The following is a 115,343-nucleotide window of genomic DNA, read 5'->3' as shown; positions in this document are numbered from 1 at the left end:
GCGGCGCCAAGGCGCGCACCACCAAGCAGAAAGCGCGCGTCGATCGGGCGCACGCGCTGCTGGATGCCCCGCGCGAGGCCGCCGAGAAGGAATTGAAGGTCTCCGCGGCGTCCTCCCGCCTCGGAAACAAGGTGTTCGACCTCGCCGGCATCTCGAAGGCGTACGACGACCAGATCCTGATCGCCGATTTCAGCCACACTTTCGAGAAGGGCGATCGCATCGGCATTATCGGACCCAACGGGACGGGGAAAACCACGCTGCTCGACATCATCGCCGGCGCCGTCCAGCCCGATGCGGGGGTGGTGGACCGCGGGCAGACGGTCGTGCTCGGGTACTACGATCAGGAGAGCCGCGCGCTCAAGGACGATCTGAGGGCCATCGAATACATCAAGGAAGTGGCGGAGGTCGTCAAGACGGCGGATGGCGACGTGATCACGGCCGGCCAGATGATGGAGCGGTTTTTATTTCCGCCGGCGACCCAGTACGCCTACATCGCCAGCCTGTCCGGCGGCGAGCGGCGGCGGCTTTACCTGCTGCACCTGCTCATGGGCGCACCCAATGTCCTGCTGCTCGACGAGCCTACCAACGATTTCGACCTGCCGACGCTCATCGCGCTGGAGCATTACCTCGATGCATTCGACGGGTGCCTGATCGTGGTCTCCCACGACCGGTATTTCCTGGATCGGACGGTCGAGCACATCTTCAGCTTCGAGGAGGAAGGGCGGATCAAGGCGTATCCCGGCAATTACGCCGCGTATCTCGAGCAGCGTGGACGCGCGGATCGGGAGGCCGCCGCCGCCGCGAAAAAAAAGGTGGAGACGGCGACGCCTGAAAAAGAAAAGCCGCGCGACGAACCCCGGCCGCGGAAGTTGTCCTACAAGGAACGGCTGGAGTTCGAGGCGCTCGAGACCCGCATCGCGGAGGCCGAGCAGCGCAAGGCGCAACTGGCGGCCGATCTGGAAACGTACGCCACGGATTTTGCGCGGATACAGACGCTGTACGAAGAACTGGGTACCCTCGACCGCCAGCTCGAACTGGATCTGGAGCGATGGGCGGAGCTGGGTGAGTTGGCCCAATAAGAGGAGGGTCTGACAGGCGCTTTTTCTAAGGCCCCCGCCCGGGCAGGGGCGGATAGAAGACCATGCATAGCGTCCTGCCAGACCCTCTTTTCGTTGAAGGGGGTCCTTCGGAAAGTTGAAGTAGCCTAGACCTCGGCCGCAGCCAGTTCGTCCGTCTGGAGGAACTCGGGGTACGCCGTGCTGCTATGCTCGTGGAAGTCGAGGCCGCGGGATTCGAGTTCGCCGGTGACGCGCAGACCGATGGTCTTGTTCAGGATGTAGAACATGGCGTAGCTCACTCCGAACGTCCACGCGAAGGCGGATACGATGCCGATGACCTGGACGCCGACGACGCTCGGGTTGAACATGCCGGCGCTGTCGAACAGGCCGGCGGCCAGCGTGCCCCATGCGCCGCAGAAGCCGTGGACGGCTACCGCGCCTACGGGGTCGTCGACGAAGCGATCGATCATCTTCGTGGCGTAGACGACGACGATGCCGGCTACCGCCCCGGTTACGATGGCGAACGCCGGCGTGAGGTTGGCGCAGCCCGCCGTGATGCCGACCAGGCCGGCCAGCACGCCGTTCAGCGTCATGGTCGCGTCGGGCTTGGCGTTGGTGAACCAGGTGAGCAGCATCGAGGCCGTGGCGCCGGCGCCGGCGGCGAGGAAGGTGTTGAGCGCGATCAGCGCGATGTCCGTGTTGCCCGTCGTCGTGGAGCCGGCGTTGAAGCCGAACCACCCGAACCACAGGATGAACACGCCCAGCGCCGCCCAGGGAAGGCTGTGACCCGGGATGTGGCGCGGTTTCCCGTTGGCGTCGTACTTGCCGACACGGGGGCCGACCACAATGGCGCCGGCCAGCGCGGCCCAGCCACCCACCGAATGCACCACGGTGGAGCCGGCGAAGTCGATGAAGCCGAGTCCTTCGAGCCAGCCGTCGCCTTTAAACAGGCTGCCCCACGCCCACGACCCGAACACCGGGTAGATGACGGCCGTGATGATGATGGAGAAAAGCAGGTAGCCCGTGAACTTCGTCCGCTCGGCGACGGCGCCGGAGACGATCGTGGCCGCCGTCGCGGCGAATACCGCCTGGAAGAGGAAAAAGGCGTAGGTCCAGGGATCGTCTCCCAACCCGTTCAGGAAAAAGCCATCGCTCCCGATCCATCCACCGATCGAGGTGCCGAACATGAGGCCGAAGCCGATCGCGAAGAAGACCAGGCTGCCCGCAGCGCAGTCCATCACGTTTTTCATGATGATGTTGACCGCATTCTTCGATCGGGTGAAGCCCGTTTCCAGGAGCGCGAAGCCGGCCTGCATGAAGAACACGAGCACGGCGGCCAGGATGGTCCAGACAAAGTTGAGGTTGTTCTGGATCGCTTCCGTCGCGGCCAGCGCCTCCGCGGCCGTATCGCCGGCGGTCGCCGCGTCCTGCGCCAGTGCGGGTACGGCACTGATACTGAGCAGTAGAAGAACCAGAAGTAAGAACGATCGCATGGTCGATGACCTCCAGATGTGAGTTATAAAAGTAAGGCGTAACCGCTTCAATACTAATATTATGTAGTTTGAAATGCGATAGTGATAATATAAAAAATGGCAATGGAACCGCTTCTCGTTAAAAGAAAGCGCTTCCTGCAACGTAAATTCTAGATTATGGGCATAAAAAAGAGGCTCACGACGGGGTCGTGAGCCTCTGAAAAGAAGAATAATGGTTGGGTATGGCTAATTAAATGATGGTCTGTACGCTCGTGTTTGAGTCATCCGATGCGGGGTGCTAGATGCTAGATGCGGGATGCTAGATGCGGGATGTAAGATGCGGGATGTAAGATGCAGGGATGCTGCATCCTCGATCGATGGCCTGAACCGGAAAATTCCTGTATCCTGCATCTTGTATCCTGCATCCCATATCCCGCATCCCGGTCCCACCTGACGCTTACCCGGCCGGCCACCTAGATATTGATCGAGTGGCCGTACGCCGCGCGCGTGGCTTCCATCACCGCTTCCGAGAGGGTCGGGTGCGGATGGATGGCTTCCATGATCTCATGTGCCGTGGTTTCGAGCTGACGCGCGGTGACCACTTCGGCAATGAGTTCGGTGGCGCCGTACCCGATGATGTGACACCCGAGGAATTCGCCGTATTTGGCGTCGTAAACGACCTTGACGAACCCCTCGCTGTGCCCGATGGCCGACGCCTTGCCGGAGGCGGTGAACGGGAATTTGCCCACCTTCACCTCGTAGCCGGCATCCTTCGCCTGGGCTTCGGTGTACCCGACCGAGGCGATCTGGGGCTGGCAGTAGGTGCAACCGGGGATGTTCTTCTTGTCCATCGGATGCACGTTCTCGCCGGCGATCTTCTCCACGCACAGGATGCCTTCATGGCTGGCCTTGTGCGCGAGCCAGGGCGGGCCGGCGACGTCGCCGATCGCGTAGATGCCGTCCACGTTCGTGCGTCCGAACGCGTCGATGACAATCGCGCCGCGGTCGGTCTTGACCCCCGCTTGCTCCAGGCCGAGGTTCTCGATGTTGCCCACCACGCCGACGGCGGAGAGGACCTGATCGGTCTTGAGCGTCTCGACGCCCTTGGCGGTCTTGATCGTCACGGTCAATTCCTTGCCCGACGTGTCGACCGACTGCACCTGCGTCGAGGTCAACACGACGATGCCCATCTTTTTAAACGCGCGGGCCAGTTCCTTGGACACGTCTTCGTCCTCGACCGGAACGAGGCGATCCAGCACCTCGACAAGGGTGACTTCCGTGCCCATCTGCTGGTAGAAATAGGCGAACTCGACCCCGATGGCGCCGGCGCCGGCGATCAGCAGGCGATTGGGCCGGGTCGTCTGAAGCAGGGCTTCCTTCGACGAGATGATCTTCTTGCCGTCGATCGGGAGGGGCGGGATCTCGCGTGGGCGCGCGCCGGTGGCGATGATGATGTGTTTCGCCTGCACCTTCTGCGCCTCGCCGACCTTGTTGCCGTCCATGTCGGTCGACGGCTGCACGTCGATCACGCCCTTGCCGGCGAGCTTCGCCTCGCCCATGATGACGTCGATCTTGTTTTTCTTCATCAGGAAGGCGACGCCCTTGTTCATCTTGTCGGCCGCGCCGCGGCTGCGGCCGATCACCTTGGCGAAATCTGGCGTCACGTTGCCATCGAGCGTCAGGCCGTAGTCTTCGAGGTGGCGCGTATACGCCATCACTTCCGCGCTCTTGAGCAGCGCCTTCGTCGGGATGCATCCCACGTTGAGGCACACGCCGCCCAGTTTGTTCTTTTCGATGACGGCTGTTTTGAAGCCGAGCTGGGTGGCGCGGATGGCGGTTTCATATCCGCCGGGGCCTGTGCCGATGACGACGACGTCGTACGTAGGAGAAGCCATATCTGCTCTGGATTGCTGTCGGATGTTTAAACGATCGGGTGGATGTACCCACCGCGCCGGGTGAGGATCTCACACGCGGCGAAATCTTCTGTGAAGAACGAGCGGAATGTTAACGCCGGCCGGATGGGATTGCAAGACGCCGGACCGGGAACGGTTACCGCCGGCGAAGCCACGTCTGGGGATCGATCTCGGCGCCGCTCTTGAAGATGGCGAAGAAAACGGCGTTGCCTTTGGGCTCGGCGTCGGTGCCCGCGCGGCCGATCAGCTGGCCGGCCTTCACGGGGGTGCCGGCCTCGACGTAGAGCAGCGAAAGGTTGCCGTACAGCGTCGTGAACTCCCCGTGGTTGATGGTGATGACGCGCCCGAACTCGGGCATCGGGTAGATCTCGCTGACTTCCCCGTCGAACACGGCGTTGACCTGGGCCGAGGCCGTCGTCGAGATGAGGATGCCCGGGTTGCTGGTCACGGTGCCGTACAGCGGGTTCACGATCTGCCCGAAAGGCTCGGTGACGACGCCTTCGGCCGGCCAGGGGATTTTGCCCTTGTTGGCTGAAAAGAGCCCCGAAAGCTCGGCGTTGGCCGCCGCCGTCGCGGCATCGACGGGCAGCGCCGCCCGGCGGTTGCTCTCGTTGTTGATGATGTTGCGGACCAGCGACTGCAGCTCCTGCTCCTCCCGCTGTTTTTGCTCCAGCTCCTTCTGGATGCTCGTCCGCTGGGACCGCAGTTCGGATATCACCTCGTTGCGTTTGGCGCGGAGGGATTTCATGTTCTCGGCCTCGGTCCGGTACTGGGTGATGAGTTCCTGGGCCTTCGATTCGTTTTCGGCGATCTGGGCGCGGCGGGCCTCGATGGCGTCGCTGGCTTTCTGGATCTCGCTCAGCCGGCTCTTGCGGTCGTCCGCGAAACGGGAGAGGTACCGCACGCGAATCAGCATCTGGTTGATCGACCGGGCCGCGAGGATGAGGGCGACATCGTGAAGCCGGCCGTATTTGTACGCGTGCACCGCGCGCTCCTGGTAGATCTTGCGGTGGTAGCTCAGTTCCTCCTCCAGTTCGCGCATCGACGCCGCAATCGAATCGCGCGACTGCTGGATCTGGTTGAGCAGCAGTTCATTGGTGGCGATCAGTTCGGTTCGAACGGCGATCTGGCGCTCGATGTCGTTGAGCGTCTGAAGCGACGCTTTTTCGAGCTCCTCGGTTTCGGACAGCCGGATGACGTCGAGCGTCATCTGATCCTGCAGCGCGCGCAATCGTTTTTCGGTGTCCTGACGGGATTGCGCCCGGGCCCCGCCGGCCAGGAGGGCGGCGAAAAAGAGCAGGACGACAAGTGTGTGCGAAACGTTCGTGACCACGGCGTCGCGTTATTGATGCAGCGGAATGCGTCGAACCGAATCGCTTACCCTGAAATCGAACCGCAGGTCGGTCGGATTGAGCGTAAGCTTACGGTAATATAGAGAAGCGGCAGTTTCGTCACCGGGGCGCCGGAACGTCAGCCGGCGCGGCAGATAACCGTCTGTGTAGCGCTCGAACTCGGAAAATGTTCTCTCTTCGACCAATCCGCCGTCCGAATCGCGCTCCTCGTACCGCACCACATGCCAGAGCTGGGGGTCGATCGTAAACGAGCGGCGTCCGTCGGGCTGTTTGAAGATGTAGTATCCGCCGGCGTTGGACAGCACCCAGGGGATATTCGATTCCGGCATGAGCATCCCGAGCATCGCGCTGTACAGGGCGGCGGGGTCTGCCGGGAGCGGAAGAAAGCGGCCGACATCGAGGATGGAGCCGTAGCTCAGCTCCCGGTTGATCCGGTCGTGGATGAACACGCTGTCCCGCGTGATGAGCGCGCGGACCGCCACGATACCGAACCCCGGGCTTACCGAGATCAGAAGGCTGTCGTTCTGCCGGTGCTGGATGTCCGCCGAAAAGGACCCGCTCTGCACCGGTGACCGCACCGAGAGCGCAGTCTCGGCGTGGTAGGCCTTGACCGTCGTCGGCTGCGCGAGGGCGAGGGCCGACTGGATCTCGGTCATGGAGTGATGCGGGAAGTCGCCGCTCGACTCCTCGATCGTTTTGCGCGCGCCGGAACAGCCGGCGACGGTCGTCACCAGGACGATGGCGAGCAGGAGCCGGTAGCGGGTATCGAAAAGGGAAATGCGATGCATGGGAATCGGTTGGAGGCCCGTCGGTGTGCCGGAAGGGGATGGCCGGTCAGCGGCCGAGTTTGGATTCGAGCGTGGCGGTCCCCGGCGCCATCTGGAGCGCTTTTTCCCAGGCCGCCCGCGCCTCGGCCTGCCGGCCGAGCTTCATGAGGACGTCGCCCAGATGCTCGTGCACGGCGGCGCCGGCGCCACGGAGCGACAGGGCGTCTTCCAGCACGCTGAGGGCTTTCTGATAGTCGCCCGCCGCATAATGCACCCAGGCGAGGGTGTCCAGAAACGACGGATTGCCGGGGGAAGTTGCCACGGCCTGTTCGGCGTACCGCCGCGCCTTCTTGAGTTGTTCGCCGCGCGAGGCGAGGCTGAACGCGAAGTTGTTGAGGGCCAGCGCGTTGTTCGGATCGGCCTCGAGGGCGCGTTCGTAAAACGCATCCGACGCGGCGAGATCGCCCTTGCGCTCGTGCAGCAACCCCAGCGCGGCCAGGATGTCGCTGGTTTGCTCGGCGGTGCCGGCGGTGGCGGGCATCAGGGCCAGCGCCTGTTCGAGGCGGTCGATGGCCTCGTCGTTTTTGTAGAGTTCGAGCCACGCGAGGCCGGCGATGCGAAGGAGTTCGGCATCGCCGGGAAAAAGGATCAGCGCCTCATCGGCCACCCGGGCGGCCTCCTCGGGCGTCCCGCCCTGCAGATAGGCCCACGCGGCACGATTCCACTGGATGGGGGAACGCGGGTTGATCGTGAGGGCCTGGTAGATGGATGCCCCCGCCGCCTGAAACGACCCCGCGGCGATCTGCAGTTCGCCCAGCATCAGAAAGGCTTCCTCGTTCGGCGGATCCCGCTGCACGATCCGGCCGAGCAGGTCGAGCGCGGGGCCGATCAGCGAGGAGTCGCGCCGCGACTCGTTGTACAGATACCTCGCCTGGGCGAGGCGTTGTTCGGCGGAGCCGGTCTCCACGGCCAGCGACCGGTCGAGCAAGGAATCCGCGCGGGCCGTCTGGCCGGCGGCGCGGTAGGCTTCGACCAGGGCGAACACGATGGAGAAATTGGTCGGTTCGATCTTCAGGGCCTGTTCATAAACCGCACGCGCCTCTTCCGACCGCCCCTGGGCGACGTAGGTCTCGCCCAGAATACGATACATGGTCACGTCGCTCGGGTCGAGGTCGATCATCGCGCGCACGGTGCGTTCCACCGCCTCGTCGTCGCCCAGCTTCCGGTAGAGTTGAAGCTGGCGGTACTTGATGCTCATCGAGGGCCCGGTGCGCTCTTCGAGTCGGGCGTACGTGGCAAGCGCCTGCTCCGCCTCGCCGGCGGTTTGCTGGATGTACGCCAGCTCGTAGAGGGCGTCGATATTCGCGGGATCCACGTCGAGGAGCCGCCGCAGGGTTTTTTCGGCATCCTCCGGGTTGCCGGCCAGCATGAAGAGGTTGGACAGCTGGAAATAATAGGCCGACCGATCCGGGGCCAGCTGGATGGCCTGCTCGGCGTAGGTGATGGCGGAGGACAGGCGTTGCGTCGCCTCGTACGATTCGGCGAGCGCGGCGTGGATCGCCGCGTCCTGCGGCGCGAGGGGCAACGCCTGCTGGAAGAGCTGGATCGCGTTATCGTGGTCCCCCAGATAAGCCTCCGTCATGCCGCGCACGAACAACTGCTCCGCGCGGATGTGCTGCTCGCCGCCCTGCTGCGCATGGAGTGCGCCGGCAGGCGCCAGCAGGAACGCGAGGCAAAGCAGGAGCGGTCCTGCCCGTCGATCGATCGGCGCGGCGGCTTTCATGCGCGGGCTTGAGGTATGTGTGATAGCTTGGATCACGAGAGAGAAAACGAAGCGCGGAGCGGGCAAGTTTCAGGCCGCGCGTGCCGGCATGGAAATCGGCGTACGGCCCGGAGGTCAGGCGGGTTGCCAGAGGCGCAGCAGCGCCGGGACGACCTCCGTGAGATCGCGGACCTCGTGCAACTGCGCGGCGCCGGCGCCCAGCGCCGCGAACGGCACGGGATTGCGCGTGTGGCTCCGGGTGCTCAGGTCCTCCAGATTGCCGTGATCGGAGGTCAATACGAACAGCGTATCGCGCGGATCGAAGGTCTCAAGCAATGTGCCAAGAAACCGATCGAACGATGCGAGTACGCCGGCCGCCGTATCGACGTCCTGGCTGTGCCCGGCCTTGTCGGTCAGGTAGTATTCGAAGAGCGTGAAGCGGTGGCGGCGCGCCAGGCGGGCGAGCCGGTCCGCGGCCGTCTCCTCCGTGACGGGGTCGACGTCGATGCCCAGCTTGTCGCGGAGTCCGCGGTTGGTCAGGTCGGCGGCCAGCGCTTCGCCGGCGCGCAGATCGTCCATGGTGCGGATGCGCACGCCGGCCTCGCGGCAGCAGCGGGTCGTCACCGTCCAGCGGTTGCGCGTCTCTGCGTGGGTGAAAAAGGGGGGCGGATACGCATTCGCAAAGGCCTGCTCCCCGATGCCGATGCCTGTTTGTGTTGCGATCTGGCGGAATATGTTGGCCGAGGCGATCGCATCGTACGTCGCGGTCGGCGGGTAGGGACCGTAGTGCTGGCCGGCGAGGCGCGGCGCGTTCAGCCCGGTAAAGAGCGCCGCCTGCCCGGTGCCGCTCTGCGGAAGCCCCTCCACCTCGAGGGTGGCGTCGATGCCGAAGAAGGCGTGATCGGCCTCGCGGATCGGGGCGGCGCGGTCGGTGAGCGGCGCCCCGCCGGCCAGGCGTTCGAAGCCGGGCAGGCGGAGCCGGGCGAACGGGTTGGCGTCTTCCGTCGCCGGCCCGAGGCCGATGCCGTCTACAAAAACAAACAGGATATGATCGGGAGCGGGCATCGGCAGGCAGATCGGCTTATCGACGACCTTCCGTGACGGCAGTCGCCACCCACTCCTGGTCGATTTCGGTTTCCAGCAGATGGATGCGTTCCGGCAGGGGATGCGGGCCGTTTCCGACGGCGAAGACGGCCTTGTGGTTTTCGAGCATCCATTCCATGGCTTTCCACGCCGGCTCGCCGGGGTCGGGGTCGAGGAAGATGCCCGCCTGCGCGATGGCCGCCATGTGCAGCGCCTGATCGTCGTCCTGGTGCGGAAAGTGGGGCTGTTGCATGGGGAAGCTGGTGAGCAGGGCGCCGCCGGCGCGGACCGTGGCGCTGACCGTCGGACGCAGGGGCGGCGCGATGTGCGCGAGGCCGGAGGCGCACAGCATCAGAGCCGGCGTCGCGGCGTCCACGCTCAGCTTGGCCATCACCACATCGAACCCGTGCGCGGCGCCGATGACGGGATGGATGTTGCGGCCGGAGAGGAAGCGGACGAGCGTCTGCGCGTAGTCGAACGCCTCCTCGCGCAGCGCCGCTTTGCCGAACAGGGCGGCCAGCGGCTGCTCGAGGACGCGGCGATGCCCGTAGAGGTAGAGCAGGTTCGGCTGATCGCTCGCCGGGAGTCGGCTGAAGTCGGCCGGCCAGCCGGCGTCTCCGAAGGCGATCGCCTGAATCCCGGATTGCTCCAGACCGCGCAGCTCCGCTTCGGCGGCTTCGAGCACGGGCTCCATGAACTGCGGGTCGAAGAGGTGATCGACCAGCCGATTCGCGTTCGGCGCGCTTTTCAGCCGGGTGAGCACCTGCTCCCGGGGGTAGCTCGTCAGCGCATGGTAGCTTTCGAAATGCCGCACCAGGCGGCCGGCGCTGACGCGGCCGACGCCGTCGAGCCGTTCCAGCGCGTGTGCGAGCAAGGCGCGTGGGGATGCATTCATTTCGCGTAACGGATGAGCGGGTCGATCGAACGATAAAGAAACATTGAGGTTGTCGGAGCCCGATGGTTATTTTGGGCCGAAACCGCGTGTGCCGCGCCGCGTGGCCGTCCCGTAAGCCTACCAGACCGTGTGATCAAGCAGACGTACCAAAAGATCCGGGAGCTTATCATCCCGTCGCATCGCCCCAAGCGTCTCGCGCTCGTCCTGAGCGGGGGCGGCGCACGCGGTGCCTATCAGGCGGGGGTCCTAAAGTACATCGCCGAGACCTTTCCCGAAACCCGGTTCCAGATCATGACCGGCATATCGGCCGGCGCGATCAACACAGGGTACCTCGCCAATCATACCGGGAGCTTCCAGGAAGCGGCGGAGGGCCTGCTCGGCTGCTGGGTCGACCTCGCGCACGACCGGGTCATCCGGCCTGAATCCACCGTGAGTTTCATCCGGCGCATGATGAGCACCGTGGATACGGATTCCAACGGAGAGAATGCGGATTTCGACATGTCCGGCAAACGCGGCCTGCTCGACCCGTCGCCGCTGCGCGACTACCTGGCGACGAAGCTCGAAACGACAGACGGCCGCCTGACGGGGGTCCAGGAGAACATCGCCCGCGGCCGGCTCTATGCGTTCGCGGTGACCGCCACGAACTACATGACCGGGCAGACCACGACCTTTGTAAACGGAAGCTCCGTGGAACGCTGGGTGCGGCCGAACCGGATCGGCATCCACACCGAAACGACGATCGATCACATCATGGCGTCGGCGGCGCTGCCGCTCATCTTTCCGGCGGTGTATATCGGCGGCGCGTGGTACGGCGACGGGGGCGTGCGGATGACGATGCCGCTCTCGCCGGCGCTGAACATGGGCGCCGATCATGTCATGGTCATCTCCACCCGGTACGACCGCTCGCGGGTCGAGGCCGATCAGCCCTCGATCGTGGGATACCCGCCGGCGGCCCAGGTCATCGGCATCCTGATGAATGCGATCTTTCTGGATGTGCTGGACCAGGACGCCCTGATGCTGCAGCGCGTGAACGAGTTGATTGCCCATCTGCCGCCCAGACACCGGCGCGGCCTGCGTCCGATCAATCTCCTCATGCTGCGACCCTCCCTGGATATAGGGAAACTCGCCGGCGAATACCGCCCGCACTTCTCCGGCGCGTTCCGGCTGATGACGCGGGGGCTCGGGTCGGAACGGACGAAGAGCGCCGACTGGATGAGCATGGTGCTCTTCGAGCGGGGCTACATGGAGCGCCTCATCGAGATCGGGTACGCCGACGGCGGCAAACAGCGGGACGAGATCGAACGCTTCCTGGCGTCGAGCCTGGCGGCCCAGGCTGCGAATCCTTCCGCGTGAAGGGGGGGATTTTCCGTCCCGCGATGCCGGTGCGGGACGTGCTTCGACGCCGCCGGCCGGCCCGCCCGCCTGCCGGCGTCAAAATCATTTCCCGGGCGAAGCCGGCCTCCGAAAACGTCGTCCTGGCCCGCGATTCGGGCTAAATCGGTTCCTGCGCCGGCGAATGGCGGCCGGTCAACCTGCGCTCCTGGAGCGCGAATCGGACGGCCCGCGGCGGCCTCCGGGCGCGGCCATCCTTTCCTGTGGCATATTCTTTGAAATCGGCGGCATCGTCCTAATCAAACACACTTTCAGGGAAGGTCATATTCATGAGAACGGTCATGTTCCCCAGCGTCGTCGAGAGCCACAACAGCGAGTTGCGGAGCGTATCGCACGACCTCCTTCGCGGGCTCAAGATTTACGAAAATGGATCGGGGTACATCATCGGTCACCTCGCGATGACGGAAGGGGTGGCGCCTCAGCGGCTGATCAACAGCTCGCCCCTCGATCTCGACTACCGGTTGCTGCTCAAGAGCGGTCTGCTCCTCGCGGCCACGATGGGCTCCTCGCCGATCACGCTCACGCTGGGCTTCCCGCAGTCGACCTTTCATGTGAATCGCCAGCACGTGGCCGAGTTTATCGGCAACGCGCAGAAGGTCAATTACGACACCTGCACGTACGGCGGCGGCGATCGCGAAAACATGAACATTGAAATCGCCGGCGTCGATGTCGTGCCCGAAATCATCGGGCATATCATGGGCGTCCGCCTCGGCGAGATGCGCCAGCGGGGCAACTTCTTCATGATCAGCCTCGGCTACGGCACCTTCGAGGCCTGCCTGAGCAACGAGGAAGGCGTCGTCCAGCGTACGATGGTGAGCGCGCCCGGCATCCGGTATGCCGTCGAGCTGGCCATGCAGGAACTCAGCGAGGCCTATTACCTCGGCATGCGGACGGAGCATCAGTTCGACATCGCATTCCAGGACGGCACGATCACGCTGAATCGCCAGCGGGTCGATATCCGCGAAACGCGCAAGCGCGCCCTGAAACGCTACTACCAGAACGTGATTTCGCCGCTGCTCCGGAATAAATGGACCGACAACGATTTCGCGAAGACGAACAAACTGATGTTCGCCGGCGGCGGAGCGATGTATGAAGACCTCATCGATTGTTTCCGGAAAGAATTCGCCGATATCCTCGACATGCAGGTCGTCGACAATCCGGTGACGCTGGCCAGCCAGGGGTATTGCCTCCGGTCCAAACATCTCGCGAACGGCGACGGATCTACCGCCGTGGGCCTCGACATCGGCAACGCGAACACGGCGGTCTCCGTCATCGGGGCCAACCTGCTCGAAGTCGCATCCTGATCGGATACGCACCCGGCCACACTATGCTCATGCACATCACAGAAGCACACTTGAAACTCATCACATTTCGATAGGCAGTAACCATGATGTGGAAAAAGGCTACGAAAGAGCCCAATATAGAGATGGTCTCCCTGCTCGGGACGAGCGCCCGCTTCGTTGGCGGCAATCTCAAGCTTTGCCATGATGTGCGGATCGACGGCGACGTGGAATCGGATCTGGAAGTGGACGGCCGCGCCATCATCTCGAAGAGCGGCAAGGTTTGCGGCCGCATCCAGGCGACCAACCTGGTCGTCGCCGGCGAAGTGCACGGCGACATCGAGGTCCACGAAACCCTGATCCTGAAGGATAGCGCCCGGGTCTACGGGTCCATCATCGCGCGGGATCTGGTCACCGAAAAAGGGGCATCCGGTGAGATGACCATCAAGGTCGGTGGCGGCGAGCCGTCGGGCGACAGCGCGGAAGAGGAGGAGTACGAGGAAGTCGGCCTGCAGACGTTTCACCGTGAAAACAGCGCCGAAGCGGAGCTCGTCGTGATGGGCGACGTGGGCAATCCGATGGCGAAGATGAAGCCGGTCTGGAAAAGCGGCGTCCGCATCGTGGACAGCAACCCGGCCGAAAAGGTGCTGCCCGACGACAGCGACGAAGCCGCCCGCGGCCGGTTCTGGTAACGGATCTTGCACCCGCACGCGCGGCATCGAAACGGTGCGGTAGGGCGGGATTGCGTAGCCGTCGCGTCTGACAGGCGGTCCGACTGAATTTTTTGCTGACCCTGAGAGGGCGGCCGGAGCGATTCGGCCGCCCTTCTCTGTTTTCTTGGCATATGTCTTGTCCGGCTCTCCGCACACGTCGAGATCGATCCATGTTTATGATGAGCCATGTCTATGCCGTCGCGGCCCTGTGCGCGGCGGTCGCATTCGCCGCCGGCTGCACCGCGGGAAAACAGGCCGAGCCCGATGCATCGGACTCCGACCGGGCATCCTACGAATTCGCGATTACGACGCCGGATCAGCGCGTTCAACGGCTGTTCGACCGGGGGCTTGCCCATGCGTTCGCGTACGAACGCGGGACGGCGGCGCATCTTTTCGGCAAGGCGCTGCGTCTCGACTCGACCTGCGCGCTGTGTTACTGGGGCCTCGTATATGCCGCCCGTCCGAACTGGTATGCCGATGCCGGCATGGAAGCCGGCGAAGCCGCCTCCTTGCTGCTCTCCGCGCGCCGGTACGGCACGCTGGCCGGCGAACGCGAGCAGGCCTTCATCGAGGCGTTCGGCTGGACGGCGGCGGACAGCGCCGGGGCCGACGGCGATCCCTTTGCCTGGAAGGCTGTCGACATGCTGCCGCTGCTCTACCGCGCACCCGACGATCCCGACGCCGCGACGCTGTATGCCGAAGGGCTGATGCGGGATGCCGGCTGGCGGCTGTGGCGGGACGACGGCCAGCCGGCCGAAGCCACCGTGGAGGCGCTGGGCCGCCTCGAAAACGTACTAACCCGGCACCCGGAGCATCCGGGCGCGCAGTTTCTGTACCTGCTGGCGCTGGAACGCCGGCTCCCCGAACTCGCCCTCCCGGTCGCCGAACGGATGGCCGAAAACCCGCCCGAACCGCTCGGACTCCGCCGGCTGCCGGCGCATATCTTCATGCGCACGGGCCGGTATCATGACGTCACCCGGCTGCTCGACGGCGTCTGGGCCGAAGCGCACGCGGACACGGCCGCCTGTCCCTCCGAGGCCGGCTACGACACGTGGCACTATGGCGAGGTGTTATGGTCGGCACTCCTGTTCGAGGGGCGAAGCGCGGACGCGATCGCGGTAGCCCGGCACCTGGCGCATGCCGCCGGCGACTCGCTCGCCGAGCCGGGTCATGATCGGTGGCAGCATGTCCGTTCATTGCCTGTGCTCACCCTGGCGTGGTTCGGGGAGTGGGACCGGCTTTATCGCCAGCCCGCGCCGCCTGAACGCTTTCGGTACGAACGGACGATCTGGGAATTCACGCAGGGCATGGCCGCCCACCATCTGGGATTGAACGAACGCGCCGGGCAGGCCGAGGCGTGGCTGGCCGGCGCGGCGGAGGAGGGGGAGTCGGCCGGCGATGCGCCGCGCTTGTTGCATCGCCTGCTTGCGGGCGTCCGCGCGGCCGGGCGTGGGGAATACGACGTGGCGGCGGCGCTACTCGATGAAGCCGTGGCGATCCAGGAGGAGCAGGCGCCGGATTTTATCGCGCCGTTGTATCGGCCGGCGCGCCAGGTTCTGGGGGAGGTCTGGCTGGAAGCCGGCGATCCCGCACGCGCGGAACGCGTCTTCGAGGAGGATCTGGTCGTGTATCCCGAAAACGGACGGTCGCTGTGGGGATTGTACCGAAGCCTGATGGCGCAGCAACGGGACGCTCCGGCGCGCATCGCGCTGGATCGGTATAACCGGGCGTGGATCTGGGCGGATGCGGACTGAGCGGCCGGATGGGTATACGCCGATCGGAGCGGCCTGAAGCGGGAGGCGTCTATTCCGACGAGGTCCCTTCCGCCAGGAAGGGGTAGAGTTCGTAGACGTCGATGGACTGCCAGGATTGGCCGTCGACAAACACCGGCACATCGTACAGTTCAGCGCAGTAGATGATGCGGTGGCTCAGCGCCGCGAAATCCGTAAAGAGCTGGGGAATCTCGAAGGCGCAAAAATCGGGGCCGGCCATCACCAGGCCGTCACGGGTGATCTCGACGCGCTGGACCTCGGTCCAGTCCAGCGTAATCTTTTTGCGGGTGTAATCGTACGCCTCCACTTTACGATCGGATATCTTCACGCACCAGACGACGCGGCGCAGCAGACGGAGCCGCGAGGTGATCCACCAGAAGGCGACGAACCAGACGACGAGCACCGAAACAATAATGAGCGGGAAGAGCGGTTTATAGTTAAAACCGATCACGATGGTCGCACTGGTGACGACAAAGGCCGCGACAAGAATGCGAACCAGTTTGGTGGCTTGCTTACGGGTGAGCAGTTGCACCCTGTCGTTATCGAAGACCTCGTACCAGTGCGGCATGACTCTGCAGAATGGCGGTGCCGGGAAGTAATCCGTAGATGTACTAAGCAGACTATGAAGCTTTTGAAAAGTTCGGTGAAAAAAGCCGGCTGGCCGACATAAATTTTTCCACCTTCCGGTGCGACGCCGTCGCACCCCGCTCCGAAACGGGACGTCCGATGAGCTTTCGAAAATCCTGCCATATTCTCTTTTTCCTCCTCCCGGTGGCCTTATTCGGGGTGTCCCCGCGGTGTGCCCGGGGGCAGGCGCAGCAGATCGTACGCGGGGTGGTGGTCGATGCCACGACCGGGGAAACGCTGCCCGCAGCCAGCATCCAGGTAGATGGAACGCTGCGGGGAACGATCAGCAACGCGGAGGGGCAATTCGCTATCGAAGTGGACAGCCTGCCGGCGGAGCTCGTGGCGCGGTTTATCGGGTATGCGCCGGCGAAAGCGCGGGTCGAACAGACGGAAGGCATCCGCCTCGCCCTCAAGCCCATGGTCTATATGCTCGAGGAGGTCGTGGTCTCGGGAGAGGATCCGGCCGTTCGCATCATGCGGGAGGTGATCCGGCGGAAACAGACCTGGCGCGCCGCGCTCGACACCTATCAGGCGGATGCCTATAACCGCTTCACGATGCAAAACGATACGGGCATCGTCTCGATCATGGAATCGGCGACCCGGGCGTTCTGGAGCCGGGAGCAGGGGATGCGGGAGGTGGTGCTCGCGAACCGGCGTACCAACAACCTGGATGTCGATCAGTACCTGCCGGCGGCCCGGTTCATGGCCAATTTTTACGATGACAACATCGACATCGCCGGCTACAATTTTGTCGGCGTCACCCATCCGGACGCGCTCAAGCACTACGACTTCACGCTCACCGGCACCTGGCGGCAGGGCGAAGATACGGTGTTCGATATCAAGGTCGAACCGAAGAACCGGTTCAAGACGGCATTCGTCGGCCGCCTCTCGGTGCTCGACGGCGCCTTCGCCATGCTCGACGTCGCTCTCGTGCCCAATGAGTCCTTTCTGTTTCCGCCGCCCATCCAGGAGTTCCGGATCGCCTACGAGCAGCAGTTTGCGGATTTCGATGGGGCCTTCTGGCTGCCGGTGGACTTGCGCGCGCGGATGTCGATTGAGATATCCCTCATGCGGTTGCTCTCGTTCCCGGCCATCGAGATCAACCAGGTGACGCGGCTGACCAACTACGCCACCAATGTGCCGCTGCCCGATTCGCTGTACGAGAAGAAGGATGAGATGGTGGTCGATTCGGCGTCCGTCCAGTCCGCCAACCTCGTCGACCTCGGCGTCGTGAAGGTGACGGCCGACACGGGCGGTTCGGACAACGTCCCCGCAGACACCACCGCGCTCGACACCTGGATCGTCCCCCTGACGCGCGCCGAAGCCGCCGCCTACGAATCGATCGACAGCACGATGACCATGGAAAAGGCGTTCAAGCCTACGGGCGCCATGGCGCGGTTTGTCGATATGGACGACGACGAGGACGAAGGGAAGGACGCCGGCACCGGACGAAAGGGTCTCGGGATCGCGTTCACGCCGGCCCTGCACTACAACCGCGTCGAGGAGCTCTACGGCGGCCTGAAGGCCTCGCGCACCTGGGGCAGTGTGTTCACGCTGCGAGGCGGCGCGGGCTACGCGACCGGGCCGGACAAGGGACTGCTGAGCTATAACGCCGGCATCGGCCTGGCCAAGGGGCGCGCCGGCATCGATGTCGACGTTGCGAAGGGCGTCGCCTCCGTCCAGGGCGGGGCGCCCCTGGCGCTGACGGCGAACGGGCTGATCATGCTGATGGGGGGCTACGATTATTACGACTACTATTTGAGCGAGGGGATCGACATCGCAGCCCACGTGCGGCCTACGCGCCGGCGGCTCCTGCTGACGGCCGGGCTTACTTCCAAAGCGATCGAAAGCCTGCCGACGGTGACCGACTACAACCTCTTCGGCAACGATCGCATACAGCCCCCCAATCCCGGCGTCGTCGCTGTGGATGACGACCCCGCCGGCCGGCGGACCGGAGGCAACCGGTCTTCGCTCTGGGCATCGGTGAAATACGGCGATACCGATCAGACCTTCGGCGTCACCGGCCGGCGATTCGTCGAACTCGGCGCCGAATGGAGCCAGGAGGGCTTCCTGGATAGCGGTATCGGTTTCACGCGGTACTGGCTCGATGCCGAATGGCAGATTCCGACACTCTTCCAGCGGCGCATCCTCTCGAATCAGCTCCACCTGCGGACCGTCGCCTTCGCCACCGCCGGCGATGCGCCGCTCTGGTCTTTCGGTTCGCTCGACTCGCGCATGGGCGTCGTCTCGCCCTACGGGCGGTTCAAGACCTTGCCGGGCCGGCCCTACACCGCGCAGGCCGGCCTTGCGCTATTATGGGAGCATAACTTCCGGACGTTCTTCTTCGAGATGCTGGGCTGGCACCGCGTCGCGCAGAAGGGCTACGGCGTCATCGTCTTCGGAGGCCATGGAAAAACATGGGATCCGGACGGACGTGCCGCGCAGGCCTACGGCCCGATGTATGGGGCCAACCAGATTCACGAAGTAGGCGTCTCCCTCAGCGGTCTTTTTTCACTCTTCAGGCTCGACGCCGCGTTCCGGATCGACAAGCCGGGCTTCACCGTCGGTCTCGGCGCCGCGAGGTTGTTTTGAATAAATATGATTGTCATCCCGACCAAGCCCGCGCGTCAGCAGCGGGCGCGCGGAGGGACCTCCCACCGAATGGCGCCAGATTGATCGACGTGGCCCGCGCGTCAGCAGCGGGCGCGCGGAGGGACCTCCCACCGAATGGCGCCAGGTTGATCGACGTGGCCCGCGCGTCAGCGATGCGAAGCGCTCGGCGCCGGCTCCTGGCTCTGTGCATCCTGCTTCTGTGCGTCTCGCCTGCGCAAGCGCAGCGCCTGGTAACGGGCACGGTGCGCGACGCCTCGAACGGGGAGCCGCTGCCGTCAGCGACCCTCTTCCTGCAGGCCGGCGGCCTCGGCACGATCGCCAATGCCGTTGGTTACTTCGAGATCCAGGTCCCCGTCATGCCGGCTGTCCTCGAGGTCCGGCATATCGGTTACGAGACGCGCCGCATCCCGATCGACGCCGCGACGCCGGCGGCGCTGGAGATCGATCTCGAGCCTGTCGCCTACCTGCTCGGCGAACTGGCCGTGACGGATGAGGACCCGGCCTACAACATCATGCGCAAGGTCATCGCGCGAAAGGCCGAGCAGCGGGCCCGGATGAATAGCTACAGCGCCGAGGCCTACACCCGGTTCATGCTCTACAGCGAGAACCGGCTCGTGCAGATGGAGGAACAGATCGCCAGCCATTTCTGGCGGAGGGGGGATGTCCGTCAACTGGTGCTCGCCCGGCGCAGTAAGCCGGCGGCCAGCTCCACGTTCCGCTTCGCCTCGGTCCAGTACGTCCCGAATTTTTACGACGATACGATCGAGATCGCCGGCTTCCGCCTCGTGGGCCCGACGCATCCCGACGCGCTGGAGGTCTACACCTTCACCCTGGGCGGCTACCGGATGCAGGATGGGAAAACGGTGTACGACATCTACATGGCCCCGAAGAATCGCCTGCAGACCGCCTTCGTGGGCTATGTCGCGGTACTCGATGAGGACTACGCCATCCTCGAGGCGGTCCTCCGGCCCGACCCCGAACTGGTGCTGCCGGAGCCGATCAAGACCTGGGATGCGCTCTACGAACAGCATTTTGCGCCGTTCATGGATTCGGTCTGGCTGCCGCTCGATTTTCAGGCGAGAGGCCGCGTAACCTTCGGCCGCGCCGGCGTCCAGTACCCGGCGGCGAGCTTCACGCAGGTGAGCCGGCTGTCGTTTCACGCCGTCAACGCACCCGTTCCGGATTCCCTCTTCGCCCGTTCGGAACGCCTCGCCGTCCTTCCCTACGCCGATCGGCAGGATCACCTGTTTCGCTGGAATCCCGGCCTCGTGCCCATGACGCCGAAGGAGCTGGAAGAGGTCGTCGCCCTGGATCCCCGCATGACGCTGGGGCGCGCGTTCCGGCCGATGGGCCTGCTCGCTCAGTATGCGGCCCTGCCCGTCGTCGAAGAGCCGCCGGCCGCGGAGCAGGAAGACGAAACCCTCGGCTCGATGCTTCTTGGGCGTTTTTATGAGGGCGTGGAGCTGGGGTACAACCGGGTCGACGGGTTCTTTCTGGGGCTCAAACGGGAGGTGCGTCTGGCGCCCCGGCTCCGGCTGGCTGCGGACGCCGGCTATGCATTGACGCTGAAAGAGCCGGCCTATGGCGCGGCGCTCACCTACCGCGTCGGGAGCACGCGCAAGACGATCCTGCCCGGGGCCGGCTACCTCAAGGCCGGCTTCGACCGCCGCCGCGCCCCGGCTGTCGCCAGCCAGGCCTACCCGTCCTTCTTCAACGCGTTGACGACCTATGTCGGATGGGAGGACTATGCCGATTACTACGACCGGCGCGCCTACTTCGGCGAAGGGGGCGTGACATCGCATGCGTTGCGGACGACGCTCTACGGCCGGATCAGTCGGGAAGACCATGCTTCGGTCGAACGGACCCGCGACAACAAGGGCTGGTTCTTCGGCGATGTCCAGCGCGACAACCCGGCCATTGTGGAGGGCGCGTTTACCATGGGCACCCTCGGACTCCTCGTCGGCGCGCCGGCGAAGCCTTCGCTGGTGCCGTCGGCGACCGGCGTTCGGGTCGAGATCGCCCATCCGCTGGAGGCGCCGGCCGAGGTGGATTTCACGCGCTACAGCCTGACGGCCAATCTGGCCATCAAAACCCTGTATCCGCGCCGCCGCTGGCCGAATACGCTCCACGTTCGGATGCTCGCGCAGACCATACGGGGCGATGCGCTGTCCCAGTTCGCCGGGATGCTCGAAACGGCGCAGCGGCCGTTTGCCGGCTTCGGTGCCTTCAAGACCCTCGACGGCCTGCCAGTCTCGGCGCGCAGCGTGGCCGGCGTCTACTGGGAGCACGATTTTTCTACCGCCGTCTTCGAGTGGCTCGGGGCATGGGGACTGGTGCGGCTCGGGATCGGCTTGAGCGTACATGGGGCGTACGGAAAGCTCTGGGGGGATCGCTTCGGGGCCGAACCGTACCGGCTCGCCGATCCCGGCTATCTGGCCGGCGTGCAGCGCGAAGCGGGCGTCTCGCTCACGCATCTGTTCAACTATCCTATCCGGATCGACCTCACGCGCAGCGGGACCACGGGGCGGTTTGCGTTCGGCGTCGGCTTTGTCAAACGCTATTGAGCCCCGATTGCGCTTCGAGCGCCGCATGCGTTTCTTGAGAGGTCCCGTCCTATCCGGACCGAGCCGCCTGGCTCGCCGCGCCGCCTCAGCCCGATGACCTGCTTATGAACGCGATACCGGTATCGACGCCACGCCCGTTCGCCCTCGCCCTCTGTTGCGCGCTGCTCGCCGGCTGCGCCAGCGCCCCTGAAATCGGGCCCGGCTCCTGGGAGCCGCTGCTGGACGACGATTTGACGCAGTGGGAGATGTATCTCGGCTACAAACTGCCGGCCGGCTACGACGGCGCCGTGCCGACCGGCCCCGACGGCGAGGCGCTCGCCCCCGTCGGCTACAACAACAATGTCAATCAGGTCTACTCCGTCTCGATGGCCACCGGCGACCCGGTGCTCCGGATCAGCGGCGAATACTACGGGACGCTGTTTACGAAACGTTCGTACGAAAATTACCACCTGACGCTGGAAGTCCGATGGGGGGAGCTCACATGGGATCCCCGCAAGGCGTTGTTGCGGGATACCGGCATCCTGTACCATTCGATCGGTGAAAACGGGATCGACTATTTCCGGGCCTGGAAGCGATCGCAGGAGTTCCAGATCATGGAGGGGCATATGGGTGACTACTGGAGCATCGCTGGCACCGCCGCCGACGTACGGGCCTACCTGCCGGAGCGATCGATGAATGCCGTGGCCAGCACGCGCCGGCCCTTCATCCCGATTGCCGAGGATTCCCCGGCGGGCGGTTTTTGCATGCGCAGCGCCGATTTCGAGAGCGACTACGGCGAGTGGACCCGGCTCGACCTGATTGCGTTCGGCGACAAGAGTCTGCATCTGGTCAACGGGGAGGTGGTGATGGTGCTCCGAAACTCCCGGTATACAGAGCAGGGCGAGACCCATCCCCTGATCGGGGGCCAGATCCAGCTGCAGAGCGAAGCCGCCGAGGTGTTCTACAGGGATATCCGGATTCGATCTCTCGACGCCCTGCCCGAAGCCTACGCGCCCTGGTTCGAGTGACGGCTGCGTGTGTAGGATCGCCTCTTGCGAAGCTCGGGGGAACCCCCTATGTTGTCGGAAGCGGTTTTTCGGTCATTCCTACCCCGGCCGGCCGCTCTTTGCGAAACGAGGTTCACCCATGCGCACGCCTTCCGGGTACTTGTATTCCGTTATTGTATTGATCGTGTTCTGTTCGATGGCCTCGCCGGCCGTGGGGCAGGAAAAACGTGTACTCGCGATCCTGGGCGACGCCTGGCATCGCGTGGCGCCGCTCGATCGGGTCCTGATTGAGCCGTTGCGCAAGGAGGGCTGGAAGGCCGTCGTCATCATGGACTACCAGGTGCCCTGGGATGACTTCGACCAGTACGATCTGATCGTCATGAGCCGTGAGGGGCGGGAGTATGTCCAGTACTACCGCGATCGGGACACCAGGCCACGGGCCGGCGAGCGCGCGTACTGGCTCACGCCCGAGCAGGAGCTCAAATTTGTCGATTACGTGGAACAGGGCGGCCGGCTGTTTCTCTACCACGATGGCTTCGGGAATTACGAATGCGGCCGCGGCGTTTCACGCGTGGCCCGCTCGTGTTTCATCAGTCATCCGGCCATCATCGAAAACACCGTGTCGCCCACTGGCATCATGCCCGAGTTGGCCGAAGGCATAACACCGTTTGTCGTCGCCGACGAAGAGTATCTGGTCAACATGGACGAAAGCCAGACCCACGTTTTCCTGGAAAGTCATTCGGAGCAAAACGGACGGTCTCCGCAGGCCTGGGCACATACCTTCGGCGAAGGGAGGGTGGGCGTGCTCATCCCCGGGCACAATATCGAAACGCAGAATCACCCCATGATTACCCGTGCCATCCAGAACATCACGGAATGGCTGCTCGAATAGGGCCGACGGGCCGACTCGTTCCAACAACCCCAACCATCAGGATCAAGAGGAAGTTCATGAAAACGCTCAACCGCAGACAATTTCTCGGCACGGGCGCGGCGGGCGTGATCGCCGCCGGCGCCGCCGTTACGTCAGCCCCGGCCCGCGTTGCCGAGGCCGCCAAACCGACTCCGCCGTTTAACCGCCCCATCTGCTTCCAGTCGTACGGCATGCGCCGCGAGATCGAAGCCGATTTCCAGGGCACGCTGCGCAGCGTCAAGGCGCTGGGATACGACGGCGTCGAGATGTGCTCGCCGCTGAGCTACGACAAGGCCGGCTTCGGTAAGCTGACGCCGCTCAAACCCGAAGAGATCAAACGCCAGATCGAAGATACCGGGCTGTTTTGCAAGTCCGCCCACTTTCAGTGGCGGGAAGTGCTGGAGAAAGACCCCGCTGAGACGGCGGATTATGCCGCGCGGATGGGGTTGCAGGACATCGTCATGTCAGGGTCGGGCATCAGCGATCCCGGGACGGAAGATGAGTTCAAACGCTGGGGCGAGAAGTGCAACAAGGCCGGCGCCATCATCAAGAAAGCCGGCCTGCGGCTGGGCTACCACAACCACCAGGTAGGCCCCATGATCGGCCGCACGCCGCAATTCGAAATCATCATGGATGCGCTGGACCCCGACATGGTGGTCATGCAGTTCCAGCTGGCGTCCATCACCGGCGGATTCGACGTGGTGTATTACATGGAGAAATACGCCGGCCGGTACTTCGCCATGCACATGCACGATTACGATCCGAAGATGCGCACAAACCGTCCGGGCCGTATCGGCAGCATCGTCCCGCTCGGCGACGGCATGATCGAGTGGCCCGAGCTGTTGCGTGCGGCCATGAAGAGCCCCATGGCGGATCACGGCTATATCGTTGAACTCGAGACCGAGGAACCACTCGAGGGGCTGCGCCGGAGCATCAAATTCCTCAAACAGGTCGAAGTCTGATCGCCGAATAGCCCCGGGCGCCATCGAGGCGCAGGATACCGCAGCGGGATGCGTGGTGCCACGAAATTGGCCACCGCGCATCCCGCCTGGTTTTTCAGGTCGGTCTAAAAAGTCGTTCAGGCTGGACCGTTGCCTGCTAGATTCAGGATTCAGAGCTTGCTTGATTCAGGATACAGCTATTTCTGAAGCCTTTTCAGACAGCGCATGGTATCCTGCATCCAGCATCCCGAATCCCCGCATCGCTTCCATCACGCGCAGCACGTGACTTAGTCGGTCACGGGCTCGAGCCGGACGATGGCCGTCGGAGCGCCCCCGCGGTCTTCGATCGCGAGATAGATGAGGCCGTCCGGACCTTGCCGCACATCCCGGATGCGTCCGCGTCCGAAATGCAGCGTTTCTTCCGTCTGGATGTCATTGCCATCCACCGTGAGCCGCGCCAGCTGTTCGCCCGACAGGCCGCCGGCGAAGAGGTTGCCGCGCCAGTCCGGGAAGCGATCGCCGGTATAGACCGCCAGCCCGGAAGCGCCGATCGAGGGCACCCACACGTGCGCGGGCTGCTCCATGCCTTCGCGGTGGGTACCGCTGTGGATGGCGGCGCCCGTCCGGTAATTGACCCCGAAGCCGACCACGGGCCAGCCGTAGTTCTTGCCGGCCTGGATGAGGTTCACTTCATCGCCGCCCTGCGGGCCGTGCTCCGTCAGCCACAGCGTTCCGGTATCGGCCTGAAGGGCCAGCCCCTGGGGATTGCGATGCCCGTAGCTCCAGATCTCGGGCCGGGCGCCGGGCTGGTTCACGAACGGATTGTCCGCCGGCACGCGGCCGTCGTCATGAAGGCGAATGACGGTGCCGTGCAGATTGGAAAGGTCCTGGGCGGGATGTGCCTCCAGATCGCCGGAAGGCGGGACCTGCCGGTCGCCCAGGGTCGCGAAGAGATAGCCGTTTCCGTCGAAAACGATGCGCGAGCCGTAATGGCCGTTGCCGCGGGTGTCCGCAACGAGGAGGTCTTCTACGTCGACCAGCCGGTCGTTTTCGAGCCGGCCGCGCGCGATGGCGGTCGTTGCGCCCGGCTCACCCGTCAGGGGTTTGGAATAGGAGAGATAAATCAGGCGGTTGCTGGCGAACTGCGGATGGGGAACGACATCGAGCAGGCCGCCCTGGCCCTCGGCCAGGACTTCGGGCACGCCCGATACCGGCTCCGAGAGCAGGTTGCCGTCGCGCACGATGCGCAGCCGGCCGGGGCGCTCCGTCACGAGCATGTCGCCGCCGGGGAGGAAGGCGATGGACCAGGGGGTGATCAGGCCGTCGGCCACCGTGACGACCCGGTAATCGTGATACGCGGAACGGAGGACCGGCGCCTGGCCGGCCGCTGGCAGCGTCGCGCTCGCGAGGAATCCGAACACGAAGAGGGCAAGGGAGAATCGTCTCATGGTAGACTGTTTTTTCTGGATGGATGGGATCGATGAAGCATCTGGATAGACTACACGCCACGCCCAAATATATAAACAGCCGGCCGCGTACACCGCGGCCGGCTGTTTTTGGCCTTGCGTAGATCCCGGCTCGTTACTTGAGCAAGGTAACGATGCGAGACGATTCGAAGCGTTCGCCCACCGCGCGGATGAGGTACTTGCCGCTGGCCCAGTCGCCGCCGTCCATCTGGAACTGGTAGGGCTGTTCGGCCTCCAGGTTGCCGCTGTGGAGCAGGGAGACCATGCGGCCCTGCATGTCATAGACGGCGACCGTGACGTTCTGCGTCTGGGCGACGGTCAGGGTGAAGGTCGCCTGCGGGTTGAACGGGTTCGGGAATACGTCGCCCATGTGGAACGAGCCGCTGATCGCGACGCTTACTTCGCGCGTGGTGCTGAAGCTGAACGCGCCGTCGAAGTCGACCTGGCGCAGGCGGAACGCCTGGCGGCCGGGAACGGCGCGGCTCGTCGTGAAGGAGTAGGAGCGGGCCTCCGTGCTCGTGCCGGCGCCGTCGACCCAGCCGACCACCTCGAAGCGGCGGCCGACGCGCTGCTGGATTTCAAAGCCGGCGTTGTTCGTTTCGCTGGCCGTCGTCCAGGTAAGCGTCACTTCGTTGCCGTTGGAGACGGCGCTGAAGCTGGTCAGTTCGACCGGCAGGGGATCGGCGTTTTCGTAGTAGTAGTAGTCGCCCATCGTGTTGCCGCTGGCCATGTCAACGCCCGTCGCGTTGTCGAGGTCGGCAAAGGCCGGCGCGCTCTTGTCGCCGGCGTCGAAGCCGTCGAACGGATTGCCGGCGCCAACGACGGCCGAGAAGCTCGGCGTGTTGGCGTCGCCCGTGTTCTCGAAGTAGAAGAAGCCGCCCAGATCCTCGCCCACGACGAGGTCGAGGTCGTTGTCGTTGTCGATGTCGACCAACGCCGGTTTGGAGTGGTCGCCCACGTCGATCCCGTCAAACGGGTTGGCGGCGAGGGTCAGTTCGACGAACACCGGAGCGCCGGCCGTGCCCTGATTTTCGTAGTAGACGATCGTGCCGTCGATGTCGCCGCTGGCGAGGTCGTAGTCGCCGTCGCCGTCGAGGTCGCCCAGCGTCGGCGTGCTGCGGCTGCCGTTGTCTTCCCCGTTGAGCGGGTTCGAGCCGGCGATGGCCCAGGTCGGCGTGTTGGCGTCGCCGCTGTTTTCGATCAGCGCGAAGGTGCCGTCTTCCTGGCCCACGATGATATCGAGGTCGCCGTCATTGTCGATGTCGACGAGCGCCGGCGCGTTCTTCGTGCCGAAGGTGACGCCGTTGAGCGGGCTGGCCACGCCGGAGAGCTGGGTGAAGCTCGGGTTTGCGTTGTCGCCCGTGTTTTCGAGCACGACGAATCCACCGAATTCCTCGCCGCTGACCACGTCAAAGTCGCCATCGCCGTCGATATCGCCGAAGCTCGGGGTGCTGAACGTTTCCGTCAGACCGCTGGGCAGCGGGTTGGCGCCGTCGCCGGCCGCGATTTCCGTGTAGGCCGGGGCCGAGAAGAGCAGCGTAGCGCTCGTCGGTACCGTTTTGTGGAGCCGACCGTACCGGGTGAGGTCGATCGGGCCGTCGCCAGGCCCCGCAACGGCGGTGGCGGCAACGAAAAAGCCCAGCGCGAGCAGCGAAACGAACGCGTTCAGGCTGCGGCGAAGGGCCGAAAATGATTGTGGTAGACGATTGGTCATCATTAGTGTCCTGGAGAGGTTACAGGTTTTTTGCTTTTTTGGCTAACTGGCGAATCTGGAGGCGTGAAACGAGAAGCGCTTCTCCACATTCACTATCGAGATCTGCGTCAGGCTGCTAGTTACAAATAGAAAAAACTGTGCCACGGTAGCTTTGGCGAATTAAGCATGCGCTTACTCGCCATGTGGGCCCATGGAAAACCCGTACAACCTTCTTGTGATCTCGCGTACAGGTCTCGAAGTTAAACACACAGTGAAACACAGCAGCGGGGCGGAAGGAAAATCTGGCGTCGCCGGCGGAAAAATGTGCCGCGCGGTGCGTCGTTGAGGAGCGCGCCTGATCGCCCTGGGGGCCGCGAGGCCGGCGGCCCTTCCTGGCGCTTCCCGCGCGGGGCGGCAGCGGGCGTCGGCCGCAAAACATACACCAGCATGAAAAACACGCACAACGCGCGACGGTGAAGCTGCCGGTTTCGTATTTTGCCTCCCGCCGCGATCCCGGTCTCACCCGCCGGGTTCACCGCGTGGCGCAAGCGATGTGCCGGCACCTATTGCGTACCCCGACCCTGGCCTATGGCATCCTCTACGTCGAAAAAATCTTCCGCCGAAGGGACAATGACGCCGCTCATGCGGCAGTACTACAAGATCAAGGAGCGGCATGCGGATGCCATCCTGCTGTTCCGCATGGGCGACTTCTACGAGACGTTCGAATCGGATGCCGAGACCGTCAGTCAGGTGCTGGGCATCACGCTCACCAAGCGGTCCAATGGAAAGGCGAGCGAGGTGCCGCTGGCCGGTTTTCCGCATCATGCGCTGGATAATTACCTCCCCAAGCTCGTCCAGGCCGGCTACCGGGTCGCCGTGTGCGAGCAGCTCGAAGATCCCAAGTTCGCCCGCAAGATCGTCAAGCGCGACGTCGTCGAGGTCGTCACGCCCGGGGTATCCTTCCACGAGCAACTGCTCCACCCCAAACAGGCCAACTACCTCGCCGCTGTGCACTGGGGCACGCGGCGCGTCAAGGACGACACGGCCGGTGTGGCCTATCTCGATGCCACAACCGGCGAGTTTGCGCTGACCGAGGTGCCGGCATCCGGCCTGCTCGAGTACCTCCACATGATTTCGCCCGCCGAGGTGCTCATCGACAAGCGCCGCCAGGACGACATCCGCTGGCTTCGGGCGCGCGACTATCTCGTCACCCCGCAGGAAGACTGGTGCTTCGGGTACGACTTCGGGCTCGAGACGCTGCTTCGCCACTTCAAGACCCATTCGCTGAAGGGCTTCGGCGTCGAGTCGTTCGAGCTGGGCATCGTGGCGGCCGGCGCGGCGCTCTACTACCTGAACGAGACGCAGAAGGGCCGGCTTCCGCACATATCGCGGCTGATCCATCATGCCAGCGACGCCTACATGGCGCTCGACGTACAGACGAAGCGCAACCTGGAGCTGGTCTCTTCGATGCAGCATGGCCGGCAGGAGGGCAGCCTGGTTCAGATCCTCGACCAGACCGTCACGCCGATCGGGGCCCGCCGGCTTCGCCGCTGGCTGCTCCAGCCGCTGCGGAAGGTGGAGGCGATTCAACACCGCCTGCATGCGGTACGCACCCTCGTGGAGGCGTCGCGCCTCCGGGAGCAGCTGCGCGCCGGGCTGCGGCCAATCGGGGATCTGGAACGCCTCGGCGCCCGCCTTGCCACCGGCAGGGCCACGCCGCGCGACATGGTGGCCGTGCGCGCCGCGCTGGAGATCGTGCCGGTCCTGCAGCAGCTGCTGGCCGGCGAAACCGATCCCGGCATCGCCGAGCTGGCCGGAAAACTCGATCCCTGCCCCGAGGTGGCCACGCTCATCCGGGAAGCCATCGTGGATGAACCGCCGGCGACGCTGGCCGACGGTGGCGTGTTCCGGCCTGGCTACAACGCGGAGCTGGACGAACTGCGCGCCCTGACGCGCTCCGGGAAGGACTGGGTGGCCCGGATGCAGAAAGAGGAGTCCGTACGCACCGGGATCCCGTCGCTCAAGGTCGGCTTCAACAAGGTGTTCGGGTACTATATCGAAATCACCCACGCGCACCGGGACAAGGTGCCCGACGACTACATCCGGAAGCAGACCCTCGTGAATGCCGAGCGGTATATCACGCCGGCGCTCAAGGAATACGAAGAGAAGATCCTGACGTCGGAAGAACGGATGCTTTCGATCGAATCCAGTCTGTACCACGACCTGCGCCAGCGCGTCGCGGAGTTCGTGCCGGTCTTCCAGCGCAACGCCGATAGCCTGTCGCAGCTGGATTGTCTGGCATCGTTTGCGGAAACGGCGGTGAAGAACCGCTACGTCATGCCCGAGATCGATGCGTCTCGCCGGCTCGACATCGAGGAGGGGCGGCACCCGGTGGTCGAACGCCTGCTGCCGGCGGGGCAGCCCTTCATCGCCAACAGCGTGGCGCTCGATCCGGAAACGCATCAGATCCTGATCATTACCGGACCGAACATGGCGGGCAAAAGCGTCATCCTCCGGCAGGTCGGGCTCATCGTCCTCCTGGCCCAGGTGGGATGCTTCGTGCCGGCCCGGCGTGCCCGCATCGGCGTCGTCGACCGCATCTTCACGCGGGTAGGGGCTTCGGACAACCTCGCCTCGGGGGAGAGCACGTTCCTCGTCGAAATGAACGAGGCGGCGAATATCCTCAACAATGCGTCGCCGGCATCGCTGATTCTGCTGGACGAGCTGGGGCGGGGGACCAGCACCTTCGACGGCCTTTCCATCGCCTGGTCGCTGGTCGAATTCCTCCATCAAAACGACGCCGTCGCCGCGCGAACGTTATTCGCCACCCACTACCACGAACTCAACGAACTGGCGGGGCGGTACGACCGCATCGTGAACATGCGCGTGCAGGTCAAGGAGCATGACGGTAAGGTCATCTTCCTCCACAAGCTGATTCCGGGCGGGGCGGACCATTCCTACGGGATCGAGGTGGCGCGGATGGCCGGCCTGCCGGACGCCGTCATCCGGAGGGCGCAGGAGATCCTTCAGCAGCTGGAAAGCCAGCGGTTGGAAGTGGGGGCGGGAGATGGGAGCGTCGCCGGCCCGCCGGCCATCAAGGCAATCGCCCCGCAGGCCGACGATCGGCTTCAGCTCTCGCTGTTCGAGATGCAGGATCCGCAGGCGCAGCGCGTCGCGGATGCCGTTCGCCGGATGGATCCCGACCGGCTCACGCCCGTCGAAGCGCTGCTCAAGCTGGTCGAACTGAAGCAGCTGCTGTCCTGAGCGCGTGGGCTCTGGCCTCAGGGTTTGTCGAACACGACCCGTTCGAAGTCCTGCCAGGAGAGGCGCACTTCGTCGCCGGCGTCGTCGATGATGAAGATGCCGTCGTTGTCGCTGTCCACGTCGTTCGAGCCGCGCAGTTCGAACCGCCGGCCGTCGAGCAGCGTCACTTCGGCTTCCCGCGAGGAGAGCCGCTCGATCGAGCGGATTTTTCCGAACTCGATGTCGAACTGCATGTCGCTCAACTCGCCGTCGAGGAATTCCCATGTGGCCGACTCGTCGTCGTCCCACCGCAGACGGCCCTCGAACCGGTCGCCATCGCGTGTAAACACCGTGCCGGACAGGGGGGCGATGCGCGCGAACGACGCATAGTCGGGCGCCGCGTCCGGCGTAGTGAAGATGACTTCCTCGAATTCGTCCCAGTCGAGCTCGACCTGGCCGAGTTCAGGATCCAGCACGAGAATGCCGCTGTTGCTGCTGTTGACATCGTTCGTGCCGCGCAGGACGAACTCGTCGCCGTTGTTCAGGCGGACCAGCGCGCTGCTCGAGCTGTTGCGGCGGATGCGTTCGATGTTGCCGAAGGGGATCTTGCGCCGCCGGCCGTCCTCGTCGTTGCCGTCGAGGATATCCTCGGTGAGGACCTCGTCGACATCCCAGCAGACGAAGCCGGTGAATTCGAGGCCGTCGCGCGAAACGACGGTCCCGAAGAGCCGCTCGCCCAGCGAGGAGGTGACGCCGGCGGGCGCCTCAAAAAGCTCCACCAGCTCGAGGTCCCGCCACTTGAGTTCGATCTGCCCCGCCTCGGCGTCCTCGATGATGATTTCACGGACGTCGTTTCCGATATCGGTGGACCCGTTGATCAGCTCCACTTCCTCGCCGGTTTGCAGGATAAGGCGCGCCCGGTCGCTGCCGATCCGCTCGAGCGAACGGATGTTGCCGAACCGGATGCCCGAGGTGCGCGAGTAGGTGCGATCGCCGTCCTCTTCGTAGACGGTAAAGCCGAAGATCTCGATCCGCCGGCCCCGTTCACGCTCGCGGTCCGTGCGATGGATGACCTTGGAGCCGTTCAGGACATCGACCCAGCTCGCCTCGTTGCGGTCCCAGCGGATCAATCCCTCGTACACATCGCCGTCGGTCGTGGTGATTCGGCCGTAAATGCGGCCGGTGGCGTCGTCGGCGGACGCCGTGGTCGCGAGGCCGGCGCATCCGAGGGCACAGAGAAGGACGGTGAGGTATCGCATGGAAAAAGTCGGTATGTGCTGTTATGAGTGCCGCATCCGGGCTGAAGCAAGATGCTCTACGCGTAACCTGTAGTCCAGGTTACATGCCGACCTTGCGCGCGGGCATCGCCGGCCTGTGAAAATCCGCGTGGCAGATACGGGATGCTCGGTACGCAAAAAACACGTAATATCGGGCATCTCGTTTCCGCCATGCAAGGCAACGCCATCTCATGCTACATCCGTTCCGGGGCATCGTCCCCACCGTACCCGCTTCCGCGTATCTCGCCCCCTCCGCCGATGTGATCGGAGACGTCGTGCTGGGGCCGTTTTGCAGCGTGTGGTTCAATGCCACCATTCGCGGGGACGTCAACACGATCCGCATCGGCGCGGAAACCAACATCCAGGACAACGCGGTCGTGCATGTCACGGGCAAAACGGGTCCGACGTACATCGGCAACCGGGTTACCGTGGGCCACAGCGCCATCGTGCATGGCTGCACCGTCGAGGATCGGGTGCTGATCGGGATGGGCGCCATTATCCTCGACCAGGCGGTCATCGGCGCCGGCAGCATCGTGGGGGCCGGCGCACTCGTCACGGGCCGCACCCTCGTGCCTCCGGGCTCCCTCGTCTATGGCAATCCTGCCCGCGTGATCCGGTCGCTCACCGAAGAGGAAATCGCCTCGATCGACGTCTATGCCGATAAATACCTGGCGAACATCAAGGCGTATACCGGGCGCGAATAGGCAAGGCGAAGCGTCTACGCTCTCCCGATTTGCGATCCTCCCTACATCCCGTAGGAGGTCACGAAGGCTTCGGAGACGTAGAATTCGGGCAGCCCGAGGCGGTTCAGGGCTTCGGCCGTGGCTCGGTTGCGGTCTCGGGCGCGTTCCCAGAACTCGCGCGTGTCGTAAGCCCCCGGAAACATCGCGCGGTCTTTCTGGCTCTCGTGTTTGAAAACCGCCTCGATCTTGCGGTCGAGGTCGGCTTTGGACATCGGAATGAACACATCCACCCGATGGATTTCCCACTCCTGCCAGGCGCCCCGGTAGAGCCAGACGAGCGGGCACTGGTCCTCGGAGGGTGCGTGCTGGATGGCCTCCGTGGTCGCTTCGAGCTCGTCGGGGTCGAGGATGCCGCGGGCCTTGCGGTAGCGGAGGAGCGCCTCGCGGATGGCGACATAACACATGCGATGGGTGCCGTGGGGATCGGACAGGTCGCCGGCGACAAAAATATGGTGTGGCTTCACCTCGTTGAGCAGGTTGAGCACCACCTGTACGTCGGCCTCGCCGACCGGGGCCTTGCGCACGGTGCCGGTTTTGTAGAACGGCATATCCAGGAAGCGCGCGTGCGAGGCGTTGAGGCCGAGCACCTCGATGCCGGCGATGGCTTCGGCGTAGCGGATGTACGCCTTGATGCGCTGCACCTCCTCGAGATCGATTTCGCCCGACTCCTTGCGTTCGAGAAATTCGAGAATGCGCTTCGTCTGCTGGTCGAACGCGCTCCGCGTCTTCGCATCGAACTCGAACACGGCGAGGCTCATCTCCAGGAAACGGAGGTAGCGGCGGACGTCGGCATCGAATACGGCCACGGACCCGTTGGTCATGTAGGCGACCGTCACGTCGTTGTCGTTCGCAACCACCTTGTCGAGCATGCCGCCCATCGAGATCACGTCGTCGTCGGGGTGGGGGCTGAAGCAGATGACGCGCTTGTTGCGGAAGAGGTAGTCCTGGTACACGATGCGCCGGCGCAGATCCTCGAACACGCTCCGGCAGAGGGTGTCGACATTCTTGTGCGCATAAACGAGGCTGTGCAGGTTGTTCTTGAAGAAGTCCGCCGATTCGAGCCGGAGAATGGCTTTCCCGACGCGCTCCGACAGCCAGATCACCGCCCGCTTCGTGAGCAGCGGCGTCCATTCGACCTCACGGACCAGCCAGGGGGTCTTGATGCGCGTCAGTTCGCTCGCCGCGGGCTCGTCCAGATAAATCGAGACGTGATCGTGCTCCTGCAGGTACGACGCGGTGATGTTCGAGTTGGGGACCTCCTCGACGGCCTTGCGGATGATGCCGGCTTTGTGCTCGCCGGTCGCCAGCAGGATGATCTCGCGTGCGGACAGGATGGTGCCCACGCCCATCGTAAGCGCTTCGCGGGGCACAAATTCGTCGCCGAAAAAGTCGCTGGCCGCGTCCTTCTTGGTGATCTCGTCGAGCGTGATGAGGCGCGTCCGGGTCTTGATGCCCGAACCCGGTTCGTTGAACCCGATGTGCCCGCTGCGGCCGATGCCCAGCAGCAGCAGGTCAATGCCGCCGGCCTTCTCGATCGCCTGCTCGTAGCCGTAGCAATAGGCTTCGATCTCCGACCGGGCGATATCGCCCTTGGGGATGTGGATCTGGTCTGCCGGGATGTTGATGTGGTTGAAGAAGTTCTCCTTCATGAACCGGTGGTAGCTCTGCAGCTGATCCGGCGCCATGGGGTAATATTCGTCCAGGTTGAACGTCACGACCTGGCTGAAGTCGAGCCCGTCGTGCCGGTGGGCGCGGATGAGCGCCTGGTAGACGCCGATCGGGGTCGAGCCGGTAGGCAGGCCGAGCACGAGTTTTTCGCCGGCGGCCTGGCGGGCGCGGATGAGCTGCGCGATATACCGGGCGACTTCCTCGGCCAGTTCGTCGGGCCCCTCGAAGATCCGGACGGGTACCCGTTCGAGTTGCGTGCCGGCCTCACGGGTGGCCGGCAAATGGACGTGTCTGGCAGAGCCCGGGGCTGACCCTGCGCGAGTGGACGTAGACATGATGCAGCGGCAAGAGCGTTACGAAAACAGCGGCTATTCCGGCATGCGAAGCCGGTAGATAGACCCATCGAAAGCGCAAAGATACAGGTTTTGTGCCCTGTCGACACCAAAGGCGGCGATGTTCAAATTAGAATTCAGCAATTCTACCCGTTCGGTGGCGCGAGCCCCGTCCAGCGTGAGCGCCCAGATGCGGCCGGAGCTGAAATCGGCGAAGATGTATTTGCCGAAGAGGTCGGGCAGCTCGGCGCCGCGGTACACATAGCCTCCGGTGATTGATCCGCCATCGCCCCGGCCGTACTCCCATACCGGCGGGGTGAGGCCCTCGGTGTCGCACCCGCTCTCCGGCCTGAAGCAGTGCGTGGCCTCCATCACATTCCAGCCGTAATTGCCCCCTTTGACGATGACGTCCACTTCCTCGTAGCGGTTCTGGCCCACATCGCCGGCCCAGAGCAGACCGGTTTCGCTATCGAAGCTGAACCGCCAGGGGTTGCGCAGCCCGTACGCATAAATTTCCTCGTCGAAACCCTGGTCGTTGCCCGCGTACGGATTATCCGCCGGAATGCCGTAGGCCCGGCCGGCCGAGGGCGCATCCACATCGATACGGAGGATCGAGCCGAGCAGCGACGCGCGGTTCTGGCCGTTGCCCATCGGGTCGTTCGCCGACCCGCCGTCGCCGAGCCCGATGTAGAGGTAGCCGTCGGGACCGAACACGATCTGCCCGCCATTGTGGTTGCCGAAGGGCTGGTTCACCGTCATCACGATGGATTCGCTGTCAACCAGCGCCTGGTTCGGGTCGGCGGGGTCGACCCGGTAACGCGCGATCACCGAGCGGCGCGGGTTGTCGGCCGAGTAATAGACGTAAAACCACCCGTTTTCGGCGTAATCGGGGTGAAAGGCCAGTCCGAGCAGGCCTTCCTCGTTGCCGCGGTCGTTCACGCGGTCCTCGATGTCGAGAAATACGGTGGACGCGGACACGCCCCGGTCGTTCGCAAACACCCGGATGACACCGGGCTGTTCGACGACGAAAAGGCGATCCGTGGCGTCCGGAGGCGCCTGGAGGTCGACCGGCCGGCGGAACGAGAGGTTGGGGAACGCCGGCTCCAGCATCTCCTGGGCGGAAACGCACTTGAAGGAGGTGAGGAGGAGCAGGAGCAGGAGCGGAAGCCGAATCAGGATCATACACATACGGAAAACTGAACGAGCGAAGAGCGAAAGGTGTGACACGGGGGCCTGGTTCCGGTTCCGGGGGTGCCGGCTACTTGCTAACCTCGCGGGCGGGCCGTTTCTTGGGCGGGAATTTTAGCGGAGGGCCGCACTCACCAGCCAGCATGGGTATGAACGTACTATTGACCTCGCGCCTCAGCCTGATGATGTTCGCGCAGTATTTCATCTGGGGCGCGTGGGCGCCGACGCTCGGGAATTACATGGGCACGATCGGCATGGGCGAGTCGATCAACTGGGCGTATTCCCTGGGGCCGCTCTCGGCGATCATCGCGCCGTTTTTCCTCGGCATGGTGGCGGATCGGTTTTTCGATTCGGAGAAGGTGCTCGGCGTCATGTGCCTGCTCGCCGGCGTGGCCATGATGGCGATGCCGAGTTACGCCGGCACGCCGCTGTTCCTCCCGCTGCTGTTCCTCCATGCGATCTGCTACTTCCCGACGCTGGGCCTCACTGCGACGCTGGCGTTTCACCACATGACCAACCAGGAAAAGGAGTTCCCCGTCGTGCGCGTCTTCGGCACGATCGGGTGGATCGTCGCCGGCGTGGTGATCGGCAAGGTGCTGCAGGCCGACGCCACACCGCTCCCGCTCTACATCGGCGGGGCCGCGTCGATCTTTCTCGGCGTCTACAGTTTCACGCTGCCGCTGACGCCTCCGCCGTCCGCCGGCCAGAAGACGTCCTGGAAGCAGATTCTGGGGGTTGATGCCCTGCGCGCCCTCAAAACGCGCTCGTTCGTCATCTTCCTGATCGCGGCGATGCTCATCTTCATCGCCTTCGGCACCTACTTCCCCTACGCGCCGGTCTACTTCAAGGCCTTGCACGACAACCTCAACCTGACTCATTTCCAGAATCCGAGTTTCGAGATGTCGTTCGGACAGGCGTCGGAGATCGTCTTCATGCTGCTCATCCCGTTTTTCTTCGCCCGTCTCGGCGTCAAGTGGATGCTCATGCTGGGGATGCTCGCCTGGGTGGCCCGGTTTACGGTCTTCTCCGCCGCGGCGCTCAGCGGCACCTTCTGGCTCGTCATGATCGGCATCCTGATCCACGGGGTGTGCTACGACTTCTTCTTCGTCACCGGGCAGATCTACATCGACAAAAAGACGTCCCCGGAGATCCGCGGACAGGTGCAGGGGCTGCTGGTGCTGTTGACCCAGGGCGTCGGATTTTTTCTCGGCACGCAGATCTCCGGCGCGTTCGTGAACACGTACGGCGCGGGTGGGACACTGGCGCTGCCGGACTGGCGGCTGTTCTGGGGCCTCTTCGCCGGCGCGACGCTGCTTTTTTCGATCGCCTTTTTTATGCTGTTCGACGAAAAAGCCGAGCAGGCGGACGGCGAGGCCGTCCCGCAGCGCGCCTGAATCGATCCTCCTTCGATCGGCCGGCGCAGCGACCGGGCTCGCGTGTTGAATGGAAAACTCACAGGCGGGACAGGAACCTGCCGGCCGGAAATCCGATACATCGCCTTGCGAGCACCTGCCAGACCCCGGTTCGTCGCTCGGCATCTGGATGCTTGATCGGCATCCCCTGCTTTATCCATCAATCCGCCGAACTACATCATGAAGCCACTGGCGCTTGTAACCACCGCCTTCGTCGTGCTGGCCGTCTCCGCGTTCACCCTGTCCGATGGGGCATCGAACCAGACGGCCGAGCCGGCTTTTGCGACCGTCGCGCACGACGGTCAGGAGATCTATCTCACCCGCTGCACGTCCTGCCATCAGATGAGCGGGGAGGGCGTACCCGGCGTATTCCCGCCCCTGAAGGAATCCCCGTTCGTCACCGGCGACAAGGGGCGCCTCATCCGCGTGCTTCTCAACGGGCTGAGCGGTGAGGTGGAAGTCAATGGCGTCACCTATAGCGGGATGATGCCGCCCTGGGGCTCGTTCCTCGACGATCAGCAGGTGGCCGACGTCCTCACGTACATCCGTTCCAACTTCGGCAACTCCGCCGAGGCCGTCACGGCCGCCGAAGTGGCCGCCGTACGGGCGGTCGTGAAAGACCGGAAAGATACCTGGACGGTCGAGCAGCTCGAAGCGGAGGGCAACCACGGCATCCCGGGTGGCGACTGATCCATCCGCCCTCATCGAGGCCCTTTCGGCTGTAGCGGACCTGTGGCGCGATCCGGAGTATCCGGATCGCGCCGAGGCCGTTGAAAAAACGCTGGCGCTTCCGAACACCTTCACGGAAGAGGCCGTCGCCTTCGCGATCAACCAGCAGGTCGCCCTTCTCACGTCCGATGCACTGCACGCCTGGATGGCCGGCCGGCGCACGACCCATCCCCGCCCGGTCTCGGTGCTGAATGCCGGGAATATCCCGTTTGTGGAATTGCAGGACTGGCTCGCCGTGCTGCTGACGGGGCACAGCTACCGGGGCACACTGTCTTCTCGATCCCCGTATCTCCTGCCGGCGTTCGCGGCCGGCGTCGCGGCGCGCGGGGTGGAACTGCCGTCGGTATTCGGTCCGCTGGCGCGCTCCCTGACCCCAGATAGTGCCGTTATTGCAAGTGGAGGCCCGGACGCCCTCGCGGCGGTGGCGCGGATGGCAGAGGAGCGGGGGATACCCGGCGAGCGCCAGCTGTTGCGCGGCCACCGGTACAGCGTGGCCCTGCTCAGCGGCCGTGAAGGGGAGGATGAACTGGAGCGGCTCGCGGAAGATACGCTGCTGCATGAAGGCCGCGGGTGCCGCAACATCGCGATCATCTGGGCGCCGGCGGGCCAGCAGCCCGATGCGCTGCTCGAGGCTTTCGCCGCGTTTCGCGGCGTATTTCCGGCCCACCCGAAGACCCCGATGACGCTCAAAATGCGCCAGGCCATGCTCCATGCGGTGGGCGTGCCGCACGCCTACGGGGAGGACCTCTCGTTTCTGTTGAGCAAGGGAGCGCCGGAAGAGCAGGAGCCCGGCCATGTCCGCTGGGCGGAATACGAGTCGATGGAGGAGGTGACGGCGTGGCTGCAGGCGGAGGTCGATGCGATCCAGCTGGTGGCGGCTTCGCCCGGGACGCTGGGCCTGTTGCCCGAACTGCCCTGCGTGCTGAGCGATTTCGGCGAGGCGCAACGCCCCGCGCTCGACTGGCGCCCCGATCAGGTCGACACCATCGACTTTCTGGTTCGAGCCGGGCGTTGAGGCGGGATAGCCGGGGAGGCCGGCATGGAGGTGTCCCGCAGCGGCTCAGCCGCCGGCTTCCTCAAAATGGGCGGCCAGGACGCCCTCGATTCGCTCGAAGAGATCGTCCCAGTCCGCATCGGTCGTTTTCGTGACGGTCAGGAACTGCGGCATGACAAAAACATTTGCTATGCCCCCAATCGCGAAGAGCTGTTCCGCCCAGGGTGTGCCGGCGGCGTCGGCGGCCGAAGCGTAGGAGGCCATGCCGGCTGAGATAAAAACGCCGGCGTGTCGCGTGAACTTGAGGCTGTTGGGGTTTGGAGTGGGGTGGGCGTTGAATCCAGCCATGTAGGGGAATGGATGCTATTGTGATTCCAGCAATTGCTTGTAGATTATCGTGTGCGTGTTTGTACGCGAAGCGAAAATTACACGGATTAAACGCCGGCAGGTTGCCGGCGAAGGCCGTATGAACGTGACCGATAAATCAGATCGCAATGGGACCGAGCCGCGTGCCGCCGAACCGGCGGAGGCGACCGGGCTGGACGGTAAACTCACGCGTCTCACTGGACACGCCCGCGGGCTGATGGAAGAGCTGACGGTGTGGGTCGACCTGAAGATCCAGCATGCGATCACCGGCGTCCAGCAAGATCTCGAGTCGAAGGGCAAACGCGTTGCCCTGGATGTGGGGGCCGGCGTGATCGCGCTGGTCGGCGTACTCTTCGCCCTGGTGGCGCTTGCGCTGGGTATCGGCGCATGGCTTGGGCCCGCATGGGGCTTCATGATCGTGAGCGGACTCCTTTTCCTCGGCGCCTTCGTGATGTACGCTGTGAATCATCGCAAGCGTGCCGGGCGTTCCATCCCGGTCGAAGGCCGGCGTGTGCCCCCGAGCCTGAAACCCGGAACCATCCCAGAACTCGAACGGCATGAAGACTGAACAAGGCGATATCGAAGCGCAGTTGAAGGCGACGGAAGACGCCATCGCGATGCATCTCGATGCGCTCCAGGAGGAAGTCCAGCGGTCCGGCGAGGATGTGCGCAATTACCTAAAGAAAAACCCGTGGGTAGGTGTTACCGCCTGCCTCGTCGCGGGAGTCGGGCTGGGCCTGTTGCTCGGCAAGCGCCGGGGCGGTTCGGCCGGCGTCGAGCGGTATGGCAATTACCTGGATCGACTGGGGGATATTGCGCGAAATGCGGGGGCTACGGAGTCGGAAGTGGCCTCGCTCTTACGTGAAGCGGTCCAGACGTCGATACCCCCCGTGATGGTCGGCGCCTCAACTTCGAAAGGTAGCGGACTTGCGGGCAAGATATTTGGTATTGCCTCAGGACTTGTATTTGACATGGCCAAGCGGTCCATTATGAACTACCTGGATGAAAGACTTTCCGCCAAAGGCACGTCTGCGAACGACAGCACTGGGGAGGGATAGCGTTATTCGCCCGCCTCGCGGTCGCGGTTGACCCGGAAGGCGTGCGCATGAAAGACCGTCCGTCTGCATGGATGATTGACCCGCTCCATGCTTTCTTGATGAAACCTTTCAGGTGCTCCAGGAAGTAAGTGACAGTCCGCATCCTAACGGATTTTTTATAGATCATGCGCATCCTGATTTTTGGGCCTCCGGGCGCCGGCAAAGGCACACAGGCCGCCAAGCTTATCGAGCGTTTTTCGCTCAAGCATATCTCGACGGGCAACATGTTGCGCGCCGCCGTGGCGGATAAGACGGCCGTCGGGGCCGTGGCCAAGGATTATATCAACGAGGGGCGGCTCGTGCCCGGCCAGCTCATGAAAAAGATCACGGAGGAGGCCATCGCCGAGCAGGGATACGACCAGTTTATCCTGGATGGCTACCCGCGCACCGTCGAACAGGCCGAGTGGCTCTCGGAATTTTTGAATGCCCATCGCGCGCCGCTGGATGCGGTCATCTCGCTGGTCGTGCCCGACGAGGTGATCGTCGAGCGGCTCTCGGCGCGCCGCGTCAACCGGAAAACGGGCGAAAACTACCACCTCGAGTTCAAGCCGCCGCCGCCCTCGGTGGACCCCTCGCTGATCTACCAGCGGCCCGACGACCGCCCCGAAGCGATCCGGAAACGCCTCGCAATCTACCATGACGAAACAAAACCGGTAGAAAGCCATTTTTCTGGGCATCCCAAATACGCCCGGATCGACGGAACGATGCCGCAGGAAGACGTTCACGAAGCCATCGTGGATCTCATCATGGCCGACATATCGGCCGCGGAGGCAGACTGACGGCGCGGGCACTCCACCGGTTGAGCTTGTATGACCCAGGCGCCCCACGCTGTCCTCACGCCCGAACAGACCATCCAATCGCTCCGCGAGCGCATCGAAGCGGGGCTCGCCGCACTCGAATTCCCAGCGACACCCGCTTCGCTCTACGAACCCGTACGGTACGTCCTCCAGGCGCCGGGCAAACGGGTGCGTCCCGTCCTGCTCCTCCTGGCCGCTGAAGCGCTCGGTGCGGAGCGCGACCGTGCCCTGCCGGCCGCGCTGGCCGTCGAGGTGTTCCACAACTTCACCCTCGTGCACGACGACATCATGGACAACGCGCCCACCCGACGGGGCCGGCCGACCGTCCATGCGCGCTGGGACGAATCCACGGCGATCCTCTGCGGCGATTTTATGGTCGCGCTCTCCTATGACCTGCTGGCCCGCGTGCCGGGCATCGAACTCAAACCCGTTCTCGACGCCTACTTCCGGATGGTCCGCCTCCTGTGCGAAGGCCAGGCGCTGGACAAGGAGTTCGAGACGCGCCGCGATGTGACGGTGGAGGAATACTTCCACATGATCTACGGGAAGACCGGCGCCCTGATCGAGACCTCGTTCGAACTGGGCGGCTGGATCGCCGGCGCGAACGACGACGTCATGAGCACCCTGCGGAGTCTGGGACGGCACGTCGGCCGCGCCTTCCAGATCCAGGACGACCTGCTCGATCTGGTGGCGGAAGACGCGCGCTGGGGAAAAAAAGTGGGGGGGGACCTTCAGGAAGCCAAAAAAACCTATCTTCTCCTCCGCACCCTGGAGGTCGCTCGCGACGACGATCGGGCCTGGTTCTTGCGTATTCTGGATCAGCGCGGGTTGCCCGAGGCCGAAATCGACGAGGCGCGATCGCGCATGGAGCGGCTGGGCGTCCTCGACGAGGCGCGGCGGGCCGTCGTCTCGCACAGCGAGGCCGCCCTTGCGGAACTGGGCGTGTTGCCGGAAACGCCGGCGCGCGCCGCGATCCATTTCCTGATCGATCGATTGCAGCACCGCCTCCATTGAGCGCTACGGTCTGCATGTCCCCCTGAGAAGCAACGATTCGCGTGCCGATGCTTGTTCGAGAATTAACCGTTACCAACAAGGCCGGCCTGCACACGCGGCCGGCGTCGATGATCGTGCGGGCCGCCGCGCGCTTCAAGTCCGATTTCTACATCCAGAAGGACGGCTACGAGATCAACGGCAAAAGCATCATCGGCGTGATGACGCTGGCAGCGGAACAGGGGGCGATTCTGAAACTGACCTTCGACGGCGAAGACGAAGCCGCGGCGGCCGAGGAGATCTCCAGGATTTTTGCCGACGGGTTCGGCGAAGAAAAATAGGGTGCCTCGATGTCCCTCCCTCCATTGCAAACCGATATGGATGCCGGCCTTCCCCGGGTGCGGGAGTCCGCTGACCCCGCCAACGGGGAACGCGTGCTGCATGGCATGGGCGTATCCCAGGGCATCGCGATCGGCCCGGTATACCTCTACACGCGGGAGGCGCTCGACGTGCAGCGGCGGCCGCTCGAGCCCGACGAGGTGGAGCAGGAAATAGAGCGGTTCAGGGCCGCGGTGGCGAATGCCGAGCGCGAACTCGAGAAAATCGCGTCCGTCGCCCGCGAGAAACTGGGCGAAACGAGCGCCGGCATCTTCATGGCGCAGGCCCTCATGCTGCAGGATGTCGCCTTTCAGGATGAGGTGATCGGCCGTATCCGCAACGAGCACATCAACGCCGGCTATGTGGTGAAGGCCGCGATCTCGGAAAGCCGGCAGCGCATGGAGGCTAGCGAGAGCGAGTACATCCGCGAACGCGCCAACGACTTGCTCGACGTGCAGGACCGCATCGTCCGCAACCTCCGGCGCGGCAAGCTGATCTCCGCCATCGAGCCGGAGACGATCGTCATCGCCGAAAACCTCACGGCCGCGGACGTCATCCTCTTCAGCCGGCGCAACATCCGGGGCTGCGCGACCGACTTCGGCGGCCCGACCTCGCACGTATCGATCATGGCGCGCGCGCTCGGCGTGCCGGCGGTGGTCAGCATGCATCGCGTCAGCCGCGACGTCGAGCAGGGCGACATGGTCATCCTTGACGGGTTCAACGGCCGCGTGATCGTCAACCCGACGCCGAAAACACGCCAGGTCTACGAGCGCCTCCGCGAACGCTACCAGCGCCTCGTCAAGGAGCAGCGCGCCTACATCCCGCTGGCCTCCGAAACCCGGGACGGCGTCCGCATTTCGCTGCGCGCCAACCTGGAGTTCAAGGAGGAGATCGAACTGGTCGATGAGTTCGGCGCGGAGGGCATCGGCCTGTTTCGGACGGAGTTCTTGTTTCTGATGCGGGGCAAGCTGACGTGCACCGAGGACGAGCAGTACGAAACCTACCGGGATATCGTCCTTTCAAACCTGAACGGGCCGACGACGCTGCGGCTGCTCGATCTCGGGGGAGATAAGATGCTGCCGATGGCGCACCGCGAGCACAACCCATTTCTGGGATGGCGCGGGATCCGGGTGCTGCTGGACAAACAGGAAGACCTGCTCATTCCCCAACTCCGCGCCATCCTGCGGGCCAGCGCCCACGGGCCGGTGCGCATCCTGGTGCCGATGATCACGGATGTGGCGGAGGTCATCGAGGTGAAGCAGATCATGGCCGCCGTCAAGGAGGATCTGCGGCACGAGCGCGTCCCGTTCGACGAGGAGACGCCGTTCGGCATCATGGTCGAGGTGCCGGCCGTGGCGCTTACCGCCGACCATTTCGCGAGCGAGGTCGACTTCTTCTCCATCGGCACGAACGACCTCACGCAATACGTGCTGGCCGTCGATCGTGGCAACGACCTGGTGTCCGATTTGTACCAGGCGCTGCACCCTTCCGTGCTGCTGCTGATCGAGCGCATCGTCGCTGCGGCCGACAAAGAGGGCATCCCGGTCAGCGTCTGCGGCGAGCTCGCCGCGGACCCGCGGGCGATCCCGATCCTGGTTGGGCTGGGGATACGGGAGTTCAGCGCGGCGCCTATCTTTTTGCCTGAGATTAAACGCGTGATCCGATCGATGGAACGACATGAAGCTGAGCAGCTGGCCCGGGAAGTGATGCATACGTACGACCAGAAGACGCGCTCGCACATCCTGCTGAACTGGCTGAAAGCGCGTGATATCGACTATTTCCAGTTCCTGCGCGACGAGACCAACGGGGGATCCGAACCCCGCGTGTCGCCCCAGGACGCCTCTCATTCCTGAGCGCGGATTCTGAATTCCTGTCCGTCATGCCGGCACCGACTCGGCGCCAGTCCATGCTCTTCGTTTGATTCAATTGAGGAAGTATTCCATGCAAGCCAGAAATGATTTGAGCCTCTCCGATATTCGCCGGATCGACACCAGGGGCATGTTCGACCTGGTCTCCGGCTTTCCCGACCACTTCAAACAGGGACGCGCCATCGCCGAAGAGGTGTCGCTCACGCTGGATGCGACGAAGAAGAAACAACTCGTCGTGATCGGCATGGGTGGTTCGGCGATCTCGGGCGACCTGTTGCGCTGCTATGCGGTCGACCAGTCGCCGATCCCCATCCAGGTGGTGCGCCACTACGCGTTGCCGGCGTCGATCGACAGCAACACGGTCGTCGTGGCGTCCAGCTTCTCCGGCAACACGGAAGAGTCGCTCGCCGGCTTCGAGGAGGCGCTCGCCCGCAAGGCCACGATCGTGTGCATCGCCTCCGGCGGCGCCCTGCTCGACCTGGCCCGCAAGCACGGGCTGCCCTACGCCCAGATTCCCGGCGGGATGCCGCCCCGGGCCGCCCTGGGGTACTCGCTCTCCGTCCTCTTTGTCTTCGCGCGCAAGATGGGCCTGATTCAGGTGCCCGACGAGGCGTGGGGCGAGGCGGATGCCCTGCTCCGCAAGCAGACCGAGCGCTATGCCAACCTGGAAGTCTCGCATCTCGCACGCACGGTCGCGGAAGGCCTCCTCGATCGTTTTCCGGTGGTGTACAGCGCGAATGGGCTGCTAGAGGCCGTGAATTGGCGCTGGCGGGGCCAGTTCCAGGAAAACAGCAAGATGCTCGCCGCCGGCAACCTCTATCCCGAACTCAATCACAACGAGATCATGGGGTGGGAGGAGACCGGCGCACCGACGCTGCACGACCGGATGGGCGTGGTTGTCCTGCGCGACCGCGAGGACCATCCCCGCATCCAGCATCGCATGGACGTCACGCGTTCGCTGATCGCGTCGCGGGCCGGCAGCTGGACCGAGGTGTCGACGGAAGGACAGCATCGCCTCACGCGCATGACCTCGCTCATCAACCTCGGCGACTGGGTCAGTCTGTACGCCGCGTATCTCCGGAACGTCGACCCGACGCCGATCGGGCTGATCGACCAGCTCAAAGACGCCCTGGCCAGGGTCTGACCCGGCGCGTCGCAGGATACGGAACGGGGATGGGAGCCGGCCGAGGCTTCCGCCCCCGTTTCGCTCTGGCCGCCGCGGTAGGCATGCCGGCGCGCTCACGCGTATTTACCATGTGGCCGGCGGCCGGAAAGTCGGGGAACGAGATTTGCCTGTCTTTCGTAGCCAGAGAACAAGATATTATGAAGTCCGCGGCGATCCGGCAGGCCCGTCCTGTCATCGCGGCGGCGTTGGCCCATACACCCTGAGATTGACCTTGCACCATGGTGAGATTCCGGCGAGGCGTTGGCGCATTACTTATCGGGATAGTGGCCCTGCTCCAGCCGGCGCAGGCCCAGTATCACTTCGGCCGCAACAAAATTCAGTACGAGAACTTCGACTGGCAGGTCCTGAAGACCGAGCATTTCGACGTGATGTATTATCCCGAGATGCAGGAACTTGCCGAGTATGGGGCACAGTTTGCCGAAACGGTCTTCAGTGAACTGGAAAACCGGTTCAGCTTTACGCTCAACCACCGCGTGCCGCTCATTTTCTATTCGTCCAACCTCCACTTCAAGCAGACGAACACGACGCCGGGCTTCATACCGGATGGGGTCGGCGGTTTTTTTGAGTTTCTGAAAGGACGCGTGGTCATCCCCTCGAACGGCGATATTCACCGTTTCCGTCGCGTGATCCGCCACGAACTGGTGCATGTGTTCACCTTCGTCAAGGTGCTGCGGGTCATGAAGGACTACCGGATTCCGGCCAACCGACTGCCCCCGCTGTGGTTTACGGAGGGGCTGGCCGAGTACTGGTCCGGCGAGCCCGACTACCAGCACGAGATGGTGATGCGGGATGCCATCTTCTCGAATTATCTGGTGCCGCTCGAAAGCATGTACCGCATCAGCGGCTCGTACCTCATGTACAAGGAGGGGGAGGCGGTCTTTCGATTCATCTCCGAGACCTACGGCGAAGAGAAGATCCTGCGGCTGATCGAGAACTTCTGGATGGAGACGGATTTCCGGAAGGTCCTCGAAATTACGCTCCACGAGAAGTTTACCCGGATCTCGGATCGCTGGGGAGAGTGGATGAAGGCCCAGTATTATCCGGAGCTGGAGGAGGCCTCGCCGCCGTCGCTCGTGACCCAGGCGCTCTCGCGTCCCGGTTTCAGCTCGAAGCCGGCGTTCTACGAGTTCCAGGATGGCACGAGGAAGGTGTACTATATCGCCAACCGGACCGGCTACACCAACCTCTATGAGGTGGAGCTCGATTCCACGTACCGACCGGTCGGCAAGGAACGCATCCTTATCAAGGGGGAACGCGACCAGAAATTCGAGGCGTTCCATTTCTTCGAAAGCCGCACCAGCGTTTCGCGGGACGGCAAGCTGGCCTTCGTTACCAAGAGCGGGGGCAGCAACAGCCTGCACGTGTACGACCTCGAGGCGGATAAACTGCTTCATTCCTACCAGTTCGAGGACCTCATCGCGGTGTATTCGCCCACATGGGATCCGACGGGCGAGCAGCTCGCGTTCTCGTCGATCAACAAAAGCGGTTTCAACGACCTCTACCGGTTCGACACCCGGACCCGCTCGCTGGAGAAACTGACGAACGACAGCTACGACGAGCGCGACCCGTCCTGGAGCCCCGACGGCCGCTTCATCGCCTTCTCGTCCGACCGGACGTCGACGGGGGACGAAGGGGCGTACAACCTGTTTACCTACGACCTCACCGACGGCTCGATTCGGTACGTCACGTTCGGAAACCAGTCGGACTTTTCGCCGCAGTGGACGCCCGATGGCCGGCATCTGCTCTATACCAGCGCGCGTCCGGACAGCGTGGGCCGCTACGGCGCCCAGAACATCTGGGCGATCGACATGACCGCCGAGATCGGCGTTCCGCCGGCGGTGGCCTCGGCGTCCCTGACGCCCGTCGAGCCGCTGATCCCAACGCCGACCCTGACGCGGACGGCCAGCCGGCTCACCAACATCACGACCGCCGCCTACGACCCGGTATGGACGCGCGATGGCGAGATCATCTTCACCAGCTTCGAGCAGATGAGCTTCACGATCCGGTCGCTCGCCGGCGCGGATTCCCTGCTACGAGCGCCGGAGACCGAGATCGAGCATCCGGTGACGCAGTCGGGTGAGCACTGGGCGTTCGAGCGGATCGATGCCCGGAGCGAGGTGAGCACCAACCGGTACAAGCGAAAGTATTCGTTGGACGTCGCCCAGGGCGCCGTGAGCCAGAACCAGGTGCTCGGTACGTATGGCGGCGCGCTGGTGGCGGTGTCCGACCTGATGAGCGACGACCGCTGGTATCTGACGGTGTTTAATCTCGGACGGTCGAGGCAGGACTTTTTGCAGAGCATGAACGTGGCCGTCACCCGGGTCCAGACGCATCGACGGACCAACTACTCCTACGGCCTCTACCGGTACGGCGGCGAACGCTACGACATCACGGATCCGGACGCGCCGAGCGTTTTCCCGTATGTCTACGAGACGATTTATGGCGGCGTGGGCGCCGTCAGCTATCCGATCTCCATGTTCCAGCGCGTCGAATTGAGCACGTCGCTGAACTGGAATCATCGTGAGATCCCCGTCGAGCGCATCGACCGGGAGGCCGTGCTGCTTTCCAATGCCATTTCGCTGGTTCACGACAACACGCTGTATGGCATGAACGGCCCGGTCCAGGGCTGGCGCGCCAACCTGACGCTGGGCTACACGACGGACGTCCGCTATTCGAACGTCAACTATTACAGCCTGATGGCGGACATCCGGCAATACCTCCGGTTGAGCCGGCAGCTCACGTTTGCGACCCGGCTCGTCGGCCGGCTCAATCACGGCCGCGAAGCGCGCCTCTTCATCCTGGGCGGCAGCTGGGATCTGCGTGGGCAGAGCCTGTTCAGCGTGCGCGGCAAAAAAATGTGGTTCGTATCGAACGAACTGCGCTTCCCGATTTTGAACAATCCGACCATCTACATCCCGGTGCTGACGCCGTTCGGCGTGGCCAACCTCCGGGGCGCGCTGTTCTTCGACGCCGCGCACGCCTGGAATGAAGGCTACAACGACCGGCAGCTGTCGATCCGGTCCGGCGAGACCCTCGCGGCCTCGGGGCTCGGGCTTCGCATGAACCTGTTTGGCGGGCTCGTGCTCCGGTACGACATCGGGTACGCCTACCGCGACTGGCAGCGATCCGATCGGTTGTTCAAGCAGTTCTTCTTCGGCTATGACTTCTAGCACCCTGGTCCGTGTCGCGTTTGCCGCGAGTCTCTTCGCGCTGCTGATCACGGGCTGCTCCTCGTTTTCCTCCCGAACGCACACGGTGACGCCCGAAGACTGGGCGATTTCCGGGGCGGATCTGGCGCGCTCGTCCATGGCCGACCTGCGCCTCGAGCCGCCGCTCGAAAAAGTGTGGGAGCACGATCTGGGCGCCGGCGCCGGCCCCGGTTCGGCCCTGATCACCGGGAATCTGGTGCTCATCGCGAACCGGAAAGGGCAGCTGCTGGTGCTGGATGGGGAGAAGGGAAAGCGCGTCGGCCGCACGAAATTCGACGCGCCGGTCGAGGGCGGTATGGCGATCGCGGACAACATGCTGATCGTTCCCGGCGCCAAACGTAAAGCGTCGCTGTACGGGTACGATCTCGGCCGGGGCAAGGTGCGATGGAAACTCAGGAAGGCTGCCGTGCAGGCCGGCGTTCTGACGCTCGACTCGCTCGCCGTCGTCGTCGACGCCACGGCCATGCTCCGCGTGGTCGACACGGCATCGGGCAAGGAGCGGTGGACGCACGCGCTGGATTCGATGGCCTACGTCATCGGCGCACCCGTGGCGGAAGGGCCGGTCGTGTACGTGGCGAATGAAAACGGGGTGCTGTATGCGGTCGATGTGGTGCGGGAGCAGCGGCAATGGCGCCGCGATCTCGGCTCGCCCGTCTATCAGGGACTTGGCATGGCCGGCGATATCGTGCTCGTGCCGACGACGCGCGGCCGGCTTTTCGGGATCGATGCGCGCACGGGCGCCACGCGGTGGACCCTGGCGCTGCCCGATACGACCGTCCGTTTCTCGGCGACGGCCTACGACCACCGCGACGGCGTGCTCGTCGTGGGGACGACCGACGGCCGGCTACGCGCCCTCCGCGCCGACAGCGGATCGGAGCTGTGGGTGGCGGAAGTGGAATCCCCGATCACGGCGGCCCCGCTCCTGACGCGCCAGACGGTGTTCGTCGGCACGCTCGGACGCAAGCTGCTGGCGCTCGACCGCAACACGGGCGCCCGGCTATGGGAGTACGAGATGCCGGGCCGCGTCACCTCCGCATTGGCGGCGGCGGACGATCTGCTGATCGTCCTTTCCGAGCCGCAGCGGATCGTCGCCTTCAGGATGCCCCAGGAAATGCCTGTAACCGAATGAACATGCACGAACGACGTCGCTCACCGCGCAGCCTCCTGGCGGCGCTGCTTCTCCTGGGCTGGCTCGGCTCGCTGACGCCGGCGTGGGGCCAATCCTTCGCCGTCGTCCAGCTGGAAAGCAACACGCCGGAAGCCCTCTTTTACGCCGACTCGCTCTACCTGGGCAAGGCGGAAACGCATCTCTTTCTCGTGCCCCGGGCGACGAGGCAGCTTCGGCTCATCTACCCGACCGCCGACGTGTGGTCCATGACGCCCGTGCAAATGCCGGTGGACCTCCGCACGGTCGACACCCTGCAGGTCGCGCTCGACTTCATGTATCACTATTCGATCAAGACGGTGCCGTTCGATGCGAATGTCTTCCTCGAAACGCCGGACGGGCGCGCGCTGCTGGGGACGACGCCGCTGCTGTATACGGCGCCGGATCCGCTCATGGGCATGCTGCTGGTCCAGAAAGACGGCTACGAATTGAAGCGATTTACGCCCGGGGACCGCGTCTGGAATCGGCTCGACGCCGATCTGGAGCCGATCACGGCGATCGTTGCGCTGGATGCGCGACAGGAACTGGCGCGACGCACGCGTAGCAAATGGCTGAACCTGGCGCTGGGCGGTGCCGCCATCGCGTCGGGCGTCCTGGCGGTGCATTACAAGATGAAGGCCGACTCCCGGTACGACGCCTATGCGGAGGACGGCGATCCGAGGTTGCGCGCCGGCTTCGAGCGATACGACCGTCGCGCCTATGTCGCGCTGGGCGCCATGCAGGTGGGCGTCGGCGTGCTGGCGATCCGGCTGGTGCGTCAGTAGGCGCCGGAGCCCTTGAGCACGGCCGAGATGGTGCGGAAGAGGATGACGGCGTCGAGCCAGAGCGACCAGTTGCGCACGTAGTAAGGATCCCACTGCTCCATCCCTTCATTGCCGGTGTCGCTCCGGCCGGAGACCTGCCACAGCCCGGTGATCCCGGGGCGGACGCGTTCGCGCAGCTCGCGGACACGACGGGGCAGTTCGTTGCAGTGATAGGTCGGCAACGGACGCGGGCCCACGAGCGACATTTCACCCCGGAGCACGTTGAACAGCTGCGGGATCTCGTCGAGGCTGGTGCGCCGCAGCAGCCGGCCGATGCGCGTGATGCGCGGGTCCTTGCGCAGCTTGTAGAACGTCTCCCATTCCGTCCGCAGCGCTTCATCCTCTTCGAGCTTCTGACGAAGCACCGCCTCGGCATTCGGCACCATCGTGCGGAATTTGAACGTCCTGAACATATGGCCGCCGCGGCCCACGCGTTCCTGCAGGAAGAACGGGCTCTGTTTGTCCTCCATGTAGATCAGGAGCGCCAGCAGGGCGCAGACCGGAAACCAGAGCGGGCTGGTCAGCAGCACCACCGTGATGTCGAACGTCAGCTTCGCGACGCGCGAAAACGGGTTGATGAGGTTGGACGTGATCTCCAGACCGAGGAGGCCGCTCAGGTCGCGCGGCTTGACCCAGAGAGAAGGCGTCTCCAGCAGGTTCGGTACCAGGAGCACCGACCGGTAATAGGAGAGCGGGCCTTCGAGGAGTTCGGTGGCGCGGGCGCTTGTCATGCTCGGCATCGCCAGGATGGCCACGGAGGCCTCCGGCGTCACCAGGTTGGTGCCGCCTTCGATGGGGACGTTCAGCAGCGCCGTATTCCAGGAAGCCGGATCGTCGTCGAAGATGCCGATCGGTTTGTAGCCGAGCCCCTTTTCCGCCTGGAGGAAGCGCACGATACGTTCGGCGAACTCGCCGCCCCCGTAGATTACGGTCGGAAGCCCCCACAATCCCAGCTTGATGAGGAGGCGCTTCACCACCAACCGTACCAGCGGCACGGTAAACACGCTGAACATGAATGACAGCGTGAGCGTGATACGGCTGACGGATTCGGATTGCTTGCTGATGAAGAGCACCACGGCGGCGCCGGCGAAGATGACGACGAGCAGCAGGGTGGTGCGGCGAAGCTCTTCCACGGGCCCAAGACCCCAGCTCGGCAGCAGGTGCGTGGCGGCCGATCCCACCCACCAGGCAGGAATCAGGTACCAGGCCCATTCGGGGATCAGCAGGGCGCCTTGCCAGAAATAACGGATCGAGCCGGCGAGCAGGAAGCCGAGTACGATCGCGATCATGTCGCTGGCCGCGAGAACGAGGATATTCTGGAGCCGATGCCTGAGATAGGACACCAGCCATTCACCTTTACGTGGAAGCCGTTCGTAAAAGGTGCGCTCAGAAAGTACCTCTACAAGTTCCATCTACTATGACCTTAAACAAAATGAGTGACCTGGGCGCCTGTACCGCGGCAGAGTTGGAAGTGGGTACAGACTCCGGGTGCAGACCTGGGGGTGAAGTGTAATCAAAGATACTGGTTCACCCGGGCAGACCGTTCAACCTTGAGCGCAAGCGACATGCGCCAACAGGATGTTGAGGCGTATCGGAAACGATCTTTGGCGAACGGTGGCGCTTTCGATTGGACTACGTAACCCGTAGCCGATGGGCTCATCGCTTACGCCGTCTGCTACCTCGACAGTCGTGTCAGATGCGCCTCGCGCCGAAAAAGACGACGCGAAAAGACGCGAGCCCTGAGCACACGAGCCCGCCTCCCTGAACGCATCATGCCGGATGCGCGCCCCGCTGACCCGGTGGGGCGGCGAGAGCAGGCATCCGGCATGAAAATACGACGGAAGGAGCTATCAATGCTGGTGCATCGCCGCTTCTTCGTGACGGAAATAGGCCAGCGTGCGGCGCAACCCTTCGCGGCGTTCGACCTGGGGCGACCAGTTCAGGATACGCCGGGCCTTGCTGATGTCCGGCTGGCGCACCTTCGGGTCGTCGTCCGGAAGGTTTTTGAAGATGATCTCACTCTGACTACCCGTGAGCGAGATCACCTCCTGGGCAAAGTCCAGGATCGTGATTTCATCCGGGTTGCCGATGTTGACCGGCCCCGTTTCGTCGCTCATCAGCAGGCGGTAGATACCCTCGATCAGATCGTCCACATAGCAGAAGGAACGCGTCTGGCTGCCGTCGCCGTATACGGTGATGGGTTCGCCGTTGAGCGCCTGCTTCATGAACGTCGGCAGGGCGCGTCCATCGTCGAGACGCATCCGGGGGCCGTACGTGTTGAAGATGCGCACGAGCCGGGTGTCCACGCCGTGGTACCTGTGGTAGGCCATCGTCATGGCTTCAGCGAAGCGCTTGGCCTCATCGTAGACCCCGCGGAGCCCGATCGGGTTGACGTTGCCCCAGTATTCTTCCGACTGCGGGTGCACCAGCGGGTCTCCGTAGACCTCGCTCGTGGTCGCGAGGAGGAAGCGGGCGCCCTTCGCCTTGGCCAGGCCGAGCGCCTTGTGGGTCCCCAGCGCGCCGACCTTGAGCGTCTGAATCGGGTATTTCAGATAGTCCACGGGCGAAGCCGGGCTCGCGAAGTGCAGGATGTAATCCAGCGGTCCTTCGACGTAGATGTAGTTGGTTACATCCAGCTCGATAAACGTGAACTGCGGATTGCCAATCAGGTGCGCGATGTTATCGGGCCGGCCTGTTATAAAATTATCGACACAGAGAACCTCGTGACCTTCCTGGATAAAGCGGTCGCAAAGATGCGAACCCAGGAAGCCGGCCCCGCCTGTGACAAGTGTACGTTTCATATTCCGTTACTGCTACGCCAAATCAGGAATCTATCGCTGCATTTCAACGGCGTTCACGTTCGCGGGAACGTGAGGGCGTCCGATCGAAAAGTAGGTAAATCCTTTGTTAGCCATCGTTTCGGGTTTATACAGATTGCGCCCGTCGAAAATCAGCGGCTGGCGCATCATGCCACGCATCTTATCGAAGTCAGGGCGGCGAAACTCATTCCATTCCGTGCAGATCACGAGCGCATCGGCGCCGTCGAGCACGCTGTAACTGTCTTCATGATACGCGATCGTGTCGCCGAGTTCGGCGCGCGTCGTCTGGATTGCCTCGGGGTCGAAGGCGTGGATGTCCGCGCCGTGCGCCTGGAGGCCCCGGATGATGACATGCGCCGGCGCCTCACGGACATCGTCCGTGTTCGGCTTGAAGGACAGCCCCCATATGGCAATTTTCTTGCCGCGGACGTCGCCGCCGAAGTGGTTCAGCACGCGGTCGACGAGCAGGCCGCGCTGGACCTCGTTTATCTCGAGCACGGCGTTCAGCACCGCGAAGGTGTACCCGTATTCATCGGCCGTATACTTGAGCGCCTTGACGTCCTTCGGAAAACAGCTGCCCCCGAACCCGATGCCCGGATACAGGAACTGCTTCCCGATCCGGCTGTCGAGGCCGATGCCGACGCGGACCATGTCCACGTTGGCGTCCACCTTCTCGCACAGGTTCGCGATCTCATTCATGAACGTGATCTTCGTGGCGAGGAAGGAATTCGCGGCATATTTGGTCATTTCGGCGGACCGCGGGTCCATGTCCAGGATCGGGTTGCCCTGGCGGACGAACGGTTCGTAGAGCGAATGCATCAACTCGGCCGCGCGCGGGCTGGTCGACCCGATGACGACGCGTTCGGGCTTCATGAAGTCGTCTACGGCGACGCCTTCACGCAGGAATTCGGGATTGGAGACGACGTCGAAGTGTTCGCCCACTACCAGCTCGCGCGCTTCGAGTACAGCGCGAACCTTGTCGGCCGTGCCGACGGGCACGGTGCTTTTGTTGACGATCACCTTGTAGCCGAGCGCGGGATCCTTGCGCAGCAACTCGGCAATGTCGGCCGCTACGCCGAGCACGTAGGAAAGGTTTGCCGAGCCGTCGTCCGCCGAAGGCGTCGGCAGCGCGAGGAAAATGATCTCGGCGTGCTGCACGGCTTCCAGGAGCGACGTCGTGAAATGCAGCCGCTCCTCGCGGAGGTTACGATCGAAAAATACCTCGAGGCCCGGCTCGAAAATGGTCAATTTGCCCGATTTGAGACGGTCGACCTTGGATTTGTCAATATCGACGCAAACCACCTCGTTGCCCATCTCGGCGAAACACGTTCCCGATACGAGGCCTACGTACCCAGTTCCGATAATGGCGATGTTCATGAGAGCTCAGTGTTTTGAAACCTACTTATCAAAAATGAGACCGTGGGTGGCGTCGAACGAAAGATCTCCTGCGTACGTCGCACACGGCAATACGATCCATTCAGGGGAAAGAAAACGGCCGGGATCCGGCGCCTTCAGAAGTGGACGGGGGGCCTAGAGAAATGAGTCCGAAACCGCGTCAGTGGGTGATGCGCGGCGCCCTCCAGTACCCGATCCGTCGTATCGCCGGGCGCGTGTAGCGGACGCGGCCGGCGCGAAAAAAGAACGGACGGAGGAAGCAGGCTTCCTCCGTCCGTTCGGCACAGCATCGGGATCGAACGATCAGTCTTCCTTGCGGAGATAGCCCAGTTCGAAGAGCTTGCGGAGCACCTTTTCCGCGCTCTCGTCGATCGTTTCGGTCTCGGTCGAGCAGACGACATCCGCGTTTTCCGGGATTTCGTACGGATCGTCGATACCGGTGAAGCCCTTGATCAGGCCGGCGCGCGCCTTGGCGTAGAGGCCCTTCGTGTCGCGCTTTTCACACGCTTCCACGGAGGCGTCGACATACACCTCGATGTAGCCGCCGTAGGCGCTGATCGCGTCGCGGTTGGCCTGGCGGTCATCGGCGTACGGCGCGATCGGCGCGCTGAGGCAGATGCCCCGGTGCTTGGTGATCTCGCTGGCCACGTAGCCGATGCGCTGGACGTTCGTCGAGCGGTCTTCCTTCGTGAAGCCGAGGCCCTTCGTCAGGTGCGTGCGGACGACGTCGCCGTCGAGCAGCGTCACCGGCCGGCCCGAGTGCTCGAGCAGGCGCGTCATGAGCGCGTTGGCGATGGTCGACTTACCCGAGCCCGAGAGGCCGGTGAAGAAGACCGTGAAGCCCTGCTGATGCCGCGGAGGATGCGTCGTGCGCAGCTCTTCCACCACGTCCGGGTACGAGAACCAGGCGGGGATTTCGCTGCCTTCCTGGAGCCGCTTGCGCAGTTCCGTGCCGGAGATGTCGAGCGTCTTCTCGCCTTCCTTGATTTCGTCGACCGGTTTGTACATGTCCAGCTCGGGCACGTACACCATCATCTTGAAGTCGACCATCTTGATGCCGAGCTCGCCTTCGTACTTGGTGACGAGTTCCTGCGCATCGTACGGGCCGTAGAACGACTTGCCGGTGCTGTCGTTGCCCGGGCCGGCATGGTCGCGGCCGACGATCAGGTGCGTGCACCCGTAGTTCTTGCGGATGATCGCATGCCAGACGGCCTCGCGCGGACCGCCCATGCGCATCGCCAGCGGAAGCAGGCTCAGGTGAGCGCGGTGCTCGGGGTAGTGGTTGAGCAGCTTCTTGTAGCAGCGCACGCGGGTGAAGTAGTCGATATCGCCCGGTTTCGTCAGGCCGACGACCGGGTGGATCAGCAGGTGCCCGCCGACTTCGGCCGCGGCGCGGTCCGAAATCTCCTTGTGCGCGCGGTGCATCGGGTTACGCGTCTGGAACGCAACGACCTTTTCGGCATTGCGGCCTTCGAATTCGGCGCGCAGGGCCCGCGGCGTGTGGCGAAGCTCCATGAAGTCGTAATGGATCGGCAGGCGAACGCCTTCGAGCGTGCCGCCGATATAGTAGGCGCCGGCCTGGTCGAACAGGTAGGCGACCGCCGGATGCTTCTTGTCGAGCGAGCCGAAGACCTTTTCCGCCTCGCGCTCCTTGTTGGGTTTCCACACGTCGGAAACCGTGATGAGCGCGATCAGCAGGCCGGTCGGATCACGGAGCGCGATCTTGTCGCCGCCCTTGTAATCCTTCGCCGTAGCTTCGTCCACATCGAGCGTGATGGGCATCGGCCAGAGCGTTCCGTCGGCCAGACGCATCGAGTCCACGACCTGGTCGTAATCCTTCTGCGACATGAAGCCGCGCAGCGGCGAGAAGCCCCCGTTGAGGAGCAGTTCGATGTCGCACAGCTGACGCGCAGTCAGGGTGATGGAGGGGAGATTGATGGCTTCCTGAATCGCGGCATCCAAGTTCTTGTCCTTCAACAGGAGCTCGCAGAGTTCACCACCGTGAGGTTCGATCAGGGTCAAAGTACTCATCCTTTCTTTTTTTGGTTATCGTTTCTTGTTGTCGCCAGTATTGGCACGCTGTCCGAGCAACTGTCGCAGAAACAGCACGACAAAGCGAGGGTTGTGCTTCATATAGCGTTTCCAGAGCCGGCGTGGCTCCATGGCCAGGCGAAACGCCCATTCCAGACCCAGTCGCTGGAGGAAGGACGGCGCCTGACGCACGCGGCCGGTATGGAAATCGAATGCGGCCCCGACGCCTAACATGACCGCATGTAGTTTGTCTTTGTGCTCCGCCATCCATTTCTCCTGCTTCGGGCAACCGATGCCTACAAACAGGATGCGTACGCCGGATTCATTAATCTGCCGGGTATACTGGGCGTCTTCTTCCGGGGTCAAGGGACGGAACGGTGGGGCGATTTTACAACCGATCTGCGTGCCCTTGAATCGTTCGGTCAGGAACGACTCGAAAGCTTCGAGGCTTTCCGGCGTCCCGCCGTACAACCCGATCGGGATGCGTTGCCGGGCGGCCTCCTCGCACACGTGGAGCGTGAGGTCCGGACCGTAAACGCGGGTCGCTTCATCGACGCCCATCAGCCGGAGCGCCCAGACGAGGGGAACCCCGTCCGGTGTGACGAGATCGGCACTGTTCACGATCTGGCTGAACGCCGGGTCGTCGTGCGTCTCCATCACCATATGCACGTTGGCCGCGCATACGTAGCGGGCGCGGCCTTCCTGGGCCCAGCGCACTACTTTTTGCGTCGCGTCGGGATAACTCGTCACATCAACCTGCATGTTGAGGATGTTGCGACTGTCCCTGGTGGCGCTATGCATACGGATTGACGGTGAGAGAGTCGATGATACGCTGCAGTAGGATACACACCCGATTCTTCGTATCAGCCCCGGCAAAATGCTGAAAAAGACACCGCTATGGCTGATAAAGAGGTCATGAATATCCGTGAACCGATTCCTGTTCGACCTTTTTCCCCAGGATCGTCTCATATAACCGGGTAACGCGTTCGGCTTTGAGCGTCCACTCGTTCAAACGCGCGAAGTCGAGCCCTGTCTGGCTCATGCCTTCGAGCCGCTCCGGCTGCCGGTACAGGGTTTCGATGGCGGCAGCGAGGGCGGCGGCCGTCGCTTCGGGCGAGGTTACGGGGACGCGCAGGCCGGCGTTGTCGGGCACGAAATCATGCGCACCCTGGTGGTCGAGCGTTACGACAGCGAGGCCATTGCTCATGGCCTCCAATAACTGGGAGCCGAACGAATCCCGCAGGCTCGTAAAAAGAAATAATTCGTGTTCTTCGTAGGCGCGTTGCACCTCGTTCCAGGGCACGCGTCCGGGCCAGGTCACCCGGTCTGTCAGGCCCAATTCGGCGATCCATTGGTGTACGTGTACCTCCTCCGGGCCATCGCCGAGTATCGTCATCCGGAACGGAATCTTAAGTTTCGCCACGGCTTCCAGCGAGAGCCGGAGCGCTTTCCGCTCGAGGAGGCGCCCGACCCACAGGATGTGGGCGGTGTCGTCGCGGAAGCGCCGTTTCGGCTCGGCGGCATAGTAGGAGGCCGGCAATCCCGTGTCCAGAAACAGCTCGGTCCGGCGCGCGCCCATGCGCCGGGCGATGCGGAGCGTCTCGCTGTTCGTGGCCAGCAGCAGCGTCGTATTCCGGAGCATCCGCCGCGTCGCGCGCAGATGCGGGAGCCACCGCTCCGTAATGTGGGTGCGGATGGCCTCCTGGCGCCACCGCGTCGGGAAGTACCTCGAGAACGCCGCCGGCGCGACCTGGCCGCCGCCCACGGGGCCAAACACGAACGGCTTGCCGAGCCGCCAGAGCCAGGAGCCGCCGATCAGGCTGCCCCACGTCACGTGGTGCGCCAGGTCGATCGGCTGCTCCGCGACAATCTCCCGGCCCTGACGGAAGGCGGCGCGCTGCCACAGGAAGTAGTGCGCGTAGACGCCGAACAGGCCTTTGATAAACCGCTTATAGCGCGCCGGGATGTCGACGAAAACAAAATGCAGATTCGGGATGGGCGCCTCCTCCATCGCGCGCTCGATCGCTTCGCGCGCCAGGGGACGGGTCATCACCCAGACCTCATGTCCCTGCTTCGCCAGATGGGTGGCCCAGTTCCAGCCGAAGCCTTCCTCCGATCCCCGGTTCGGTTCGCAGGCATAGGCCGATAACAATACTCTCATAGTCTGTAGGATCAGCGATGGGCGCAAACCGCGGGCCGGTGCGCGCATTGACGGCTGGTGCCGATGCTCGAATGGTGCGCCTAGTATTCATTGCGCCGGCATCGACGTGGCGGAATCCCACCTCACAGCGATCGCTTACCTGAGGACTGACAGGCCGGATCGGCCGGGAAGCAGGATATATAGCCCGTGATGTATTTGAGGATCAGGGACGCGTCGAACGCCGTGACGGCGCCGTCGCCGCTGGCGTCGGCCGAAGCGCGTCCCGAGAGATCCAGCAGTCCGCTCGCATGCTGGAGCACCAGCGAAGCGTCGAGCGCGGTTATGAGCCCGTTACCGGAGGCGTCGCCGGGAACGCCGGCGTTCGTGTCGTCCGGGGCGCCGTTCGAAAACTGATCGGCGCCGGGATCCGCGCTGGTGACAGGGCGAGGGTCTCCGTCGAAGTCGGCGAGAAGCGGCGGTATATCCGAAGGCAATGCAACCGCCTTTCCAATGATTTGCGAACCGTCGGCCAGTCTCCAGCCCTTCACCATGTCGGTGGTGTCAACCACGTGCGGCTTCGAAAGGTCCGCTACCATCGAATTGTAATCGGTCTGCGCGGCGTTCTGCCAGTCTTTGAGGCTCGACGATTTCGTGACGCTCGCACCGTTCGCCGGCCTGAACTGGAACGTGTTGAATTCGTTGGTCGCGTAATTCCGATACCAGAGCACGTTCCCGTCGCCCTTGTTGGTGCGGGCGTCGTCCACGTTGGCGTGTTCCTCGAAGGAGAGCTCGCTCGACTTGTGGTCGGAGTTGAGCACGATCTTCGTGTTGGCGACGAAGAGGTTGTTGTAATACCGATTGCCGGTCGCCTTGGCGCGGTAATCCGCCCGGATGCGCATGCCCCCGCCTTCGTTGGCCATCATCGTGTTATGGATGATGACGTTGCTGTTGGCCGCATGCACGAGCAGGCCGTAGCCGTAGAAGGAAGGGCGCGCAAAACGCGCGCGCGTCATCACGTTGTTGCGGACGATGGTGTTGTTCGTCAACAGCTCGAGGAAGAGGTTGACCCCGTAGTTGTTGTCGAAGACGCTCTGCTCGATCACGTTGTTGTAATTCTCGGTGTCGAGCCAGAGGCCGGGCCCTTCGTTATCCGAGAACGTAAGGTAACGGAACGTCGAGTTGGTCGTGTACAGCCACTTTCCGCCGCCGGACTCCCAGAACGGCTTGTAGCCCTTCCAGTTGTTGTACCGGCTCTCGGCATATTCGAGCAGGCAGCGGTCGCAGTATTCGCCGCGGATGCCGCTCATGCCGTTGCTGAAGGCGTACACGCCGCGTGCCACGTGGTTATTGCCCCGCATAAAGATGCCGGCGCCGTTGTTCCATTCGGCCGTCACGTTCTCGATGAGCGATCCTTCGCTGCCGACGCAAATCGCGCCGGTAAGCCCGTCGTTCGCCGTGTGCCGGAACGTCAGGTTCACAAAATGGAAGAAGCCGCGCTCCTCGCCGACGTTGCAGTTCGATTCGCTGCCGGACGGCGTAAAGAGGTTGTTAGACCGGCTCGTCTCCATCTTCGCATTGTTGGGGTTCTTGCCGTTGGGCAGCCACGCGAAGAGGGTGTTCGGATTGTCGGGCGAGCCCTGCAGGAAGAAGGTCCCTTCCTTGACATCGGCGCGGGTATACACAGCCTTGAGCATCTGCCCGTCCGCGATGACCACGTCTCTACGGCGCGCATCGTCGTCCTGTGGCACGCCGTCGTTGACGCGGCGCACCCAGAGCGGCGGCAACGTCCAGGTCATTTTCCAGACACTGCCGCCGTCGAGCGTCCACGTCCCGGCCAGCGGGGTGGCGCCCGAGATGACGACGTCTTCGCCCGGGTAGCCGACGTACGCGATCCGTTTTCCGCTCGTGCCGCCACGCGCGGGGATGATTTCACCGTAATAGACCCCTTCCCGGATGAGGATGGCGTCCCCGGGTTGTACGCTGCTATGTTGGGCGGCGTATTTGACTGTTGCCCAGGGCGCGGTCTCGGTGCCCGGGTTGGAATTGCTGCCCTTGGCCGCGTCCACCCAGTGGATCACGCCTCCTCCCGCCGTCAATACCACACGCACAGGCTGACAGGTGCCGTTTGCACCGCACATATTGCCTGGCCCACAATCCTGCTGGAGGTAACACTGCTGAGCGGAAGCGGGGGGTACGAGAAGAGCGGTAAGGAGAAGAGCGAATAGGTACACGATTCGATTAAATCGCATAGACATTCACCGTTGTCGAGTAGAAAGGTAACGTCGGGGGGAATCGTTCTGGATCTCGGATCCCGACAAAACAGAGGATGCGTTGGACGGGAGGGGGGCTTTCCGTCGTGTTCAGTGACACCACTCTGCTAAGGCATAATTATGCCAAACTCGATCCCGGCGAAGGGGTCCCGGGAAAAAAGATGGGCCGGCTCGTCCGCTTATTTCGCCTGCGCAAGTCGAAATGGCGGCAAACGCCCGGGGAAAGCGCTTCGAGGCGCTCCGACGCCGGGTCAGGAGGCGAGGTGGCGCTCCCGAACGTTCGTTTCCGTCCCGCCGGCCGGGACGTGCATCGCGTCCTCGAGGACCGAGATCACGCCCGCCCGCACCTGCTGATTCCAGGACGATCGGTACGATTCGAGATGCAATGGCTCCGTATTGAGACTCCGGATGCCGGCGATGATGGCCTCCGGCGTGTTCTCCACCAGGGTAGCCCATTCCCCGAAGAGCGTCTCGGAGAGGGTGGAGCGGCTGGCGATCAAGGGGGTGTTGGACGAAAGGGCTTCGCAGGCGCCGGACTGCTGCGTCGCGACCATGTTCGTGAGCGCGATGGCGGCCGTGCTCGTGCACAGCATCCGATGGTAGTCCTCCGTGCTCAGGAAACCCGTCAACTGGACATTCTTGCACGCCTCGATCCGCTGCCGGATCGCCGACGGTATTTTTTTGAGATCGGCCGTGATCACAAAGGTCATGTCCGGCACGCGTTCGATCACCTCGGCGATGGTGTCGACCGGTTCATCCGGGTCGAACGAGCAGATGAACAGGATCTTGCTGTCCTCACGCACCGCGCCCTGAACCTCGATCCGCTGCAGCGGATCGGCCACGACGAAAAACGGCTTCTCCGGATAGTCGGTGTGGAACAGGTCCAGCACCTCCGGATTGTGCACCAGCACGGCCTTGGCGCGGCGCATGACGGTGTTGAATAACGGGAGTTTGTGCCAGTAGGACTGGAAGACCCCGTTGTGGGCGTCGAGGATGTACGGCAGCTTGCAAATGATCGCCGGCAGCGCCGCATAGTGCGGCGGCGCCTGGACGATCGCGTAGCTCGGGCGCGTCCGAAGGATGTGGAAAACCGTTACGATGAGCTTGTACAGATAATCGAGCGGCCGCAGGCGCTTGCTGCGGAAGAGGTGGGGGATCCACTTGATCTCGGCGTCAAAAAGCGGCGCCAGCACCTCGGCGCGTCGCTGATACCCCTTCCAGACGATAAACAGACACCGCTCCTTGCGGGATGTATTCCTTTTCATGAACCCTTAGGGTCTGTATGAATCACAATGGTCATAGGGCGAACCCGCGCGCCCTGCCGCGCCGCGTTCGGGAGAGGGGCCGGCCCTCAGGCGGTGAGCCGGAGGCGCTTCAGGAAGTGTACCGTTACACGGATCATGTCGCACGTAAAAAATGACAGGAATTGGATCGGGGAAGTGGCTGTTTTGAGCGCGAAATAAAATCTGAACTTGACCCAGAACGACGAGCGGAAGTCGAAGAAATAACGCCGGGCATCGCTCAGCCGGTAGACCTCCTTCACGTCGAACTCGTACGTCTTGTTTACATGGCTGCGCACCACGGCGCTGTAATACACCACCTGACGGTACCCGCGGCGCGCGGCGCGAACGGGGAATTCCGTATCGCCCCGGTGCTTGAAGTGCACCTCGTCGTACAGCCCGATTTCCTTGAAAACGGAGACGGGCGCCAGCATGCCGCGGCCGGTCAGCTGGGAGACCTCGACGGCGTGATCCTCGGCGAACTCGGAAAGCCGCTTGCCCACATGCAGCACCCGGTCTTTCGCCGTAAACCAGTTCGTGATCCGGCCGCCATCCCAGATGGTATCTTCCGTCTCGATATCGACGACGACCGAGCCGACGAGCGTGCGCGGGTGCTGACGAGCGTAGGCGACGAGCCGGCTGACATACGTCCGGTCAAACTCGAGATCGTCGTTGATGATCAGCACGAAGTCGTCATCGGATGCCTGTTTCAGCACGTGCCGCAAGCCGGCGTTGGTGCCGCCCGTCCACCACAGGTTGCCGTCGCCGGCGATGATGTCCACCGTCGGAAACTCGGCGCGGATCATGTCGGACGTCCCGTCGGACGAGCCGTCATCCACGATGACCGTCCGAATATCGGGGTAGTCTTGCTGCTGAAGACACGCCAGAAAATGCTGGGTGATCGCCTTGCGATTGAATACCGGTGTGACGACGTAGACCATGCGGATAGGTAGATGTCAGAATACGGTTAGCCGGACGCGCGGTCGTTCAGGCGATAGGGCGCAGGCGGCGGTGTCCCAATCGGGCGGTCAGCGCGGAGACCGTCATGCGGACATAAGGTAATGACCCGTACAGCGGCCAGAGCAGGCCGGCGTATTTTCTGGCGAAATACATCCACTCGCGAGGAGGGAGGCCTTTCGGACCGGTTACCTGGCGCCAGCGCTCCCGCAGCGTGAGGCGCGTATCGAGCCAGCTCCCGTCTACCGGATTGGTCGCGCAGGTGCCGCAATAGCCCGGAGCGATCCAGACGGACACGCCGGCCTGGACGGCGCGCAGCGAATAATCGATATCGCCGATGGCGTGCGAGAAGCCGTCGTCCAGGTTGCCGACCTTCCGGGCCACCGCATCCGGGATCAGCACGCAGTTGCCGTGCATGATCACGCAGGGAAGCGGATGGTCGACGGGTTCGACGAGCTCAAACTTCAGGGGGTGCCAGGTGCTGCTCCGCACGGACCCGCCGTACGTGAGCGATCCCGTTTCGGGATCCTGCACCGAGCCGACGAGCATGTTCTGCTCGTAGCCGGCCTTTCTGAGCTGTCCGAGCGTATCCAGAAACCCGCGGAGGGTGCCCGGATACAGCTGCGTGTCGTCGTTGAGCCACAGGTAGTAGTCGGATCCGATGGACATCGCCTCGGCGAATGCGCTGCGCATCCCGCCGTTCCAGTACAGCGAGCCATCGCCTTCCAGCAGGCGCACCCCGGGAAAGGAGGACGCGATCGCCTCGCCGGTCCCGTCGGTGCTCCCGTCATCCAGTACGACGGCCGCGAGCGTGACGTCGTCCGGCACGGTCTGTCCGAAATACATCTCCAGGCACTTCAGCGTCAGCGGCTTCCTGTTGTGGCAAGCAAGGACGGCTGTGATGCGGATGGCTTCGGACATTGAGATGGAAGGAGGCTGCGTTGCGGCTGCAAGGGGATGGGCAACGGGCATCCGCAAGGGAATGGCCCAGCGATCGGTAAACTACACGAATCCAGGATGCGGCGTCTGTACCTTTCCAATTCGTCACACGACCGTGGGTTTCGCAGAAAGCCACGGCCATGCGCCGCCGTGGAAGTATCGACCGCGCCGGCCGGCGTTTAAAGCTTCTTGTTGCCGGTCAGCTTTTTGAGGCTTCTGGCCGCGTACAGCGAGACATGCTTCATAAAGAACTCCGCCGGGTTGCGACGGGCCAGTCGGATGCGCGTCCAGTCGATCGACAACGGCTGCTCCGCCGCATGCGAGCGTTCTCCGCCCGAAATGCATCGGATTTCGTTGATGTTGCCCACGGGCAGCGGCAGATCGATATCATCCAGATCGATGATGTCGATTTCCTTGAGCGTATCCTGATTGATGACCGCCAGGTAGCCCCGCGTCTTGTCGCGCGCGCCGCGCTCGGCGTGCTCCGAGAAGCCGATCACGATCTGGTTGTCCACCACCGAGATCCCCTTCGTGTGGCCGGGATAGGAGAGACGGGTGATGACTTCCTGGGTCTCGAGGTCGGCCACGACGAACTGGCCGGTCGAAGACCCATTGTAATACAGCCGGTTCTTTTCAAGGAAAACGTTGTGGCAACCGTGGTCCCAGATGCTGATCGAGTGCCGGAACGTAAAGCCGGCGCTCGGGTCGTGGTCGAGCACCGCCAGCTCGGTCAACGTGCGGCCCTTGTTATGCAACAGCGCATAAATCTGGTTGCCGCACGGGAAGACCGAGTTGATGTGGTTGTGGTCGAAGCTCTTGCCCTCGAAATGGTACGAGTGGTACGTCGATCCATCCAGCGTCTGGTAGACGATGTTGTTGAAGTCGGTATTCGTAAAGTAGATACCGTCGTTTACACAGCTGATCTGGTGGATCGCACCCGTTTCGCCGAGGAAGGGGATGGGGTCGGCCACCTCTTCGAGCGTCTGCCGGTCGAGGACACGTACCTTGCGGTCGTCTTGCTTGACGAGCACCGCATCGTACTGATCGTTGCGCAGAAATCCGATGCCATAGTGATGGCCGGTGGCGAGGGGGCGTGCGTCGAGGATGCGCCAGTTTTCGTCGAATGTCAGGGCAAACAATTGCGAGTGGGTCGCAATTAAATACGTCATGTTTCCAGTCTATTTTGGAGCGCCTGGGCTCGGGGTATTCGTACTAAAGGTGCGGATGCACGCGTCGTAACTGGGGGAGACGTCTAAGCTTGTCCTGGAGCAAACGGAGTTCCAGAAATTGGTAGATAAGGCCGTATGACATGCGGGCGATGTCTCCGCCCGTCCGTTTCAGCGAAAAAGGGATCGTGTCAAGCTCCTGACGAAGCGCCTCGATATCGTAGCCGAGCGTGGCGAGGCGTTCAGCCCCGAGCCAGTTCAGATACCGCCGGCACCACCATTTGCGGAGGGGGTTCCTGAGCGATTGTTTCCATTTTTCCAGAGAACGGTCACTGATAGACCTGTAGGCCTTGACGCCTGTGGGGTCGCCCATTTCGCCGGCCAGCTTCACGCTCTGAAAGTCTGCGATCATGGCCGGCTCGAACGGGAGACCGAGATACGTACACAGTTCATTGCAAGATAGTTCGGGCTCGGATATTAAGTCTTCATAACGAATGCTGAAGGCCCGATTCTCATATTTCTCATGCGCGGCGAACAGGCGCTCAAACCCCTCGTACAGGTCAATTTTGAAGAAATAGAGGTACCAGTGCCCCCGATGCCACGTGTCGAGCATCGAGGAGATGACGGAGAGGGGATTGCGCCAGAGGAAGACAAACCGTGCATCCGGAAACAGCTCGAAAATCTCGTCCAGGATGAGGTGATAACGAGGCGTCTTGTCGAGGAAAAAACGTGATCCCGGCCGCGCGCGATCGGTATACAGGCGCAGGGCGAACTCCCGCATGCCCTCGAGGAAAGAGGCGCGCCCGCTGGGCATCGCGGTGTAGAAGTCCTTTACCGCCTCGACGACGGCGTTCTGGTCGTAGCTGGTATAAATGCCCTCGCTGCGCAGGGCGCTCGTGAGGGGCAGCAACACCCAGGGCTCGGCCGCGGTGTCGATGGCCGTGTGTTTGGCGAGGATACGCTGGAGGAGCGTCGAGCCGCTTCGGGGCAGCGAGAACAGGAAAATGGGCTGTACGGATTCGCTCACGACGCGGAAGGGCCTTTTTTCGGACGATACAGGGCGACGGAGACGATTTTAAGCCGGTACCAGACGACAAACGCGGCGATGGTATTCCACAGGATGATCGACAGCGCCGTGGCGTAGGCCGCGCCGATGGCGCCGTAGGCCGTGATCAGCCCTACGTTCAGCGTGACGTTGATGATCGCCGTAAACCCCATGATCTTGGCCGAGTCGCGCTGGTGGCCGGTCATGTTCAGCAGCAGCAGCGCCGGCCCGGTGAACGCGTTGACGATCTGGCCGAGAATAAGCACCTTGAGCAGCGGCGCCGCCGCCCCGAAGCCTTCGCCGAAGATGGCCTCCATGTACGCGGAGCCGAAATACAGCACGACGGCCCCCATGATGGCTACCGCAAACACGGCATTCGCGCCGATGGTAACGATCTTTTGCAGGTCGCTGAGCTTGCTGCGTGAGAAAAGATCGGCCGTGATCGGGTAGAGAATGGCGTTCGTCGCCGTCAGCGCGATGATGAGCAACTGGGCCACCTTCGAGGCGACGTTGAAGATCCCTACATCATCGGTACCTGAAATGAGACCCAGGAGGATAAGGTCCGCCTCGAAAATGACGAGGTTGAACCCGGAGGTCCACATCATGTCCCGAGACGTGGTGTACCAGTTCTTGTTGTCGTAGACGGGCGTCGCCGTCCGGGTCTCGGCCGGCAGCGTGCGGCGCACCATCAGGCCGGCGAGGATCAGGGCGAGCAGCGTGGCGGCGAGGTTGATCACCATCGAGAACTCGGCGGAGATGTACTCCGAGCCCGCACCCGAATCGATGCGCCCCATCGTCGTCCAGCTGTACACCGCCAGCGTGAACAGGGCGATAAGCCCCGGCCGGGCGATGCGAAGCGGCACCTGCGACTGCGCCACGCGCTTGAAGCCATCCAGCACGCCTTCGCTCACCTGCAGATAGGAGAGCAGCGGCAGCGAAAGCAAGGCCAGCATCATCGTCTTCAGGAAGGTATCGCCCCCGTAATAGGCGCTGATAGGATCCCAGAAGAGCCACAGGATGGATGCGCCGAGCAAGGTGGCGCCGCACGAGATCAGGTACGTGGTCCGCCGGCAGAACACCATGAACCCGCGGATGCGGGCCCAGTCCTCCTGACCCCGGTAGGCAGCGAGATAACGAATGGCGGATTTGTTGAATCCCAGACGGCCGACGGTGGCCAGGACCGTCAGCCAGGCGAGCGCATACGAGTAGTCGCCGTAGGCCGGCCCCAGATGGTTCGTGAGTACCCCGGTCGAAAGAAACGCCACGCCCGCGGAGGCAATGCGCGCAACAAAGCCTCCGCTCGACCCGCGAACGAGTTGGGCAACGAGCCCTTTGCTGCGGATTCGAGCTAGAAACTCTCCCGCGAAACCCGAACGGGCCTGGATCTGCATTCTCAAATACGGGTTGCGAAGGGTAGGGACGCGCCCGCCGTGTGGGTCCTGAGGGGCGTCGTGTACTCGCAAAATAAAGTGAATAAATAGCTTCTGGCTACCGGAATATTAAGAAGATGCCAGGGTGTCCAGTTCCTTGTAGAGGTCGACATAGCCCCATCTTTCGATGATATCCCCCACCTTCTGATCCACGGCCGACAGCAGGTCCGCCGGGATTTCTTCCTGCCAGGATGCAATCTGTCCCTTGCGAAACGTGTGCCGTCCTGGCCCGAACAGCTCGCCGACCACCTGGTCGATGGGCGGGTTGGGAATATCGAGGGCCTCGGACAGCCGGCGCAGCGTGTCCCGCTGTATCTCGTCCGAGCCGCCGCCGCGATTGCCCACGAGATCCTCGAAACGGATCTTGAGCGTGTGCTCGGACGTCAGCCAGCCTTCGAGCGCCAGGCAGCGAATCCGCAGCGGCTCAAGATACGCGTTCGCAAAGCGCCGGCCGTTGAGAACGGCCTCGAACCGGTCCTCGAGCGAGAGCTTTGAATACTCTCCGTGCAGGACGTGCTCCTTGCGCTGGGCGACGTAATGCACGAACGAGACGAGCACCGCGCGGGGATCCCGGAATACGATGATCGGCGTGATGTCGTGCGCGACGACGGCGTCGAGCAGGGCGGTCGAGTAGCCGACATGCGCGGTGAAAAACGAACGGCTCGGCGCGCTTTTCAGCATGCGATGCACGGTGCTGCGCGCGATCTCGACCGGCGTGTCGATCCCGACGAGATAGCCCTGACGCATCGGCATCATGGAGAGCCGGCGCACTTTGCTTACGAGCCCCGGATTGAGGACCTGCGCCGAACCAATGTGGTTGCGCTCGGAATACCCCATCAATTTGAGGCACTTCGCCGTCAGGTGTGTGCCGGACTTGGGAAGCGAATTTATAAATGCTTTTTTCATCGCTGATTCGTCACGAACGCTCTAGGAGCGGGTCGAAGGGGGGGTCAGATGCGATTCTGGGCGTAATAGGCACGATAATACAGACGCGCAGCCTCCTTTTCCTCGGCATGATTCTGCGCTACCGCAAGCCCCATCCCGACGAACAACCAGGTAAAGGGCTCGAAGTCGTAGGCGACATAATAGGCGGACGCGCCGATCAGCACCACAAAACTCAGCAGCGCGGTCATCTTGTAAAAGGGATCGAGCGTTTCCTTGTACGTCCTGCGCAGACGGACGAGGGTTTGCAGGGCAAACATGAGGTAGAGGATGAGCCCAATGACGCCGATCTGGTACAATAACTGGATATATTGATTGTGGAGCATCGCTGTTACTATCGATCCGGTCGGCGACCGTAACTGAAAGTAGTTGCCGAGCCCCTTGCCCTCGAGTATGTGCGCCTTGCTTTGCGCCAGGGCATCCATCCACAGGTAGTAGCGCCAGCTGGCGGTCTGGTCCTCGGAAGGCGCCGTCAACGCCGTCATGCGCTCTCCAATATACCCGAACAGGTTGAGATCATCATAGACCAGCCCCAGCGTGATCGTGCCGACGATGGCGATAAACGCCAGCTTCATCACCATCCCCATCCGAAAATAGCCCATCATGAACAGGACGAAGAGGGAGACGATCGCGGCCAGCCAGACGGAACGGTGGCTGGCGATGATCGTGAGCGCCATGGAGATGCCGATCAGGCCGGCGAGCAGGACGTTGCTGCGCCACCAGAACCCGAACTGCTTCATCAGGAAAATGGCGAGCGTCCCCCAGAGGAGCGCGAGCGAGCCGTGCTGGTAAAGCCACTTGGCGTACGCGTTGAAAGAGAAATGGTGGACATAGCCCCCGCGAAACAGGCCGATGACGATGAACGAGAGCGTCATCAGCAGCAGGATCTGGAAGACGCGCCATTGATCCTGCCGGCTCCTAGCGAAAATGACCACATACGGGACGATCAGGATCTCGCGGAAATACGTCCGAAACTCGCCGATCGGGCTGACGATGCCGAACATCATCATGGACCGGGCGAGCTCGAAGACCATCCACCCCATAAAAATAGTCCACCACACATTTTCCCGGAGCAGGACATTTTTTGCCCGATAATCCCCGCTGAAAACCTTGATGGCCATGGCCGCCAGCATGGCAAAGAGGACCGGGTCTCCGTAGAGCATGTCGACCCCGCCGCCGACGCTGATCGAGGGTTCCACGTAGTTGGAGTAGTCCCAGATCACCATCTCGACCATGAGCTGGGTGGAAAGACCCCAGAGCAGGAGCATCACCCAGTGGTATTTATAGGCGATGAGCACGAGCCCGAAGGCGAAACACAGGCCGTTCAGCATCAGAACGACCTTTTCACCGCCGAAAACGAGGAACGCAAAGAACGACAGCGCGATGAGTACGACCGCGCTGATTTCTAACGGCGAACGCCGGCTTGAGCTTTTTTCAAGCAGGCTGGACATGGTATTCGATGCGTTTGAATTTGGGTGAAGGAGGAAGGCACTCCGCGCACGTCCTCTAGGTCGTCACGGCTCGAACTGGATGCGTTATCGACGAACAAGTACAGTGCCACAGGCGCTGTTTTGTTTCGTCTAAAGCGGCAAGCTTTGGATGATTCTGGCCTCCGCATTGGATGAACTGTGGGCCGTCATGACCAGTGCGGTGTCGGGTGGGATATCGATCAGGGTGGCGCCCCGCAGCCGGCCGGCCGCATCGGAGCGGAAGGCGCGGACGGGCTCGCCGGTCAGACGGGCCAGCTGGACGTCGGCCAGGGGAAGCGTGACGAGGTCGGGCAGCCGGCTGGTGCGCGGCCGTCCCATGGCCGAGCCGGGCAGCGTGAGCGACCCTCCGCCGCGCGGCGTGTCGTCGGGCGCGTCCACCAGGTTGCGGATGGCCAGCCGGGCCACGGGGTCGGCCGGCCGCGGGTCGAAAGCCATCTCCAGGAAATTCCAGTAAAACGGGCCGCTGGCCTCGTCGAGGTCGGGCGAATGGTAGTCCTCGTGGTACAGCGCGCTGACTTCCAGCGGGCGGCCGTCGTAGTCGGTCATCTGCCGGCCGAAGTTTTCCTTCGGCGTCCGCCCCGAATTGCGCCCGATGGGTCCGAAGCAGCACTCTGCCACCCCCTGATGGGTGTTCTTCATGATGCAGCCGTTGTGGACGTCGCCGTAGACGGTGACGATGCCGTCGCGGCTGCCGAAGAGCTCGAGCACGCGATCGGAGCCGGCGGCCACCCAGCCGGCGTAATCGGCGGTGACGCGATCGTCCTGGTTGAACATCAGCCGCGTGTCGTCGTCGCGCTCCACGCCCGACCAGATGGTGTGGAGGCCGTTGATCCCGGTCACGCAAATGAGCGGCGACGCGTCGGTCCGCACGTTCTGCTGCAGCCAGGCGAACTGTTCTTCGCCGAGGAGCGTCCGCGTGGGATCGGTACGGTCGTACAGATGCGGTTTGTGCCCCCAGCCGTTGTCGTCCCAGATCCGCGTGTCCTGCGAGGTGCGCCAGAGGCGGGCGTCCATGATGTAGAGCGAAAAATCGCCGGCCGGCGAACGCCATCGGCGCCAGTTGCGCGGGTTGGCGGTCGGATCCGGGTTTTCATCGCCGCTCATCAGGTGGCGCACCATCTGGAAGTTGCGGCGCATGTAGGCGGCATCCTGCCCGAGGTCGTCTTCCTGGCGGACGAGCCGTTGCTCGGGGCCCTTCACGTCGTCCATCCCGTAGTCGTGATCGCCGGGGTTGACCACGTTCCAGTGCCGCATCATCTGCCAGCGCGTAGTCGGGCCGGCGAGGGTGGTGGTGATCACCTTGTAGGCGTCGTCGGCGCTGGGCGGCGGAAACATCAGTTCGAGGTACCACACGTCGTCTTCCCAGAGCATGATCTGGAAGTCGTAGGCTTCGAGATGCTGGTACCCCTCGGGCGTCGGCTGGTCGTGCACGTACCACGCCTGGTACTTTTCGGCGCGGGGCAGGTTGGGGCCGTTGGCGTGGATGGAGTGGCAGCTCAGTCCGCAGAGCTTGTAGGGCGCCTCCAGGCGCGGTAAGCGGCCCGTATAGAGGCCGCTGGAAGGCACGGTCCCGATAAAACCTGTGCCGGCGCCCACGCTGGCCGTCCCGATGCGCGGGTCGGCGGTGTAATCGATGCCGTTTTTCCAGACCGTGTAGTACAGGGTTCTGGAGGACGGGTCGAAGGGCAGGATGGCCTCGAGTACCGCCGTGTTGCGGCGGTAGGCGTTCGTGATCACGGGCGCCTCGGCCGCGAGCGGGATCGATTCCCAGCCGGCCGCCGGCGTCTCCGTGTCCGCGATCCGCAACTGGGCCACGCCGCCCTCGTTCCGGAAAAGCGCCATGAACGTGCAGCGCCATATACCGTCTTCCTCCCGCAGGGAATCGAGCAGGGCATAGGCCACATGGAGCTCGTTGAGCGGAGTCTCCAGCATCTCGTTGTCGCGCGGCGCCAGCATGAGCTGACTGAAGGACATGTCGAGCATGCCGCGCCCGACGACGCCGAAAAAGCCTTCCGTGTAGGCTTCGCGGTTCGCATTCGGCACGGTGACGGAATGCCACGTGTCGTCGTAGAACAACATGGCTTCGATCGAGGCGTACCGGGGATCCGTACCGTCGACGAAGAGGAGGATGGAGCCGGTGTCGCCTTCCCGGGGTGGACGCGTCCGGATTTCGGCCCGGCTGTCCACCGGCTTCAGCGTATCGGCGGTGTGCGGATACACCCCGAACCGGCCGTCGTCCGTCCAGATCGCCATCCACGCGGCGGAGTCGCCGGCGCTGCCCGGAAGCAGCCGATCGATAAACGAATCGCCTTCCTGGCTGCCGGTCCAGCTCTCGTTGAGGCACTCGGAGCCGAAGCAGAGGCCGAAGAGGGCGTAGCCGGGGCGGTCCTGCCGGTTCGGGGTGCCTTCCCGGTAGGCCGGCACGGCGTGGATCGTAAAGTCGAGCTGAATGCTGTAGTTGCCCCGCAGCCACCAGTCGCGCCGCCAGATCATGCCGTACGGCAGCGACACATCGTAGTCGATCGGCATGTGCTGATCGCCGCGATTGCGCCAGTGCCAGGGAAACGAGTCGGTTGGCCGGCGGTCGCCCATGTTTTCGAGGCGCCGGCGCATCCGCTGGTTTTCTATCCGCCAGTACCCGGGGTTGACCGATTCCCACCCGTCGCCGAGGCCGAGGGCATCCTCTCGGGCGAAATCGTCCACAACGACCGTGCGCACGCCAGCGGCCGAGATTGACGTCCCGGGAGGACGGTCACTCGCCGTGGGTGCGCACGCGGAAAGTAGAAGGCTGCTGCCGAGGCCCGTCGCTCCAAGCGTGCCTACGGCCTGGAGAAATTGCCTGCGTGAAACAGACTCAGGTGCGTCCATTCGTACGGGGATCAGGCGACGTGACGTTCACGCAAGGTGAGTTCATCACGAGCCGCTTCCAGGTCCGAGTCGACCATGTCGCGCACCATCTCGTCGAGCGTGCAGGTGGCTTCCCAGCCGAGAACGGCCCTGGCCTTGGCCGGGTCGCCGAGCAGGAGGTCGACTTCCGTCGGACGGTAATAACGCGGATCTACCTCGACCACGACTTCGCCGTTGTCGGTCCGGTAGCCTTTTTCATCCTCGTCCGAACCCTTCCAGGCGACGGTGATGCCGACGGACGCAAACGCGGCCGTGCAGAAGTCGCGGACGGTGGTGGTTTTTCCGGTGGCCAGCACGTAATCGTCCGGCTGATCCTGCTGCAGCATGCGCCACATCCCTTCGACGTAGTCGCGGGCATGGCCCCAGTCGCGCTTGGCGTCGAGGTTGCCGAGATAAAGCTGCTTCTGCAGACCCAGGTGGATACGCGCCGCCGCCCGGGTGATCTTGCGCGTGACGAAGGTCTCGCCGCGAAGCGGGCTCTCGTGGTTGAAGAGGATGCCGTTGCAGGCGAACATGTTGTACGCCTCGCGATAGTTCACCGTGATCCAGTAGGCGTACAGCTTCGCGGCGGCATACGGGCTGCGCGGATAAAACGGGGTGGTCTCGCTCTGCGGAACGGCCTGGACCTTGCCGTACAGCTCGCTCGTCGACGCCTGGTAGAACCGCGTCGTGTCCTGCAGTCCGAGGATGCGGATGGCCTCGAGGAGGCGCAGCGTCCCGACGGCGTCGACGTTGGCGGTATATTCCGGCGTCTCGAAGCTTACCTGGACGTGGCTCTGGGCGGCCAGGTTGTAAATCTCAGTGGGCTGCACCTCCTGGACGATACGGATCAGGTTCGTCGAGTCCGTCAGATCGCCGTAGTGGAGAAAAAAGCGCGCACTGTCGACGTGCGGGTCGACATAGAGGTGATCGATACGCTGGGTGTTGAAGGAACTCGCGCGGCGCTTGATGCCGTGGACTTCATAGCCTTTTTTGAGGAGCAGCTCGGCCAGATAGGCGCCATCCTGACCGGTGATGCCGGTGATCAGTGCACAGGGTTTTTTCATGAGTGCAAATCTATAGAGATTATTGGATTACTTGGATTGACTCGGGTCCGCCGGCGCGTGAGGGCGCGGCGTCATACGGCGAGATAATGATCCTGGAACCACTCGTACGAGAGGCGAATGCCCTCTTTGAGGGATGTCCTGGCCGTCCAGCCGAGGGTCGTCATGCGCGAAACGTCCATCAGTTTCCGGGGCGTTCCGTCCGGCTTCGTGGCGTCGTACTCGATCGGGCTCGCGCTGCCCACGACCTCGCGCACGAGCTCGGCCAGTTCCCGTATGGAAAGATCGTGCCCGACGCCGACATTGAGAATGCCGTCCGGCGCCACCCGGTAAATCGCTTCCGCCGGCTGTTCCATCGCGTAGACCGTCGCGTCGGCGAGATCGTCGACATACAGGAATTCCCGAAGCGGCGTTCCGGTGCCCCATAACGTGACCGGGGCGTCCGGCGTGCCGTCCGCGCCCCGCGCCTCGTGGAATTTACGGATCAGGGCGGGGAGGACGTGGCTGGACTTGAGGTCGAAGTTGTCGCGCGGCCCATACAGGTTGGTGGGCATCATGCTGAAATAATCGCAGCCATGTTGCTTGCGGTAGGCCTGGCACAGTTTGATCCCGGCGATCTTGGCGATGGCGTACCATTCGTTGGTCGGTTCGAGCGGACCGGTAAGCAGGTACTCTTCCTTCAGCGGCTGCGGTGCCAGCTTGGGATAGATGCAGGAGCTGCCGAGGAAAATGAGCCGCTTGACGCCGGCGGCGAAGGCCGCGCGGATGATGTTGGCTTCAATGACCAGGTTGTCGCTGATGAAGTCCGCCGGAAACGAGTTGTTGGCCAGGATGCCGCCCACCTTGGCGGCGGCCAGCATGACGACGTGCGGGCGCTCGGCGGCAAAAAATGCCGCTACGTCCGCCTGGGACAACAGGTCGAGTTCCTGGCGCGTGCGGGTGACGATGTGCTCATATCCGCCGGCCGTCAGCCGGCGTACGATGGCCGAGCCCACGAGACCGCGATGGCCGGCCACAAAGATCCGATCGTGTTTCGAGACCATGAAAATAAATCAATTCCGGGTGAGCCTCTCGACGAGGAGAAGCGTGGAGAGAATGGGGCTGATGATGGTGAAGATGTCGCGCCAGTTCATGCGCCGGCGTTGTTCCACCTCGAGGGTCAGGACATCTCCATCCTGGAGAACGGGCGTGTTGGTCGTCGTATTCAGGATCTCGTCCAGCGTGGACTCGTAGATCTGCGTCCGGGCGCCGCCACGGTCACGGAACAGCCGCACGTAGGGCGTCTGATTCCAATCCGGGTTCGTCGCGAATACCGGGCCTCCGGAAAGTGCAAGGAGAAGCGCCATGTTCGAGCCTTCTTCGAGGACATACACACCGGGGGCGCCGATCTTTCCGTACGCATAGACCTGGATCGTTGCGGCGCCGGGTTCGACGAAGTAGAAGTAGGAGCGGATGTTGGTATCCGTGTCCTCGATCCGCCCGAAATTCTGCTGGGCGAGTGCAGGCTGGATGGCGCAAAAACCTGTAAGCATGCACAGCGCGAATGCATAGGCATTCGCGCTGGCACGACGCTGACGTCTGTGCATGGTGATTCCCTCGAGGGAAGAAGAATGATTGGAAGTGAGTCGGACGGAGATAAGCGCCCGGGCGTGCGCGGCTAGCTCGCTACGTAACTGTTCGAACCGTAACTATATCCGTACGTGTTTCGATAGCCGTACATGCTGCTCGGGTCAAATCGGTTCAATACCGTGCCAAGGACATTGGCGCCCACGCTGCGCAGCTCGTCGATGGACTGCTTGAGCGAGTCCATGTCGGTCCCGTCGGCCGAAGCGACGACGATGACGCCGTCACACTGACGAGAGAGCAGCACGGGGTCGACCGCGCCCAGGACGGGCGGCGTGTCGAAGATAATAATATCGAATTCGCTCCGGAATCGCTCCACGAGATCGATCATCTTCCGGGATCCCAGCAGTTCGGCCGGCTGGGAGACGGGGATGCCGGTGATCACGTAGAGGTTCTCGAACCCGGTGAAGAAGCGCTCGGAATCCCAGCGGCTCTCGTCTTCCGAAAGCAGTTCGAGCAGGCTGGGGCCTTCCGGCAGGCCGAGTTTGTCGTGCAGCGACGGCCGGCGGAGGTCGGCGTCGACGACGAGCGTGCGCTTGCCGGCCTGGGCCGTCGTGAAGGCGAGGTTGAGCGACGTCGTGCTCTTCCCGGCGCCGGCTTTCGGGCTCGTGATCATGAGGTTCTGAATCCCCATGTCGTCCCGGCTGAACTGCAGCTTGATATAGAGCCGGCGATACGCTTCCGCGATGGGGGAGATCGGCGCGATGAGGGCGACGAGGCCGGTGCTGATCTCGCGGCCTTCGAAATCGATCTTGGCGCGCTTGCCGAACTCCTTCTTGATCAGCTGGCGCATGTCCGGCACGACGCCGATCATGTTCAGGTCGCTGATGTTCAGGTCGTCCGGCGTATAGACGCGGGTGTCGAGCTTGCGGCGGGCGACGGCCGCGCCCACGCCCAGCATCAGGCCGAGCATGAGGCCCATGGCGAGGTTGACGGCCTTCTTGGGCTTCACCGGCGCCTCGGGCGTCACGGCGTGGCGGATGATCTGCGCGAAGCCGCGCTCCGACTGCTCCGCGATGCGGATCTGTCCGAGTTTCTGCGAGAGAATGTTGTACAGCTCCTCGGCGGCCTGCTGCTGGCGCTGGAGCTTGGCGAGTTCCATCGACTGGAGCGGGATCGTCTTGATGCGGACGTCATATTCCTTGAGCCGCTGTTCCAGACCGCGCACCTTCGCCTGCTGGCCGCTGATGGCGATGCGCTCGTCGGCGATCTTGCGCTTCAGGCTGGCGAGGTAATTCATGCTGAGCCCTTCGGAGCGGGGATCGACGCCGCCGGCGTCCATCACCTCGTTCACGAACTGCTGCGAGAGGCTGTACACGCGCGAGCGAAGCTGCGTGATCTGCTGCTGGTAGTCGAGCAGCGTCGGGTTGCTCGACGGGTTGTCGCGCAGTTCCGGGTATTTCTGATAGATCTGCTCGACGCGCATTTCGAGATCCGCGATGCGCTCCTGGGCCTGCTCCAGTTCGCGCTCGACGCCGGAGGCGACGCGGTTCGTGAGGCGGGGCTGCATATCCATCAATTCCTGTTCGAGCGTCAGGAGCGTCGACTCGTGCATGCTCTGCTCGATGCGGGCGTCGTCCAGCATGGCCTGCATCTGCGCCAGCTGGGCCACGGTGTAGCGGGCCTGATCGTCGAGCGCGGTGGCGCCCTCCCGGTTCATGTAGTTGGCGAGGCGCGACTCGAGTTCGTCGAGTTCGACCTTTTTCTCGGCGAACTGCTGTTCGAGGAAGATCCGCTGTTGCGTGAGCCGCTCCTTGCTCATGTCTTCCGTCTGGTGGACGTATTCCTCGGCGTAGACGTTCGCGATGAGCGCCGCCTCTTCCGCGGAACTGCTGGTCGCGCTGATGACGAGGGCGTCGGCGCTGTTGTCGCTGTTCGCCGGCTTGATGGCGAGGTACTCGTCCTGCAGCAACTGGGCCAGGTTGGAAATCGAGGTGCTCTCCTCGAGGATGGCCAGCGGCGCGCCCGTCACGGGCAGCGTGCGCATTTCGACGAGGCGGTCCGCGGTGCGCTTCGCGATCTCCGTGGACTGCTGGAGGATCAGCGTCTGGTTGGCGAGCTTCGCGTCGTTGATCTGGGTGCCCTTGACGAAGTCGAGCGCCAGCTTCTGTTCGTTCTCCGACGCCTTGATGTCCACCAGCAGCAGCGTGCTGGCTTCGTACACCGGTTTCGTGGTGAAGGTGAAGATGGCCACGGCCGTGAACACCAGGGCGCCGATACCGATGATGTACCACTTGCCGAGGCGCAGGATCTCCAGCGCCTCATGGATAGCCGTTTTTGCATCGGTCTCCTTGCGACCGTACATGGGGCCCATGAAGCGGGGATCGGGCGGGCCCATCTGGGGCGCGGGAAGATTCTGGTAATAACCGCGACTTACCGGGAACGAGTTGTTGTCCATAGTCCTTGATTTCCTTTCAGACAGGCAGCATAGCGCAAAGGTCAGGCAGCGAAACCACCTCCCGAAGTTGTTGCATACTCCTCGTCACACGATCGGTGCAATACAGAAAAACGGAACACCGATCGAAAGAGCTGCGCGAACGGGTGCTTCGCAGGCTGCAGTCTGCCCTGCGTGGATGCTGATGCCAAATACTCACTACGCGAAAACGCGAAAGAACTGGGAACGGGGGATAGGGCGCCTGAAGCCGGCTTTCGCCCTGCGTCAGGTGGGCATGTCGGGTATGACGACACCTCGTTCTTCAAGTTCCTAGGTGGTGGGGCAACTCCTTGAAAAAAGTTCATTTACAAAAACAGGTCATCGGCATCGCGAGCAGATTTCTTTAACGCGGTGGGGATGTACGGCTTTTTTCCGTAGAATCGGGAGTCGGCGTGCGTTTCCTCCCGACCGAGGTTTCCGCGCCCTCCGCAATCTGCGATGAATTGGTGATCGAACGATGAACATTTGGTGACATCAGTGATGTCCGTTCGCGGTATGGCCCGGTCCCGGCCAGGCGAGCGCCTCCCCCCAGATTGACCCCGCTGATGCATCGTTCAGGAGAAAGGCAACATTCTGGCTCGCTGCGCAGCGCACGTGTGTGCTCGCGGCATCATCACAGGGGTGCATACCCTCACTCTATGGCTCATTTCGCGAATACGTTTTCACGCCCAACGCTATCGCTCGACGGGCTGGCATCGGAGAAAGCGAACGACGACATGATCGAACGATATGTCCGTTTTACCGCTTCGCTCGACGAGGCCGCGCATGGCACCGTCAACCGATCCCTCCAGCGGCACATGGATGCCGCGGCCGTCGAGCGGTTCTACCGCCAATTTTACGAAACGTACGATGCGATGGCGGACGAGACGCCGCCTCGCGTCAAAGCCTTCGTCGACGCCCTGTTCGACGAATAACCCTGGATTAAAAACACGAAGCCGCCGGCATGTTGCCGGCGGCTTCGTCGTCTCGCCCCGGCACACGCGGCCCCTCGTGCATTTCATTTGGCGATTCCGCGCCGCGAACGTACTTTGCGGCCTCGGAAACACCGCGCCCTCGCAACGTGTAGGTTGTGTCCCGGCGCCTGCCCGCAGGCCGCGGCCGTCCTGGCAGACCCACCAGGCCGTTCTGTCTTCCCCCAGCCGAATCAGTACGTCGCTCGCGATATGGGTACCCTGGATCTGGTCATTCTGGTCGTCATCGTCATCGGCCTGGCCCGCGGTTTTTCGACCGGCGGCATTCGTCAGCTGTTCAGCCTGGCGGGCATTCTCTTCGCGTTTGTCTTCGCCGCCCAGCTCATGCATACCGTCGGCGAACGCCTGGCAGGGAGCACGGGCATCTCGCCGGGGCTGGCGCCCATCGTCGGGTTCGTCGCGATCTTTCTCGTCATTCAGGTGGCCGCCTACGCGGTCTCCCGGCTGCTCGAGTCGTTTCTCAAGGCGCTGAAGCTGGGCATCATCAACCGCGTGGTGGGCGGCGCGATCGGCGCCTTCAAGGCGACGCTCGTCCTGAGCCTGGTCTTTTTTGTCTTCGGCTTCGTGGGGATTCCCGAGCCCGCCACGCAGGATGCGTCGCTCTTCTACCGCACCGTGTCGGCGGTGCTGCCCGGGACGTGGAATTATGTCTCGGAGCGGCTGCCGCTGCTCAATCGGATCGATCTGCGCGGGGGCGCCGCAGCCGGTCAGGGCGCCGGCGACAGCGCGATGCCGGCTTCCCAGCAATGAGACATGGTTCCGGTAGAACTTCGTGTTAGCAATTTTCTGAGCTATGGCGCGGAGACGGAGCCGCTCGACTTCCAGTCCTTCCACGTCGCCTGCCTTTCCGGCCGCAACGGCCAGGGCAAATCCGCGCTGCTCGACGCCATAACCTGGGCGCTCTGGGGCGAAGCGAGAAAATCCAGCGGGAGCCACAAACCGGACGAGGAGCTGCTGCGCATCGGGGCTACCCGCATGCGGGTCGAGCTGGTGTTCGACGTAGAGGGCACACGCTACCGCGTCCTGCGCGGCTACGCCCGGTCGGCCTCGGGGAAAACCAGCAAACCGGAACTCGAACTCCACGTCATGGGGGAGTCGCCCGACCAGGGCAAGCCGCTGACGAGGGCCTCCATCCGCGAGACGCAGGAGGTGCTGGATGAACTCCTCGGCCTGGATTATCAGACCTTCATCAACTCGGCGTTCCTCCTCCAGGGACGCTCGGATGAGTTTACCAAAAAGCGCCCCAACGAACGCAAGGACATCCTCGCCCGTATCCTGAACCTGGAAAAATACGAACGGCTGTCCCTGGCTGCGCGCGATCGGGAGCGTGTCTATTCTGAAACGGCGGACCGGCTCAACGAGGCGATCGAACGGCTCGGGCGCTCCCTCGAAGCGGAGGCGGCATGCCGGCAGGATCGCGACGCGCTGCAGGCGGAAATCGAGGCCGGCACGGCCCTGCTCGAGGAAGCGGCGGCCGGCGAGGCCGAGGCGTTACGGCTTCTCGCCGAACAGGAAGGCAAGTTGCGGGAACGAGACGCCACGCAGGCGACCTTGCAGCGCCTCGCGAGCGAACGGACGCACATCGACGAAAGCGCGGCCGAACTCACCCGGCAGATCGCGGGCGCGGAGGCCATCCTGGCGAAGGCCGAGGCCATCGAGTCGGCCTACGAACGGTTGCAAACCCTCCAGGTGGAACGCGACGCGCTCGATGAGAAACGCGACCTGTACCGCGGCGTCGAGAAACAGATCGAGCAGCGCACCCACACCTTGCGGGAGACGGTGACGGGGCTTGAGAAGAAAATCCATGCGCTCGAGATCGAGGAGCGCGGTCTCGACGAGAGCCGGCGTGACATGGAATTGCAGCTGCGCGAACTGCCCGAGGTCCTGCGCAACATTGAGGCGGCGAAGCGCGCCTCGGGTGAGGTCGATCGCTTGCTCGCGGCCGTCGAGCAGCGGAACGCGCTGCAGGAGACCGTCAGCCGGCTTGAGCAGACCCTCGTCGGGCTCCGCGAGGCGTTGGTGGGCGAGCAGCGCCAGCTCGCGCAACAGCTGGCGCGCCGGCGCGGTTTCGAGCAGGAACGCCGGCAGTGGGAAACGGCGCGGGACCGGCTGGCGCATGAACTCGCGCGGAAAGAGGAGGTGGACCGGCTGGCCGAGTCGCTGATGAGCGAGGGGCAGGCGATCAAAGAAGCCATCCGTCAGAAGGAGGGCATGATCGAGGGGACCGAGGCGGAGATCCAGCGCCTCGCCGGCAAAACCCGCCTCATCGAAGCGGCGGCCGAAGGGGATTGCCCGACCTGTGGGCAGCCGCTGACGGCGGCGCACCGCGATACGGTCCGAGCGCAGTACGATGCCGAACGGCTTGCGCTGGAAAAGGCGCTTCGGGAGGCGCGGGACTGGATCGCGGAGCAGGAAAAGCGGCGCGACGACCTGCGGGGCCGCTACCGGGACGCGCGGGAGGAGCAACAGCGGCTCTCGACCCTGGCCGATCAGCTGGTAGCCGCGGATGCCCAGGGAGCGGATCTCGAACGGCGTCAGGTCGAGTTCGATCAGGTCGAGGATCGGCTGGGCGAGCTGACGCGACAGATCGACCGCCATGCGTTCGGCGAAGCCCAGCGCACGGAACTCGACGCCGCCCTGGCCGCCCGCGATGCCATCGCGATCGACGAGCAGGCGCTGGAAGCGGCGCGTACCCAGCGCGCCCGGCTCCAGCACGACGAGGAGCGCCGGCGTTTTCTACTGCAACTCGAGGCGCGCCACGAAACGAGCGGTAAACAGCTGGATCGGGTTCGGCGCGATCTGGCCGAGGCGCGCGAGGCGCTCGTGTCCGGAGAGGCGGTGCGCGCGTCGCAGACGGCGCTGGCGCGGTTGCGCGAGCAGCTGGCAGCGATCGGGTTCGATCCCGAGCGCTTCGATGCGATCCGCCAGGAGCTGCGCACCCTCGGGCAAGCCGGCCTGGACTACAAGGCCCTCGCGGATGCGCGCCTCCAGCTGCCGGCCTGGAACGAGCAGCGCGGCCGTCTTGAACAGCGGCGCGCCGGCGTCGAGACGGAACACCTTACGCTGCGCAAACACCTCGAGGCGCTCACGAAGGCGCTGCCGGATATTGAGACGCTCCAGCGGGATGCCGCCGAGCGGAGGGAGCGCCGCGAGGCGATCGCGGCCCGCCTCCGGGAGATGGATGTCCGAAGCGGTGAACTCAACGCGCAACTGGAGCGCTTCGAGCGGGATCGCATCGAACTCAAGGAGGCCCGAACGACGCTGAAGGAAACCGAGCACGAACGCCGGCTCTACCGGCATCTGCGCGCCGCCTTCGGAAAAAACGGCATCCCTTCCCTGATCATCGAAGAGACGCTGCCCGACATCGAAGTGCGCGCCAACGCGCTGCTGGATCGGCTGTCGGACGGGCGCATGCACGTGCGGCTGGAAACGCTCAAGGACAAAAAAACGGGCGGCACGAAGGAAACGCTGGAGATCATCATCACGGATGAACAGGGCGTCGCCCGGCCTTACGAGACGTTTTCAGGCGGCGAGGCATTCCGGGTCAACTTCGCGCTGCGGATCGCGCTCTCGCAGCTGCTGGCCGAGCGCCAGGGCGTGCGCATCCGCACCCTCGGGATCGATGAAGGCTTTGGCACGCAAGACGAGCAGGGCATTCAGAACCTGATCGAGGCCATTCAGGTCATCCAGGACGATTTCGACAAGATCCTCGTCATCACGCATCTCGAACAGCTCAAAGAGGCGTTTCCGGTCCGCATCGAGGTCGAGAAACACCCCGTTCTGGGGTCGCAGTTCCAGGTACTGGGCGTCTAGGCGCGCTCAGAACGAAAACCGGATAAGCGCGCCATAGCCGTCCTGCTGGCGCTTGAAGGGGCCGACGTGCGCTTCCTCGATCTGGTAGACGAGATGCCCGGAGAGCGCCTGGCTGAAACGGGCTCCGATAGTGCCGGTGGCGCGATAAAACTGGGGCCGACCGCCCCCGAGCATCGTGCGGTAGGCGAAGATCCCCTGCATCGAGAGCCGGTCCCAGAGGAGAATGTGCAGGTCGCCGAGGTACCCGAGTTCGTAGCTCCTGCGTCGCTCGCGTATTTCCGAGCCGAGGCCATCGTACATGAACGAACCGAGCTTGACCGTGGTGAGGCCGGCGGACCCGATGGCCCGCAGGGCGATAAACGATCGCGGCGATCCCAGGAATACCGAGGGGCCCAGCCGCAGATTGACCCAGCGGAAGTCGGTATCCATCCAACCGGTGCGGTTGAAGTCGAAGAGCGTCAGCCCCATGCTGAGCGGCGTCCGCACCAGATCCATGTCGATCAGCCCCGCGCGCCATCTGAAATCCAGCGTCGTGCCGTCATTCGACCGGGCGCCGGCGGACAGGATCACTGTTTCTACCCGCCCCGTGCCGCCGGAACTGGGGTCGAGTTCTTCGGGTGAGGCCAGGCGAATGTAGGTGAAGTCCGTGAGGTACGCTCCGTTCAGCGGGTGGTAGGAGACGTGCGTGGTGACCTCCAGCGCCGGGAGTTCGACCGGAAAAAGCGTCGTCTGCGCCGATGCCGGCAGGACGGCGTATGCCGCGCAGGCCAGCACGGCGATACCCATGAGCATGCGGCCAGGGCATCGTATGAGTCTAATAGGCCGCCGATTAACGGGGCGTCGTCTGTAGCGAATGCCAGCGCGCTGCATGATACCGGATAAGCAAAAGTCCGCCGATAGCAAGCGTTCCACCAATGATCTGTGTCCAGGTAACGGGCTCGTGCAGGAACAGGTAGCCGGCGGCGAGCGCCACGATCGGCACGAGATTTCCAAACAGGGCCGTGTAGTTGGCGCCCGCGTGTTTGACGGACACGTTCCACACCACTACGGCGAGCCCGGTCGACAAGGCGCCCGAATAAACAATCGCGAGCCAGATGTCCCAGGTTACACGTTCCCAGGCGATGCTCTGAATATGGGGTACGCCGATGGCAACAAGCAGGGGCATTGCGACGAGCAAGCCCACAAAAGAAAGCTGAAGCGGAGGGATGTACCGTGTGGTCGGCCGCGCCAGGGCCGTGTACGAACCCCACATGATGCTGGCCCCCAGAAGCAAAAGGTTTCCGGCTAACGTCTCGTTGTTGAAAGAGATCCGGTCGTGGCCGGCGAAGACGATCAGGCCGGTGCCGCAGAGTGAGAGGAGCAAGCCGATGACGGTGATGCGGTTGGCGCCCTCGTATCCCCGCAGGGCGCTGAGGATCATGGTCCACGCCGGCGCGCTGGCCATGATCAGGGCGGCCGTGCCGGCGGTGGTGCGTGCGATGCCGAGAATGAACAGGATCTGGTAGAACGCGTTGCCGACGAATCCCAGGAGCAGGATGCGCCACCCGTATCGCCTGAACAGGTCCCTGAGCGGGATCGTATCGGCGTCCCGCCGGGCGCGCGTCACGATGCCGAGCGTCAGGGTGGAAATCGTGAATCGAAACACGTTCAGCGCGAACGGATGCATGGTGGAGAGCGCGTTCTTGACGATGGGGAAATTGATCCCCCATACCAGGACGGCACCCAGCAGGGCGAGGTCATACACGCCGCTCGAATCACGAGGTGTGCGGGGCACGGGCGTTACAGATAGGTCAATCTTCTGAGAAAATGGATAATCCAATGGTTGGAATATAGTTGGGGGGGTGTAATTTAGCCTGTTTTGTTTCGTACTTTGCGATAAATTCCTATGTCCTACCCGTTGCGATTCCATGGCAGGCGGAATTCGAAAGCTCTATTACTCCATCGGCGAAGTGAGCAAGCTCACCGGCCTGGAACAGCATGTACTGCGGTACTGGGAGACGGAATTTCCGGAACTCAAACCTCAGAAAAACAGGGCTGGAAGGCGGATATACACCGAGGCCGACGTCGATTTCATCCAGCGCATCAAGCACTTGCTGCGCGAGGAGAAGTATACGATCGAGGGCGCGCGCAAGGCGCTCGCGCAGGACGAGTCCGCGCCGGATCAGAAAGATCATAAAGCCGCATTCCGACAGGAACTTTTGGCCCTCCGGGAGTTTCTTAACGAGCTTAAAAAAATGCTCTAGTACCGGTTTCGGGACGTGGCGCAGCCCGGTAGCGCACTTGCATGGGGTGCAAGGGGTCGCGAGTTCGAATCTCGCCGTCCCGACAGTCGAAACCGACGACAAAAGGTCATCGATCTCCGGATCGATGACCTTTTTGTTATGTGTTTGTGATCGTGCGCTCCGGGACGATGAGAGCCGGGGCGGTCGGTTGCTATGTACTGGGCGGATGCTTATCATTTACAAACGCTTACCCGATGAGCCGGCTGACCCCCCGGATATCGGGTGTCTCCCGTTTTTCAAAACGAAGACATTACCCCACATGGCTGGCACCCCCGTAACGCCATCGTTACGCTCGTTTCTCGACGACCTCGTCGCCCTTCGGGAACTGCGCGGGATGGACCGCGACGCCATTCATCAGGCTACCAAGATCAATCTGAACCTGATCGAGCAGTTCGAACTGAACGCGCTCGTGGCGCATCCGCTGTTTAATGAGGTGTATCAGCGGGCCATTCTGCGGAGTTATGCGGGCACGATTCGCATCAGCGATCGGGCCCTGACCGAGGCCTTCGAAGCGGCCCTCGCCGGCGCCTATCGCCGCGAACTCGCCGTCGCCTATCTCGGGCTGCCGCCGCAGGAAGCGCCGGCGCCCGTCGAGCAGCCGGAGGCGGTCGAACCAGCCGAGCGGGTCGGAGCGCCGGTCGCTGAACCCCTGTTCGAATTCAGGCCGGCTGAACCGACCCGGCAGCCTGCCACGCGCGCCGCCCGATTCGACCGATTCGGGCTTGAGCCCCGGCTGGCCCGCTTCGTCGAGACCGCGCGGGACACCGCCGCCGCCGCGATGGGCATCGTGAGCCGGCTCGAATCGCGCGCTCTGTTTCAGTGGGGCGGCATCCTGGCTGCTATCGTGGTCGCCGGCGTGCTGATCACTCAGTTTCTCTCGCGTTCGCCGGCCACGGGGGCATCCCGGTCGACAGAACTCGTCACCCTTCCGCCCGCCGCCGCGGCAGCCTCCGACGTCCCGGCCGGCGAGCCCCAGCGCACCGCGTCGCCCGCCCCGCTGCCCGCGCTCGCCATCGCCGATATCGTGCTGCACGACAGCCTCACTCTGGTCGTCGTCGCCGAAAAAAACAAACTCGATCCCTTCAAGGTCCAGGTCGATCGCGACCTGCGCCGCCCGTACTGGCTCGATCAGGGCGATACCCTCCGGTTTACCTTCCTGAACCGGATCGCCGTCGAGGAACGGCTCGACGACATGGCCGTCTGGCTCGAAGGCCACCGGTATCCGCTCATCCCCGCCGACACGTCCGGACGCGTGGTGATCAACCGCGACTCGATCCGCCTCTTCCTGGCCCAGCGGCAGCTCGCGAGCCGGCGATAATCCCGCCCCCGGTCACCCGGTGACAGAACCCGCGCGGCGTGCCCGACGCGGCTGGAATCTATCGGCCGGCGGGCGTACCTTGGCGATCCCGATTGCGGTTTGCACCGCCACCACGCTCACATCTGACAGTACGGGCACCCGGTATGTCGCTAGCCAAGGAATCGAGGTCGCTGCTCGCTCGCCTCGACGCCGTCCACCTGCAGGATCTCGATCAGGAAGAGGCCAAACAGTTCGTTGAGGCGCTCACGCCTGTATTGAACTACCACGCCTTTCAGTACTACGTGAAGGACGCTCCGGTCGTCTCGGATGCGGAGTACGACCGGCTTTTTCGGGCGCTTCAGACGCTGGAGACTCGATTCCCCGACCTGCGAACCGGGGCCTCGCCCACGCAGCGCGTCGGCGGTGAACCGCTCAGTCAATTCGAAAAAGTGCGCCATCCCGCGGCGCTGCTGTCCCTGTCCAATGCCTTCGACGAGGAAGAGGTGCGCGCCTGGTACGCCCGATGCCAGCGGGGGCTCGAAGCGACGTACGGGGAGTCCGTGGAGCCGGCGTTGACGGCGGAGCTGAAAATCGACGGTCTCGCACTGGCGATTACGTATGAAGCCGGCGATCTGGTCATCGGCGCCACGCGCGGGAACGGCGTCGAGGGCGAAAACATCACCCCGCATGTGCGGACCATCGAGAGCATCCCCTTGACGATTCCGGTGCCGGGCAGCGCGGCGAAAAGCGCGCCCGACCGGCTGGAGGTGCGCGGCGAGGTGTATATGCCGGCCACGGCCTTCGAGGCGCTCAACGAAAAACTGGCCGGGGCCGGGGCCAAGACCTTTGCCAATCCGCGCAACGCGGCCGCCGGCAGCCTGCGCGTGCTCGACCCCAAAATCACGGCCTCCCGGCCGCTCTATTTCTTTACCTATGGCGTCGGGCCGATCGCCGGCGCAGCGATGCCCGGCTCGCAGTGGGACCTCCTCAACTGGCTGGCCGAACTCGGATTCCCGATAAACCCGCACGCGCGACGGCTGACCCGGATCGACGAGGTCGTCGCCTTCTGCCAGCACTGGGCGGAGCACCGCGACACGCTCGATTATGAGATCGACGGGATCGTCATCAAGATCGACGAACTGGAATACCAGCGCGTGCTCGGAAATGTGTCGAGCGCGCCGCGCTGGGCGATCGCCTTCAAGTTCGCCGCCCGCGAAGCGACGACGAAACTGCGCGACATCCTCGTCAATGTGGGGCGCACGGGGGCGCTGAAGCCGGAGGCCGCGCTGGAGCCCGTCGGCATCGGCGGCGTCACGGTTTCCCAGGCCACACTCCACAACGAAGATTACATCCGCGACCGCGATATCCGCATCGGCGACACGGTGCTCGTCAAACGGGCCGGCGACGTCATCCCCCAGGTCGTCGGACCGGTCGTGGAAGCGCGGGACGGGTCCGAGCGCGTCTTCGTATTCCCGACGCGATGCCCGGCGTGCGACTCGCCGGTCGTCCGTTTGCCCGGTGAGGCGGATTGGTACTGCGTCTCGACGGACTGCCCCGCCCAGTTTATTCGGCTCATCGAACACTACGCGAGCCGCGCGGCGATGGACATCGAGGGCCTCGGCGCCAAGCTCGCCATCCAGCTCGGCCAGGAAGGGCTCGTAAAGACGCTCTCGGACATCTATCGGCTGAAGATGGAGGACTTGCTCGGGCTCGAGGGGTTTGCCGGCAAGAAGGCGCAGAACCTGCTCGACGGCATCGAGGCGTCCAAGCGCCGGCCGCTTTCGCGGCTGATTTTCGGTCTGGGGATGCGCCATGTCGGCAAGACGACGGCGGAGCTGCTGGTATCCCGGGTGCCGTCGATCGAGGCGATGAGCGAGATGGATGCGGACGCGTTGCTGGCCATCGAGGGCATCGGGCCGGTCATTGCCGAGAGCATCGTGGACTGGTTCAAGGTGGAGGACAACCGCACGCTCGTCGCCGATCTGGGGCGGCTCGGTCTCAACCTGGCGCGACTGCCGGAGGAAGAGCCGGCGCACGATGTCGACAGCGCCGCGTTTGGGAAGACGTTTGTCCTCACGGGCACCCTGCCCACGCTGGGGCGCGCGGACGCGCAGGCGATGATCAAGGCCGCCGGCGGCAAGGTCGCCTCCAGCGTGAGCAAAAAAACAGATTATGTCGTCGCCGGCGAATCCACGGGGTCCAAATACGACAAAGCTGTCGAGCTGGGCATCCCCATCCTGGACGAAGCCGGCTTCCGTGCCCTGCTCGGCGCCGCCTGACGTTAGCCCATCCATTGACCTGAGGACCGCCGCCGATGCTGACACTGCTCGATTATGCCGTTATTGCAATATACATTGTCGCCGTACTGGGGATCGGCGCCTGGATCGGGGGGAGGCAGACGAGCCGGACCGATTATTTCCTCGGGAGCCGATCCCTGCCCTGGTGGGCGGTTTGCTTTTCGATCGTAGCGACCGAAACCAGCACGCTCACGGTCATCGGCGTGCCGGCGGTGGCCTATGCCGGCGCCATGACCTTCCTGCAGCTCACGCTGGGCTACCTCATCGGCCGCATCGCGGTGAGCATCGTCCTGCTTCCGCGGTACGTCGACGGCGAGTTCGTCACGGCCTATGCGTTTCTGGGGCAACGTTTCGGGTGGCGGACACAGGTGCTGGCTTCGATCACCTTTCTTTGCACGCGACTGCTCGCCGACGGAGTCAGGCTCTTCGCGACGGCCATCCCGATCAAACTGATCGCCGTGCAGTCGGGCGTCGAGGTGTCGTACCTGACGATCATCGCGGCGATTGGCGTTTTTACGATCATCTATACCATGATCGGGGGGATCAAGGCGGTGATCTGGATCGACGTGATCCAGATGGGCGTCTATGTGGGGGGATCGATTCTCGCGCTGCTCGTGCTGCTGGATAAGGCGCCTGCCGGCTGGTTTCAGATGGCCTCCGAGGCGGGCAAACTCAAGATGCTGAATTTCGAGGCCGGCCGGCCCCTGGTCGAATGGATCACCCAGCCGTACGCCTTTTTTACCGCCGTGGTGGGCGGGGCCATCTTTACCATGGCGTCGCACGGCAGCGACCAGCTGATCGTGCAGCGGCTGCTGGTCTGCCGGAATCTGGCGGATAGCCGCAAGGCGTTGATCGGGAGCGGGCTGGTCGTGATGGTGCAGTTTGCCCTGTTTCTGTTCGTGGGCGTGCTGATCTGGGTCTATTATGGCGGCGCGTCGGTGCAGGAGCTGGGACTCGCGCGGGCGGATGAGGTCTTTCCCAAGTTCATCATCGAGGGTCTGCCTGCCGGCGTGTCGGGGCTTATCCTGGCCGGCATCGTGGCTGCGGCGATGAGCACGCTGTCGTCTTCGCTCAACGCGCTGGCCTCATCGACCATGATGGATCTCTACGAGCGTTTCTCGGGAAAAGCCCTGGAGAATCAGCGCGCGCTGCGCGTCGCGAGGATGTTTACCTTGATCTGGGGTGTCATCTTTGTCGGTTTCGCCAGCCTGTTCGAGGATCAGACGAGTCCTGTGGTGGAGCTCGGGCTCGCGATTGCCACCTTCACGTACGGGGGCATGCTCGGACTGTTCGCCCTCGGGTTGCTGCAGCGCCGCGCCGTGGAGCGCGACGCCATCGCGGCCTTTGTGGTGACGATCGCCCTGATGGTCGTCATCATCACGGGCGTGCGGTACGATCCGGCGACGGGCTGGCTGATCCGCTGGTTCTCGGACGCGCCGGCGGGCAACCTGGTGGGCATTGCCTGGCCGTGGTTTACCGCCATCGGGGCGGCCATGATGCTCGTGTTCGGATCATTGCGACCCCTGTGGCATATCCTATGGGCTCCTGAGCGCACCTAACATATCGATCATGTGGCGGGAGCCGCGGCTGTACCTGTTTCGCCATGAGTTGGATCAAACACGTTTTTAGACTGCGACCCAAGATTCGTCCGGTCGGCGAGCGACTCGAACGCGGATTCAGCGAGGATCCGCGCGTGCAGCAGCGCAATCTGATCGTCAAGGGAAGCATCTTCATCACGCTGGTCGTCCTGACCTATCTGGCCTTCCCGCACGCCGATTTTTATCACTACACCGTGGCGGAAGGGGACTTCTGGCGGCACGAGACCCTCGAGGCGCCCTTCGATTTTGCGATCTATAAGGATCCGGAGATCATCGAGAGCGAGCGGAAAAATGTCCGGTTTACGACGCCGCCGTATTTCGAGGAGACGGAGGATGCCGCGGCCCGGATGGCCGCGAAGCGCGATACGGTGGTGAGCCAGCTCGAGCGGATCTTCGGGACCTACGCGGCCTACCGGTTCAACCAGCGCGCCGGCCTGATGGAAGCGGCGCTCGCCGATTCCTTGCGCTACCTCGAACTGCGGCGAAACGCCCGCGTCAAGCTGACCCCGCAGCAATGGCAACTGCTTACCCGTTCGTACGTCGAGCGGGATCCCGCCCTGTCCGAAACCCGCGCCCGGGGGCCCCGCCTGGATGAATTGCTGATGCGCAAGGTGTGGAGCGTCGGCACGCAGCTGATCTCGATCGGCATCCTCGACGTGCCGATGGATAGCATCTACACGGATGAGATCTATATCCGGAACGAAGCCGAGTCGGTGGTCCGCACGAAGCGCAAGGACAACCTTTTCGGTCTGAACGAGGCCTTTCAGCTGGCGCGTGACGAGCTCATCAAGGCGTATCCGAACAACCCCGAATATGTCAGCCTCGGCGAAGGGTTGTTCATGTCGATGTTCCAGCATTCCCTCACGTACTTGCGGGCCGAGACGTTGCGGGAGTGGCAGCGGAAGGAGCAGCGCATTTCCCCGACCCGCGGCATGGTCAACGCCGGCAGCGTCATCGTCGAAAACGGCGAAAAAGTGACGCAGGAGATCAAGCGGCGGCTCACGTCGCTGGAGCGTGCCCAGCGCGAACGGATGGGGCGCAAACTGCCCTGGAAACTCGCGGCCGGCCAGTTTTTTCTCGCCCTCGCGACCTACCTCATCTTTTTCCTCTACCTGTATTTCCTGCGCCGGCAAATCTTCGACGACAACCGCAAGGTGCTGCTCATCGCCTTGCTGTTTGTCGGCATCATCGGCTCGTATGCGATCGCCATCCGCTATCCGCTGTTCGGGATGTATGCCGTCCCCGTGGCGGTGGCGCCGGTCATGCTCACCGTGATGTTCGACTCCCGGGTGGCGCTGTTCGGGCTGCTTACGCTCGCGCTCGTCGGCGGGCACCTGATGGGGTACGACTTCGAGTTCACCTTCGCCACCATCTTCGCCGGCAACCTGGGCGTCTTCAGTGTACGCGACATCAAGATTCGGGGGCAGATCTTCCTGAGCGCGGGGATGGTCTTCCTCGGCTACGGGCTCGTCCTGGGCGCTACGTGGCTGATATACGACACGCCGGCGAGCATCTTCGGCGAAGACCTGATCCGCGTCGGCATCAATTCGCTCATGCTGATCGTGTCGCTCCCGCTGCTCTGGGTGTTCGAGCGCGCGTTCGACATCACGACCGACCTGACGCTGCTCGAACTGTCGGACACGAACCGTCCGTTGCTCAAGGAGCTGAGCCTTCGGGCGCCCGGGACCTTTAACCACAGCCTGCAGGTCGCCAATCTGGCCGAAGCCGCCGCGGACGCGATCGGTGCCAACGCGCTGCTCGCCCGCGTGGGCGCGCTCTATCACGATATCGGCAAGATGCCGAAAGCGGAATATTTTGTCGAGAACCAGCGCTCGAACGAGAATCCGCACGACCAGCTCAAGCCGCGGATGAGCGCGCTCATCATCGCGAGCCACGTCAAGGAGGGCGTAGAGATCGGCAAACAGTACAACCTGCCGAATCGCGTGCTGGATTTTATCCCGATGCATCACGGGACGACCCTCATCGAGTATTTCTACCGGAAAGCGGAGGAGCACAGCCATCAGGACGTCGTGCAGGAGGCCGAATTCAGGTACCCGGGGCCGCGGCCTCAGTCGCGCGAGACCGGCATTTTGATGCTGGCGGATTCCGTGGAGGCCGCCTCGCGGAGTCTGTCCGAGCCGACGCACAAGCGCCTGGAGACGCTGATCGACGCCATCTTCCGCGCGCGGGTCAACGACGGGCAGCTGGACGAGACCGAGCTGACGTTTCACGATCTGAACATCATCAAGGACACCTTCCTCGCCATGCTTGTGGGCATGCACCACGGACGCGTAAAGTATCCGGATCAGGTCGAGGAAGAAGAACGCGAAAAGGCGGCGGTGCCGCCGGCGCTCGAAGAGATCATTTCCGAAAAGCAGATCGAGTGACAGGACTGCCCATCAGGACGGTATCAGCCGTTTGATGGCGTCGAGCGAGTCGCGCGCGATGAACCAGTCGATCGGGGCCAGCAGGTGCTGCATGTCCTGCCGCAGTTGAAGCAGGCGCCGGCGGCTGCGCGGCGTGTAGGCCAGCAGATCGAGCTGGCCGCTGAGCTGCAGGATATGCCGCGATCCCTGGTCGATCGATGCCCCGAACATCTGGCCCTCGAAGCCGGTCTGTTGCTGGATCTCTTTCATGAGAAAGGGAATCGTGCCGGCGTAGTAGCTCACGATGCCCAGCGTTTCGTGCGACCGGAGCCGGGCGATGCGGTCGAGCGTCTCCGGCGTGAGGTAGACGGTGACGCTGAGCACGTCGCTGCGCGGCAGCAGGTCCATGGCCTGCCGCACGTTCACGTGCGGGGTGAGGACGTATTCGGCGTCCTGCTCCTGGTCCATCGCGGCCAGCGCGATCGGGTCGAGCGGCGTCTGGAGGGTGTGGGTTACCGCTTCGGCGCACGCCTCCGCCATCTCCTGGTACGCCGCGACAAACAGTACCCGGGGGCGGTCGTTGGCGCGCTCGAGCACGGAGAACTGTTCTTCGAGCAGGTACTCGACCTCGGATTCCTCGAGTCCGAGCCCGAGCAATCGCTGCAACGTCTCGTGCACGATGGCGGCGCCCTGTTCCATGCGATCCTCGACATTGGGCGCCAGCCGCTCGCAGACCCTGAATCCGCTCCCTTTTATGGATTCCAGCAAACCTTCTTCCGCCAATTCCTGATAGGCCTTGCGGACGGTATGAAAGGATATATGCAGTTGATCGGCCAGGACGCGCGTCGATGGCAGTCTGGAGCCTACGGGAAACGCACCCGTCGCCAGCGCGTAGCGTACCTGTTCCTTCAGCTGCTCGAGAACATGTTTTCTGGACGATCGGTCGATCGTAATCATGATATTCCGTATCGGTGCGCTGGGATAACGAAGTGCGTATGAGCAACCAAAGATACTCGCTGCTGCTGGCATTGTGCATAGGTTTTCTGTGTGCTTCCTGCAGGGCGCAACCGGCCGCGGTGCCGATGGAGATGGATCTCGAGCCCGCCGGCCGGCTCGTGGAACGATTTGTTTCGGAAACGCGCTGGCATGCGCGCCCGATTGTGGAGCGGGATAGCCTCAAGGCCGTGCTGAGCCCCACCGGCGCGCTGCTGTGGGTCGACCAGCAGGCCGAAAAGACCGGGGCCGCCTGCACCTTCGAGGCCCCTTGCACGGAGATCGGCGCGGCCTTGCGCCGCGCGCGGGCCGGCGATGCCGTGGTCGTGCGCGCCGGCACCTACCGGGAAGCCCTGCTCCTCAAGACGGGAGGCGAACCGGATCGCCCGCTCACGCTCGCCGCGTACCCCGGTGAGGCCGTCGTGGTGTCCGGCTCCGATCCGCTCACCGACGGATGGCGCGCCGATGGCACCAACTGGGAGCGCAGCTGGAGGGTGTCGCTCCCGATGCATCGATCCAAACAGCGTCCGCAGGATGCGTTTCGCCCCGAGCTGCTGTTCGTGGATGGATTGCCCCTGCGGGCGGTCTTCGCGAGCGAAAAGCTGAACGCCGGCGGGACGTTCTGGGTGGAAGGCGAGCCCGAATCGCCGCGACGCATCGTGGCGAACTTCAAGGGACAGCGCCGGCCGGATAGCCTGGCGATCGAGGCGGGGATCCGCCCCATGCTCCTGACCGGCGCGGACTCGACGGTGCGGCATGTCCGCATCATCGGGATGGCCTTCATGCAGGCCCCCAACTCGGGAAAAGACGGCTGCGTGCAGGCGGTTGGCGATCACTGGGAGGTGGAAGAAAACCTGGTCGCGTGGTGCAACGGGCTCGGCATCATGGTCGGGGGACACGACCAGACGTTTCGCGGCAACTGGGCCATGTACAACGGGCAGATGGGCTGGAGCAGCCGGACGCATCATTCGCTCCTGGAAGACAACCGGAGCGTGGGCAACAACTGGAAAGGCTACGACGCCCGCTGGGAAGCCGGCGGGGGCAAATTCGTCGAGACCTCCTACACGACCATCCGCCGGCATTACGCCGCCTACAACCAGGGGCCCGGGATCTGGCTCGACATCGACAATACGAACAACATCGTCGAAGGCTCGCTCGTCGTGGGCAACCTCAAAGCCGGCATCATGATCGAATACCGCTCCACCCACAATGTCGTGCGCAACAATGTGGTGTACGGCACCCGGCTCCTCGACGGCACCGGCAGCGGCATTCAGATCCAGGCGACGAGCGACAACCGGATCGAGATGAACACGGTCTACTCCAATGAGGGAGACGGCATCCGGTACAAACATGGCGATATCCGGGCGGTCTCCGGAGGCACCGTCTTCAGCCGAAATCTCGTGCTAAACAACGGACTGGGCCCGACCCGCGCGCAGGAAATCCGGGTGGAGGGGACGCCGCCCCCGGACAAGCCGGACACGTACGACGACAACGTCTACGGCCGGCGTGGAAACGAGGATGCCGTGTTCTTCATCGCGGAAATGCCCAGCAACGACCTCGACACGTGGCAACGGTTCTCGCAGACCACGAACGACCGGATCCAGGCGCATCCGCGCCGCGCGCTGGTGGATGTGCGTTCTGCCGACGGGTGGCGGGCGTCCGAGGAAATGGCCCTGTCCGCCTATGGCGTCCAGCTGGATCGCGTAGGGCCGCGCTGACGGACCGTCCGCGCCCGATTCAGGTAAACGAAATCACAGGCCCCGTAGCTCGTGCGATGACGCGCGCTACGGGGCCTGATGCGTTTTTATTCGGTGCGTTCTGCCGGGTTGGCGTTTACCCGTGTTCTTCTTCCGAGCGTTTCGTCTTGTCGATCAGTTCGCGGAGCGTCTTCAGATCGTCTTCGAGGATGCCGTCCCAGGTGAGATCGGGCTCGGGCTCGTGCATGTCCTCGATGTGGTCGGCGGATGCGGAGAAGGAGGGGATGATCGGGTCGTCGATCGGCTCCGGTTCCGGCATCGGTGCGGGGCGGGGCGCAGGCTCCGCGGCCGGCGCGGGGCGTTCGGGCGCCGGCGGCGCCGCGACGGCTGCGGCCGGTTCGGGCATGATCAGCGAACGCTCGTCGATCGCGTCGCGGCCACTGACCTTCTGCATCATCGAGCCGCTCGAGAGGAAACGCTTCACGCCGGACACGATCGCCTTGCGCGTCATCTCGGCGTCGTTGCTCGTGATCGAGCCATGCAGCTCCATCTCGGCCACCTTGTCGAGCACCGGCAGCGAGTGCGTGAGCAGCGAGATGCGTTCCTGGAGCGTGCGCTCGCGGTAGAATACGATGCGTTCCCAGATCGAGAGGATGAGCTCCTTGAGCGGGCCGATGACGGCCTCATTGCCCTCGAACACAAACAGCTTGTCGCTTCCCGAATCGCAGGACACCACTTCGAGGTCATCGTAAGCGGCGTGCTGGATTCGCGCGCAGGCCTCGTAGAGGGCGGCAATGCTGTCGAGCGCATCGCTGATGCGCCGGGGCGAGGACCCCATTCGGGACTCCTGCTCGAAGAGGACGAGCGACAGCGTCTCCCGGCCTTCCGGCGTGTCGTCGCCGCCCGTGCTCTCGGTCAGCATGTTGCCGATGGCCGAGAGGGTGGCGATGACGCCGGCGATGTGCTTCAGGGGATTGTCGGCGTCGATCTCTCCGTTTTTCGACATCACGATCCAGGGATCGGGCTCGCGCAACGGAGCGAAACCGAGCTCCTTCTCGAGAAACAACGCGCCATCGCTGAATTTCTCGGCCAGAATGTTATACTGCTTGAAGGACTTGAGATAATCCTGCAGCGAAAGATCGCTGGTGCTACTGAGCAGCTCGGCGATGCCTGCCTGTTCGACGGCCTGAGCGATCTGCTCGGCGGCTGCGATGATTTGTTGTCTGGTCATAAAAAAGGAGGCCCTTTGATCCGTTTGGAAGGGTGTTAATCGAGGTCGGCGCAAGACATGAAAGAATAACAGCGAGGCGATGATCGTTACAGCCTGCGTTGATCAGCCGATGAATGCAATTCGGGCAATAATCCCACCAATTTGCGGCATCCGCCTGCGCCGGCACGTCCGGTTCTGCGTTTTTTGTTCGCATCACCCCACAACTTACCCACCGGATCGTGCCTACGGGCAATAGAAATGCTACCTTGGGGCATCATCTTTTGACGCATATGAAAGCCCGATCGGGCTTCCGAAAGTCCTGCATCACGTACGCATAGATCTCATTTCATACGGACCGTAATCCGGAATATCCCGGTCGTACGTTCCATTGAGATGCGGGGAAGAGAAGATGAAGTCGGCCGAGGCCCGGTTGCAGGCGATCGGGATATTCCAGACGACGGAGATGCGCAGCAGCGCGCGCACGTCGGGATCGTGCGGCAGCGGTTCGAGGGGATCCCAGAAAAAGACGAGCACATCGATGCCGCCCTCCGCGATGAGCGCGCCGAGCTGCTGATCGCCGCCGAGGGGGCCGCTTTGCAGCCGCTTGATGTCGATCCCCAGCGCTTCGTTCAGGAGCCGGCCTGTCGTGCCGGTGCCGAGGAGTTCGTGCCGGCTGAGCGTGTCCGCATGTTCGCGCGCCCAGTCGATGAGGTCCGCTTTTTTGTGGTCGTGCGCGACGAGCGCGATCCGTTTCCGACTCGGGAGTTCAGGCGTGCCCACGGGTGTCTCTGCTGGGTGATCGAGGCCGGTTCATGGTACCGGGCGCCCGCATCAAGGTTGCGTGGCCCGAAGCCCCTCCGCGATTTTGTCCAGCTCCGGCCAGTCGGCCCGCGTCAGTTCGTAGGTCGTGTGCCCGACCGTGGTGCGAAACCCGCGGTCGACGGGGCGTACGTCGAGCGCGCGCTCCCAGGCGAGCGAGGGGTTCCGTTGGGCGGCTTTCCAGACCGAGACCATCGCGACCCGTTCCTGCCGGAAACGGATCTCAACGATGCGGCGGTTCATCTGGAAATAGGTCCATGCGGAGGCCAGCCCGAGCGCCGCCAGCGTGCCGCGCATGGCCAGTTCAAGCACCGGCCGGCCGAAGAGCACCTGTACCAGCGCCGCGATCAGCACGGGCGCCATGCACACCATGAAGGGCTGGAACAGCTCGAGCGCAAACACCTCGGATGGCGAACCATGATCGAGGCGATGCCGACTCAGATAATGAACCTCGGGTTCGACGTCGGGTGCTGACACGTGGACACGTGGTTAGAGCACGTTCGTGTTCGGCTTCCAGGGCTCGACCAGATGGTTGAGTTCGTCGAGCAGACGAACCCGCGTCTCTTCCCGCGGAAGGGCGAGGAGGTTGCAGACCATGCGGATGAGGATGGTCTGGCCGCTGGCGGCCTTGAAATAACGCGGCTTGGGCGTGAGGCCGGCCTTAATCAGGAACTGAACGCACTGTTCTTTGAGGATCGGGTTGCCGCCATTGAATATATCAAAAAATACTTCATGACGTTCGTCCTCGTATTTGGCGAGAAAGTGCGCCGGCATGTTGACCCCGTGGATGGGAATGCCGAGGCGGCGGCCGAGGATGATGAACAGGGTGCAGAGGCTGACCGGGATGCCGCGCCGGCTCTCGACGACGCAGTTCAGGTAGCTGTTATTCGGGTCGCCGTAGTGCTCGTTGTTGCCCTGGAAGCCGAGTTCGTTGCACAGATAAGAACTGAGCACGAAGGCGCGCCCCACGCCTTCCGCTGCTTCGATGCTCGGGCGGATCTCGTCCGCCATGGCGTCCAGCCGGGCCTTGAGGGCCTCGACATCCAGTTCGGGATACCGGTGCAGCGCAAGCAGGATGGCCCCTTCCTCGATGTCCGGCGTGCCCGATTCCATCAGGCGCCGCCAGCGCCGGCGGATGTCGGTGAAGTGCAGATCGTGCAGCACTTCGCCGATGTGCACCCGCAGATCGCCCCGCGCCAGGCATTGGGCCTTGCGCAACCCGAGGACGGCGGGACGCCCCAACTCGGTCAGGCGCTCCTTCACGGCCGTCTGTACGTTGAGGTCAGGGTCGTCGAGGAGCGTAATCAGGGCATTCAGCTCGCCCGGGGAAGAGCAGCGTACTTCCATGATTGAGCGCGAAGGTTGAAGAACCGCGATGCAGGATGGGGATGGGATAGCCCGATCATGATACGCCGCGGAACGACGCGCCTCCCTGCGCCTTAAGCACCAGGAGGGCGCGCTTTTAGCGCAAGCCGACTACGCGTTATGGGCACGCCGGGCCTACTCCGAACCCAGGTACGGATAGCCAAAGTGACGAGGCGGGACGAAGGTCTCCTTGACGGTCCGCGTGGAAACCCACCGGAGCAGGTTTTGCATCGCGCCGGCCTTGTCGTTCGTCCCGCTGCCTCGCGCTCCGCCAAAGGGCTGCTGTCCGACCACGGCGCCCGTCGGTTTGTCGTTGATGTAGAAGTTGCCGGCGGCATCGACGAGCGTATCCAGCGCCTGGCGCACGGCCCCACGCTCCCGCGCGAAGATAGCGCCCGTGAGGGCGTACGGCGAGGTCGCGTCGACCAGCGCCAGGGTCTCGGCATAAGCATCGTCGTCATACACATACAGCGTGACGACCGGCCCGAAGATCTCCTCGCACATGGTCGTGAACTTCGGATCGGTGGTGAGCAGGACGGTCGGCTCGATGAAGTAGCCCACGCTGTCGTCATACCCGCCGCCGTGGAGCACGCGCACGTGCTCCGCCTTGCGCGCCGCATCGATGTAGCCGGCGATCTTGGCGAAGGCGCGCGCATCGATCACGGCGTTGACGAAGTTGGAGAAGTCTTCCACGGGGCCCATGCGCACCTGGCTCATCTGCTCCGCCAGCACGGCCTCGACGGCCGGCCAGATCGATCGGGCGATGTAGACGCGGGACGCCGCCGAGCATTTCTGCCCCTGGTATTCAAAACCGCCGCGCACGATGGCGGTGGCCACCGCTACCGGGTCGGCCGAGCCGTGCGCCACGATAAAGTCCTTGCCGCCCGTTTCGCCCACGATGCGTGGATAGGTGCGATAGGACGCGATCTGCTTGCCGATCGTCCGCCACATGTGCTGGAACGTGGGGGTCGATCCCGTGAAATGCAGGCCGGCCAGATGTTCGGAGGCGAAGACGGGGTCTCCCACATCCGCCCCGTCGCCGGGCACCATGTTGATGACCCCGGGAGGCAGGCCCGCCTCCTGGAAGAGCAGCATGAGGTAATAGGCCGAATAGGCCGCCGTGGTCGAGGGCTTCCAGATCACGGTATTGCCCATCAGCGCGGCTGACGTGGGCAGGTTGCCCTGGATCGCTGTGAAATTGAAGGGGGTGACGGCGAACACGAACCCTTCGAGGGGCCGGTACTGCAGGCGATTCCAGGTCCCGGCCGGCGAATAGGGCTGATCCCGGTAGATCTGCTCCATGAAATGGACGTTGAAGCGCAGGAAGTCGATGAGCTCGCAGGCGGAGTCGATTTCGGCCTGATGGACGTTTTTGCCCTGGCCCAGCATGGTGGCGCCGTTGATGGTGTCGCGCCACGGGCCGGCCAGCAGGTCGGCCGCCTTGAGGAAAATCGCTGCGCGATCGGTCCAGTGCATGTTCATCCACCCGGACCGGGCCGCCAGGGCCGCGCCGATGGCCTGCTCCACCTGGGGGGCGTCGCAGAGGTGGACGTGGCCCAGCGTGTGGCGGTGGTCGTGCGGCGGCGCGAGACGTGCAGTTCGCCCGGTGGTGACGCGGCGGTCTCCGATGAAGGCCGGCACCTCGATCGTGCGGGTCCGCAGATCCGCTAGCATCGCCTGCAGCGAAGCCCGCTCCGGGCTTCCAGGTGCATAGGTGCGCACCGGTTCGTTGACCGGCGCCGGCGTGTGGCTGGATGTATTGTTCATGACAGGGAGCCGTTATTGCAAGACAACTAAACAGGCCCGGAAGCCGGGGCCAGTATAACGGCCAGACGCACTTCATGTTCGATCCCCATGCCGGCGGGATCCTCGCAAGGCGGGATCGGTATGTTCGCAGCATCACCATCCGATCCATCGCATGTTTTCGCCCCGCTTCGAACGCTTCATCGCTACCCGTTATCTGTGGCGTTCGCAGGGACGACCGGAAGGACGACGCTTCGTGCGGTTCATCACGTACATGGCGATCGGCGGGGTGGCGATCGGGGTGTGCGCGCTCTTGCTCGCGCTCGCGATCGTACGCGGCTTCAGCGCCGAGATCACGGCCAAGATCATCGGCTTCGGCGCCCACGTGCAGGTCGTAAACCTGCTGGATGAGACGGTGCCCGAGAGCGACGTGGCGAGGGCGACGCTGTCAACGATTCCCGATGTGGTGGATGTGCAGCCGGTGATCGAATCGTTCGCGCTGTTGCGCAGGTCCGAGCGGGAGATCGACGGCGTCCTGATCCGGGGCGTGGAGCGCATGCCCGACTTTTTCGCGGAGCGGATGGTGGAGGGGGAAGAGCGGCTTGCCCCGGAGGCCGGCGGCCCGCCGGGGCTCGTCATCGGCCGGCAACTGGCGCGATTGCTGGGGCTTTCCGTCGGGGACAAGGTCGTGGCGTATTCGATGCGCGGCGCGCAGGGCGGCATGAGCCAGGGCCTGCTGCGCCCCCGCGCGAAGCAGTATCGCGTCAGCGGCATCTACGAAACATCGTTCGCGAACTTTGACGAGCTGTATGTCTTCGCGGACATCGGGACGGCGCGCGATCTGTTCGACTTCGAGCCGGACGAAGTGACCCGGTTCGATGTCATGCTTTCCGATCCGCAGCTGGCCGATTCCGTCGCCGCCCGCATCAACGATGCCCGGGATTATCCCTCCCATGCCCGCACCGTCTTCGAAACCTACCGGCAGTATTTCGCCTGGGTGCGTCTGCAGGAAAGCATGATCCCGCTCGTGATCGGGGTCATCGTGATCGTCGGCGCCTTCAACATCGTGGGCACGCTGCTGATGATCATGCTGGAGAAAACACCGGAAATCGGGGTGCTCGGCAGCATGGGGGCATCCCGGAGCATGCTCCGCCGGCTGTTTCTTTATCTCGGCGCGCTCATGGGCGCCATGGGCGTCGTCATCGGCGAGGCGCTCGCGCTCGTCCTCGCGCTGCTCCAGCAGCGATACCATCTCATTCCGCTGCCCGAGGAAGCCTATTTCATGGAGGCCGCTCCCATCGCGCTGAACGCGATGGATTTTGTGATCGTCGGCGTGTTCGCGCTCGCCCTCTGCGCCCTGGCCGCCTACATTCCGGCACGCGTGTCCTCCCGTATCGAGCCGATCCGGGCCATCCGTTTTCGATGAGGAAGCCGGACCCGCTTTGGTGGAAACGATGCGTCGTAATCGGGGTCTAATCCCGCCCACAGTCCATCGAAATCAAACGATAAAAACAGGATATGTCGATACGCGTTGGTCAGCCTGCTCCTGAAATCGCTCTATACGATGACAAGAAAGAGCTTTTCAAACTCTCTTCGTTCAAGGGTTCGAAAAACGTCATTCTGCTTTTCTACCCGGGCGCATTCACGAGCGTATGCACTACAGAACTGAATACGGTCAATAACGACCTGGCGGCGTACGGCGCCGACACGGTGGTCGTCGGCATCTCGACCGACTCCCCGTTCGCCCAGGCGGAATTCAAGAAGGTGAACGGATTGACCTTCCCGCTGCTGAGCGACCACGACGCGGTCGCCAGTGCGGCGTACGGCGCGAAGTACGACCACAACTTCACGCCGATGAAGCTCGACCGGATCGCGAAGCGCTCGGCTTTCGTCGTGGCGAAAGACGGGACGATCGCGTATGCCGAAGTGCTTGAAAACGCCGGCGAGATGCCCGATCTCGACGCGGTGAAAAAAGCAGTCAACGGGTGAATCCGATGAGCGAACGCGCCGGCCAGCACCCGTTTCGCCTCCGCGTCCAGCTCTTCAGCGTACTGCGGGAGCGTCTGGGGCAGGATGTACTGGAACTCGATGTGCCCGCCGGTCTGGCCGGCGGCGAGTTGCTGGATATCCTGGCCCGGACGTACCCCGATATCGGCGCCTTTCGCACCGTAATCCGCCTGGCCGTAAACGAGGCCTACGAGCGCGAAACGTATCGGCTCCATGCCGGCGATCAGGTGGCCCTCATCACCCCGGTCAGTGGCGGATGATGGAACGAACCGAGTCCAGGACCGACACCCTGTGGGTCTGCATCGACACCGCCCCGCTCGATATCGCCGCGATCGCCGCTTTTCTACCCGACCCGCGGGTGGGCGGCATCGATCTGTTCGTCGGCACGACGCGCCAGTGGACGGGCGAAAAGGAGACGGTACTGCTCGCCTACGAATGCTTTCCCGCCATGGCTATCAAGGAAATGCAGCGGATCGGACAGGCGGCGGCTGCGCGATGGGGTCTTGCGCGGGTGGCCCTGCATCATCGGCTGGGCCCCGTCCCGGCCGGCGAGGCCAGCGTAATCCTCGGCGCGGCGGCAGCCCATCGGGGGGACGCCTTCGACGCGTGCCGCTATCTGATCGACACGCTCAAGAAAGACGTTCCCATCTGGAAAAAAGAACACTTCGCGGACGGCACGCAGGAATGGGTGCAGAGTGGAGGGTGACGTGGTAAGGGTTCGAGGATGGAGGCGGAAGGTTTAAGGGAGGGTGCCCACTGACACTGTGTGTCTGAATCCTTACACCGTGAGACCTGAACCTTAATCCCGGCAACCATGGTCGGCGAGCGCCGTGTGTACGGCGCCGGCGACGCGTTCTTCCGGGCGAGGGTGGGTGTCCGGCTCGAACGGGGTGCCGGTTACCTTTTCGTACAATTCGATATAGCGCGCCGCGATTTCGCACCGGAACGCATCCGGCAGGTCCGGCAGACGCTGCCCTTCCTTACCCTGAAAATCGTGCGCCATGAGCCATTCGCGCACAAATTCCTTGGAGAGTTGCCGCTGGGGTTGATCCTGAGCGAGCCGTTCGTCGTAGGTGTCGGCGTAAAAATACCGCGACGAGTCCGGCGTATGCACCTCGTCGATCAGCGTCAGCGTGCCATCGGGCGCCCGGCCGAATTCGTATTTGGTATCGACCAGGATCAGTCCCTGCCGGCTGGCCAGCTCGGTCCCCCGGGCGAACAGAGCCAGGGCGGTGCGGTGCAGGGTATCGAGGGTATCGCGATCCAGCAGCCCGCGTTCAAGGATTTCCTCCACGCTGATGTCTTCGTCGTGTCCCTCATCGGCCTTGGTGGCCGGGGTCAGGATCGGGGTGGGGAGCCGGCTGTTCTGGCGGAGTCCCTCGGGCAGCGGCACGCCGCAGAGCGAGCGACCGCCCGCGTGATACGTCCGCCACGCATGCCCGGCCAGGTAGCCGCGGACCACAAATTCGATGGGGATCGACGTGCAGGCCTTCGCCAGGGTCACGTTCGGGTCGGGTACGCTGATGATGTGGTTGGGGACGATGTCCTTCGTGCGCTCGAAAAAGAACGCGGCCAGCCGGTTCAGCACCTGCCCCTTGAAGGGGATGGTCTGCCGCAGGATGTGGTCGAAGGCGGATATCCGGTCCGTCGTAACGAGCACCAGGCAGTTGCCGACGCGGTAGGTGTCGCGGACTTTCCCCTGGTAGCGCGTCCCGTTGAGGTCGAGATGCGTTTCACGGATCGTCGCATCGAGCTGACGCTCGATAGCGGGAGTAGACTTCATACGTGGAATCGGTTGCGCAGAAAACGTTCGTGCGCGAGCAAGATACGAGCGCGGTCGCGTTATTTGGTACGGTCGAATGTTGAAGATTCACGCACGCGGAGTTCGGGGATGGTCAGCATGTTCACGCGCTCCTCGGTATTGCGATTCAGGAGCCTGAAGATCATGCGGTCCGTCGCCTGATGGCCCACCTGCTGCATCTTCTGGTCGACGCTCGAAAGCCCGATATACAGGCTCGTCTTGATGTCGTTATAGCCGATGAGCGCGATATCGTCCGGCACCTTGAGGCCGGCGCGCCGCAGGGCGTACCAGGCGCCGATGGCGAGCGTATCGCCGATGGCGAACACGGCCGTCACGCGGTTCGGCTGTTGCAGCATCGCCTGCATCGCCTCCAGGCCGCTTTCTTCACTGATGCCGGCGTGTTTCTCGGTCTGGCCGCTCTGCATCCAGTTCGGGTCGACCTCGATGCCGGCGCGCTCCATGGCCACCTGGTATCCGTGGATCCGGCGCTGTTGCATGGCGTCGTCCTCGATCGGCGACGTGATGATCCCGATGCGCCGGTGTCCCTGCTGGATGAGGTGGTTGACCGCGCTGCGCGAACCGCCCTCGTCATCCCAGTAAAATGAGTCGAATTCCGGGCGCTTGTTGCCGATCAGCACAACCGGCGCGCGGAGCGTCAGCAGCTCGTTGGACAGCTCGTCGTCGACATGCAGCGCCAGCAGCAGCCCGTCTACGGAGCCCTTCCCGAGGAAGTCGAGCAGTTTTTCCTTCGGATTCTTCGAGCCGAGATCGAACAGGAGCAAATCGTATTCGAGGTCGCGGATGCGGCTGCGAACGCCTTTCAGGAGCTCGGTATGAAACGGCGTAGTAAAGGAAGGCATCGCGATGACGAGCGATTCCGTTTGTTTCTGGGCCAGAGTCTTGGCCGTCCGGTCGGGCCGGAAACGGAGTTCTTCGATCGCCTGCAGGACGCGCGCGCGCGTCGCGTCCGATACGTCGGAGGAGTTGTTGAGGACCCGGGAGACGGTGCTGATAGCTACACCGGCCCGCTCGGCAACATCGTAAATTGTCGCTTTCTGTTTACCGTGCTGCATGATATTGTGCGGGAAGATAGCTTGCAGATCGGGATGCGCGGTGGGGGCGCTACACGCGGATTGCCCTTGCCGTCCCGAAGATAATGTAGTGCATGTCGGGGTATTGCATGGAATAGGTGAATAAATAAGGCTCGTCGGGCAAATGGGGTAAAAACCAGCCGGCTTGCGAGTCTTAATGGTGTGATAATACAGGCGGGGACGGGCTTTCCCTCATAAATTGATGCCCACCTGCGTTTCTCGACGGGTCGTCTTATCTTGGTCGCCATTCACCCCGTCAACCCACCGTTTCTGTCATGTCGAGCGTTCGCCTTAACGGCATCAGGAAAATCTACGAGGGCGGCGTCGTTGCCGTCAACAATGCGAGTTTTGAGATTGCAGACGGCGAATTTGTCGTTCTCGTCGGACCCTCGGGTTGCGGGAAGAGCACGACGCTTCGCATGATCGCCGGCCTCGAGTCGATTTCGGACGGCACGCTGTCCATCGGCGATCAGGTGGTGAACGATCTGGCCCCGAAGGATCGCGACATCGCGATGGTCTTCCAGAATTACGCCCTCTATCCCCACATGACCGTTCGGGAAAATATGGGGTTCGGGCTCAAGCTGCGCAAGTATCCGAAAGAGGAGATCCGGGAGCGGGTCGAGCAGGCGGCCGATGTGCTCGGTATCCGAAGCATCCTCGATCGTAAACCCAAACAGCTCTCCGGCGGGCAGCGCCAGCGCGTCGCGGTCGGCCGCGCGATCGTGCGCAAGCCCAAGGTGTTTCTGTTCGACGAGCCGCTTTCCAACCTCGACGCCAAGCTCCGGGTCCAGATGCGGACGGAGATTTCCAAACTGCACCAGCGGCTGGGAGCGACCATGATCTATGTGACCCACGACCAGGTCGAGGCCATGACCATGGGCGATCGGATCGTGGTCATGAAGGATGGCGTCATCCAGCAAATCGATACGCCGCTCAATCTGTATAACAAGCCGGCGAATGCCTTTGTGGGCGGCTTCATCGGTAGCCCGGCGATGAACTTCATGCCGGGCGTCGTCGAGGCGGTGGGCGTTGGTCTGGTCTTTCGGGTCGATGAGGTCGGGACCCAGATCCCGATCACGGAGCCCGCGCCGGCGCTCCCGTCGTCGGCTTCCGGCACGCCGATGCAGCTGGGGATCCGTCCCGAGGATCTCTATGTCGCCGGCGACACCCCCGCGCCGTCCTCCACGCATCCGATCGAGACCACGCTGGAGGTGGTCGAACCCATGGGTAATGAGATGTTCGTCTACGTCCAGTATGCCGGGCAGCAGCTGGTGGCGCGCGTCGCACCGCAGGCCTTGCCGGAGCCGGGCGCGACGGTGACGCTCCGCGTCGATCTCGGCAAGCTCCATTTTTTTGATCGGGAATCCGGTCTGGCTATTCGGTGAATACACCCCATCTGTCGGACGGAGCGGACGCACTGGCTGCCTTAAAAGCGCGTATCGCGACCCATCACGCGACGTCCGCCCTTCCGTTTGTAACGCTGTGCTACGCGCAGGGGCTGGACGGGTCGATCGCGAACGCGAACGGCACGCCGATGCAGATCAGCTGCCGGGATGCGGCCGTCCAGACGCACGCGATGCGCGCCGTCCACGATGCGATCCTGGTCGGTGTAGGTACCGTCCTGAGCGACAACCCGCGACTGACCACCCGCCTCGTCGACGGCCCGAGCCCGCGTCCCGTCGTGCTGGACTCGCGCTTGCGCACGCCGGCCGACGCCCGACTCATAACCTCCGCAGCGTCGACGCCCTGCATCGCCTCCACCGATGCGGGATGCGAGGATGCGGCCTACCGCCTCGAACAAGCCGGCGCTGCGGTGGTCCGCTTCCCCGCGACGCCCGACGCGCACGTTCACCTGCCCGCACTCCTCGCGCACCTCGGGTCAATCGGTGTCCGCGCGGTGATGGTGGAGGGCGGAAGCCGGGTGATCGCCAGTTTTTTGCGCGAACGGCTGGTGCATGCGGTGGTGGTGACCGTGTCGATGTGTTTCCTGGCCGGCAAAACCGTGCTCTCGGGCCAGGCCGCTGCCGCCCCGGAAGAGCGCGGCACGCGACTTTTCCCGGGGATCGAGCCGCAGCATCTGTTCTGGGTCGGCCGCGACCTCGTGATACAGGGGGCGCCCCACTGGCGCGAGGAGCCGGGCGAGCCACATGGACCATCTGCCGCGAGGTGACCGTGCTCGACCGACGCGTCCTCTACTTCTCCGGCAAGGAAACCGTAGCCTTGCACGACGAGCCGCTACTGCCGCCGGCGCGCGGCGAGGTGTCCGTCCGCTCCCGGCTCTCCGCGATCAGCGCCGGCACGGAGCTGTTGTTCTATCGGGGGCGCGTGGCCGAAGGCGTCGCCGCGGACACGTCGCTTGATGTGTTGACGCAGCCGGTGCAGTATCCGCTCTCGTACGGCTATGCGGTCGTGGGCGTCGTAGAAGCGGCCGGCGAGGCGGTGCCTCGCGAATGGATCGGCCGGCGCGTGTTTGCTTTCGCGCCCCATGCAGACCGGTTCAACGGGCCCATCGAGGCGCTGCTGCCCATCCCGCCGTCGGTATCCGACGAAGATGCCCTTTTCCTCCCCAACATGGAGACGGCCATCGGCCTCGTGCACGACGGGGCTCCGCTGCTCGGGGAGCGCACTGTCGTCACCGGTCTGGGTGTCGTCGGCTTGCTGGTGGTTGGTCTGCTCGCTACGTCGCGGACCGTCCGGGTCACCGGGGTGGATCACCTGGCATTGCGCCGCCGATGGGCGCTCGAACTCGGCGCGGACCACGCGCTGGATCCGGGCGATCCGGCGCTGACGGTTGCCGCGGGCGAAAACGCGCCCGCCGGCGGCGCCGACCTGTGTATCGAGGTCAGCGGCAACCCGGCGGCGCTGGATCTGGCGATCGCGCTGGCCGGCTATACCGGGCGCATCGTCGTCGGGTCGTGGTATGGCGAAAGGGAGCAGGTCCTCCGTCTGGGCGCGCGCTTCCACCGTTTCAAGCAAACCCTGCTCAGCAGCCAGGTCAGCCATATCGCACCGGGGCTTTCGGGGCGGTGGAGCAAAATGCGGCGTTTTGAGCTGGCCTGGGAGGCGATCGAGCAACTGCGCCCCGCCCGCCTCATCACCCATCGTTTCGACATCGCGTCGGCGGGTGATGCCTTTGCGCTCCTGGCCGGCAGGGACCCCGAGGCCCTGCAGGTCGTGTTTACGTATCCCTGACTGACCCAACGCACCACAGAGGCACCCTGCTATGTATCGATTGATGGTCAAGCGCACGTTCGTGGCGCAGCATTTTCTCACCGTGCCCGACTGCGGACCGGAGAACGAATGGCATTCGCATGTCTTTTCGGTGGAAGTCCATCTCGCAGCCCCTGAACTCGACGAACACGGCTGCCTGGTCGATATCACCGAGGTGAAGGGCGCGATGGATGCGTTGATTGCCCGCTATCGGGACGCGACCATGAACGATTTGCCGGAGTTCGAGGGCCTGAATCCAAGCATCGAACACTTCGCGCGGTTGTTTTGCGAGGGACTTGCGGGCCGGATTCAAACGGACCGGCTACACGAATTGACGGTGCGAATCTGGGAAGACGAGCTGGCCTGGGCGTCGTATACCCGTGCGCCCGAGCCCGGGCCGGCATGAAAGACGGAGAGACCGGCTATTCCGCGTTTCTGCTGGCGAAACGGGCGATCGATGCGAGGTCGTACAACGCCGGCGTCTGGGAGGCCGCGGCGCGCCATCTGGCCCCTCGTGGGCCGCACCGCCCGGTGCGAGTGCTCGAACTGGGCGCCGGCGTCGGCGGCATGCTCGAGCGCATCCTGGCGTGTTGCAATATGCCGTTATTGCATTACGAGGTGGTCGATCTTGAGCCCAGTCACGGAGAGGCGCTTCGGGCGGAAGTGCGCGCCTTTGCCGAGCGGGGCGGGTATCGGATGGAGGAGGGGGAAGAGGGGTTCGTACTCGAGAAAGAGGGGGAGCAGGTCCGGATCCGCATCGTCATCGCGGATGTGTTCGACTATTGCGATCGGCATGCCGGCCGGCGATTCGATCTGGTAATCGGCCAGGCCTTTCTGGATCTGTTCGACATCGATCGGTTGATGCCGCGCCTTCTTGCCCTCATCGAAGGCGGCGGTGGGGGCTATTTTCCGATTACCTTCGACGGGGTATCGGCGTGGCTGCCGGTGTTGGATGAGTCGCTGGACGATCGCATCGAGGCGCTCTATCACGCGTCCATTGATGCCCGCCGGGCGCGGGATGAAAAATCAAGACGCAGCCGCTGCGGCCGGCACGTGGCCTACTGGCTGGCCCGGCATCCTGCCGTGCGCGAGATGAAAGCCGGCGGTTCGGACTGGGTCGTGGGAGGAAGCGATGCGCAGGGACTTACGCGCGACGAGCGGAATTTTTTGCAGGCCCTGCTCGACGGGTACGAAAACGAATTGCGCGGGCATTCCGCGCTGCGGGGGGCGGATTTCGAGGGATGGCTCCAGAGCCGGCGGCGCACCGTGGAGGATGGCACGGCCTTTTTTCTGGCGCATCAATTGGACGTGTATGTCGGAACGCATTTTTCTGTCACTTCACGCGAGCGCGACGATCTGTGACGAAGTAAAAATCGTCGACGACTGAAGCCCGAACCGGGCAAAACCGGACGAATTCTTGCGGGAGAATTTTGTCTGACCCATCTGCAAAACCGACGTAGCGCCCCTTTTGGTACATCCCGAGATACAAATGGCCGGCTTCTTTCAGGTACCCGAAGCTTTTGCGGCATTAGATAGGCACGTCATTCCCACGCTGTTTGAGGGCAGAAGTGCGGCCGACACCATCCGCGTATGGGTCGCCGGCTGCTCCACGGGTGAGGAGGCCTATTCGGTCGCCATCCTCCTGTTTGAATACGCTTCCAGGCTGGAGGCGGCGCCTCAAATCAAGATTTTCGCGAGCGATAACGATCAGGAGGCGCTTCGGGTGGCGCGGCACGGTGTATATCCCGACACGATCCGCGCGCAGATGTCCGGCCAGTGTCTCGAAACGTACTTCATACGCCAGCCCGACGGCTACATCGTATCGCCGGCCGTCCGCGACGCGGTGTCGTTTTCCACGCATGACGTTCTGATCGACCACGCCTTCCAAACGCTGGATCTGATCACCTGCCGTCATTTGCTGGGCGTCCTCGAGAAAGAGAGCCAGGGGCAGATCATCTCCTTTTTCCATCACGCCCTGCGCCAGCAGGGGTATCTGTTCCTCGGCGACAAGGAGTTTGCGGATGGCTTGCCGCAGGCGTTCGAACCCGTCGACGACGTGCACCAGATCTATCGCCACAGCGCCTCGGCTCGGGTGAGCGACATGGACTTCTTCGATGAAGTGCTCGACGAAGAAACGGTATTTCCTCCGGAGCTGACCCTGCAGCCGGAGGATCTGGTGGAAGCCCGGCGTACGGTCATGGCCGGCGAAGAAAACCGACACGTGTTTGCGGCCAACGTCGTCTCGGAGGAGGAGCCGGATTCCGATCTGGTCATCGAGATTCCGGGCGCGATGCGAAAGGATAAAGAAGACATTTTTGCGATGGCGCCGGTCTCCAGCGGCGAGCCGCACGAGGTGGCGCCGGATCCTCTCCATCCAGACATGGCGATGCCGGATGCGGCGCTGGGCGACGAAATGGACGAGGTGGTCGCGGATGAGCCCGAAGCGGCAGCATCCGACGATCTGCCGGCCGTTTCGCTCGAGGCGCTGCCGCCGATTGAGGACACCGAGGCCCAGGCTGCGTCTGATGGGGCCGTGGAGCCCGACGAACCGGAAGCGACGCCCGAGCCGTCGACCGCTGAGCAGCCAATCGCTGAGCAGCCTGTCGTTGAGCCGTCGGTCGTTGAGTCGTCGATCGTTGATAAGCCGGTCCATGAAAAACCGGTCCATGAAAAACCGGCGCGCCCGCGTTCCGGTGAGTCTGTTTTTGACGATGCCTTCGGTCCATTGAGCGAAAGCGACGGCATGGCCGGCCTGGCTGAATCCATCCGTTCGGTGCCCAGCATGGACAATGCCGGCTCGGCCGGCGAACATCCGCCCCGAAAAGGCTCGGAGGCGCCCGCTGAGGGCGACGGGCTGATCCAGGGCGCCGGCGTCGCTCCGCAGGCGCTGGTGCGTCTGCATCAGGAGCATCTCGTCAAGCATTACATGCCGCCCAGCCTGTTGGTCGACGAGCAAAACAACATCCTGCATGTCTCGGGCGACTTCGAGGGGCTGTTCAGGGTGCGCCATTTTCACCTGGAGCGCGACTATCTCGAGCAGCTGCCGGCGGTCTACCGCCGGCGTGTCAGCAAGGCGATCCAGCAAGCATTTTTCGAACGGGACCCGGCGAAGGTCGAGACCGTCGTGATCCCTTCGCACGAGTTGGGGAATATCCCCCTTCGCGTCCAGTATCTCGAATACAACGGAAGCCGGCTGGACGTCGTGCAGCTCGTCTTTGAAGGAAGAGGTCACGATGCGGCCCGCGGGAATCTGGGCATCCGTCTCTCCGTGCCCGATGCCGGGGCGGAGAAAGTCGATAATGCCGTTATTGTTGATGGCATCGAGGATGCACTGGCGCGTCTGATCCTCGTCGGCCCCTATCCCATGCTGCTCCATGCGGAAGGGGGGACGATTCTCGAGATGAACAAACCCTGGGTCGAACTGTCGGCGTACCCGGTGGGGGAGACGACGACGCTGACGGCCTGGACGAAACTCGTGCGGGGTCAGCGGATCCAGCTCAAGGATCCCAAGTTGGCCGAGCAGTACAGTCGAAAGGGAGTCGAATGCGTGTCGATCCGCACGCGGTCCGGCGACACGCGGTTGCTCGCGCTGCATTCCGTATCGCTCGGCAAGGACCGCAGAAACCGGAAACTGACCCTGACGATGGCGATGGACATCTCGGGGCATGCCGGCCAGTACGGTGTGAATCTGGTTGCGCACGGCGCGGACGACGCCTCGCGCGCCAAATCGGCCTTTCTCGCCAACGTGAGCCATGAGATCCGCACGCCGCTCACGTCGATGATCGGGTTCGCCGAACATCTGGCGAGCAAGCTGAGCGGACAGGACATGCAGTTCGCCCGCTACATCAGCGATAGCGGCTATCGGTTGCTTGAGACGCTCAATGCCATCCTGCGCATGGCTTCGTACGAAGGGGTGGAAAAGCAGGATGAGTTGTCGATCGAACTCATCGATATCACGCTTGAATGCCAGGGGCTGCTGCAACTCTTCAAGCCCCAGGCCGATCAGTACGATATCCCGCTGAAGATGGTGATCAAGGAGCCCGTGAAGGCCTATCTCGATCGGGCCGCCTTCCGCCGCGTCGTGGGCAACATCATCGGCAACGCCATCAAGTTCACGCGCCGCGGCGAGGTGACCATCACCGTGAGCACGGAATCCGACATGGTGCGCGTCGAAGTAGACGACACCGGGATCGGTATCAGCGATGCGTTCAAGCCGTTTATCTTTGACCGGTTTACGCAGGAGACGAAAGGCGAAGGGCGCTCCTACGCCGGCTGCGGGCTCGGCCTGGCGGTCGCCAAACACCTGTGCGAAAAAATGGGCGGCACCATCGGCGTCGAAAGCCAGCTCGGTGTCGGTTCGAAGTTCATCGTGCGCCTGCCGATCGGTAGCCAGGACAGCGGTAAAGCCGTTTTTGGCGAGTCGCAGCAACCGGCCGGCCTGATCAAAAAACGCGTACTCGTCATCGAGGACGACCTGGATACGCAGGAGCTCATGCTGCTCCTGTTGCGCGACCGCTACGAAGTGACCGTCACGTCGAATGCCACCGAAGCGCTCCAGAAGGCGCAGCAGGACGAATACGACGTCATGCTCATGGACCTGAACCTGGGCGGCACGCGGTCGGGCTTCGAACTCCTGGCCGATGTGCGCCGGCTCGATGGGTACCAGAGCGTGCCCGTCCTGGCCGTCTCCGCCTTGCCCATCGACGCCATTCGGAAACAGCTCATAAAAAGTGGCTTCAACGGCTATATCGCCAAGCCCTTCACACGCGCCCGGGTATACGATGCCCTGGAAAACGTGCTCGGGAAAGAGGGGTGAGAAGGGTTCAAGGATTTAGGTTCAATGTTCAAGGCCTGAAATATCCCTTAAACCTTGAACCTAAATCCTTGAACCCATAACCCCTTAACCCAGATTAATCTTGTCGGCCGCGTTCTTTTCTAGTTTGTTGCGGCGGTGGACGTAGATCATGGTGGTTTCGACGCTGGCGTGGCCGGCGTGCTCCTGGGCTTCCTGGATCGTGGCGCCATTCTCCAGGGCGATCGAGATGCCGGAATGCCGCAGCGTGTGCGCGCCGATGCGGTCCGCTATCGTCGACGGGAAGCCGGCCTGGCGAGCGGTGCGTTTGATCATGCGATAGATGGCTCCGGGTGACAGCCGCTCATGCTTGCTGCGATTGGAAAGGCTCCGCCATAACGGACCATTTACGATGTCGTAGTGCTTCTTGTAGTCCTCGATTTCCTCGACGACGTGCGCCGGCACCTTTTTCCACTTATTTCCGCTTTTGGAAGCCGGTATGTCGAGGACCCAGAACGCGCCGACCGGACGGATGTGCTCGACGTTCATCATCGAGGCTTCGCTGCGCCGGATCACCGTGTGGAGCATCGTGAGGATCAGCGCCCGGTCGCGCACGGCGGCTTCGCCGGCCAGGCTCGTCGCCGCAAGCAGCCGGCGCGCCTCGGAAGCCGACAGAAAGACGGGAATCTGATCGCGATTGTGTTTGGCGACCGTGCGGAGCGTGTGTTTGTTGAACGGATTCGCGTTGACGATCTGCAGCGCAATACAGAAATCGAAAAAGGAACGGAGCGACGCGATTTTGCGGGCGACCGTGCTGGGCTTCAGTTTGCGCTCGACTTCAAGCGTCCTCAGGTATTCGTTTGCGTGCAAAAAGGTTATGGCGCCAACCTGAAGCGCGTTGACGAAATCCGTGGGCTCCGGCGGATCGACGGGATTTTCTGACCAGGAGAAAAACTGCGCGATGTCGTTGCGATAGCTGACCTCGGTGTTCTTCTTACTGTGTTTGTGCAGAAAAGCCGCGAGCAGATTGGTGCCCGGGTCCGCCATGGCCGCGTAAACAGCTTCGGCGCCGGCCGGCTTCGCCGGGATGATCAGGGCGGATGGAGGGTGATGTTCGCTCACAGGCATTTCCCGGCAATAAAGACCATTTTAGAGGTTCGACGCTTTATAAGTAATATTATGAGGCTTGGGAATATACCACAAAACCGGCTCCCGCGCAAGCCGTATGGGCATCCGTGTGTCGATTTACTCCATTCCACGACGTAGCTCACGCGCCTGAAGCGATCCGCACGGCTTCGAGCAGATCCTTTTTGACGAACGGTTTCTGGAGCGTGGCGTGGGCGCCGAGCCTGCGCGCAAGATCCAGGCAATATTCC

General features: G+C 63.3%; 89 protein-coding genes and 1 tRNA gene (1 of these 90 running past the window's edge). 45 read left to right on the top strand and 45 right to left on the bottom strand.

Annotated elements, in window-relative coordinates:
• On the top strand, positions 1–1,079 hold the 3' portion of the coding sequence (locus tag R2834_00450; protein MEZ4698770.1) for an ABC-F family ATP-binding cassette domain-containing protein. It extends 823 nt beyond the left edge of the window; 1,079 of the gene's 1,902 nt are visible here — the last part of the coding sequence; its start codon lies beyond the left edge, outside the window; it ends in the stop codon at positions 1,077–1,079.
• A 125-nt stretch (positions 1,080–1,204) separates the two neighbouring features.
• On the opposite strand, the gene R2834_00445 is transcribed toward R2834_00450, so the two are convergent.
• From R2834_00445 to R2834_00415, 7 genes are all read right to left on the bottom strand, one after another.
• Positions 1,205–2,551: an ammonium transporter gene (locus tag R2834_00445; protein ID MEZ4698769.1), complete on the bottom strand. Its 1,347-nt coding sequence runs from the start codon at positions 2,549–2,551 to the stop codon at positions 1,205–1,207.
• Between the two features lie 452 nt (positions 2,552–3,003).
• Complete coding sequence (lpdA, locus tag R2834_00440) at positions 3,004–4,425, bottom strand: dihydrolipoyl dehydrogenase (protein MEZ4698768.1); 1,422 nt, start codon at positions 4,423–4,425, stop codon at positions 3,004–3,006.
• Positions 4,426–4,579: 154 nt separating this feature from the next.
• Positions 4,580–5,776, bottom strand: coding sequence for a peptidoglycan DD-metalloendopeptidase family protein (locus tag R2834_00435; protein ID MEZ4698767.1), 1,197 nt, complete (start codon positions 5,774–5,776; stop codon positions 4,580–4,582).
• A 9-nt stretch (positions 5,777–5,785) separates the two neighbouring features.
• Complete coding sequence (locus R2834_00430) at positions 5,786–6,583, bottom strand: DUF4292 domain-containing protein (GenBank protein ID MEZ4698766.1); 798 nt, start codon at positions 6,581–6,583, stop codon at positions 5,786–5,788.
• Between the two features lie 46 nt (positions 6,584–6,629).
• Positions 6,630–8,345 carry a tetratricopeptide repeat protein gene (locus R2834_00425; protein MEZ4698765.1) on the bottom strand — a complete coding sequence of 572 codons (1,716 nt, stop codon included), beginning with the start codon at positions 8,343–8,345 and terminating at the stop codon, positions 6,630–6,632.
• Between the two features lie 114 nt (positions 8,346–8,459).
• Positions 8,460–9,389, bottom strand: a complete 930-nt coding sequence (locus tag R2834_00420; GenBank protein MEZ4698764.1) for an alkaline phosphatase family protein — start codon at positions 9,387–9,389, stop codon at positions 8,460–8,462.
• 16 nt (positions 9,390–9,405) lie between these two features.
• Positions 9,406–10,302, bottom strand: a complete 897-nt coding sequence (locus R2834_00415) for a DNA-processing protein DprA (protein MEZ4698763.1) — start codon at positions 10,300–10,302, stop codon at positions 9,406–9,408.
• A 129-nt stretch (positions 10,303–10,431) separates the two neighbouring features.
• Between R2834_00415 and R2834_00410 the strand changes: the two genes are divergently transcribed.
• The 4 genes from R2834_00410 (at position 10,432) to R2834_00395 (ending at position 15,441) form a co-directional block, all read left to right on the top strand.
• On the top strand, positions 10,432–11,655 hold the full coding sequence (locus R2834_00410; GenBank protein MEZ4698762.1) for a patatin-like phospholipase family protein: 1,224 nt from the start codon (positions 10,432–10,434) through the stop codon (positions 11,653–11,655).
• 308 nt (positions 11,656–11,963) lie between these two features.
• Positions 11,964–12,998, top strand: coding sequence for a hypothetical protein (locus tag R2834_00405; protein ID MEZ4698761.1), 1,035 nt, complete (start codon positions 11,964–11,966; stop codon positions 12,996–12,998).
• 83 nt (positions 12,999–13,081) lie between these two features.
• The gene (locus R2834_00400) at positions 13,082–13,666 is read left to right on the top strand and encodes a polymer-forming cytoskeletal protein (GenBank protein MEZ4698760.1); all 585 of its coding nucleotides are present in this window, start codon (positions 13,082–13,084) and stop codon (positions 13,664–13,666) included.
• Positions 13,667–13,863: 197 nt separating this feature from the next.
• Positions 13,864–15,441 carry a hypothetical protein gene (locus R2834_00395; GenBank protein MEZ4698759.1) on the top strand — a complete coding sequence of 526 codons (1,578 nt, stop codon included), beginning with the start codon at positions 13,864–13,866 and terminating at the stop codon, positions 15,439–15,441.
• Between the two features lie 49 nt (positions 15,442–15,490).
• Here R2834_00395 and R2834_00390 read toward each other — a convergent pair whose 3' ends face one another.
• Entirely contained in the window at positions 15,491–16,027 is a 537-nt protein-coding gene (locus R2834_00390) for a hypothetical protein (GenBank protein ID MEZ4698758.1), read from the bottom strand.
• A 158-nt stretch (positions 16,028–16,185) separates the two neighbouring features.
• On the opposite strand from R2834_00390, the gene R2834_00385 reads away from it, so the two are divergent.
• From R2834_00385 to R2834_00365, 5 genes are all read left to right on the top strand, one after another.
• A complete protein-coding gene (locus R2834_00385; GenBank protein ID MEZ4698757.1) occupies positions 16,186–18,678 on the top strand; it encodes a DUF5686 family protein in 2,493 nt (830 codons plus the stop codon).
• Between the two features lie 173 nt (positions 18,679–18,851).
• Complete coding sequence (locus R2834_00380; GenBank protein ID MEZ4698756.1) at positions 18,852–21,263, top strand: DUF5686 family protein; 2,412 nt, start codon at positions 18,852–18,854, stop codon at positions 21,261–21,263.
• Positions 21,264–21,367: 104 nt separating this feature from the next.
• Positions 21,368–22,270, top strand: coding sequence for a DUF1080 domain-containing protein (locus tag R2834_00375; GenBank protein ID MEZ4698755.1), 903 nt, complete (start codon positions 21,368–21,370; stop codon positions 22,268–22,270).
• 118 nt (positions 22,271–22,388) lie between these two features.
• On the top strand, positions 22,389–23,141 hold the full coding sequence (locus R2834_00370) for a ThuA domain-containing protein (protein ID MEZ4698754.1): 753 nt from the start codon (positions 22,389–22,391) through the stop codon (positions 23,139–23,141).
• A gap of 56 nt (positions 23,142–23,197) precedes the next feature.
• On the top strand, positions 23,198–24,121 hold the full coding sequence (locus R2834_00365; protein ID MEZ4698753.1) for a sugar phosphate isomerase/epimerase family protein: 924 nt from the start codon (positions 23,198–23,200) through the stop codon (positions 24,119–24,121).
• 266 nt (positions 24,122–24,387) lie between these two features.
• On the opposite strand, the gene R2834_00360 is transcribed toward R2834_00365, so the two are convergent.
• Positions 24,388–25,548, bottom strand: a complete 1,161-nt coding sequence (locus R2834_00360; GenBank protein MEZ4698752.1) for a PQQ-dependent sugar dehydrogenase — start codon at positions 25,546–25,548, stop codon at positions 24,388–24,390.
• A gap of 133 nt (positions 25,549–25,681) precedes the next feature.
• Positions 25,682–27,280, bottom strand: a complete 1,599-nt coding sequence (locus R2834_00355; GenBank protein ID MEZ4698751.1) for an FG-GAP-like repeat-containing protein — start codon at positions 27,278–27,280, stop codon at positions 25,682–25,684.
• A 567-nt stretch (positions 27,281–27,847) separates the two neighbouring features.
• On the opposite strand from R2834_00355, the gene mutS reads away from it, so the two are divergent.
• Entirely contained in the window at positions 27,848–30,523 is a 2,676-nt protein-coding gene (gene mutS, locus R2834_00350) for a DNA mismatch repair protein MutS (GenBank protein MEZ4698750.1), read from the top strand.
• Between the two features lie 17 nt (positions 30,524–30,540).
• Here the strand turns inward: mutS and R2834_00345 are convergent, their stop codons facing one another.
• Positions 30,541–31,761, bottom strand: a complete 1,221-nt coding sequence (locus R2834_00345) for a hypothetical protein (protein MEZ4698749.1) — start codon at positions 31,759–31,761, stop codon at positions 30,541–30,543.
• 209 nt (positions 31,762–31,970) lie between these two features.
• Between R2834_00345 and R2834_00340 the strand changes: the two genes are divergently transcribed.
• Positions 31,971–32,483, top strand: a complete 513-nt coding sequence (locus R2834_00340) for a gamma carbonic anhydrase family protein (GenBank protein MEZ4698748.1) — start codon at positions 31,971–31,973, stop codon at positions 32,481–32,483.
• A gap of 41 nt (positions 32,484–32,524) precedes the next feature.
• On the opposite strand, the gene nagB is transcribed toward R2834_00340, so the two are convergent.
• The gene (gene nagB, locus R2834_00335) at positions 32,525–34,471 is read right to left on the bottom strand and encodes a glucosamine-6-phosphate deaminase (protein MEZ4698747.1); all 1,947 of its coding nucleotides are present in this window, start codon (positions 34,469–34,471) and stop codon (positions 32,525–32,527) included.
• Positions 34,472–34,558: 87 nt separating this feature from the next.
• Positions 34,559–35,704, bottom strand: a complete 1,146-nt coding sequence (locus R2834_00330; GenBank protein ID MEZ4698746.1) for a PQQ-dependent sugar dehydrogenase — start codon at positions 35,702–35,704, stop codon at positions 34,559–34,561.
• A gap of 155 nt (positions 35,705–35,859) precedes the next feature.
• Between R2834_00330 and R2834_00325 the strand changes: the two genes are divergently transcribed.
• The 3 genes from R2834_00325 (at position 35,860) to R2834_00315 (ending at position 38,866) form a co-directional block, all read left to right on the top strand.
• On the top strand, positions 35,860–37,104 hold the full coding sequence (locus R2834_00325; GenBank protein ID MEZ4698745.1) for an MFS transporter: 1,245 nt from the start codon (positions 35,860–35,862) through the stop codon (positions 37,102–37,104).
• A gap of 198 nt (positions 37,105–37,302) precedes the next feature.
• Entirely contained in the window at positions 37,303–37,812 is a 510-nt protein-coding gene (locus R2834_00320) for a cytochrome c (protein ID MEZ4698744.1), read from the top strand.
• Positions 37,802–38,866, top strand: coding sequence for a hypothetical protein (locus tag R2834_00315; protein ID MEZ4698743.1), 1,065 nt, complete (start codon positions 37,802–37,804; stop codon positions 38,864–38,866). The genes R2834_00320 and R2834_00315 overlap by 11 nt, the downstream gene beginning before the upstream one ends.
• Before the next feature lie 45 nt (positions 38,867–38,911).
• Here R2834_00315 and R2834_00310 read toward each other — a convergent pair whose 3' ends face one another.
• Positions 38,912–39,193: a NifU N-terminal domain-containing protein gene (locus tag R2834_00310; GenBank protein ID MEZ4698742.1), complete on the bottom strand. Its 282-nt coding sequence runs from the start codon at positions 39,191–39,193 to the stop codon at positions 38,912–38,914.
• 55 nt (positions 39,194–39,248) lie between these two features.
• Between R2834_00310 and R2834_00305 the strand changes: the two genes are divergently transcribed.
• The 10 genes from R2834_00305 to R2834_00260 all read left to right on the top strand — a co-directional run bounded on the left by R2834_00305 (position 39,249) and on the right by R2834_00260 (position 50,665).
• Complete coding sequence (locus R2834_00305; protein ID MEZ4698741.1) at positions 39,249–39,779, top strand: phage holin family protein; 531 nt, start codon at positions 39,249–39,251, stop codon at positions 39,777–39,779.
• Positions 39,769–40,269 carry a hypothetical protein gene (locus R2834_00300; protein MEZ4698740.1) on the top strand — a complete coding sequence of 167 codons (501 nt, stop codon included), beginning with the start codon at positions 39,769–39,771 and terminating at the stop codon, positions 40,267–40,269. Before R2834_00305 ends, R2834_00300 begins: the two co-directional genes overlap by 11 nt.
• Positions 40,270–40,433: 164 nt before the next feature.
• Positions 40,434–41,087 (top strand): adenylate kinase, encoded by a 654-nt coding sequence (locus R2834_00295; protein MEZ4698739.1) that lies wholly within the window; start codon positions 40,434–40,436, stop codon positions 41,085–41,087.
• 30 nt (positions 41,088–41,117) lie between these two features.
• Entirely contained in the window at positions 41,118–42,119 is a 1,002-nt protein-coding gene (locus R2834_00290) for a polyprenyl synthetase family protein (GenBank protein ID MEZ4698738.1), read from the top strand.
• Positions 42,120–42,166: 47 nt separating this feature from the next.
• A complete protein-coding gene (locus R2834_00285) occupies positions 42,167–42,436 on the top strand; it encodes an HPr family phosphocarrier protein (GenBank protein ID MEZ4698737.1) in 270 nt (89 codons plus the stop codon).
• Positions 42,437–42,472: 36 nt separating this feature from the next.
• Complete coding sequence (ptsP, locus tag R2834_00280) at positions 42,473–44,326, top strand: phosphoenolpyruvate--protein phosphotransferase (protein ID MEZ4698736.1); 1,854 nt, start codon at positions 42,473–42,475, stop codon at positions 44,324–44,326.
• 88 nt (positions 44,327–44,414) lie between these two features.
• Entirely contained in the window at positions 44,415–45,485 is a 1,071-nt protein-coding gene (locus R2834_00275) for a bifunctional phosphoglucose/phosphomannose isomerase (protein MEZ4698735.1), read from the top strand.
• Positions 45,486–45,745: 260 nt separating this feature from the next.
• The gene (locus R2834_00270) at positions 45,746–48,697 is read left to right on the top strand and encodes a BamA/TamA family outer membrane protein (protein MEZ4698734.1); all 2,952 of its coding nucleotides are present in this window, start codon (positions 45,746–45,748) and stop codon (positions 48,695–48,697) included.
• Positions 48,687–49,865, top strand: coding sequence for a PQQ-binding-like beta-propeller repeat protein (locus tag R2834_00265; protein ID MEZ4698733.1), 1,179 nt, complete (start codon positions 48,687–48,689; stop codon positions 49,863–49,865). Before R2834_00270 ends, R2834_00265 begins: the two co-directional genes overlap by 11 nt.
• A gap of 2 nt (positions 49,866–49,867) precedes the next feature.
• Complete coding sequence (locus R2834_00260; protein ID MEZ4698732.1) at positions 49,868–50,665, top strand: hypothetical protein; 798 nt, start codon at positions 49,868–49,870, stop codon at positions 50,663–50,665.
• On the opposite strand, the gene wbaP is transcribed toward R2834_00260, so the two are convergent.
• The 20 genes from wbaP to R2834_00160 form a co-directional block, all read right to left on the bottom strand.
• On the bottom strand, positions 50,659–52,047 hold the full coding sequence (gene wbaP, locus R2834_00255) for an undecaprenyl-phosphate galactose phosphotransferase WbaP (protein MEZ4698731.1): 1,389 nt from the start codon (positions 52,045–52,047) through the stop codon (positions 50,659–50,661). The genes R2834_00260 and wbaP overlap by 7 nt on opposite strands.
• Positions 52,048–52,554: 507 nt before the next feature.
• The gene (locus R2834_00250; GenBank protein ID MEZ4698730.1) at positions 52,555–53,505 is read right to left on the bottom strand and encodes a UDP-glucuronic acid decarboxylase family protein; all 951 of its coding nucleotides are present in this window, start codon (positions 53,503–53,505) and stop codon (positions 52,555–52,557) included.
• A gap of 30 nt (positions 53,506–53,535) precedes the next feature.
• Complete coding sequence (locus R2834_00245) at positions 53,536–54,900, bottom strand: UDP-glucose/GDP-mannose dehydrogenase family protein (protein MEZ4698729.1); 1,365 nt, start codon at positions 54,898–54,900, stop codon at positions 53,536–53,538.
• 321 nt (positions 54,901–55,221) lie between these two features.
• A complete protein-coding gene (locus tag R2834_00240) occupies positions 55,222–56,949 on the bottom strand; it encodes a bifunctional sulfate adenylyltransferase/adenylylsulfate kinase (protein ID MEZ4698728.1) in 1,728 nt (575 codons plus the stop codon).
• Between the two features lie 15 nt (positions 56,950–56,964).
• On the bottom strand, positions 56,965–57,750 hold the full coding sequence (locus tag R2834_00235; protein MEZ4698727.1) for a WecB/TagA/CpsF family glycosyltransferase: 786 nt from the start codon (positions 57,748–57,750) through the stop codon (positions 56,965–56,967).
• A gap of 112 nt (positions 57,751–57,862) precedes the next feature.
• Positions 57,863–59,110: a glycosyltransferase family 4 protein gene (locus R2834_00230; GenBank protein ID MEZ4698726.1), complete on the bottom strand. Its 1,248-nt coding sequence runs from the start codon at positions 59,108–59,110 to the stop codon at positions 57,863–57,865.
• A gap of 122 nt (positions 59,111–59,232) precedes the next feature.
• The gene (locus tag R2834_00225; GenBank protein ID MEZ4698725.1) at positions 59,233–61,197 is read right to left on the bottom strand and encodes a right-handed parallel beta-helix repeat-containing protein; all 1,965 of its coding nucleotides are present in this window, start codon (positions 61,195–61,197) and stop codon (positions 59,233–59,235) included.
• 413 nt (positions 61,198–61,610) lie between these two features.
• Positions 61,611–62,624, bottom strand: a complete 1,014-nt coding sequence (locus R2834_00220) for a glycosyltransferase (GenBank protein ID MEZ4698724.1) — start codon at positions 62,622–62,624, stop codon at positions 61,611–61,613.
• A gap of 86 nt (positions 62,625–62,710) precedes the next feature.
• On the bottom strand, positions 62,711–63,580 hold the full coding sequence (locus R2834_00215; GenBank protein ID MEZ4698723.1) for a glycosyltransferase family 2 protein: 870 nt from the start codon (positions 63,578–63,580) through the stop codon (positions 62,711–62,713).
• A 46-nt stretch (positions 63,581–63,626) separates the two neighbouring features.
• Positions 63,627–64,517 (bottom strand): glycosyltransferase family 2 protein, encoded by an 891-nt coding sequence (locus R2834_00210; protein MEZ4698722.1) that lies wholly within the window; start codon positions 64,515–64,517, stop codon positions 63,627–63,629.
• Between the two features lie 197 nt (positions 64,518–64,714).
• Positions 64,715–65,704, bottom strand: coding sequence for a hypothetical protein (locus R2834_00205; GenBank protein MEZ4698721.1), 990 nt, complete (start codon positions 65,702–65,704; stop codon positions 64,715–64,717).
• A 43-nt stretch (positions 65,705–65,747) separates the two neighbouring features.
• On the bottom strand, positions 65,748–66,728 hold the full coding sequence (locus R2834_00200; protein ID MEZ4698720.1) for a sulfotransferase: 981 nt from the start codon (positions 66,726–66,728) through the stop codon (positions 65,748–65,750).
• Positions 66,725–68,137 carry an oligosaccharide flippase family protein gene (locus tag R2834_00195; protein MEZ4698719.1) on the bottom strand — a complete coding sequence of 471 codons (1,413 nt, stop codon included), beginning with the start codon at positions 68,135–68,137 and terminating at the stop codon, positions 66,725–66,727. The genes R2834_00200 and R2834_00195 overlap by 4 nt, the downstream gene beginning before the upstream one ends.
• 108 nt (positions 68,138–68,245) lie before the next feature.
• The gene (locus R2834_00190) at positions 68,246–69,082 is read right to left on the bottom strand and encodes a sulfotransferase domain-containing protein (GenBank protein ID MEZ4698718.1); all 837 of its coding nucleotides are present in this window, start codon (positions 69,080–69,082) and stop codon (positions 68,246–68,248) included.
• Positions 69,083–69,126: 44 nt separating this feature from the next.
• Positions 69,127–70,569, bottom strand: a complete 1,443-nt coding sequence (locus R2834_00185) for an O-antigen ligase family protein (GenBank protein MEZ4698717.1) — start codon at positions 70,567–70,569, stop codon at positions 69,127–69,129.
• 129 nt (positions 70,570–70,698) lie between these two features.
• Positions 70,699–73,326 carry an alkaline phosphatase D family protein gene (locus R2834_00180; protein ID MEZ4698716.1) on the bottom strand — a complete coding sequence of 876 codons (2,628 nt, stop codon included), beginning with the start codon at positions 73,324–73,326 and terminating at the stop codon, positions 70,699–70,701.
• Positions 73,327–73,487: 161 nt separating this feature from the next.
• The gene (gmd, locus tag R2834_00175; protein MEZ4698715.1) at positions 73,488–74,561 is read right to left on the bottom strand and encodes a GDP-mannose 4,6-dehydratase; all 1,074 of its coding nucleotides are present in this window, start codon (positions 74,559–74,561) and stop codon (positions 73,488–73,490) included.
• A 71-nt stretch (positions 74,562–74,632) separates the two neighbouring features.
• The gene (locus tag R2834_00170) at positions 74,633–75,601 is read right to left on the bottom strand and encodes a GDP-L-fucose synthase (GenBank protein MEZ4698714.1); all 969 of its coding nucleotides are present in this window, start codon (positions 75,599–75,601) and stop codon (positions 74,633–74,635) included.
• A 9-nt stretch (positions 75,602–75,610) separates the two neighbouring features.
• Complete coding sequence (locus R2834_00165) at positions 75,611–76,090, bottom strand: hypothetical protein (GenBank protein ID MEZ4698713.1); 480 nt, start codon at positions 76,088–76,090, stop codon at positions 75,611–75,613.
• A gap of 125 nt (positions 76,091–76,215) precedes the next feature.
• Positions 76,216–78,579, bottom strand: coding sequence for a polysaccharide biosynthesis tyrosine autokinase (locus R2834_00160; GenBank protein ID MEZ4698712.1), 2,364 nt, complete (start codon positions 78,577–78,579; stop codon positions 76,216–76,218).
• A 674-nt stretch (positions 78,580–79,253) separates the two neighbouring features.
• On the opposite strand from R2834_00160, the gene R2834_00155 reads away from it, so the two are divergent.
• The 3 genes from R2834_00155 (at position 79,254) to R2834_00145 (ending at position 83,399) form a co-directional block, all read left to right on the top strand.
• A complete protein-coding gene (locus R2834_00155) occupies positions 79,254–79,529 on the top strand; it encodes a hypothetical protein (protein MEZ4698711.1) in 276 nt (91 codons plus the stop codon).
• Positions 79,530–79,778: 249 nt separating this feature from the next.
• The gene (locus tag R2834_00150) at positions 79,779–80,336 is read left to right on the top strand and encodes a CvpA family protein (protein ID MEZ4698710.1); all 558 of its coding nucleotides are present in this window, start codon (positions 79,779–79,781) and stop codon (positions 80,334–80,336) included.
• Positions 80,337–80,339: 3 nt separating this feature from the next.
• Positions 80,340–83,399 (top strand): SMC family ATPase, encoded by a 3,060-nt coding sequence (locus R2834_00145; protein MEZ4698709.1) that lies wholly within the window; start codon positions 80,340–80,342, stop codon positions 83,397–83,399.
• Between the two features lie 6 nt (positions 83,400–83,405).
• On the opposite strand, the gene R2834_00140 is transcribed toward R2834_00145, so the two are convergent.
• Both R2834_00140 and R2834_00135 read right to left on the bottom strand, forming a co-directional pair.
• On the bottom strand, positions 83,406–84,191 hold the full coding sequence (locus R2834_00140; GenBank protein ID MEZ4698708.1) for a hypothetical protein: 786 nt from the start codon (positions 84,189–84,191) through the stop codon (positions 83,406–83,408).
• Positions 84,192–84,228: 37 nt separating this feature from the next.
• Positions 84,229–85,173, bottom strand: coding sequence for a DMT family transporter (locus tag R2834_00135; GenBank protein MEZ4698707.1), 945 nt, complete (start codon positions 85,171–85,173; stop codon positions 84,229–84,231).
• 133 nt (positions 85,174–85,306) lie between these two features.
• Between R2834_00135 and R2834_00130 the strand changes: the two genes are divergently transcribed.
• From R2834_00130 to R2834_00105, 6 genes are all read left to right on the top strand, one after another.
• Positions 85,307–85,642: a MerR family transcriptional regulator gene (locus R2834_00130; protein ID MEZ4698706.1), complete on the top strand. Its 336-nt coding sequence runs from the start codon at positions 85,307–85,309 to the stop codon at positions 85,640–85,642.
• 9 nt (positions 85,643–85,651) lie between these two features.
• Positions 85,652–85,725 (top strand) — tRNA-Pro (locus tag R2834_00125).
• A gap of 215 nt (positions 85,726–85,940) precedes the next feature.
• On the top strand, positions 85,941–86,999 hold the full coding sequence (locus tag R2834_00120; protein MEZ4698705.1) for a helix-turn-helix domain-containing protein: 1,059 nt from the start codon (positions 85,941–85,943) through the stop codon (positions 86,997–86,999).
• 143 nt (positions 87,000–87,142) lie between these two features.
• A complete protein-coding gene (ligA, locus tag R2834_00115; GenBank protein ID MEZ4698704.1) occupies positions 87,143–89,257 on the top strand; it encodes an NAD-dependent DNA ligase LigA in 2,115 nt (704 codons plus the stop codon).
• Between the two features lie 35 nt (positions 89,258–89,292).
• Entirely contained in the window at positions 89,293–90,834 is a 1,542-nt protein-coding gene (locus tag R2834_00110; protein ID MEZ4698703.1) for a sodium:solute symporter, read from the top strand.
• 44 nt (positions 90,835–90,878) lie between these two features.
• Positions 90,879–93,260 carry an HDIG domain-containing protein gene (locus R2834_00105; protein ID MEZ4698702.1) on the top strand — a complete coding sequence of 794 codons (2,382 nt, stop codon included), beginning with the start codon at positions 90,879–90,881 and terminating at the stop codon, positions 93,258–93,260.
• Between the two features lie 12 nt (positions 93,261–93,272).
• Here the strand turns inward: R2834_00105 and R2834_00100 are convergent, their stop codons facing one another.
• A complete protein-coding gene (locus tag R2834_00100; GenBank protein ID MEZ4698701.1) occupies positions 93,273–94,196 on the bottom strand; it encodes a GntR family transcriptional regulator in 924 nt (307 codons plus the stop codon).
• Between the two features lie 125 nt (positions 94,197–94,321).
• On the opposite strand from R2834_00100, the gene R2834_00095 reads away from it, so the two are divergent.
• Positions 94,322–95,950 (top strand): right-handed parallel beta-helix repeat-containing protein, encoded by a 1,629-nt coding sequence (locus R2834_00095; GenBank protein MEZ4698700.1) that lies wholly within the window; start codon positions 94,322–94,324, stop codon positions 95,948–95,950.
• Positions 95,951–96,065: 115 nt separating this feature from the next.
• On the opposite strand, the gene R2834_00090 is transcribed toward R2834_00095, so the two are convergent.
• The 5 genes from R2834_00090 to pruA all read right to left on the bottom strand — a co-directional run bounded on the left by R2834_00090 (position 96,066) and on the right by pruA (position 101,090).
• A complete protein-coding gene (locus tag R2834_00090) occupies positions 96,066–97,160 on the bottom strand; it encodes a hypothetical protein (protein ID MEZ4698699.1) in 1,095 nt (364 codons plus the stop codon).
• A 303-nt stretch (positions 97,161–97,463) separates the two neighbouring features.
• Positions 97,464–97,919 (bottom strand): methylglyoxal synthase, encoded by a 456-nt coding sequence (locus tag R2834_00085; GenBank protein ID MEZ4698698.1) that lies wholly within the window; start codon positions 97,917–97,919, stop codon positions 97,464–97,466.
• Positions 97,920–97,970: 51 nt separating this feature from the next.
• Positions 97,971–98,435, bottom strand: a complete 465-nt coding sequence (locus R2834_00080) for a hypothetical protein (GenBank protein ID MEZ4698697.1) — start codon at positions 98,433–98,435, stop codon at positions 97,971–97,973.
• A 12-nt stretch (positions 98,436–98,447) separates the two neighbouring features.
• Entirely contained in the window at positions 98,448–99,305 is an 858-nt protein-coding gene (locus R2834_00075) for a transglutaminase-like domain-containing protein (protein ID MEZ4698696.1), read from the bottom strand.
• A gap of 153 nt (positions 99,306–99,458) precedes the next feature.
• Positions 99,459–101,090 carry an L-glutamate gamma-semialdehyde dehydrogenase gene (pruA, locus tag R2834_00070; protein MEZ4698695.1) on the bottom strand — a complete coding sequence of 544 codons (1,632 nt, stop codon included), beginning with the start codon at positions 101,088–101,090 and terminating at the stop codon, positions 99,459–99,461.
• Positions 101,091–101,241: 151 nt separating this feature from the next.
• Between pruA and R2834_00065 the strand changes: the two genes are divergently transcribed.
• The 4 genes from R2834_00065 to R2834_00050 all read left to right on the top strand — a co-directional run bounded on the left by R2834_00065 (position 101,242) and on the right by R2834_00050 (position 103,779).
• Positions 101,242–102,492 carry an ABC transporter permease gene (locus R2834_00065; GenBank protein ID MEZ4698694.1) on the top strand — a complete coding sequence of 417 codons (1,251 nt, stop codon included), beginning with the start codon at positions 101,242–101,244 and terminating at the stop codon, positions 102,490–102,492.
• Between the two features lie 92 nt (positions 102,493–102,584).
• A complete protein-coding gene (locus R2834_00060; protein MEZ4698693.1) occupies positions 102,585–103,055 on the top strand; it encodes a redoxin domain-containing protein in 471 nt (156 codons plus the stop codon).
• 5 nt (positions 103,056–103,060) lie between these two features.
• Positions 103,061–103,333 (top strand): MoaD/ThiS family protein, encoded by a 273-nt coding sequence (locus R2834_00055; GenBank protein ID MEZ4698692.1) that lies wholly within the window; start codon positions 103,061–103,063, stop codon positions 103,331–103,333.
• Positions 103,330–103,779 (top strand): molybdenum cofactor biosynthesis protein MoaE, encoded by a 450-nt coding sequence (locus tag R2834_00050; GenBank protein ID MEZ4698691.1) that lies wholly within the window; start codon positions 103,330–103,332, stop codon positions 103,777–103,779. The genes R2834_00055 and R2834_00050 overlap by 4 nt, the downstream gene beginning before the upstream one ends.
• Before the next feature lie 93 nt (positions 103,780–103,872).
• Here the strand turns inward: R2834_00050 and R2834_00045 are convergent, their stop codons facing one another.
• Together R2834_00045 and R2834_00040 are read right to left on the bottom strand one after the other, a co-directional pair.
• Positions 103,873–104,856 carry a phosphoribosylaminoimidazolesuccinocarboxamide synthase gene (locus R2834_00045; GenBank protein ID MEZ4698690.1) on the bottom strand — a complete coding sequence of 328 codons (984 nt, stop codon included), beginning with the start codon at positions 104,854–104,856 and terminating at the stop codon, positions 103,873–103,875.
• 59 nt (positions 104,857–104,915) lie between these two features.
• Entirely contained in the window at positions 104,916–105,947 is a 1,032-nt protein-coding gene (locus R2834_00040) for a LacI family DNA-binding transcriptional regulator (protein MEZ4698689.1), read from the bottom strand.
• A 293-nt stretch (positions 105,948–106,240) separates the two neighbouring features.
• Between R2834_00040 and ugpC the strand changes: the two genes are divergently transcribed.
• The 6 genes from ugpC (at position 106,241) to R2834_00010 (ending at position 113,991) form a co-directional block, all read left to right on the top strand.
• Positions 106,241–107,350 (top strand): sn-glycerol-3-phosphate ABC transporter ATP-binding protein UgpC, encoded by a 1,110-nt coding sequence (ugpC, locus tag R2834_00035; GenBank protein ID MEZ4698688.1) that lies wholly within the window; start codon positions 106,241–106,243, stop codon positions 107,348–107,350.
• On the top strand, positions 107,347–108,135 hold the full coding sequence (locus R2834_00030) for a RibD family protein (protein ID MEZ4698687.1): 789 nt from the start codon (positions 107,347–107,349) through the stop codon (positions 108,133–108,135). The genes ugpC and R2834_00030 overlap by 4 nt, the downstream gene beginning before the upstream one ends.
• A 2-nt stretch (positions 108,136–108,137) precedes the next feature.
• Positions 108,138–109,157: a zinc-binding dehydrogenase gene (locus R2834_00025; GenBank protein MEZ4698686.1), complete on the top strand. Its 1,020-nt coding sequence runs from the start codon at positions 108,138–108,140 to the stop codon at positions 109,155–109,157.
• A gap of 43 nt (positions 109,158–109,200) precedes the next feature.
• Positions 109,201–109,581, top strand: a complete 381-nt coding sequence (locus tag R2834_00020) for a 6-carboxytetrahydropterin synthase (GenBank protein MEZ4698685.1) — start codon at positions 109,201–109,203, stop codon at positions 109,579–109,581.
• Positions 109,578–110,537, top strand: a complete 960-nt coding sequence (locus R2834_00015) for a hypothetical protein (GenBank protein ID MEZ4698684.1) — start codon at positions 109,578–109,580, stop codon at positions 110,535–110,537. The genes R2834_00020 and R2834_00015 overlap by 4 nt, the downstream gene beginning before the upstream one ends.
• Positions 110,538–110,664: 127 nt before the next feature.
• Entirely contained in the window at positions 110,665–113,991 is a 3,327-nt protein-coding gene (locus tag R2834_00010) for a CheR family methyltransferase (GenBank protein MEZ4698683.1), read from the top strand.
• Positions 113,992–114,075: 84 nt separating this feature from the next.
• Here R2834_00010 and R2834_00005 read toward each other — a convergent pair whose 3' ends face one another.
• Positions 114,076–115,089 carry a tyrosine-type recombinase/integrase gene (locus R2834_00005; protein MEZ4698682.1) on the bottom strand — a complete coding sequence of 338 codons (1,014 nt, stop codon included), beginning with the start codon at positions 115,087–115,089 and terminating at the stop codon, positions 114,076–114,078.
• Positions 115,090–115,343: the final 254 nt, after the last annotated feature.

This window comes from Rhodothermales bacterium, assembly GCA_041391505.1.
Lineage (GTDB): Bacteria > Bacteroidota > Rhodothermia > Rhodothermales > JAHQVL01 > JAWKNW01.
Note: the sequence above shows the minus strand (reverse complement) of the source record. Positions and strands in the feature narration are given on the sequence as shown.

Bases quoted from the DNA above. Each gene is read 5' to 3' on its own strand.
- R2834_00445 (MEZ4698769.1), bottom strand. From the start codon at position 2,551: ATGCGATCGTTCTTACTTCTGGTTCTTCTACTGCTCAGTATCAGTGCC.
- lpdA (MEZ4698768.1), bottom strand. From the start codon at position 4,425: ATGGCTTCTCCTACGTACGACGTCGTCGTCATCGGCACAGGCCCCGGC.
- R2834_00430 (MEZ4698766.1), bottom strand. From the start codon at position 6,583: ATGCATCGCATTTCCCTTTTCGATACCCGCTACCGGCTCCTGCTCGCC.
- R2834_00425 (MEZ4698765.1), bottom strand. From the start codon at position 8,345: ATGAAAGCCGCCGCGCCGATCGATCGACGGGCAGGACCGCTCCTGCTT.
- R2834_00420 (MEZ4698764.1), bottom strand. From the start codon at position 9,389: ATGCCCGCTCCCGATCATATCCTGTTTGTTTTTGTAGACGGCATCGGC.
- R2834_00415 (MEZ4698763.1), bottom strand. From the start codon at position 10,302: ATGAATGCATCCCCACGCGCCTTGCTCGCACACGCGCTGGAACGGCTC.
- R2834_00405 (MEZ4698761.1), top strand. From the start codon at position 11,964: ATGAGAACGGTCATGTTCCCCAGCGTCGTCGAGAGCCACAACAGCGAG.
- R2834_00400 (MEZ4698760.1), top strand. From the start codon at position 13,082: ATGATGTGGAAAAAGGCTACGAAAGAGCCCAATATAGAGATGGTCTCC.
- R2834_00395 (MEZ4698759.1), top strand. From the start codon at position 13,864: ATGATGAGCCATGTCTATGCCGTCGCGGCCCTGTGCGCGGCGGTCGCA.
- R2834_00390 (MEZ4698758.1), bottom strand. From the start codon at position 16,027: ATGCCGCACTGGTACGAGGTCTTCGATAACGACAGGGTGCAACTGCTC.
- R2834_00385 (MEZ4698757.1), top strand. From the start codon at position 16,186: ATGAGCTTTCGAAAATCCTGCCATATTCTCTTTTTCCTCCTCCCGGTG.
- R2834_00380 (MEZ4698756.1), top strand. From the start codon at position 18,852: ATGCGAAGCGCTCGGCGCCGGCTCCTGGCTCTGTGCATCCTGCTTCTG.
- R2834_00375 (MEZ4698755.1), top strand. From the start codon at position 21,368: ATGAACGCGATACCGGTATCGACGCCACGCCCGTTCGCCCTCGCCCTC.
- R2834_00370 (MEZ4698754.1), top strand. From the start codon at position 22,389: ATGCGCACGCCTTCCGGGTACTTGTATTCCGTTATTGTATTGATCGTG.
- R2834_00365 (MEZ4698753.1), top strand. From the start codon at position 23,198: ATGAAAACGCTCAACCGCAGACAATTTCTCGGCACGGGCGCGGCGGGC.
- R2834_00360 (MEZ4698752.1), bottom strand. From the start codon at position 25,548: ATGAGACGATTCTCCCTTGCCCTCTTCGTGTTCGGATTCCTCGCGAGC.
- R2834_00355 (MEZ4698751.1), bottom strand. From the start codon at position 27,280: ATGACCAATCGTCTACCACAATCATTTTCGGCCCTTCGCCGCAGCCTG.
- mutS (MEZ4698750.1), top strand. From the start codon at position 27,848: ATGGCATCCTCTACGTCGAAAAAATCTTCCGCCGAAGGGACAATGACG.
- R2834_00345 (MEZ4698749.1), bottom strand. From the start codon at position 31,761: ATGCGATACCTCACCGTCCTTCTCTGTGCCCTCGGATGCGCCGGCCTC.
- R2834_00340 (MEZ4698748.1), top strand. From the start codon at position 31,971: ATGCTACATCCGTTCCGGGGCATCGTCCCCACCGTACCCGCTTCCGCG.
- R2834_00330 (MEZ4698746.1), bottom strand. From the start codon at position 35,704: ATGATCCTGATTCGGCTTCCGCTCCTGCTCCTGCTCCTCCTCACCTCC.
- R2834_00325 (MEZ4698745.1), top strand. From the start codon at position 35,860: ATGAACGTACTATTGACCTCGCGCCTCAGCCTGATGATGTTCGCGCAG.
- R2834_00320 (MEZ4698744.1), top strand. From the start codon at position 37,303: ATGAAGCCACTGGCGCTTGTAACCACCGCCTTCGTCGTGCTGGCCGTC.
- R2834_00310 (MEZ4698742.1), bottom strand. From the start codon at position 39,193: ATGGCTGGATTCAACGCCCACCCCACTCCAAACCCCAACAGCCTCAAG.
- R2834_00300 (MEZ4698740.1), top strand. From the start codon at position 39,769: ATGAAGACTGAACAAGGCGATATCGAAGCGCAGTTGAAGGCGACGGAA.
- R2834_00295 (MEZ4698739.1), top strand. From the start codon at position 40,434: ATGCGCATCCTGATTTTTGGGCCTCCGGGCGCCGGCAAAGGCACACAG.
- R2834_00290 (MEZ4698738.1), top strand. From the start codon at position 41,118: ATGACCCAGGCGCCCCACGCTGTCCTCACGCCCGAACAGACCATCCAA.
- R2834_00285 (MEZ4698737.1), top strand. From the start codon at position 42,167: ATGCTTGTTCGAGAATTAACCGTTACCAACAAGGCCGGCCTGCACACG.
- ptsP (MEZ4698736.1), top strand. From the start codon at position 42,473: ATGGATGCCGGCCTTCCCCGGGTGCGGGAGTCCGCTGACCCCGCCAAC.
- R2834_00275 (MEZ4698735.1), top strand. From the start codon at position 44,415: ATGCAAGCCAGAAATGATTTGAGCCTCTCCGATATTCGCCGGATCGAC.
- R2834_00270 (MEZ4698734.1), top strand. From the start codon at position 45,746: ATGGTGAGATTCCGGCGAGGCGTTGGCGCATTACTTATCGGGATAGTG.
- R2834_00265 (MEZ4698733.1), top strand. From the start codon at position 48,687: ATGACTTCTAGCACCCTGGTCCGTGTCGCGTTTGCCGCGAGTCTCTTC.
- R2834_00260 (MEZ4698732.1), top strand. From the start codon at position 49,868: ATGCACGAACGACGTCGCTCACCGCGCAGCCTCCTGGCGGCGCTGCTT.
- R2834_00250 (MEZ4698730.1), bottom strand. From the start codon at position 53,505: ATGAAACGTACACTTGTCACAGGCGGGGCCGGCTTCCTGGGTTCGCAT.
- R2834_00245 (MEZ4698729.1), bottom strand. From the start codon at position 54,900: ATGAACATCGCCATTATCGGAACTGGGTACGTAGGCCTCGTATCGGGA.
- R2834_00240 (MEZ4698728.1), bottom strand. From the start codon at position 56,949: ATGAGTACTTTGACCCTGATCGAACCTCACGGTGGTGAACTCTGCGAG.
- R2834_00235 (MEZ4698727.1), bottom strand. From the start codon at position 57,750: ATGCATAGCGCCACCAGGGACAGTCGCAACATCCTCAACATGCAGGTT.
- R2834_00230 (MEZ4698726.1), bottom strand. From the start codon at position 59,110: ATGAGAGTATTGTTATCGGCCTATGCCTGCGAACCGAACCGGGGATCG.
- R2834_00220 (MEZ4698724.1), bottom strand. From the start codon at position 62,624: ATGAAAAGGAATACATCCCGCAAGGAGCGGTGTCTGTTTATCGTCTGG.
- R2834_00215 (MEZ4698723.1), bottom strand. From the start codon at position 63,580: ATGGTCTACGTCGTCACACCGGTATTCAATCGCAAGGCGATCACCCAG.
- R2834_00210 (MEZ4698722.1), bottom strand. From the start codon at position 64,517: ATGTCCGAAGCCATCCGCATCACAGCCGTCCTTGCTTGCCACAACAGG.
- R2834_00205 (MEZ4698721.1), bottom strand. From the start codon at position 65,704: ATGACGTATTTAATTGCGACCCACTCGCAATTGTTTGCCCTGACATTC.
- R2834_00195 (MEZ4698719.1), bottom strand. From the start codon at position 68,137: ATGCAGATCCAGGCCCGTTCGGGTTTCGCGGGAGAGTTTCTAGCTCGA.
- R2834_00190 (MEZ4698718.1), bottom strand. From the start codon at position 69,082: ATGAAAAAAGCATTTATAAATTCGCTTCCCAAGTCCGGCACACACCTG.
- R2834_00185 (MEZ4698717.1), bottom strand. From the start codon at position 70,569: ATGTCCAGCCTGCTTGAAAAAAGCTCAAGCCGGCGTTCGCCGTTAGAA.
- gmd (MEZ4698715.1), bottom strand. From the start codon at position 74,561: ATGAAAAAACCCTGTGCACTGATCACCGGCATCACCGGTCAGGATGGC.
- R2834_00170 (MEZ4698714.1), bottom strand. From the start codon at position 75,601: ATGGTCTCGAAACACGATCGGATCTTTGTGGCCGGCCATCGCGGTCTC.
- R2834_00165 (MEZ4698713.1), bottom strand. From the start codon at position 76,090: ATGCTTACAGGTTTTTGCGCCATCCAGCCTGCACTCGCCCAGCAGAAT.
- R2834_00160 (MEZ4698712.1), bottom strand. From the start codon at position 78,579: ATGGACAACAACTCGTTCCCGGTAAGTCGCGGTTATTACCAGAATCTT.
- R2834_00155 (MEZ4698711.1), top strand. From the start codon at position 79,254: ATGGCTCATTTCGCGAATACGTTTTCACGCCCAACGCTATCGCTCGAC.
- R2834_00150 (MEZ4698710.1), top strand. From the start codon at position 79,779: ATGGGTACCCTGGATCTGGTCATTCTGGTCGTCATCGTCATCGGCCTG.
- R2834_00145 (MEZ4698709.1), top strand. From the start codon at position 80,340: ATGGTTCCGGTAGAACTTCGTGTTAGCAATTTTCTGAGCTATGGCGCG.
- R2834_00140 (MEZ4698708.1), bottom strand. From the start codon at position 84,191: ATGCTCATGGGTATCGCCGTGCTGGCCTGCGCGGCATACGCCGTCCTG.
- R2834_00130 (MEZ4698706.1), top strand. From the start codon at position 85,307: ATGGCAGGCGGAATTCGAAAGCTCTATTACTCCATCGGCGAAGTGAGC.
- R2834_00120 (MEZ4698705.1), top strand. From the start codon at position 85,941: ATGGCTGGCACCCCCGTAACGCCATCGTTACGCTCGTTTCTCGACGAC.
- ligA (MEZ4698704.1), top strand. From the start codon at position 87,143: ATGTCGCTAGCCAAGGAATCGAGGTCGCTGCTCGCTCGCCTCGACGCC.
- R2834_00110 (MEZ4698703.1), top strand. From the start codon at position 89,293: ATGCTGACACTGCTCGATTATGCCGTTATTGCAATATACATTGTCGCC.
- R2834_00105 (MEZ4698702.1), top strand. From the start codon at position 90,879: ATGAGTTGGATCAAACACGTTTTTAGACTGCGACCCAAGATTCGTCCG.
- R2834_00100 (MEZ4698701.1), bottom strand. From the start codon at position 94,196: ATGATTACGATCGACCGATCGTCCAGAAAACATGTTCTCGAGCAGCTG.
- R2834_00095 (MEZ4698700.1), top strand. From the start codon at position 94,322: ATGGAGATGGATCTCGAGCCCGCCGGCCGGCTCGTGGAACGATTTGTT.
- R2834_00090 (MEZ4698699.1), bottom strand. From the start codon at position 97,160: ATGACCAGACAACAAATCATCGCAGCCGCCGAGCAGATCGCTCAGGCC.
- R2834_00075 (MEZ4698696.1), bottom strand. From the start codon at position 99,305: ATGGAAGTACGCTGCTCTTCCCCGGGCGAGCTGAATGCCCTGATTACG.
- pruA (MEZ4698695.1), bottom strand. From the start codon at position 101,090: ATGAACAATACATCCAGCCACACGCCGGCGCCGGTCAACGAACCGGTG.
- R2834_00065 (MEZ4698694.1), top strand. From the start codon at position 101,242: ATGTTTTCGCCCCGCTTCGAACGCTTCATCGCTACCCGTTATCTGTGG.
- R2834_00060 (MEZ4698693.1), top strand. From the start codon at position 102,585: ATGTCGATACGCGTTGGTCAGCCTGCTCCTGAAATCGCTCTATACGAT.
- R2834_00055 (MEZ4698692.1), top strand. From the start codon at position 103,061: ATGAGCGAACGCGCCGGCCAGCACCCGTTTCGCCTCCGCGTCCAGCTC.
- R2834_00050 (MEZ4698691.1), top strand. From the start codon at position 103,330: ATGATGGAACGAACCGAGTCCAGGACCGACACCCTGTGGGTCTGCATC.
- R2834_00045 (MEZ4698690.1), bottom strand. From the start codon at position 104,856: ATGAAGTCTACTCCCGCTATCGAGCGTCAGCTCGATGCGACGATCCGT.
- R2834_00040 (MEZ4698689.1), bottom strand. From the start codon at position 105,947: ATGCAGCACGGTAAACAGAAAGCGACAATTTACGATGTTGCCGAGCGG.
- ugpC (MEZ4698688.1), top strand. From the start codon at position 106,241: ATGTCGAGCGTTCGCCTTAACGGCATCAGGAAAATCTACGAGGGCGGC.
- R2834_00020 (MEZ4698685.1), top strand. From the start codon at position 109,201: ATGGTCAAGCGCACGTTCGTGGCGCAGCATTTTCTCACCGTGCCCGAC.
- R2834_00015 (MEZ4698684.1), top strand. From the start codon at position 109,578: ATGAAAGACGGAGAGACCGGCTATTCCGCGTTTCTGCTGGCGAAACGG.
- R2834_00010 (MEZ4698683.1), top strand. From the start codon at position 110,665: ATGGCCGGCTTCTTTCAGGTACCCGAAGCTTTTGCGGCATTAGATAGG.